Origin of the sequence: Hallella seregens ATCC 51272 (genome assembly GCF_000518545.1) — a bacterium.
Classification (GTDB): domain Bacteria; phylum Bacteroidota; class Bacteroidia; order Bacteroidales; family Bacteroidaceae; genus Prevotella; species Prevotella seregens.
In genome coordinates, this window is record NZ_JADU01000018.1 from 1 (window position 1) to 98,221 (window position 98,221).

General features: G+C 54.5%; 62 protein-coding genes and 2 tRNA genes. 27 read left to right on the forward strand and 37 right to left on the reverse strand.

From position 1 onward, the window contains the following. Positions 1-417: 417 nt before the first annotated feature. The 11 genes from L888_RS14875 to L888_RS14460 all read right to left on the reverse strand — a co-directional run bounded on the left by L888_RS14875 (position 418) and on the right by L888_RS14460 (position 13,698). Positions 418-543 carry a hypothetical protein gene (locus L888_RS14875; protein WP_005846135.1) on the reverse strand — a complete coding sequence of 42 codons (126 nt, stop codon included), beginning with the start codon at positions 541-543 and terminating at the stop codon, positions 418-420. Positions 544-546: 3 nt separating this feature from the next. Beyond that, a complete protein-coding gene (locus tag L888_RS0107140; RefSeq protein ID WP_027952397.1) occupies positions 547-2,079 on the reverse strand; it encodes a DUF4270 domain-containing protein in 1,533 nt (510 codons plus the stop codon). Between the two features lie 72 nt (positions 2,080-2,151). After that, a complete protein-coding gene (locus L888_RS0107145; RefSeq protein ID WP_027952398.1) occupies positions 2,152-2,964 on the reverse strand; it encodes a glycogen/starch synthase in 813 nt (270 codons plus the stop codon). Between the two features lie 131 nt (positions 2,965-3,095). Next, complete coding sequence (locus L888_RS0107150) at positions 3,096-3,527, reverse strand: biotin/lipoyl-containing protein (RefSeq protein WP_005846140.1); 432 nt, start codon at positions 3,525-3,527, stop codon at positions 3,096-3,098. Between the two features lie 5 nt (positions 3,528-3,532). Continuing rightward, complete coding sequence (locus tag L888_RS14660; RefSeq protein ID WP_169732671.1) at positions 3,533-3,682, reverse strand: hypothetical protein; 150 nt, start codon at positions 3,680-3,682, stop codon at positions 3,533-3,535. 25 nt (positions 3,683-3,707) lie between these two features. Further along, the gene (locus tag L888_RS0107160) at positions 3,708-5,273 is read right to left on the reverse strand and encodes an acyl-CoA carboxylase subunit beta (protein WP_005846144.1); all 1,566 of its coding nucleotides are present in this window, start codon (positions 5,271-5,273) and stop codon (positions 3,708-3,710) included. A gap of 339 nt (positions 5,274-5,612) precedes the next feature. Beyond that, the gene (locus tag L888_RS0107165; RefSeq protein WP_005846147.1) at positions 5,613-7,262 is read right to left on the reverse strand and encodes a fumarate hydratase; all 1,650 of its coding nucleotides are present in this window, start codon (positions 7,260-7,262) and stop codon (positions 5,613-5,615) included. Positions 7,263-7,300: 38 nt separating this feature from the next. Further along, positions 7,301-10,210, reverse strand: a complete 2,910-nt coding sequence (locus L888_RS0107170; RefSeq protein WP_027952399.1) for a M16 family metallopeptidase — start codon at positions 10,208-10,210, stop codon at positions 7,301-7,303. Positions 10,211-10,225: 15 nt separating this feature from the next. Continuing rightward, positions 10,226-12,079, reverse strand: coding sequence for a DUF4954 family protein (locus L888_RS0107175; RefSeq protein ID WP_005846152.1), 1,854 nt, complete (start codon positions 12,077-12,079; stop codon positions 10,226-10,228). Positions 12,080-12,229: 150 nt separating this feature from the next. Next, complete coding sequence (hflX, locus tag L888_RS0107180; RefSeq protein ID WP_027952400.1) at positions 12,230-13,477, reverse strand: GTPase HflX; 1,248 nt, start codon at positions 13,475-13,477, stop codon at positions 12,230-12,232. Between the two features lie 71 nt (positions 13,478-13,548). After that, on the reverse strand, positions 13,549-13,698 hold the full coding sequence (locus tag L888_RS14460) for a hypothetical protein (RefSeq protein WP_154648469.1): 150 nt from the start codon (positions 13,696-13,698) through the stop codon (positions 13,549-13,551). A 368-nt stretch (positions 13,699-14,066) separates the two neighbouring features. Here L888_RS14460 and nagB point away from each other — a divergent pair, with 368 nt between their 5' ends. From nagB to L888_RS0107200, 3 genes are read left to right on the forward strand one after another with little or no spacing between them, the layout of a single operon-like run. Continuing rightward, positions 14,067-14,858 carry a glucosamine-6-phosphate deaminase gene (gene nagB, locus L888_RS0107190; RefSeq protein ID WP_027952401.1) on the forward strand — a complete coding sequence of 264 codons (792 nt, stop codon included), beginning with the start codon at positions 14,067-14,069 and terminating at the stop codon, positions 14,856-14,858. Between the two features lie 13 nt (positions 14,859-14,871). Next, positions 14,872-16,836, forward strand: coding sequence for a glycoside hydrolase family 97 protein (locus tag L888_RS0107195; protein WP_027952402.1), 1,965 nt, complete (start codon positions 14,872-14,874; stop codon positions 16,834-16,836). A gap of 41 nt (positions 16,837-16,877) precedes the next feature. Next, positions 16,878-19,634, forward strand: coding sequence for a 3'-5' exonuclease (locus L888_RS0107200; protein WP_027952403.1), 2,757 nt, complete (start codon positions 16,878-16,880; stop codon positions 19,632-19,634). Between the two features lie 474 nt (positions 19,635-20,108). Here L888_RS0107200 and L888_RS0107205 read toward each other — a convergent pair whose 3' ends face one another. The 14 genes from L888_RS0107205 to porQ form a co-directional block, all read right to left on the reverse strand. Next, positions 20,109-22,124, reverse strand: coding sequence for an OPT family oligopeptide transporter (locus L888_RS0107205; RefSeq protein ID WP_027952404.1), 2,016 nt, complete (start codon positions 22,122-22,124; stop codon positions 20,109-20,111). 197 nt (positions 22,125-22,321) lie between these two features. Further along, on the reverse strand, positions 22,322-24,910 hold the full coding sequence (gene clpB / locus L888_RS0107210; RefSeq protein ID WP_027952405.1) for an ATP-dependent chaperone ClpB: 2,589 nt from the start codon (positions 24,908-24,910) through the stop codon (positions 22,322-22,324). Between the two features lie 159 nt (positions 24,911-25,069). Beyond that, positions 25,070-25,930: a 4-hydroxy-3-methylbut-2-enyl diphosphate reductase gene (locus tag L888_RS0107215; RefSeq protein ID WP_027952406.1), complete on the reverse strand. Its 861-nt coding sequence runs from the start codon at positions 25,928-25,930 to the stop codon at positions 25,070-25,072. 27 nt (positions 25,931-25,957) lie between these two features. Then, on the reverse strand, positions 25,958-27,031 hold the full coding sequence (locus tag L888_RS0107220; RefSeq protein ID WP_027952407.1) for a DUF1573 domain-containing protein: 1,074 nt from the start codon (positions 27,029-27,031) through the stop codon (positions 25,958-25,960). 2 nt (positions 27,032-27,033) lie between these two features. After that, positions 27,034-32,583 (reverse strand): alpha-2-macroglobulin family protein, encoded by a 5,550-nt coding sequence (locus L888_RS0107225; RefSeq protein WP_027952408.1) that lies wholly within the window; start codon positions 32,581-32,583, stop codon positions 27,034-27,036. 151 nt (positions 32,584-32,734) lie between these two features. Continuing rightward, positions 32,735-34,246: a glutamine synthetase family protein gene (locus L888_RS0107230; RefSeq protein ID WP_015310332.1), complete on the reverse strand. Its 1,512-nt coding sequence runs from the start codon at positions 34,244-34,246 to the stop codon at positions 32,735-32,737. A gap of 1,115 nt (positions 34,247-35,361) precedes the next feature. Next, entirely contained in the window at positions 35,362-36,144 is a 783-nt protein-coding gene (locus L888_RS0107235) for a DUF6261 family protein (protein ID WP_027952409.1), read from the reverse strand. A 55-nt stretch (positions 36,145-36,199) separates the two neighbouring features. Continuing rightward, on the reverse strand, positions 36,200-36,400 hold the full coding sequence (locus L888_RS14665) for a hypothetical protein (RefSeq protein WP_044127020.1): 201 nt from the start codon (positions 36,398-36,400) through the stop codon (positions 36,200-36,202). Positions 36,401-36,497: 97 nt separating this feature from the next. Beyond that, the gene (locus tag L888_RS0107240; RefSeq protein ID WP_005846181.1) at positions 36,498-36,773 is read right to left on the reverse strand and encodes a Txe/YoeB family addiction module toxin; all 276 of its coding nucleotides are present in this window, start codon (positions 36,771-36,773) and stop codon (positions 36,498-36,500) included. Then, positions 36,770-37,012, reverse strand: coding sequence for a hypothetical protein (locus tag L888_RS0107245; protein WP_005846183.1), 243 nt, complete (start codon positions 37,010-37,012; stop codon positions 36,770-36,772). Before L888_RS0107245 ends, L888_RS0107240 begins: the two co-directional genes overlap by 4 nt. A 175-nt stretch (positions 37,013-37,187) precedes the next feature. Then, the gene (locus L888_RS0107250) at positions 37,188-40,091 is read right to left on the reverse strand and encodes a hypothetical protein (protein WP_027952410.1); all 2,904 of its coding nucleotides are present in this window, start codon (positions 40,089-40,091) and stop codon (positions 37,188-37,190) included. A 228-nt stretch (positions 40,092-40,319) separates the two neighbouring features. Continuing rightward, positions 40,320-40,574, reverse strand: a complete 255-nt coding sequence (locus tag L888_RS0107255; protein ID WP_027952411.1) for a hypothetical protein — start codon at positions 40,572-40,574, stop codon at positions 40,320-40,322. Positions 40,575-41,031: 457 nt separating this feature from the next. Further along, a complete protein-coding gene (cmk, locus tag L888_RS0107260; RefSeq protein ID WP_027952412.1) occupies positions 41,032-41,724 on the reverse strand; it encodes a (d)CMP kinase in 693 nt (230 codons plus the stop codon). A gap of 66 nt (positions 41,725-41,790) precedes the next feature. Next, on the reverse strand, positions 41,791-42,741 hold the full coding sequence (gene porQ, locus L888_RS0107265; RefSeq protein WP_027952413.1) for a type IX secretion system protein PorQ: 951 nt from the start codon (positions 42,739-42,741) through the stop codon (positions 41,791-41,793). A gap of 107 nt (positions 42,742-42,848) precedes the next feature. Here porQ and L888_RS0107270 point away from each other — a divergent pair, with 107 nt between their 5' ends. The 9 genes from L888_RS0107270 (at position 42,849) to L888_RS0107310 (ending at position 48,576) form a co-directional block, all read left to right on the forward strand. Then, on the forward strand, positions 42,849-43,553 hold the full coding sequence (locus L888_RS0107270; protein WP_027952414.1) for an energy transducer TonB: 705 nt from the start codon (positions 42,849-42,851) through the stop codon (positions 43,551-43,553). Between the two features lie 4 nt (positions 43,554-43,557). After that, positions 43,558-44,544 (forward strand): polyprenyl synthetase family protein, encoded by a 987-nt coding sequence (locus tag L888_RS0107275; protein WP_027952415.1) that lies wholly within the window; start codon positions 43,558-43,560, stop codon positions 44,542-44,544. Positions 44,545-44,557: 13 nt separating this feature from the next. Beyond that, positions 44,558-45,400 carry a TatD family hydrolase gene (locus L888_RS0107280; protein WP_027952416.1) on the forward strand — a complete coding sequence of 281 codons (843 nt, stop codon included), beginning with the start codon at positions 44,558-44,560 and terminating at the stop codon, positions 45,398-45,400. 81 nt (positions 45,401-45,481) lie between these two features. Continuing rightward, positions 45,482-45,569 (forward strand) — tRNA-Ser (locus tag L888_RS0107285). Between the two features lie 42 nt (positions 45,570-45,611). Next, positions 45,612-46,451: a MotA/TolQ/ExbB proton channel family protein gene (locus L888_RS0107290; RefSeq protein WP_027952417.1), complete on the forward strand. Its 840-nt coding sequence runs from the start codon at positions 45,612-45,614 to the stop codon at positions 46,449-46,451. Next, positions 46,448-46,957, forward strand: coding sequence for a hypothetical protein (locus tag L888_RS0107295; RefSeq protein ID WP_027952418.1), 510 nt, complete (start codon positions 46,448-46,450; stop codon positions 46,955-46,957). The genes L888_RS0107290 and L888_RS0107295 overlap by 4 nt, the downstream gene beginning before the upstream one ends. Then, complete coding sequence (locus tag L888_RS0107300) at positions 46,954-47,514, forward strand: ExbD/TolR family protein (protein ID WP_027952419.1); 561 nt, start codon at positions 46,954-46,956, stop codon at positions 47,512-47,514. The genes L888_RS0107295 and L888_RS0107300 overlap by 4 nt, the downstream gene beginning before the upstream one ends. Continuing rightward, positions 47,511-47,981 carry an ExbD/TolR family protein gene (locus tag L888_RS0107305; protein ID WP_005846204.1) on the forward strand — a complete coding sequence of 157 codons (471 nt, stop codon included), beginning with the start codon at positions 47,511-47,513 and terminating at the stop codon, positions 47,979-47,981. The genes L888_RS0107300 and L888_RS0107305 overlap by 4 nt, the downstream gene beginning before the upstream one ends. Before the next feature lie 91 nt (positions 47,982-48,072). Beyond that, on the forward strand, positions 48,073-48,576 hold the full coding sequence (locus L888_RS0107310; RefSeq protein WP_005846208.1) for an Lrp/AsnC family transcriptional regulator: 504 nt from the start codon (positions 48,073-48,075) through the stop codon (positions 48,574-48,576). Between the two features lie 203 nt (positions 48,577-48,779). On the opposite strand, the gene L888_RS0107315 is transcribed toward L888_RS0107310, so the two are convergent. Further along, positions 48,780-49,247 carry a dihydrofolate reductase gene (locus L888_RS0107315; RefSeq protein WP_027952420.1) on the reverse strand — a complete coding sequence of 156 codons (468 nt, stop codon included), beginning with the start codon at positions 49,245-49,247 and terminating at the stop codon, positions 48,780-48,782. Next, on the reverse strand, positions 49,237-50,715 hold the full coding sequence (locus L888_RS0107320) for a methyltransferase RsmF C-terminal domain-like protein (protein ID WP_027952421.1): 1,479 nt from the start codon (positions 50,713-50,715) through the stop codon (positions 49,237-49,239). Before L888_RS0107320 ends, L888_RS0107315 begins: the two co-directional genes overlap by 11 nt. A 106-nt stretch (positions 50,716-50,821) precedes the next feature. Between L888_RS0107320 and L888_RS0107325 the strand changes: the two genes are divergently transcribed. From L888_RS0107325 to L888_RS0107380, 12 genes are all read left to right on the forward strand, one after another. Then, a complete protein-coding gene (locus L888_RS0107325) occupies positions 50,822-51,436 on the forward strand; it encodes a DUF6249 domain-containing protein (protein ID WP_027952422.1) in 615 nt (204 codons plus the stop codon). Beyond that, positions 51,436-51,972, forward strand: coding sequence for an RNA polymerase sigma factor (locus L888_RS0107330; RefSeq protein WP_005846217.1), 537 nt, complete (start codon positions 51,436-51,438; stop codon positions 51,970-51,972). The genes L888_RS0107325 and L888_RS0107330 overlap by 1 nt, the downstream gene beginning before the upstream one ends. A gap of 152 nt (positions 51,973-52,124) precedes the next feature. Then, on the forward strand, positions 52,125-52,496 hold the full coding sequence (locus tag L888_RS0107335) for a DUF5056 domain-containing protein (protein WP_044248918.1): 372 nt from the start codon (positions 52,125-52,127) through the stop codon (positions 52,494-52,496). Between the two features lie 241 nt (positions 52,497-52,737). Continuing rightward, entirely contained in the window at positions 52,738-53,808 is a 1,071-nt protein-coding gene (locus tag L888_RS0107340) for an agmatine deiminase family protein (RefSeq protein ID WP_027952424.1), read from the forward strand. Positions 53,809-53,835: 27 nt separating this feature from the next. Then, complete coding sequence (locus L888_RS0107345; RefSeq protein WP_027952425.1) at positions 53,836-54,717, forward strand: carbon-nitrogen hydrolase; 882 nt, start codon at positions 53,836-53,838, stop codon at positions 54,715-54,717. A 302-nt stretch (positions 54,718-55,019) separates the two neighbouring features. Continuing rightward, positions 55,020-57,368 (forward strand): glycoside hydrolase family 95 protein, encoded by a 2,349-nt coding sequence (locus L888_RS13475; protein WP_052323287.1) that lies wholly within the window; start codon positions 55,020-55,022, stop codon positions 57,366-57,368. Positions 57,369-57,544: 176 nt separating this feature from the next. Further along, complete coding sequence (locus L888_RS0107355) at positions 57,545-60,595, forward strand: SusC/RagA family TonB-linked outer membrane protein (protein WP_027952426.1); 3,051 nt, start codon at positions 57,545-57,547, stop codon at positions 60,593-60,595. 72 nt (positions 60,596-60,667) lie between these two features. Further along, the gene (locus L888_RS0107360; RefSeq protein WP_027952427.1) at positions 60,668-62,290 is read left to right on the forward strand and encodes a RagB/SusD family nutrient uptake outer membrane protein; all 1,623 of its coding nucleotides are present in this window, start codon (positions 60,668-60,670) and stop codon (positions 62,288-62,290) included. A gap of 190 nt (positions 62,291-62,480) precedes the next feature. Further along, complete coding sequence (locus tag L888_RS0107365) at positions 62,481-65,150, forward strand: beta-mannosidase (RefSeq protein ID WP_027952428.1); 2,670 nt, start codon at positions 62,481-62,483, stop codon at positions 65,148-65,150. A gap of 46 nt (positions 65,151-65,196) precedes the next feature. Continuing rightward, positions 65,197-67,950: a GH92 family glycosyl hydrolase gene (locus L888_RS0107370; RefSeq protein WP_027952429.1), complete on the forward strand. Its 2,754-nt coding sequence runs from the start codon at positions 65,197-65,199 to the stop codon at positions 67,948-67,950. A gap of 4 nt (positions 67,951-67,954) precedes the next feature. Beyond that, on the forward strand, positions 67,955-68,815 hold the full coding sequence (locus L888_RS0107375; RefSeq protein ID WP_027952430.1) for an SGNH/GDSL hydrolase family protein: 861 nt from the start codon (positions 67,955-67,957) through the stop codon (positions 68,813-68,815). A gap of 30 nt (positions 68,816-68,845) precedes the next feature. Further along, entirely contained in the window at positions 68,846-70,327 is a 1,482-nt protein-coding gene (locus tag L888_RS0107380; protein ID WP_027952431.1) for a glycoside hydrolase family 27 protein, read from the forward strand. Between the two features lie 63 nt (positions 70,328-70,390). Here the strand turns inward: L888_RS0107380 and L888_RS0107385 are convergent, their stop codons facing one another. The 10 genes from L888_RS0107385 to L888_RS0107435 all read right to left on the reverse strand — a co-directional run bounded on the left by L888_RS0107385 (position 70,391) and on the right by L888_RS0107435 (position 93,231). After that, entirely contained in the window at positions 70,391-72,580 is a 2,190-nt protein-coding gene (locus L888_RS0107385; protein ID WP_044248921.1) for a hypothetical protein, read from the reverse strand. A gap of 450 nt (positions 72,581-73,030) precedes the next feature. Beyond that, the gene (locus L888_RS0107395) at positions 73,031-75,211 is read right to left on the reverse strand and encodes an alpha-galactosidase (RefSeq protein ID WP_027952433.1); all 2,181 of its coding nucleotides are present in this window, start codon (positions 75,209-75,211) and stop codon (positions 73,031-73,033) included. 18 nt (positions 75,212-75,229) lie between these two features. Further along, on the reverse strand, positions 75,230-77,272 hold the full coding sequence (locus L888_RS0107400) for an FG-GAP repeat domain-containing protein (protein WP_084567351.1): 2,043 nt from the start codon (positions 77,270-77,272) through the stop codon (positions 75,230-75,232). 128 nt (positions 77,273-77,400) lie between these two features. Next, positions 77,401-78,987 (reverse strand): RagB/SusD family nutrient uptake outer membrane protein, encoded by a 1,587-nt coding sequence (locus tag L888_RS0107405; protein ID WP_169732672.1) that lies wholly within the window; start codon positions 78,985-78,987, stop codon positions 77,401-77,403. A gap of 92 nt (positions 78,988-79,079) precedes the next feature. Then, the gene (locus L888_RS13485; RefSeq protein WP_084567352.1) at positions 79,080-82,208 is read right to left on the reverse strand and encodes a SusC/RagA family TonB-linked outer membrane protein; all 3,129 of its coding nucleotides are present in this window, start codon (positions 82,206-82,208) and stop codon (positions 79,080-79,082) included. A 5-nt stretch (positions 82,209-82,213) separates the two neighbouring features. Further along, a complete protein-coding gene (locus L888_RS0107415) occupies positions 82,214-83,806 on the reverse strand; it encodes a fasciclin domain-containing protein (protein WP_027952436.1) in 1,593 nt (530 codons plus the stop codon). Positions 83,807-83,887: 81 nt separating this feature from the next. Then, complete coding sequence (locus L888_RS0107420) at positions 83,888-85,714, reverse strand: fasciclin domain-containing protein (protein WP_027952437.1); 1,827 nt, start codon at positions 85,712-85,714, stop codon at positions 83,888-83,890. 37 nt (positions 85,715-85,751) lie between these two features. Then, entirely contained in the window at positions 85,752-87,314 is a 1,563-nt protein-coding gene (locus L888_RS0107425) for a RagB/SusD family nutrient uptake outer membrane protein (RefSeq protein WP_156924990.1), read from the reverse strand. 24 nt (positions 87,315-87,338) lie between these two features. Next, entirely contained in the window at positions 87,339-90,629 is a 3,291-nt protein-coding gene (locus L888_RS0107430) for a SusC/RagA family TonB-linked outer membrane protein (RefSeq protein ID WP_044248931.1), read from the reverse strand. 34 nt (positions 90,630-90,663) lie between these two features. After that, positions 90,664-93,231, reverse strand: a complete 2,568-nt coding sequence (locus L888_RS0107435) for a fasciclin domain-containing protein (RefSeq protein ID WP_044248934.1) — start codon at positions 93,229-93,231, stop codon at positions 90,664-90,666. A gap of 260 nt (positions 93,232-93,491) precedes the next feature. Between L888_RS0107435 and L888_RS0107440 the strand changes: the two genes are divergently transcribed. The 3 genes from L888_RS0107440 to L888_RS14465 form a co-directional block, all read left to right on the forward strand. After that, the gene (locus L888_RS0107440) at positions 93,492-97,487 is read left to right on the forward strand and encodes a two-component regulator propeller domain-containing protein (protein ID WP_027952441.1); all 3,996 of its coding nucleotides are present in this window, start codon (positions 93,492-93,494) and stop codon (positions 97,485-97,487) included. A 244-nt stretch (positions 97,488-97,731) separates the two neighbouring features. Next, positions 97,732-97,804: transfer RNA gene (locus tag L888_RS0107445), tRNA-Lys, on the forward strand. A gap of 290 nt (positions 97,805-98,094) precedes the next feature. Continuing rightward, on the forward strand, positions 98,095-98,221 hold a 127-nt coding region (locus tag L888_RS14465), incomplete at its 3' end, for a helix-turn-helix domain-containing protein (RefSeq protein ID WP_156924972.1).

Genomic DNA, 98,221 nt, shown 5'->3' on the forward strand with positions numbered 1-98,221 from the left:
TTGTCGCGTCTCACGTAGGCGCGTGGATTGAAACAGTTGCGGGTGTTATGGACATCCTGACGGCCGAAGAGTCGCGTCTCACGTAGGCTAAATTCCAGTAAAGAAAGGATTGTACAGGCCAATTTTTAACCACCAACTTATATCATTCAGTGATGAGTTCTTTCGTGCAATATACTGCCAGCAGGGAATCCAGCAATTTCTTTCAATGGAGCCGTTACCCCACCTTCCATCAAAAAGCCGATTTAAAAATTTGTGTTGATAACGAATTTCGTAACTTGCCGCGACAATGTTTTTGTCGTTGTCCTGCCTCTTTGTCCTTTCTTTTGATCATGTGTCTTGGCGACAAGGGTGGTTTTTTCGCCATGACTTCCCAATCTCCGTTTGGGATTTTGGTTTCCAACGCTGCCTGTGGGGGAGCTAATCTTGGCTTTCCGGCTTGTTGGGCTTGCGCTTCACACGTGGTGCGTGCCGCTTGTTTTTGAGCCATGCAGCCTTGCGCGCCTCATAATCCTGCCGGTGGCGTTCCAGAAAGTTGTCGGCCATGGCTTACTTGAACTTGCTGTAAATGACGCTGATCTTGATGGGGCTGTTGGCGGCTGTACCCTTGACGAGGCGCGTGCTGGTGAGCGACATGTCGTTGGTGACCTTGGTGACCTTGGACGTTGTGGTGCCTGAACTGGACGATGCCTTGGTTGTGGTCAGCGTTACGGGCACGAGCACTACCTTGTTCCAGTCGGCCGACTTGCTGCCATTCTGATAGCTGTGGTACATGGTGGAAATCATGCCGGAGATGTTGTTGAACGTGTAGCTGTTGTTGTAGGACGGGGCGGTTCTGCTCTTCTTGTAGCTCCATGTGGCCACGTAAGAGTTCTTGTTGTTGTAGAGTTCGCCGTTCTCGAAGAAAGAATAAAGCGAATCCTTGGGAATCATGAGTATTGTCTGGGGCACGTCGAAAGCATAGTTGCTTGTCGTGGTGTTGTTGATGCGCTGCAGAGTCACCTTGGCAGAGGTGACGGTGTCTTTCTCATGGCCTTTCATGATCTCGGCCACGGGGAGCGTCATTTCGGTGAAGAGTCCGGCGGGTGTCTTCAGGTAGGTGCAGCTCTTGTCGGCCGCCAACTGGGATATGGTCTGCCGGTCGTTGGTGATAGTGGTGGTCTGCAGCACTTCTTCCGTGCCCCAGAACACGGTGATGCCATCGTATATGGTGTCGCGGTATTGTTTTACGGCCTTGCCGCCCACCGAGTCGGTGTAGGCCACCTGCCCCTTGTACTTGAAGTAGATGTTGAGCTGAGAGTTGTTGATATAGGCCATATTGCCCAACCCGCTGCGCTGCTTGAAGAAAAATCCCGGCACCACGTTATTGCGGAAAGTATAGGCATTCTTGAAGTAGGACGGGTGATCGTAATAGCTCTGCATGACGTAGGAGCCGTAGTTATTGTATTGACGGCCGTTCTTGTCAGTGTAGGCTTCGTTGAGTTTGATGTTGATGTAGGGGGTGTAGCCCACCGTGTCGCGTTTGTTCTTGGCCACGTTGTAGTCCACAAGATTGTACACCTTATCCTTGTGCAAGCCGTCCTTGCGCACGTAGCCATTGGTCATGGGGTCGAAGTTGCTGTAATAGTTGCGGTCTTCGTTCATGGCCTTGTCCATTTCGTAGGCCGTGATTTTCATGGTCTGCGTGGTGTCACCGTAGGACTTGGAATAGAAAAGGCGTATTTCGCAGGAGTCGACCTTGATGGTGCCCTTGCTTCCGAACACGCGGTTGCCCTGCGCATCGTAGGTGACAAGACTATCCAACGGGGGAAACTCATAGTTTTCCAGGCTGTTGAACTGGGCCATGAAGTCGCCGGTAATGTAGGCTCCGGTTTCCGGATCCCTCACTTTGCCCAGATAGCCTGTGGCGTTGCGGGAGAGCACAGAGTCGGCTACGATGGAGCGGGTTGCCACGTCGAATGTGTCGGTCTCGATGGATATGCCGTCGCTGGCCAGTGAGGAACCGATGCTCTCGGTCGTATCGTCGCAGGCCGTCATGGCAAGTGCGACGAGGGCTAATCCTGCAAAGTATTTTAATTTCATGTGTCGTTTGTCGTGGGTGAGGGAAGTGATTCGTGCGTGGAACGGCGTGGCATGGGGTGTTCAAGCCGCCGGCTACTCGCCTAAAATCTTTTCGTAGAGTGCTTGGTAGGCAGAGGCATTGTCTTCGCCGGGGTAGTCGAGTACGGGCAGACCTTTGCCGCGGGCATACTTCAGCAAGTCGGCATTCACATCCTGACTGGCTTCGACAACGGCATCGCTATAGTCGATGGCCATCTTGCCCAGTTCCATGAAGTCGAATTTCTCGGCGTAGGGCTTCAGCAACTCGGCCTTGGCATCGCGAAACTCCACGCAACGCTTGAAGTTGTCGCCAAGGTCGGTCTTGAACTGATGGTGGAAAAGTGAGGTCACCACCTTGGTATTGGCGAACGAAGGATCCTCATGGTAGGCGGTTTTGATGTACAGGGGGACGACGGCAGCCATCCATCCCTGGCACTGCACCACGTCGGGAGTCCAGCGCAGCTTCTTCACCGTTTCGAGCACGCCGCGTGCAAAGAAGATGGCACGCTCGCCATTGTCGGGATATTCAGCACCGGTCTCGTCTTCGGTCATGGCCTGACGATGCAGGAAATAGTCTTCGTTGTCGATGAAATAAACTTGAAGGCGCGACACGGGAATGCTTGCCACCTTGATGATGAGCGGGTGGTCGGTGTCGTCAATAATCAGGTTCATGCCCGAGAGACGGATGACTTCGTGCAACTGTCCGCGGCGTTCGTTGATGGCCCCCCACTTGGGCATGAAAGTGCGAATCTCGAATCCGCCGTCCTGTATCTTTTGGGGCAGGTTACATCCCATCAAGGACATTTCTGTCTCGGGCACATAGGGAGCAATCTCCTGATTGATGAATAAAACCTTCTTTTTGACCATGATGCACTTATCCTAAGTTAAAGTTATGGGTGCAAAGGTACGACTTTTCACTGAAAAAACGCCCGTTTTTGCATGAATTCACACAAAAACGGGCGTTTTAAAACTATTTGACTACTCCGGGGATGGCGGATTTACTCCACCACGAAGAGGGGTTCGTCTTCCATGACGCTCTGTCCCACCTTGACGCAGACGGCTGTCACCTTGCCGGCTTTCTCGGCTTCGATGTTGTTGGCCATCTTCATAGCCTCGAGCACGAGCACGGCATCGCCGGCCTGCACCTCGTCGCCCACGTTGACGTTGATGGCGGTGATGGTGCCGGGCAGCGGGGCTTTCACGGCGTTGGCGGTGTTGACATTGGCGGCTGCGGCGGGCTCGTCGTTGGATTCCTGCGCCACGGGCTTGCCCAGCACCGGCTTCTTCTTCTCGGGCTCTTCGGTCTTCTCAAGCCCCACCTCGAACTCCTTGCCGTTGACTTTCACGTTGGCCATGCGGCTCTCCTCGTTGATGTTGCCTATCTCGACCTGATATTCTTTCCCGTCGATGGTATATTTGAATGCTTTCATCTTGTTTATGGTTTTGCGGTGAATGAAAGGAACTTGGCGTCCCACATCGTCTGCTTGGGCTTGATGGTGATGATTCCCGGCTCCTTGTCGTGAACGTTATTGCCCTGATACTCGTAAAGGGCCAGGGCTATGGCTGCATATATGTTTTGATCCATAATACCAATATTTGTTCATCTTTGATTACATCGGCATGCAGCCGTGCTTCTTGGCCGGCAGATTTTGGCGCTTGTGGGCAAGCTGAGCCAGTGCGCGGCAGATGCGGAAGCGGGTGTTGCGCGGCTCGATCACATCGTCAATGTAGCCGAACTGGGCTGCCTGATAGGGATTGGCAAACTTCTCTGTGTACTCGTCCTCTTTCTCGGCGAGGAATGCTTTCACGTCGCCGCCCTCTTCTTTCACTTGCTTGGCCTCCTTGCCGCAGAGCACAGCAACGGCACCCGAGGCGCCCATCACGGCAATCTCGGCCGTGGGCCATGCAAAGTTCAGGTCGGCACGCAGCTGCTTGCAGCCCATCACGATGTGGCTGCCGCCGTAGCTCTTGCGCAGGTTGATGGTGATCTTGGGCACGGTGGCCTCACCGTAGGCGTAGAGCAGCTGGGCTCCGTGCAGAATCACGGCGTTGTATTCCTGGCCGGTGCCGGGCAGGAAACCGGGCACATCGACGAGGCTCACAATGGGAATGTTGAAAGCGTCGCAGAAGCGCACGAAGCGGGCGCCCTTGCGGCTGGCATTGGTATCGAGCACGCCGGCATAGGCAGAGGGCTGGTTGGCCACGATGCCCACGCTCTGGCCGTTGAAGCGGGCGAAGCCGGTGATGATGTTTTTGGCAAACTTGGGCTGCACCTCGAAGAACTCGCCGTTGTCGGTCACGGCCGTAATCACCTTGTACATGTCGTAGGCCTTGTTGGGGTCGTCGGGCAGGATGTCGTTCAGCAAGTCCTCCTTGCGGTCTATGGGGTCGGTGCATTCCACGCGCGGGGCCTCCTCGCTGTTGTTGGAGGGGATATAGCTCAGCAGCTTTTTCAGCATGTCCATGGCCTCCTCCTCGGTCTTGGCCGTGAAGCTGGTCACGCCGCTCTTGCTGGCGTGCACGCTGGCGCCGCCCAGATGCTCGGAGTCGATCTCCTCGCCGGTGACGGTCTTCACCACTTTCGGGCCGGTGAGGAACATGTAGCTCGTGCCCTCGGTCATGAGGATAAAGTCGGTGAGGGCGGGGGAGTAGACGGCACCACCGGCACACGGGCCCATGATGGCCGAGATCTGCGGGATGACGCCCGAGGCCAGGATGTTGCGCTCGAAGATTTCGCCATATCCGGCCAGGGCAGAGATGCCCTCCTGGATGCGGGCGCCGCCCGAGTCGTTCATGCAGATGACGGGAGCGCCGTTCTGCACGGCCATGTCCATCACCTTGCATATCTTCTGGGCCATGGTCTCCGAGAGCGAACCGCCGTTGACGGTGAAGTCCTGTGCATAGACGTAGACCAAGCGGCCGTCGACCGTTGCCGAACCGGCCACCACACCGTCGCCGAGGAACTGCTTCTTCTCCATACCGAAGTTGTGGCAGCGGTGGAGCTTGAACATGTCGTACTCCTCGAAGCTGTCCTTGTCTACAAGCATTTCGATGCGCTCGCGGGCCGTGTATTTGCCGCGGGCATGCTGCTTCTCGATGGCTTTCTCGCCACCGCCCAGCCGGGCTTGCTCACGCTTGGCAACGAGCTCCTTAATCTTCTCTGTTTGCTTACTCATAAATTTATTGGTTGTTTTTTGTGTTTACGCCATTGGCTCTTGGTGCGCAAAGTTACAAACAAAAATCGGAACGTGGAAATTATCCTCTTGAAAATAACGTTCTTAAACTTTCTGCTCCGTGCGGGTGTTTGGGACGCCTTGACGGGCGTGCGGGGCCGGCATGGAGGACGATTCCTACGTCGATGCCATGCAAGGAATGGCTGGGAGCTTTGCGGGGCTCCCGCAAGCGTCAAATGAATCGCTGGGAGGCTTTCGGAACTTCCCGAAAGCCTCAAATGAATTGCCGGGAGGCTTGCGGGAAGTTCCGAAAGGTTCAAAGGCGCGACCGCGCGCCCGGTCTTAGCAGCCGCAGCCTGTCCAGGGCTTCAGCTCCTTGAAGAAGTCGTGTCCCTTGTCGTCCACGAGGATGAAGGCGGGGAAGTCTTCCACCGTAATCTTCCAGATGGCTTCCATGCCGAGCTCGGGATATTCCACGCACTCGATGCTCTTGATGCTCGACTGCGAAAGCACGGCAGCCACGCCGCCGATGGTGCCCAGATAGAAACCGCCGTGTTTCTGGCAGGCATCGGTCACCACCTGCGTGCGGTTGCCCTTGGCAATCATCACCAGGCTGCCGCCGTGATCCTGGAACTCGTCTACGTAGGGGTCCATGCGGTTGGCCGTGGTCGGACCCATCGAGCCGCAGGGATAGCCCTCCGGGGTCTTGGCCGGGCCGGCGTAGAGCACGGGATAGTCCTTGAAATACTGGGGCAGGTCTTCGCCGGCGTCGAGGCGGGCCTTGAGCTTGGCGTGGGCAATGTCGCGGGCCACGATGATGGTGCCCTTGAGGCTCACGCGGGTCGAAACGGGATACTTCGTGAGCTCGGCCCGCACGGCATCCATGCCCTTGTCCAGGTCAATCTCTATGCCCTTGGCTCCCTCGCCCGGCCGGCGCAGCTCTTCGGGGATGAGTTCCGAGGGGTTGGTGTCCATCTTCTCTATCCAGATGCCGTCGCGGTTAATCTTGGCTTTGATGTTGCGGTCGGCCGAGCAGCTCACGCCCATGCCGATGGGGCAGCTGGCCCCGTGGCGTGGCAGCCGGATGACGCGGATGTCGTGGGCCAGATATTTGCCGCCGAACTGGGCGCCCAGCCCAATCTTGTGGGCCTCGGCGAGGAGCTTCTGCTCCAGGTCTGTGTCGCGGAAGGCGCGGCCGGTCTCGTCTCCGGTGGTGGGCAGGTTGTCGTAATACTTGATGCTGCCGAGCTTCACGGTGAGCAGATTCTTCTCGGCCGATGTGCCGCCGATGACAAAGCAGATGTGGTAGGGTGGGCAGGCGGCCGTGCCGAGGCTCTTCATCTTTTCCACGAGGAACGGCAGCAGCGTGCCCTCGTTCTGGATGGTGGCCTTGGTCATGGGGTAGAAGTAGGTCTTGTTGGCCGAGCCGCCGCCCTTGGCCACCATGACAAAGCGGTACTCCTCGCCCTCCGTGGCCTCGATGTCTATCTGGGCGGGCAGGTTGCAGCGGGTGTTCACCTCGTCGTACATGTTGAGCGGAGCATTCTGCGAATAGCGCAGGTTTTCCTCCGTGAAAGTGTTGAACACGCCGCGGCTCAGGGCTTCCTCGTCCTCGAAGTCGGTCCACACGCGCTGCCCTTTCTCGCCGTGGATGATGGCCGTGCCCGTGTCCTGGCAGAAAGGCAGCACGCCCTTGACGGCCGTCTCGGCATTGCGCAGGAACTGCAGGGCCACGTATTTGTCGTTCTCCGAGGCATCCTTGTCTTTCAGAATGGCGGCCACCTGCTCGTTGTGGGCGCGGCGCAGCATGAACTCACAGTCGTGGAAGGCCTGCTGGGCCAGCAGCGTGAGGGCTTCCTTGGAGACCTTGAGTATCTCCTTGCCCTCGAACTCGGCCGTACTGACGCCCTCTTTGCTCAGCAGCCGGTACTCCGTTTCGTCCTTGCCCGTCTGGAACATGGGCGCATACTTGAAATCTACTTTGTTAGCCATAATGATAATGCTTTTGATATAATAATAGGTGTTGTTGCTTAGTAGCCGAAGATTTCCCGGGTGGTGAGGCGGCGTATGGGGGCTATTTTCTCCAGACTCTTGATGTCCAGATTCTGCTCGTCGCCCAGAATGAGGTAGCGGAAAGGCTTGCCGGCAATGCGCTCGGCGGCAAACTTCACGAGGTCGTCGAGCTGCAGTGCGGGCAGACGGTCGTAGATGGTCTGGTTGATGTCGTAGTCGAGTCCGCGGTCCTGTGCCGTCATGTAGGCGTCGAGCACGTCGAAACGGGTGGTTCGGGCGGTGGCCAGCGACTTGAGCAGGCTCTGCTTGGCCAGGTCGAAGCCGGCCTGTCGGGCGGGCATGCTGTCGAGCAGGTGGTTGAACTCGTGGATGCAGTCCATCATCTTGTCGTTCTGCGTAATGATGTAAGTGTAGAAATCTTCCTTGTCTTTCCGTCGCCAAGGCTCGTTGTAGCGGGCTGCTGCCGAGTAGGCCAGGCCTCGGGCCTCGCGCAGTTCCTGAAACACGATGGCGTTCATGCCGCCGCCGAAGTATTCGTTGAACAGGGCGTTGACGGGAGCGTTGGCCGGTGTCCACGCTCTGTCCTCGTTGTGATACTGCATCATGTAGATGTTCTTGGCATCGTAGGGGGCCAGCCAAATCTCGTTCTTCGGCGTGGGCTGGGCCTGGTATTCCTGGCGTCCGGTCTCCAGCGTGCCCGCGGGCTTCCGGCTCGGGGCATGCTTCTGCACGAGGGCCAGCACGTCGGCCTGGCTGGAGGGGCCGTAGTACATGACGGTTTTCTGCGGTAGGCTGTAGAGCGTTTTCAGCGCTTGCAACAGCTGGTTGCCCGTGGTTTTCTTCATGGCCTGTGCGCTCATGCGGTTGCGCGTGGGGTTGAAAGCACCGTATGTGCCGTAGTTGCGCAGGGCGTTGAAGTTGGCTCTCTGGTTGGCCTTGCTGTCCTCGCGCGACTTCCGTATCAGCTCCACCACGGTCTGATAGTCGCGGCTGCCCATCCGGGCATGCTCGATGAGGCCGGCCATGAGCGCGAGGGCTTGCGGCATGTTCTCGTCGAGCCCGCTGAGTGCGAGACGGGTGTGGTTGGCCGACACATGCACGTTGAAGTCGCACGCCAACTTGTAAAAGGCGCGCTTGATGTCGTTGGCACTCTGCCTGTCCGTGCCGGCATAGTCGATGAGGGTCTGTGCCATGCCGAGCACCTGCGATTTTTCGTTGCCCACGGGGTAGTCGAACTCCAGGCGGAAGAGCCCGTCTTCGGTGTTCTGCTTGTAGAGCATGTGCGACTGAGGCGTGGGATGGCTCACGTCCAGGTCCGTCTTGAAGTCGACGAAGCGGGGTTGGATGGGTGCGGCCTTGCTGTCCAGCACTTCGCGGAGGAACTCGCTCTGCTTGTCGTTGTTCGTAGGAATGGGCGTAATGGCGGGCTTCTCTATCTTGTGTATGGTGGTGTCGTTGCCCTGACGTTTGTAGACGGCCACGTAGCCGTCGGTGAGGAAGCGGTTGGCGAAGTCCACAATCTGCCGCTTGGTCATCTTCGCAATGCGGTCGAGGGCATGCACCTGGTCGGCCCACGGCTGCTCGTTGATGAAGGCATCTACAAACTTGGAGGCGCGCGACTTGTTGCTTTGCAGCGACTTGTAGTAGTCGAGTTTCAGGTTGCTCACCACGGCCGGCAGCAGGTCGTCGGCAAAGCGGCCCTGTTTGAGCTTGGCAATCTCTTGTAGCAGCAGGTCTTTCACGACTTCGAGGCTCTGGCCGTCCTTGGGCACGGCCTGGAGCAGGAACAGCCCGTAGTCGTGCATTCCCTCGTAGTAGGCGCCTGCTCCCTGCACCCGCATGGGCAGGTTCAGGTTCACGTCGAAGAGTCCGGCCTTGCCGTTGGCCAGCATGTCGGCGATGACACGCAGCGTGTCGGCCTGGGCGCTGGCGGCCTCTTCAGTCCGCCAGCCTATCAGCAGGTTCTCGGCTTCCAGCCCCACCACGGTGGTGTCCATGGGCGCAACGGGCGTGGCCATAGGGGCGTACTCCGGGCGCGAGAGGGTGGAACTCTGCTTCCAGTCGCCGAAATACTTGTCGATAATGGCCATCACCCGGTCGGGGTCGAAGTCGCCGGCCATGCAGATGGCCACGTTGTTGGGCACGTAATAGCGGTTGAAATAGTTCTTGATGTTGAGGATGGAGGGGTTCTTCAGATGTTCCTGCGTGCCGATCGTGGTCTGCGTGCCGTAGGGATGGGTGGGGAACAGCTTCTTGCTGAGGGCCACCCAGGCCTTTTGCCCGTCGTTGCTCAGTCCGATGTTGAACTCCTCGTAGACGGCCTCCAGCTCCGTGTGGAACCCTCGCACCACCATGTTCTTGAAGCGGTCGCTCTGGATGCGCGCCCAGTTCTCGATCTCATTGGCGGGAATGTCCTCCACGTAGCAGGTCACGTCGTTGCTCGTATAGGCGTTGCTGCCCTCCGATCCGATGGCGGCCATGAGCTTGTCGTACTCGTTGGGGATGTTGTATTGGGCGGCCAGCTGCGAGATGGAATCTATCTCGTGGTAGGCCTGTTTGCGGGCTGCGGGCTCCTTGAGCAGCCGGTAGGCCTCGAAGCGGTTCTGGATGGAGTCGAGCAGGGGAGCCTCGGCCGCCGTGTTGCTGGAGCCGAAATGGGTGGTGCCCTTGAACATCAAATGCTCCAGATAGTGGGCCAGGCCGGTGGTCTCGGCGGGGTCGTTGCGCGAGCCGGTGCGCACGGCGATGTAGGTTTGCAGCCGGGGTTTCTCCTTGTTCACGGAGAGATAGACCCTGAGACCGTTGCCGAGGGTGTAGAGGCGGGCCTGCATGGGGTCGCCCTTCACGGTGTCGTAATGGAAGCCCTGGCCCTGCGCGGCGGTGGCGAGCAGCAGGGCGGCAGCGGCGATAATGGTTTTAAGTGTCATGATGTGATGGTTGTTTTAGTCCTCAAAATCGGTTTCGTGGTCGAGGCTGTTCACAAAATTGTCGAGCACCTCCCGCTCCACGTCGCCCATGCGATACTCTTTTTCGGCGTCCTTGCGTATCTCGGCTATCCATGTGCGGCGTGCCGACACGTAGTCGGCCTTGATGCGTTGGGTGGCTTCGGGGGTGAGGCGGTCGAGCCCGTAGTAGTCGAGGATGAGCCGGTGAGTCCATGCCCACTGGTATTCGCGGTAGTGCGCGTTGATGTCTTCAAAGCGGCTCGTGATGCCGTCAATGCTGTCGAGCGTGCCGTTCTTGATGTCGTCGATGAGCCGTTGCTCCTCCGAGGCGGGCATGAGCAGCCCCGAGAGGTCGTTCCAGTCGCCCAGTCCCACCGTCGTTTCGGGGGCGCAGAGCTCCGGGTCGCGCTTTCGCACGCGTTTGAGCACGGCCCCCATGTAGATGCGCAGGGCGATGTCGTAGTACTTGATGCCCTTTTTCAGCGACGAGGCATTGATGACATACTCGTGGAAATTGTAGCTCGACACGTCCTCGCCCGAGGCATCGCGCAGGTCTTCGAGTATCTTCTTGCCCTTGATGATCTCGCCCACGGAGAACGGAGAGAGCCAGTCGAAGTTGACGATGCTCTTCTGCGAGCCCTGCGGGCGCACGTCGCGCTTGGGCCATTTGCGGATGTCACGGTAGAGGCCCACGGTGGTGATGTTGCGTCCCGGCGAGAGATACATCGTGTCGCCGTAGGCAATGAGGTAGGAGAAGGGCAGGTTGCGCGTGTCGGGGTGGTGCATCAGCTTGCCGAAGCACACGCTGAATGTGCCGATGTTGGCCGGCATGAGCAGATAGGCGCCGCTGGCCGTCTTGGTGCCGCGCTCCAGTATTCCCCAGTGCATGGGCCCCATCTTGTAGGCGTGGTTGGAGAAGTTGGTGGCCGAACCGGCGTTGTAGAAGCTGAACATGCCGCCGATGAGCAGCGAGCTCTTGTGGTGGCTGGCAGTGAACGGGCCGCAGAAAGCGGCACAGGCCTCGCCGTTGCTCATGTAGCTGTTGGCAAAGAACACGCTGGCCGAGGCCGTGAAGCCGTTGCTGATTTGGCAGGCCTCGCCCACGAAGCAGTCCTGCATCTTCACCGAATTGATGATGCTCGAGCCGTCGCTGATGATGGAATTTTCGCAGATGACACCCGTGCCCACATACACGTTGGCGTTGGGCGAGGAGAGGATGGTGGTGTCGCTGAGGCGCGCCGCGCCGTTGATTTCGCAGTCGTCGCAGATGACCGAGTTGGTAATCTCCTTGGTGTTCACAATCTTCACTCGGTCGCCGATGGTGCCCCGTTCGGGCGTGCAGGCCGCTATCTCCTCGCGGATGAGGCGGCGGATGGGGTCGCGGAGGTCGCGGTCGCGGAAGTGTTTCACCATGAAGGCGGCGAACTGGCTGTTCAGATGGCGGAAGAGGATGAGATTGCCGTCGCCCACCTCGTTGAGCACGGAGATGAGGTTGCCCTCGCCGTAGGTGGCGCCCTCGGTGGTTTCCAGCGTCGAAATGTTGGAGATGTAGCAGTCGTCGCCGATGGTGTAGTTGTTGATGTAGTTGCCGATGTTCTCGATGAGGCAGTTGTCGCCCACGGTCACGTTGCGCAGCGTGGCGTTGTTGATGCCCGAATGCTTGTAGAAATCCTTGCTCACCTCCACGTTGCGCTCGAACACGCCGATGTTCACCTCGCCGTAAAGCATCACTCGGTGCATGTAGTTGGGCAGGAAATCCTCGGCCACATTGATGTTGTTCCAGTCCTCGGCCCAGCAGTTGCGGTCTTCGAGGACCATGATTTCGTTGTCGGTCAGCTTGCGGTATTGCATGATGAATGGGGCCTCTGCAAGCCCCTCCGAGGGAGGGGCCGTCTCCGGCCACGGTTGTAAATGGTTGCTATTTGTAGTTCATGGTTTCCCAGGCACGGTGCGGCCCCGCCGCATGGCCCTCCCTATCCCATGGGAGGGGCAAGGAGGAGGCTAATCTTCCACCGGGTAGAGGAATTCGTTGTAGGGATATTTCTGCACGTGCAGCTCGCGCACACGGCGGTAGAGCGTGTTGCGGAACTCGTCCACGTTGTCCTTTTGCTTGGCCGAGATAAAGAGGCAGTTGTCCTCGAGCCGGGCCATCCACGTGCGTCTCAGCTCGTCGAGCGTCACGTTTTCGCGGGTCTCGGGCGTGAGGTCGTCGGGCTCCTTGTCCACCCATCGGTATTTGTCGGTCTTGTTGAAGACCATCATGGTGGGCTTCTCGGCGCAGTCCAGCTCTTTCAGCGTCTGGTTCACCACCTCGATTTGCTCCTCGAAGTCGGGGTGCGAAATGTCGACCACGTGGAGCAGCAGGTCGGCCTCGCGCACCTCGTCGAGCGTGGATTTGAACGAGTCGACCAGGTCGGTGGGCAGCTTGCGGATGAAGCCCACGGTGTCGGCCAGCAGGAACGGCAGGTTCTCCACCACCACCTTGCGCACCGTGGTGTCGAGCGTGGCAAAGAGTTTGTCCTCGGCAAACACCTCGCTCTTGGCCATCAGGTTCATGATGGTGGACTTGCCCACGTTGGTATAGCCCACGAGAGCCACGCGGATGAGCCGTCCGCGGTTCTTGCGCTGGGTGGTCTTCTGCCGGTCTATCTCCACGAGCCGCTGCTTCAGCAGGGTGATGCGCTGGAGGATGATGCGGCGATCCATCTCCAGCTGGGTCTCGCCCGGGCCGCGCAGGCCCACGGAACCCTTGCCGCCACCCGATCCCGAGCCGCCGCCCTGGCGTTCCAGGTGGGTCCAGAGCCGCTGCAAGCGGGGCAGCATGTAGCGGTATTGGGCCAGCTCCACCTGCGTCTTGGCGTTGGCCGTCTGGGCCCGCATGGCGAAAATGTCGAGGATGAGCGACGTGCGGTCGAGTATTTTCACCTGCAAGGCGTTCTCTATGTTGCGCATTTGCTTGGCCGAAAGCTCGTCGTCGAAGATGACCATGCCCACCTCGCGCTCGTTCTCCTCCTCGTCTTTGATGTATTGCCGGATTTCCTCGAGCTTGCCCTTGCCCACGTAGGTCACGGCGCTGGGCCCGCCCACGCGCTGTGTGAACCGCCTCACGGTGACGGCGCCGGCCGTGTCGGCCAGGAATTCCAGCTCGTCCAGATATTCTTTTGTCTTGGCCTCGTCCTGTCCGGGGGTGATGAGTCCCACGAGGACGGCGGTCTCGGCCTTGACTTCAGAGATTACAAATTCCTTCATTTCTGAGATGGTTATATAGGTGCAAAGGTACAGAAAAGATGGGACAATCGGCTCCGGCCGCCCACTTTTTTTCACGCATCGGGCAAATCCGGCGTTTCTTTTTCGTAAACGTTTGCGTAGTTTTTCGGGAAAAAGAAAGGCCCGTTTTTGACTTCAATCAATTTAATCCCTAACTTTGCATCATCAAAACAACGCAGCATTCCATAGATTTCTAAAATCATAACTACATAAAAAACAAATTGCTGAAACATTCAAGAAGTAGAAAACGCCTGGACGTGACGTCCGGGCGTTTTCGCGTTTAAGAGCCCGTGCAGGCGCCGCCGGCCGGCCGGAGTGGGGCGGGGACCGGGCAGCCGTTTTTCGATGGGGTCGTAACGGCTTGAGCTTTACGGTGTAACGGCCGCGCGATTACACCGTTTTCGCGCGGCCGTTGCGGCGCAATCGCGCGGCGTTTGCGGCGTTGTCGCAGGGCCTTGGCGGCGTGCCGGCAGGGAGACCGCCGGGCCGCGGGGCCAATTTGGCGGGCTGCGGCTTGGGAGATTCGCCGTTTTTTGCTAAATTTGCAAGCATCATTAACGCTAAAAACATCATGAGACTCATCATCGAATCCAATTATGACAGCCTCTCGCAGTGGGCTGCCGAGCATGTGATCACCCGTATCAACCGTTTCCGCCCCACGGCCGAACGCCCCTTTGTGCTGGGTCTGCCCACGGGCAGCTCGCCCGAGGGCATGTATGCCGCCCTGGTGAAGGCCCACCGTGAGGGCCGCGTGAGCTTCGCCCACGTGGTGACTTTCAACATGGACGAGTACGTGGGACTGGCCGAGAGCCACCCCGAAAGCTACCACAGCTTCATGGCACGCAACCTCTTCGACCACATCGACATCGCCCCCGAGAACGTCCACATCCTCAACGGCAACGCTCCCGACCCGGAGGCCGAGTGCGCCCGCTACGAGCGGCTTATGGCCGAGGCAGGGGGCATAGACCTCTTCATCGGCGGCATTGGGCCCGACGGTCACATCGCCTTCAACGAGCCTTTCTCGTCGCTGGGCAGCCGCACCCGCGTGAAAACGCTCACCACCGACACCATCATTGCCAACAGCCGATTCTTCGGGGGCGACGTGAACAAGGTGCCCCGGCGCGCGCTCACCGTGGGTGTGGGCACGGTGATGGATGCCCGTGAAGTGATGATTCTGGTCAACGGCCACCACAAGGCGCGCGCCCTGCAGGCCGCCGTCGAGGGCCCCGTGACCCAGGCTTGGACCATCTCGGCCCTGCAACAGCATCGCCACGGCATCATCGTGGCCGACGAGGCAGCCTGCGACGAGCTGAAGGTGGGTACCTACCGCTATTTCAAGGACATAGAGAAAGAAAACCTGTAACCCGCTGAACGACATGTATAAATCATTGCTTGCGCCTCTCGTTCTCCTGGCCGCCCTGCCGGCTTGGGGAGCCGAACGGGCCGTCACCTCGCCCGACGGGCGCCTCGTGGTGACCGTGGCCGACGAGGCCGGCCGCCCCACCTATCGTGTGGACTATGGCGGCCGGCCCATGCTGCTCGCGTCGGCCCTGGGCCTGAAGACCAACTATGCCGACTTCACCCAAGGGCTCACCATGGGCGAAATCGTGGAGGGCAGCGTGCAGACACGCTACAGCATGACGCGCACCAAGTGCTCCGCCGTGGACAAGGCGGCGCGCAAGGCCGTCTTTTCCTTTGCCAATGGCGACGGGATGCAGATGGACGTGGAGTTCTATGTCTCGGACAACGACGTGGCCTTCCGCTACCTGCTGCCCCGCCCCAAGCGCGGCAACCCCAAGTGTGCCGTGGTCTACGGCGAGGCCAGCGCCTACAATTTTCCCGCCCAGACCACCACGTTTCTCTCGCCGCAGATACAGCCCATGACGGGCTGGGAGCGCACGAAGCCGAGCTACGAGGAGGTGTTCTCGTCGGATGCACCGATGGACCGCAAGTCGCAGTACGGCGTGGGCTACACCTATCCCTGCCTCTTCCGCGTGGGCGGCGACGGCTGGGCGCTCGTGTCGGAGACCGGCGTGACGGGCGAGTACGTGGGCAGCCGGCTGGGCGAGTACGTTCCCGGCAGCGGCTACACCGTGGCCTACCCGCAGGAGGGCGAGATGAACGGCAACGGAACGCCCTGGGCCGCCATCGCCCTGCCCGGCAGCACGCCGTGGCGCACGCTTACCGTGGGCACGACGCTGGCCCCCATCGTGGAGACCACCATCCCCTACGACGTGGTGCAGCCCCAGTATGAGGCCCGGGCCGACTACCGTCCCGGCCGCTACACCTGGAGCTGGCTCATCTGGCAGGACCAGAGCATCAACTACGAAGACCAGGTGCGCTTTATCGACACGGCGGCCGACATGGGCTACGAGTATGTGCTGGTGGACAACTGGTGGGACACACAGATTGGCCGCGACCGCATTGAGGAACTTGTGCGTTATGCCCGCTCCAAGGGCGTGGACCTGATGCTGTGGTACAACTCCAACGGCTTCGAGAACGACGCGCCTCAGGGCCCGCGCGGCATCATGAACCGCGCCGTGGACCGCAAGCGCGAGATGGCGTGGCTGCAAAAGATTGGCGTGAAAGGCATCAAGGTGGACTTCTTCGCCGGCGACAAGCAGCAGACCATGCAGCTCTACGAGGACATTCTGAGCGACGCCAACGACTACGGCCTGCAGGTTATCTTCCACGGCTGCACGCTTCCACGCGGTTGGGAGCGCATGTATCCCAACTTCGTGGGCTCCGAGGCGGCCCTGGCTTCCGAGAATGTGTTCTTCACCGAGGAGGCGGCACGGCGCGAGGGCTACGACATGACGATGCACCCCTTTGCCCGCAACGCCGTGGGCAGCTTCGATTGGGGCGGCATTATCATGAACCGCATGATGAGCAAGGACAACCGCAGCCGCCATCCGCGCTTCACAAGCGACGTGTTTGAAATGGCGACGGCCATTACCAACCAGTGCAGTGTCAACTGCGTGGAGGTGACGCCGGACGTTGCAGACACGCTGCCCGCACTGGTGAAGGACTACCTGCGCCGCATTCCCACCACCTGGGAAGAGACGCGTTTCGTCGACGGCTACCCCACGAAGTATGCCGTTGTGGCCCGCCGGTCGGGAGGAAAATGGTATGTGGGCGGCCTCAACGGCACCTCCGCGCCGCGCACGCTTACCCTCGACCTGCCCATGCTGGCTGGCCGAACGGTGGCGTGCTACATCGACAAGCCGCTGAAGAAAGGCCGGCTGTGGCCTGAACCCGAGCTGCGGCAACTCAAGGTGGGCAAGGACGGCAAGGTCAAATTGACGCTGCAGCCCATGGGCGGGGTGGTGCTCATGGAGTGAGCGCGCCGCCGTATCTTTCAAAAACAAAGCCTTTTCCAGCCATGCAAGACCCTGCCGCAGCCGGGTGGACGCCCGACGACACCCAGCAACGCATCATCGACACGCAGACAGGCCGCCATCTGGTGCTGGCCCCGCCGGGCTGCGGCAAGACGCAGATACTGGCCGAACGCATCCGACGGGCGCACGCCGGCGGCGTGGTCTACGGCGACATGCTCTGCCTGACGTTTACCAACCGCGCCGCCCGGGGCATGCGCGACCGCATTCGCGACCACGTGGACGGCGAGGCGGCAGCCGACATCTTCGTGGGCAACGTGCACCGCTACTGCTCGCGTTTCCTCTTCGAGAACGGGCTGGTGCCGGCCGAAAGCGCCGTCATCGACGACGACACCACGGTGAGCATCATCGCCATGTACATGAACGAAATGGAGGAACGCGTGCTCACCGACGGCCGGCGGCGGCGTTATTACAGTCAGGTGATGTTCTTTGCCCACCTTATGATCGAGCTGGAACTGGGCATTCCCAAGCCGCTGCGCCTGCACCCGGAGTGTGCCACACGCGACGACATTGCCGTGATGCGCACCATCTGTCGGCTGCAGGACCGGCCGTTCACGGCCGAAGCCATGGCCGACATCTACGAGCACAACGACTTCTATCGCGACCTGGTGGAGGCCGACGCTTTCGACGCAGCCCTGCGCCCCACGGCCCGGCAGACGCTGCTGAAGATGCGCTACGCCCATGCCTACACGGCCTACAAGCGGCAGAACAACCTGATTGACTTTGAGGACCTGCTGCTCTACACCTATGCCGCCCTGCGCGCAGGCGGGGCATACCGCCGCTATCCGTGGGTGCAGGTGGACGAGGTGCAGGACCTGAACCTGCTGCAACTGGCCATTGTCGACGAGCTGACGGACGGCACGCAGACTGGCGATGGGCCCACGGTGATGTATCTGGGCGACGAGCAGCAGGCCATCTTCTCGTTCATGGGGGCCAAGCTGCAGACGCTGGAGCTGCTCAAGACGCGTTGCACGGGCCACATCCACCATCTTGGCGTGAACCATCGGTCGCCCAAATACCTCGTAGACCTGCTCAATGCCTATGCCACGAACGAGCTGGGCTCCGACCCCGACCTGCTGCCCCGTCCGCAAGGCGGCGGTGCGGCCGCGGGCCATGAGCTGCAGCTGGTGGGCAGTGACACGCTGGAGACCGAATACGACGACGTGGCACGCCTGGCCCGGACGCTGGCAGAGGGGCACGGCGAGGAGACCACGGCCGTCATTGTGTCGTCGAACAACGATGCCGACACCGTGAGCCGGCGGCTGGAGCAGGAGGGCATGAGCCACTTTAAGGTGTCGGGAACCGACCTCTTTGCCACGCCCGAGGTGAAGCTGTTGCTGGCCCACCTCAGCGTGCTGGCCAACGACCGCAACTTCCTGGCCTGGTCGCGGCTGATGAAAGGAATGATGGTGTGCCAGACGAATGCCTCGGCACGCCAGTTCGTGCACCAGCTCGAGGCTCGGGCCATTTCGCCCACCGACCTGCTGGACTACGAAGGCACGACCTGCGTGCAGGAGTTTGTGCGCCTCTACGACGGGGGCGACCTCGTGGTGTTCGACACCGAGACCACGGGGCTCAACGTGTTCGAGGACGACATTGTGCAGATTGCCGCCGAGCGCATCAGGCAGGGAAAGACCGTGGCCCGCTTCTCGGTGCACATCGAGACCGGCCGCGACATACCGCGGATGCTGGGCGACATCGTGAACCCCATCATCGAGGAGCGGCGGCACCAGACGCTCTGCGGGCATGCCGAAGCCCTGCAGCGGTTTCTCGACTTTGTGGGAAACGACGTGCTGGTGGGCCATAATGCCGAGTACGACTACCGCATTATGGACTACAACCTGCGCCGCTGTCTGCCCGCGGCCGACTGGCAGCGTGAGCATCCCGTGTGCTTGGACTCGCTGCGGCTCATCCGTCTGCTGCGTCCCGACCTCAAGGCTTTCAAGCTGAAGATGCTGCTGCGCGAACTGCAACTGGAGGGCGAGAACTCGCATCTGGCCGATGCCGACGTGCACGCCACGGTGTCGCTGCTGGGCTATTGCCGCCGGCGGGCGCAGGAAATGGTGGACAGTCAGCAGGAGTATCTGGCCCGGCCGGGCGTGCAGGAGCGCATCCGGCTGCTGCGCCGAAACTATGGCGGGCTGTTCAAGGATGCCCGGAGCAGGCTCTACCGGCGGCCGGACGATGCTGCAAGTGAGGGGCAGGACATGCCGGGCGGCGACAACACGGCCGCCGGCAGGGATGCCGCGGCACCCGCCGTGGTGGCCGAGTTGCAGCGGTTTTACGACGCTCTGCGTCGGCAGGGATGGTGCCCCGAGGTGAAAAAGCTGGACTATATCCTGCGGTTTCTGGCCGACGACATCATCGACGCTTCGCGCGAACCCTCCCTGAAAGAGCAGCTCGACCGCCACATCATGGAAATGAACACCTTCAAGGAGGCCGACCTCTGTGGCTCCACAACCATTGCCGACCGCCTTTTCGTCACCACCATTCACAAGGCCAAGGGGCTGGAATTTGACAATGTAATCGTGTTCGACGTGGTGGACGGCCGCATTCCCAACTATTACAGCGAGGGCAACCCTGCTCAGCTGGCCGAGGATGCCCGCAAGCTCTACGTGGCCATGTCGCGTGCGCGCCGCCGCCTTTTCATAGCCTACAGCCGCTTGCGGCAGGTGGGGCGCGACCTGAAGCCCCAGCGTCTCTCCCGTTTCATGGGGTCGGTGCGCGGAATGTTCAAGGAATAGTCCCTGTCAAACGTCTTGTGAAAATTGCCCCGAGTGATGGATATGGCTTCATACCCACATAGCTTTGGTCATGGTAATAAACAATCACATGTGCTGTAAGACAACTAAAAACAACTTTAAACAACAGCCCTATGTTGTTTGTTGTTGTTATCGTTGTCTTTAAAATCAACCTCTAAGAATGTGGTTATTTAAAAGGTTTTCGGGGCAACACGGAATAGTATAACCGTTGTAGTCGTTAACTTTTATATTTTCACGAGTTTTGTTTGGGAAGTGAACGTTTCCCGTGGGAAATTCGTTCAAGACGACGGGAAGCGAAGATTTCCCGCAGGAAATTTGTTCAAGACGACGGGAAATGAAGATTTCCCGCAGGAAATTTGTTCAAGACGACGGGAAATGAAGATTTCCCGCGGGAAATGTGCTCAAGACAATGGCATGAGAACATTTCCCGCAGGAAATGGTTGTTTCCCGAATTTTTCAGGCGCGATCCTTGGTCGTGCTCCTCGTGGCACGCACGAAATAGAGAATGAGCACGAGGTAGACGGCCAGCGAGCAGAGTCTGGCCCAGCTGCTTTCTGTCCAACTTGTAGGCAGACTGCAGTCCATACCGCCAAACTTGAGCAGGGCACTCACCACGCCCATCAGTGCACCGCCGGCGATGAAGCCGCTGGCCAGGAGCGTGCCTTTCTCGCCGCGCGCGCTGTTCACCTGCGCGTCGCGTGAGCGTGTGGTGACCCACCAGTTGACGGCTCCGCCCACGAGCAGCGGGGCGTTGAGCTCCATGGGGATGAACATGCCCAAGGCAAAAGCCAGGGCTGGGATGCCCAGAAAGTTGAGCGTCAGGGCCAGCAACGCGCCGCAGCCGTAGAGCCACCAGGGGGCGCCGACACCCGACATGAGCGGCTCGATGACGGCGGCCATGGCGTTGGCTTGGGGTGCCACGAGGGCGTGGTCGCCCACAAAGCCGTAGGTCTTGTTCAGAATAATCATCACGCCACCCACGGTGGCTGCGCTGACGAGGATGCCGAGAAACTTCCAAGTCTCCTGCTTGGCCGGCGTGGTGCCGAGCCAATAGCCAATCTTCAGGTCGGTGATGAAACCGCCGGCCGTGGAGAGGGCCGTGCACACCACGCCACCCATGACCAAGGCGGCCACCATGCCGGCCGACCCGCGCAGCCCTACGGCCACCATGATGACGCTGGCCAGGATGAGCGTCATGAGCGTCATGCCCGACACAGGGTTGGTTCCTACGATGGCGATGGCGTTGGCCGCCACGGTGGTGAAAAGGAAGGCGATGATGCCAATGACGAGAATGCCCACCACGGCATGCAGCAGATTGAACTGCACCACGCCGGCATAGAAGAAGACAAATGTGGCGGCGATGGCCATGATGACGCCCACAGCGATGATTTTCATGGGAATGTCGCGTTGCGTGCGAACCACTGCACCATCAGTGCCCGACGCTCCGCGCAACTCGCTTCCGGCCAAGCCGATGGCTCCGCGGATGATGCCCCACTGCTTCACGATGCCGATGAGGCCGGCCATGGCAATGCCGCCGATGCCGATGTGACGGGCAAAGGTCTTGAAGATGGCTTCGGGAGCCATATCGGCCACACTGCCCGCAGCTGTGAGATCAAAAGTGGGGTTGAGGGCTTGCAGCGTGGCATCGCCCAGCAAAGGAAGCAGGGGCACGATGACAAACCACACCAAAGCCGACCCGGCACAGATGATGGCGGCATACTTCAGGCCGATGATGAATCCAAGGCCGAGCACGGCGGCCGAGGTGTTGATGCTGAACACCAGCTTGGCCTTGTCGGCCACGGCGGCACCGAGAGGGATGGCACGCGTGGAGAATGCCTCGGCCCAAGTGCCGAAAGTGGCCACACAGAAGTCGTACAGGCCGCCGATGATGCCGGCCATGAGCAGGGGCTTGGCCTGTGAGCCGCCTTTCTCGCCCGAGACGAGCACCTGCGTGGTGGCCGTGGCCTCGGGGAAAGGATACTTGCCATGCTGGTCTTTGACGAAGAACTTGCGGAAAGGAATGAGGAACAGAATGCCCAGCACGCCGCCCAGAAGCGAGGAGAGGAACACCTGGACGAAGCTCACCGTCACGTCGGGATACTTGGCTTGGATGATGTAGAGGGCGGGCAGGGTGAAGATGGCACCGGCCACGATGACGCCCGAACAGGCTCCGATGCTCTGGATGATGACGTTCTCGCCCAGCGCATGGCGACGCTTGGTGGCCGTGGACACGCCTACGGCAATGATGGCAATGGGGATGGCGGCCTCGAATACCTGTCCCACCTTCAGCCCCAGATAGGCGGCTGCGGCCGAGAAGACAATGGCCATGAGGATGCCCCACGTCACTGACCAGGCATTGACTTCGGGATATTGTTGCGTAGATTTCATGACGGGCTCATACGTTTCGCCCGCTCTTAACTCTCGAAATGCGTTGTCGGGCAGCTGCACCGCCTCTTTTTCTTTTTCATTCATGGGTTTGCTGGTTGGTTGTTGATTTGGCTGCAAAGGTAATAAAAAAGTAAAAGAGCAGAAAGGCAAAAGAGTAAAAAGAGGAGTTAGGGAGTTAAGGAGTTAGGGAGTTAAGACGAATGCTGTCTGGTTGTTTTCCGCAGCAGACAAATGTCTTAATTCCCTAACTCCTTAACTCCCTAACTCCTCGCAAGAGCTTGTCAGTTCCTGAACACCAGCCCCGCGCCGTTGGCATCCACGGTGATGGGCTTGTCGCGTGTCACCTCCTCGGCAAGAATGCGCTTGGAGAGGTTGTTGAGCACGTACTCCTGAATGGCACGCTTCACGGGACGGGCACCAAACTCGGGGTCGTAGCCCACGCCGGCCAGCCAGTCGATGGCGGCAGGGGTCCACACGATGCTGAAGCCTTGCGGTTCGAGCATGTGCTGCACGTGCTGCATCTGCAGCGTCACCACCTGGGCAATCTCCTTTCGGGTGAGCGGCAGGAACATGATGATGTCGTCGATGCGGTTGAGAAACTCCGGACGGATGGTCTTCTTGAGCATCTCCATCACCTTTTGGCGCGTGTCGGCGATGACCGTATTGCGGTTGGCATCGGTGAGCTCGGCAAAGCGCTCCTGGATGTACTGGCTGCCCAGATTGGAGGTCATGATGATGATGGTGTTCTTGAAATTCACCGTGCGTCCCTTGTTGTCGGTGAGCCGGCCGTCGTCGAGCACCTGCAGCAGAATGTTGAACACGTCGGGGTGTGCCTTCTCTATCTCGTCGAAAAGCACCACGCTGTAGGGCTTGCGGCGCACCGCCTCGGTGAGCTGTCCACCCTCGTCGTAGCCCACATAGCCCGGGGGCGCACCGATGAGCCGCGAGACACTGAACTTCTCCTGGTACTCACTCATGTCGATACGGGTCATCATGTTCTCGTCGTTGAACAGATAGTCGGCCAGTGTCTTGGCCAGCTCGGTCTTGCCCGTGCCGGTGGTACCGAGGAAGATGAACGAGGCGATGGGCTTCTTTGGATCCTGCAGTCCGGCGCGGCTGCGGCGCACGGCATCGGCCACGGCTTGGATGGCCTCGTCCTGTCCGATGACCCGGCGGTGCAGTTCCTCCTCCAGATGGAGCAGTTTTTCGCGTTCGCTCTGCATCATGCGGGTCACGGGGATGCCCGTCCAGCGGCTCACCACCTCGGCAATGTCGTCGGCAGTCACCTCTTCGCGTACCATGCCTTCGCCGCCCTGAGTGGCTTTGAGCTGCTGTTGGGTATGGTCGATGTCGTCCTGCAGCTGTTTGAGCCTGCCATAGCGTATCTCGGCCACACGTCCGTAGTTGCCTTCCCGCTCGGCCCGCTCAGCCTCAAACTTGAGCGATTCTATCTCTTGTTTGTTTTGCTGAATCTTGTTTACCAGTCCTTTCTCAGCCTCCCATTTGGCACGGAACTGCCGCTCTTGCTCTTTCAGTTCGGCAATGTTCTTGTCGAGCTGCTGTATCTTGGCCTCGTCGTTTTCGCGCTTGATGGCCTCGCGCTCAATCTCCAACTGTTTCAGCCTACGGGTAATCTCGTCGAGCTCTTCGGGCACCGAGTCTCGTTCCATGCGTAGCTTGGCAGCGGCCTCATCCATCAGGTCGATGGCTTTGTCGGGCAGGAACCGGTCGGAGATGTAACGCTCGGAAAGCTTCACGGCGGCGATACAGGCGTCATCCTGGATGCGCACCTTGTGGTGGTTCTCGTAACGCTCTTTCAGTCCGCGCAGAATGGAGATGGCATCCAGCTCGTCGGGCTCGTCCACCATGACGGTCTGGAAGCGTCGCTCCAAGGCCTTGTCTTTCTCAAAGTATTTCTGATACTCGTTGAGCGTGGTGGCGCCGATGGCTCTCAGCTCGCCGCGGGCCAGTGCAGGCTTCAGGATGTTGGCTGCGTCCATGGCTCCCTCGCCTCCGCCGGCACCCACCAGCGTGTGGATTTCGTCGATGAAGAGAATGATGTTGCCCTCGGCATGCATCACCTCTTTGATGACACTTTTGAGCCGTTCCTCGAACTCGCCCTTGTATTTGGCACCGGCCACCAATGCGCCCATGTCGAGCGAAAAGAGCTGTTTGTTCTTCAGGTTCTCGGGCACGTCGCCGCGCACGATGCGTTCTGCAAGCCCTTCGACGATGGCCGTCTTGCCCGTACCGGGCTCACCTATCAGGATAGGGTTGTTCTTGGTACGCCGCGAGAGGATTTGCAGCACACGGCGAATCTCCTCGTCGCGGCCAATCACCGGGTCGAGTTTGCCCCTGCGGGCATCCTCCACAAGGTTTTTGGCATACTTGGAGAGGGCCTGGAAATTCTCGTCGCCGCTCTGGCTCTGCACTTTCTGCCCTTGGCGCAGTTCTTGGACGGCTTGCTGTGCGTCGTGCTCGTTGCAGCCGGCGTCTTTGAGAATGCGGCTGGCTGTGGAGCCCACTTGCAGCAGGGCGAGCAGAATAGGCTCAATGGACACGAACTCGTCGCCCATTTGCTGTGCATTGTCCTGTGCACGCTGCAGCACTTGATTGGTCTCGTTGGAGAAGTAAGGCTGTCCGCCTTCTACCCGTGGCAGATGCTGGAGCTCCTGCTGCACGAGGTTTTCTATCTGTGTGCCGTTGACTCCCAGCTTCTGGAAAACGAAGTTGGCGACGTCGCGGCCTTTCTGCAAAATGCCCTGCAGGAGGTGCACCGGCTCGATGGCCTGCTGGTGAGCCTGCTGGGCAGAGTTCACTGCTTCCTGCACCGCCTCCTGGGCTTTGATGGTGAATTTGTCGAATGTCATGATAAACTCCTTTCGTTGATGTTTTGATATTTCTGCTGTCTGTTGGTCAAAGGTTGTGCCTAACCCTCCGCGGGTGACAATGTGGCAGAGATGCTTCGTCAAGGAAAACAGTCCGGAAAGGGTAGAGTAGAGGATATATCCTTAAGAACCAAGTAGTTTCTACTTGTGCTGCAATATGGCGTCGCGACATTCTTCCATCAGCCATTTTGGCGTGCTTGTGGCTCCGCAGATGCCAATGGTATGCACGTTTTGCAGCCAGTCGAAGTTGATCTCGTTGGCACTTTCTATCTGGTAACTGTTGGGATTGACACTCAGACACTCCTTGAAGAGTACCTTGCCATTGCTGCTCTTTCGTCCGCTCACGAAGAGGATGAGGTCGTGCTTGGTGGCAAACTCGGCAATGTTGGGCATGCGGTTGGCCACCTGCCGGCAGATGGTGTCGAAGCTCCTGAACTTAGCTTTGGGGGAGATGTGCTGCTGAATGTAGTCGATGATGCGGTGAAACTCGTCGAGACTCTTGGTGGTCTGCGAGTATAGGTAGATGTCACGGCCGAAGTCGAGCCGTTTCACGTCCTCGACCCGTTCCACGACGATGGCTTTGGATTGTGTCTGACCGACCAGTCCCAGCACCTCTGCGTGCCCGTTTTTGCCGAAGATGACGATTTGGGCTTGGGGATTGTTGGTGAACTGCTTCTTGATGCGGCTTTGCAGGGCCAGCACAACGGGGCAGGTGGCATCAATAATTTCTATGTTGTTGCGTCGTGCCAGTTCGTAGGTTTCGGGCGGTTCGCCGTGGGCGCGCAGCAATACTTTCACATCGTGCAACTCGCGCAGCTGGTCGTGGTTGATGGTGATGAGCCCGTTGGAATGGAGCCGGTCCACCTCCATGCCGTTGTGCACGATGTCACCCAGACAATACAGCTTCTTGCCGGCAGCCAGTTCTTCTTCTGCCTTCTTGATGGCAGTGGTCACGCCGAAGCAAAAGCCACTGCCTCCGTCTATCTCTATTTGTACGTTCATATTCTTATGGAAAGAGCTGTGATGGGGTCAGCTCTTTCCTGAAACATTGATGTTAATCACTACCTTTGTATTCTCCGGGTCGTTCGTAATCATCAGTATGCGGGGCTTGGAGCGGGCCGTTTTCAAGTCTTTGGCCGTAGCGACGACCTTGAGGCGGGCCGATGCGCCCGGTTCAATCTGGGTCTTGTTGAGTGAGACGCGAAGCCCGGCCGCAGACATTTGCAGTGAACGGATGATGAGCGTGGACTGTCCTTCGTTGGTGATTTCGAGGGTTCCCCGCTTTCGAGCCTTTCCTTTGAACTCGCCCAAATCCAGACTTCCTGCCGACAGGCGCATCTTGGGAGCCTGGGCCCGCTGCTGTTCGGTCATGCTTTCAAAGCCCGGCAGCAGCACGGTGGAGACGGTTATCTCTTTCTCGGGAGTCACCTTGTCGCCCAGAAAGGCCCCTAAGTAGACAGAGGTCTGGGTGAGGCCGAGATCGCGCAGACGGCGGGAATCGAGCATGATGGTGGCCACGCCGCTGTGCCCGGGGGCAATGCGCGTGGGCGACACGCTGGCCTTGAGGTAGCCGGGCAGGTGCATGATGACGGGTTGCGCCGTCTCCCGGCCCACATTTTTAATATGAATCTTGTGATAAGGACGGTCGCCACGGTTTACGTCGTCGAACTCAATGTCAGTGGTATCTACCATCAGCGTCCCCAGCGTATAGGGGTATTGTCCGTCAAAGTCTTTGATATTGGCCACCACGACACCCCTGACAGAGAGCACCATGGGCTGGCCGCCGGCATTGCTGTACAGCCCAATCTGCTTGTCGAAGTGTCCCATCTGCCGGGCATCGTACACGGCACTCACAGTGAAAGTTTGCCCACCGGGGATGGCTTCGCGGGGATAGGAGACGGTGGTGCAGCCGCAACTGGTGCGCACATCCGTGATGAGGAGAGGCTTGTTGCCGCTGTTCTTCATCTCGAACTGGGCAGTGATGGGCTGACGGAACACCACCTGTCCACAGTCGATGACTGTGTTCTCGGTGGTTATCTTTTGGGCATGGCCCTGTATGATGGCCAAAGCCAGGAGGGCGGTAAGTATCTGTTTTCTCTTCATTGCTATTTGACGGAGAATCGTTGAGCGGCTTCGCGGGCAGAATATTCAGGGCTGTAGGCGCACTGGGCCGTGCAGATGCCGCTGGTGAAGTCGCCCTCGCGGTCTATGTAATATTCGGTTTCGACAACATGCCGGCCCTTGGCCAGCCGGTCGAAATAGTAGTTGGTCACATTGTCCTGCGGTGCGCAGTAGTAGCCTCCTCGGTAGCCACTAATCTGCCCCACGGGCTCCAAGCAGGCGGCTCGCTTGTCCTGCACCTGTACGAAGTCGTAGTCGCGGTCGGCCGTGATGGTGATGCGCACCCTTACTTTGTCGCCTACTTTGAACGAGTTGGCCTTGCTCTTGCCGTCGGCCTGTAGGATTTCCCGCTTGATGGCAAGCCCGGCCGACGCTTTCTGTACGTCGGTGGACTTCTGCCAGAACTGGGCGTACAAGGCTCCCCAAGAGGTTCCCTCTGTGGTCTTCTCGGCACTGAACGTGGTGGCTTTGACGGGCTGCACGGTCGTTTTGACATAGCCCAGGCCGGCCGTTGCCTTGGGTAACTGCATGGCCCTGCCGTCGAGCTTGAGGACGGCGGGCTCGCCGCCGGCCAGTTTGCCCAACTCCATCTTGCCGTCGTTGTCCGTGAGGAAGGCATATACGGCATCGGTGGCGTTCAGCGGCGTGTCCCAACTCGTGGTGCGCTTCTCCTGCAACAGCCAGCGTTGCATTTCCTCGATGGTCTTTCGGTCGGTGTTCAGTCGTTTCATGGCCTCGATGGCGGCCACCTGCGTGGGAATGCGATAGTCGCACCAGCTGTAGCGGGCTTTTCGCGTGTCGAAGTAGCGCCCCATCTCCTCCTTATAGACGGAGTATTCGTTGATGCTCTGCAAAGCCTCACGGGCTTTCTGCATTCGTCCGTATTGAGCAAGGATGACGGCGGTGCCGGCCTTGCCGTAAATGGTCAGGTCGGCGGGCATCTTTTCCAACAATCCAATCAGATAGGCGTCGTCGTGAGTCTCCTTGCGTCCCGTCAGTGCTTTGGCATACAGATAGTTGCATGCCGTCTCGCTGGGAGCAAGATGCTTGGTGCCTTTCTTCTCCTGCTTTTTCAGGTCGGCCACTTCCTCGGCCATGCGCCGGTCGAGGAATCCGAAAGCCTTGTCCATCATGGCGTATGCGTCGCTCTGCAGGGCTGTCATGCTGTTCAGACGAGCCAGTATCTTGACTACGGCCATGGTCATGTAGGTGCTGCCGCGCATGCCCGGCCACCAGCTGAACGAGCCGTCAGGATTCTGCAGACTCTGGAGTTTGTTGGTGAAAGTGGACAGTCTGTAGCCGATGGCAGACTCGTCGAGATAGGTGGCAAGTTGCTGCTTTTGGTCGGTTTCCCGCTCGGCTTCACCCACCCAAGGCGTCTCGGAGAGGACGAGATTCTTCAGCTCTTCATTCTTTTGCAGGCTGCTCATCAGCGAGGTTTCGCCGCCCTTTTCCTGTTGCCACAGCCGGATGATATTGGTCATGCCGGGCATGTGGCTCATGATGTGGCGGGCAATGCTGTTGGCATAGATGGCCGAGGCCAGCGAGATGGCGTTGCGATCGTAGGGGCTGGCCACCGTGGGCAGGGCTTGAATGGCCAGCCATGCCGGGTTGTTGGTGTATTCCACGGTCAGCTTGCCATCCTTGTTTCCTGCGGGGAAGAGCCGGGCAAGGTCGATGTGCTTGGTGCCCGCCCCGTTCTGGGTGAAGGGCACCGTGGTGGTGACATACTCCTGATTGGGCAGCAGAGGCAGGTAGTGCTGCTCGCCATCGCCGAATCCCTTGCCGTCGGCCATGATGCGCACGATGAACAGGTTGCTGCCCTTGGACAAGGAGGAAAGCTGCGAAGCGTTGATGTCAAAGCCAATGCTGCCGGTCTTGTCTGCCTCCAGGGAGAAAGGCTTGCTCCATTCGCAGATGACGTTCTCGGTCTCGGGATTCAGGAATTGCAGCCGCACCGTTCCGCTTACACGCTTGTCCGATGTGTTGGAAAGCTGGGTACAGAGCTGTGTCTTGTCGCCCATGCGGATGAATCGAGGCAGGTTAGGCTGTACCATCACCGTCTTCTGGGCTACGGCTTCGGCTTCTATCTGGCCATAGTGAATGGTGCGGTCGTGGGCCAATCCCATGAAACGCCAGGTGGTGACACTCTCGGGCAGGGTGAACCTGATGGCCACCTGGCCTTGCCCGTCGGTCGTCAGTGCAGGGTAGAAGAATGCCGTCTCGTTGAGGTTCTCCCGCAGTTGCGCGTCGCCCTTGTCCCTCGTGGGTCGCGCGTCACGTGCCATGGCGGCAGGCAACTGTTCCACACTGTCAAACACCTTGTTCTCCACCTTTCGACTTCTTGCGGAACCTTTCGCGTCGAGCGCTCCGACAGCCATATTGACCTTGCTTTCACTCAAGGCTCGTGTACCGCGAATCCTCAAGTTCGAGCTCTCCTCCATCATTGGCACTGCCCCTAGATAACTGATGGCGGCGGGGTGGACGAAGTAGAACATCTCGTCGTCAAAGTGGCTAAGTTCCAGTTCACGCTCGGCCAGCGACTTGTGGTCTTGGAACCCATACAGGCCGATAGCCGAGTTGCTGCCCCCCCGCCAAGGCGACGATACGTTGGCAAGCGCATAGTCCAGACTGAAATTCCAGCCATGCTTGCTGATGGCATCCAGACTCTTGTCGTAGAGTGTGGCCATCAGTTGTGCCTGGGCGGGCTTGTCGTCGGGCGTGAGAATCTGCAGCGTCCACTCCTCTTTCTGGCCGGGGGTGAGCTTGTTGCGGAAAGTCTTCCATGCCAGTTTCAGCTTTTGGTCGGGCAGGGGACGGCTGATGGTGGTCTGGTGGTGGTAGAGCTTGCCGCACCTTACCCAGGCCATGCTCACGGTGAGCCCGTCGCCGTATTCGGGCTTGTAGGTCAGCTTCTGGGTGTGAATCTCGTTGCTGAGCACCTTGGAACCCTTGGCCAATATCTTTTTGCCGGCGAACACCGTATAATAAATATGTGTGTCTTCATCCGACGATCCCACCTGCAGATAGACGGGCTTGCCGTCATTGGGGAAGCGGTTGGCCGACACGTAGTACCAGTCGTGGGTCTGGACGACGGGCTTTTTGTCGGCCATGGAGAAGACAATGATGCTCTGGCTTACGGTGTCGCCCTCGCAGATGGCGGTGAGCAGATGGCGGCCGGAGGCCAGGGCCCCGTCCAGAGCTATGGGCTGATTGGCCGGCGCGGTCTTCCAATCCTCGTTGCCGAAATGGTAGCGCACGGTGCCGCTGATGGTTTCGCCGGCGATGTTCCGGCGTGTAAAGGTGAGCGTTTTCAGACTGTCGCGTATCGCCTTGCCGGGCAGGTCGCAGGCGAGCATGGTGGTGCGGTTGCTCAGCGGCAGCGAGAAGTCTGCCTCGTGGCTCTCGCCGGTGCGGTCGGTTACCTGGGCGCTGGCCGTCACCTGATAGTAGACGGGATGGCTTGTGTCGGCCTTGTCGGGGAACAGCATCGGCATCTTCACCATGAATGAGCCGTCGTCGGCTGTCATGGTGGAGTCGGTATATAACTGCGGCGTGTCATCGCCGCCGCCCCTCCACCACAGGAATCGGCTGCGGCGGGCCACCGTGTAGCGCACCTTGCCCTGCTGCACGGGCACACCGGCATAGGTCTTGGCCACGCCACGCACGCGTACGGTGTCGCCCGGCTGGTAGGTTTGCTGGTACTTGTCGAACTCCACTTGGAACGTGGGACGCTTGTACTGCTCCACCTGGAACCCGGTATTCCAGCTCCTGACGTTTTCTGTCTCGGCGCGGACAGAGAAGCGTCCGGTCAGCCCGGACTGGGGCAGGGAGAAGTCGGTCGATGCCGTGCCGTAGGCATCAGTCCGGACAGTTTTGGTAGCTACACTTTTGTGGTTGGCGTCGTAGAGGGTGAAGGTCAGCTGCTTGCCCTCCATGGCCTCTGCCTTCAGCAGTGTGTCGTCTTTCCGATAGACGATGGCTGCCGCGTGTACGCTCTGGCCGGGACGGTAGAGGGCACGGTCGGTATAGAGCCGAATGCTTAGTCCGCTGCTCTTGTAGTCCCAGTGGCGGTAATAGTTGTCCTGGCTGAACTCGCCGCAAGCCTTGTCGTTGTCGGTATAGGGATACACCAGGTCGGGACTGTTCTTGTCATAGGCATGGTCGGCCTCGCCGTTCTTGTCGGTCACGAGCGTGACGGTCTGCGCCTTCTCGTTGTCGTAGCGGCTCTCCGTGGTCAGTCGGATGTGAGCTCCCGGCACAGGCTTGCCCGTGGTGGCGTTCACCACCACATACCGCACGTGCTTTTCGGGCAGGGTTTCCTGCATCACGTATAGGTCGCTCACACGCAGCAGGGCCCGCTGGGGCTCAATGCTGCCGTTGTCGGTCGTGGCCTCCATGAGGTACACGCCCACGGGCAGTCCTTCCAGCACCAGCGAGTCGGTGTTCTCTTTCCATGCCGGCTGGCCGATGTAGCGTCGGGTAATGGTTTGCAGCACACCGGGGAAGAGCAGCTTCTGCAATTTGGCATAGTCTTCCTTGACCGACGGGTCAAGTTGTGTGTTGCCGTGTACGTTCAGCCTGAAAATGTTGACGTTGAGTTCGTTGATGTTGCGGATGGAATTAACGAGCACTTTCCGTTCCACGTTGGGCAACATCATGTAGTCGCCGATGTTGATGTTGAACATCGGCTGTTGCAGGTCGCTCAGTGCGTTGCGCAAAATGTTGGTCCGCGGCCATGCTCCCCATCGGCTCAAGGCGTAGTTGATGTAGTTCACGCGGTCCTCTGCGGTGGCGTCGGTGGCTTGAGAGATAATGTTGTAGTGCTCGATGGCCAGTTCGCCGGCCTCGCGCAAGTCGGCATACTCGCCGATGAGCGAGTCCACGCGCTGCAGGTATTTCGACTTGCGGGCCAGCTGGGTATCCTGCTCGCGCTCCTGCTCCAGCTGGTAGTAGGCGCAGATGCAGGCTGCCGCCCGGTTGCCCACGCTCCGATAGTAGTCGTGCAGCGTCCCATACGCCTCGGCCTCAAAGCCGATGACGTGGAGCAGGTCGTCGTAGAACATCTTACTGTCCATTCCCTGGATGAGGGCCGGTTCGTATTCCGCGCTTTTGTGTTGCGCCAGCAGTTGGGGCGAGGCCATGGAGCGGGCATACCATGCCTTGCTCTTGGCTGTGTCCCCAGCGCCGTCCTTTTGCCGGTACAGGCTGCCCAGCGCCGAAGCATAGATGGCCTGGGCCACAGGGTCTTTCACCTGCTGCTGTTTCCGCTCCAGCCGGGCAATCGCGGGCTCGATCGAGTCGGGCGAAATCTGTGTCTGCGCGGCGGCCAGCATGAATTGTGCTTTCAGCAGCTGGCCGTAGGCCTGTTCCCGTTCGGCCTTGTCAATGATTTTGGCAAGCCATTGCATTTCGGTCTTGGGCAAATCCCGCTGCCGGGCATCTGCCACTTTTTTCCAAAACGAGGTAAAACTGTCTGCATTGATGGCTGCCGAAACCAGCAACAAGGCAAGGAGGAACACGGTTTTCTTCATACGTCTCTTTCGTTTAATGTCACAAAGATAAGCAATAATATCGAAAACGTTCCGCTCCGATGCCTTTTTTTAAAAGACGCTAACACAAAGCCGCCGGCATGCTGGGTGGGCGTGCCGGCGGCTTTGTGTCGAATGTAGGGGCGGTGTCGGTTCACCCGCAGTTGTAATAGCATTTTACGAGTTGGGCCACTTTGAGCACGTCGCCCTCGATGTCGCGCCGCAGCGTGCGGTCGTTGTAGCTGCGCAGCTGGGCAATGATGCCGTCGATCATGCCGCAATCGAAGATGTTTTCCGCCTCAAAGACGCTGCGTTGACGGGCTAAACAGTCGGCCGATTCGGCGCAACTGTCGGGCAATTGCGCCATATTGGTGGCGTGTTCGGCACGGCTGCTGTCGTGGATGTCGCCGTCGGCAAAGGTTCGCTCGGCCACCTCGAGGGCGTTGTCCATCTCGAATCCGTGGCGGCAGGCCGTGCAGAGTGCAGCCAGATACTGGTACACGTCGGCCGACCCGTCGCCTGATCGAATCTCAAAGGTCTGTTTCTCGCTGCCCCTTTGTTCCATCGGCACCTCCTGCTCCATCGGGTTGGCCGCCCGGCTCATGTCGTGGCCCGAGGTCCAGCCCAGCGGAATGCGCACGAGCACGCTGCGGTTGCTCATGCCCCAGCAGACGTTGGTGGGCGCTTCCTGATGCGGCACCAGCCTGAAGTAGGAGGTGGGAATCTTGTTGCCAAAGGCTGTGAGGCTGGGGGCCAGCTCCATGAGTCCGGCAATGGCCTTGCGTGTGGTGTCGGTGAGCTGCCCGTTGTTCACGAGCATGTTCCGGCCGTCTTTCATCAGTCGCATGTGGATGTGCAGCCCCGACCCGGCCTTGCCCGTGGTGATTTTCGGGGCGAAAGTTACGTTGAGCCCCTCCTGCCATGCCAGGTTGCGTATCACCCACTTGGCAATCACCAGCTCGTCGGCGGCGTGTATGGCCGGTACGGGCAGGAATTCTATCTCGTTTTGCTCATAGAGCATGCCGTCCTGCTCGAAGCATCCCACCTCCGTGTGGCCGTATTTGATGTGTCCTCCGGCTTGGGCGATGTACTGCATGCACCGCTGGCGGAAAGCACCCATCTTGGCATACGGGGCGCTTTCGTGGTAGCCGTGCTGGTCTTGTCCGGGAAACAGACTCTCGGCCGGCTTGATGACGTAGTATTCCAGCTCGCCCATGGCCTCGAAGTCCATGCCGGTCTTGGCTTTGAACCGGTCCAAGGCCTTGCGCAGCGTGTGTTCCGGTGCCGAGCCCAAAGGGTTCCCGTCCTTGTCGAAGAAGGAGCAAAGCATGCACAGTGTGGGCGTCTCGCTGAAAGGATCGAGAAAGGCGGTGGCGAAGCGGGGCAGCACATAGAGGTCGGAACTGGCGGCCTGGATGAAGCTGAACAGGCTCGACCCGTCCACGCGCTCGCCGCAGGTAAGGATGGTGCGCAGGTAGGCCAGGTCGGAAACGATGAAGTTGAGCGTCTTGAGCCGCCCGTCTCCGCCCGGATACATGAAATTGACGAGGCGGATATTGTTTTTCGTCACATAGTCGATGATGTCTTCGCGGGTGAATTCCGAGGGGGCCTTGCCCAGAGCGGCCACGATGGGGTTGGCATTCATCATGAGTTGTTCGTTGTTCATAAGGTCTTTTTTTAATAGGGTCTGTTGTTTCGGTTTACGGCGACAAATATAATATAAAAAGGAGAAAGCCCCAAACAATACCCTATAAAACATAAAAAAGGAGCCTACCCATCCCGGGCGTGCTCCTCGAAAAACAGTAATTAACTCAAAATTTATAATCTATTGGTTTGCTTGTTTTTGTCTTGTTGTCTTGGTTGTACGGTCTTGTCGTCTCGGTTGTATTGTTCGTTGCAAATATAGTGTTTTTCTTTAAAATACGAATCAACATATTGAAAAAACTGCTGTTTTCGCAGCAAAAAAATCGGTTTCCGCGACAAATTATAAGTTCTCTCCAGCTTTTCGGTCACCTTGGACGGCTTGCATGGGTGCAGTCTTGCGCGGCTTTTTTAGACAGAACAACATATTTGAACATATAGCTGCGCGGTGGAAAGGGGGCACGCTGATTCCATGCGTGGTATTTTCTCACAGATTCCACAGATTTCACAGATGCTGCGCGGAGGGTGTGACATTGGGTTTGGGCGTAAAGGCCGGCCCGTATGCCAATATCATACACTAAACCCCTGTGCACATTCACCGCGCAGCATCTGTGAAATCTGTGGAATCTGTGAGAAAATACCACGCGTGGAATCGGTGTGTCTTTTTTCATTGCGCAGCTACATGTCCATTCTGTTGTTCTGTCTAAAAGCATCGCGGGCCGTGTCTCACGACACAGCCCGCGCAAAAAGAGATATTATAAAAACACGATATTGAGAGTATTGTAGTTACCTTGTCTGCATAAAGGGATGGCCGGCACCCCGCGCGTGGCCGTTCATACAACCGTTATTGGTGGGTTGGCAAAGACAACTGGGAACAACAGATAACAACAACATGACCGTGGCGCAGCGTTGTTTATGGTTGTTGGTCGTTGTCTTTTGAACGCGATGCGGTGTGCAATGTTCTTGCCCCCGTGCGTGTCCGTTCATGTTGGCAAAGACAACTGGGAACAACAGATAACAACATTTATAAAAGCCCGCAGCGTTCAGGATGGTTGTTGGTCGTTGTCTTTTGAATCCTCATGCACCGTGGTTTGGACGGTCGGCCACACAGGGCGTGTGGCCCTGCGAATGCAGCGCGGTTCATGCCTCCACTTTCTCGTACACAAATAGGGAGCCGTTCTTGTTCTGCCCCACCCAGATGGTCTTGGGCTGGCCGTCGGCACCCGTCTGGCCCGCCACGACGAGCTCGTAGTGCCGCTTCGCACCCGTCCCCTCCGTCTTGCCCGTGAACGACAGGCTGCCGGCCGCAAGCCCCAGCTGCTGCTCCAGCGCGGCGAAACCCGGCCGCAGATGCGCCTCGTACTCGGCACGGCGGCGGTCGCGTGCCGTCTGCGACGTGCCCGCGCGGTGGGCCAAGAGCGTGCGGCGGTTGTCCACTAAGTTGTTGTACTGCGTGATGAGCGAGGCGATGGGTGCCGAGGGCTCCAGCTCGTCCAGCGCCTCGACGCGGCGCAGCACGGCCGACAGCGCACGGTCCTTCCGGCAAAGGTTGCGGATGAGCCCCGTCTCCTTGTCGTAGTTCGATGCCGTGACGTTGGGGTAGGCCTCCATCACGCGATTCACGGCCTCCGCGGCAGCCAGCACGGCCGCGTCCGTGCTGTGCAGGTGCAGGGCCACAGCCAGCCGCAGTGCCTGATACGACCTGTCGCGCCGCTCGTCGGCCTCGCGCATCTTCTGCGTGTTGGGCTCCGTTCGGGGCTGGTTCAGGGCCTTGTCCTCCTCGGCCACGGCGGCCTCGAGGGGCCCGAGCACGGCGGTGAGTTTCTCCGTCTTCGCCTCCTTGCAGAGCGTGAGCACGCGGTCGGCAAACTGGTAGTGCTCCATGTTGTGGAGGCGATCTTTTCGGATGGTTTCGAGTTCCATGATTTTTATTTTTAAGGGTTTAACATAAATATTTGTAGCATCAAACGATTTGCTTTCATTCGGCAGGTGCCGCCGACTGGATTTTGTTTAAAAACGAGCTTCGGCAGCTGCCGAAATGCTGCCTGGACATTTTCTTGCGTTTCGGCAGCTGCCGAAGCTCTGTTTTTTCTGTTTTCTGGCTTTCGGCAGCTGCCGAAACACCCTTTTTCGCGTGGGTTTCCCCTGCTGCGGGGCTGCCTTTTACCTTGAAAGACACAATGAGACAACACCATCCGAGGGGAAAAACAGCCGTCCCTTACTCCTTGCAGGGAATGAGGGACGGAAAAAGAGGTCGTGGGCGCCTCGGCTCGGGGCTATTTGTCGCCGTAGTGCCCTTCCACTTCGAGCACCATCACGCTCACGGTGTCGTCGTGAATGTCGTAGATGATGCGGTGGTGGGCGGCGATGCGCCGGGAGTAGGTCATTTGGTTGCCTCCAACCAAAGGCTCGGGATGTCCGAGCCCTGTGCGCGGATGCCGAACAATCTCATTGAGAATGGCTGTCAGCTTCCTGTGCATCTGAGGATCGGACTTAGCCCATTTCTCAATCGTCTTTCGGGCGATCTTGGAGAAATCAATTTTATAACTCATAGTGCTTCAAGCCATGCGTTCATAGCCTCGGCAGTTTCAAAGTGGAGCGTTTCGCCCTTTCTGTACTCCTCCCTTGCCTTGTCCAGTTTGGCTTGCAGCTCGGGCGAAATGCCCTGCTTGTGCGTGGTTGGCCTGTCGTCCACTTTAACAGAGGGGATAAGCCCCTTTTCGCGCAGATAGTTCACAAGCCCGCGGCCTTCCTTGGTTCTTTCGTTAATGTGAATTGTGTAAGTTGCCATACCTTTTTCATTTAATGTTTGCTTCTCGTGGCAAATATACCGATTTTCCGTGAAACGGCAAAGCCGAATGCGGTTTTTCTCCCTCTGTGTTGTCTCAATGTGTCAAAGAACGCTGGTATTTCAGCGGGCGGCCTTGTAGTCGCCCGGAGTAAACCGAATGAATCAAATCATCAGATTATTCTGCCACGGGCCGCACTGCAAGGGCGTGCGAACGAGTGGAGTCATGAATCGGATTCATCTTGTTTGGTTCGAAGCTTGAACAGCAACTATAGTCCAGGGAGCTGCATGGAACGGCCGACCAATAGTAACAGTAGTATCCCACAGCTGACAACAAACCGTAGCTGTAGGCGCGAAAGCCTGAAGCAGGGATGAAGATAGTGTTCGTGCCACTGTGCGACCTGAAAGTCCAACCCTCGTCAAAGCTGCCCTCGACGTTGAACTCAGATGGGGTATAGGTTCCCTGGCCTGTGGTGGTAAAGCCCGAGAAAGCATTGCTTGCCGGCATCTTCAGCCCAGCAGGGCAAGGGTCATAGATGGTCTTGACGACAGTGTTGTCGTTCCACCAGTTGGATACCTCCGTGTTCTTGGCAGACCAGAGGTTGAAGTAGGTGGCATTGCACCAATCGTAATAATGAGGACTAGTCTGAGCGTTTATGAACATTTGCCCAGGATGCTGGATGGCGTAACCGATGGAACGACCGCCGGGGGTGCCGTCGAAAGAGTAGCTACCGTCGGCGATGGCATCAGTACTAGGCGTGGCATCCTTGCGGCCCCACTGATAGAGCGTAGAGCCGAACTTCTTTTCGTCCCTGCCAGGAGTCTGGGTGATGGTAATGGTACCTGACTGCTTGACGGCAGGGGAACCGTTGGGGATGGTCTGTTCCACCTTGATGCGCACTGCGCGAGTCTTGCTGCAGGTAGAAACCTCCCACCTGTAGTAGACGAGGCCCAGCGTCTGTTGGGTGAAGCTGTAGGTCTTGTTCTGATAGTTGACCATCGGGATGGTGTTAAGCTCCTCAGACTTGGCAAACCACAGGTGCCACGACCATACGACCGTACCGCCCTTGGTAACGGCAATGACAGCGTTGCCATTCTTAATCTTATCTTGTGGCACGCGGAAGTGGACGAAAGCGTTCGTCCCGCTACCCTCAATGCCGAGGCTGCTGGCCTCAACGATGCCGCTCTGGTCGGTCCAAACAATCTTGGCATCGTCGGGGGCATTCACACCGCCGTTGGTTTGGGTTATCCATGGGGCGGTGATATCTTGATCGTTATGATCCTTGAAGTGATAGAGATTCACATCAGTACCATAGTACATTACAGGCGCAGAGGGACCTGTGTAGGAATCAGGATTGTCGTGCCCGTTCTTGATGGCGTTGCCGTAGACCAAGGGAATTTTATAGTAGCCGGGGGCTGAGATGAGATAGGAGTTGGCGGTATTGCGTGCAGTCGGATTACCTTTGTAATCGTGTGTAGACAGGTCGTAGTAACTGCTGGCTGTTCCCTTGGCATTAGCATCGTGCAGAACCTTGTTGTAGGCGGCGAGTTTATCGATGAAAGATGTTTGTATGGTGGCAATACCACTTTCACTCCAAGTCGTTCCGTTGCCCTCCTTTACGGGCAGCTCATCAAGCCATTCGGGTTTTGTATCGCTAAGGGGTGACCAAGTAGTACCGCCGTCGGTGCTCTCCTGATAGCCCACGACTTTCCATGCCACAGCCTGCTGTGTGCCGTCGGGGGCCTGACGGTAGCTCTGCACGCTGTACCAGCCAGCATCGGTCTGGTTGTATGGCACGGGTCCGAGTGTCGGGGTGACGTTCAGCGTGTACTGCCAGTTGCTGTTGGTGTTGCTGATCTTGTAGGTCTTGGTGGTACCGGGCTTCCAGCTTCCGGTGAGCGTGACGCTGATTTCGGTGCCGTCGGTGAAGTGGACATAGGCTTTCACGCCCTTGCCGGTGAGCGTCTGCGGTATCATGTAGAACGTGTAGTTGTCGCCGGGAGTTGTGTTGTTGTCGCCGGGCTTGCCCACGATGATGACGTTGGGGTTGGCCTTGGTGTTCACGCTGCAGGCCAGCGAGAATGTTCCGGTCGACGTGTAGTCGGGGTTCCACGCGGCGTCCGTGCCGTCGGCGTCGGTCGCCATGGTGTAGCGTCCCTTGCTCACGGCACCCCGTATCTCCACCTTGTCGATGGTCTTGTCCCACGAGAGGTTCTGGCCCACGGCGAAGCGCACGGCCGTGAGTGCATGGTGGAACTTGAGGTTGGTGGTGGGGGGCACACCGAACGAGGCATACTCCACCACGCCCGAGAATGTGGTCATGAGGTCTTTCTGGTCGGTCACGTTGGGCTCCACCTCGAAATCCACGTAGGGCGTGGAGGCATAAGTCTCGGGCGAGACGGCGAGCTTGGTGTAGCCCGCGGTCACCAACGGGGAGACGGCGTAGAACTTGCCGAAGTGGTGGCTGGTCCACGACCAATAGACAGGGTCTACGAGCGTGCCGTCGGGGTTGGTGTCCTTGTTGTAGAACCAGTTGGGCGTGGTGGAAAAGGACGTGGCGGTGGTGCCGCGGTAGCCGTAGGAAGAGAAGTGTCCCAGATATTTCAGTGTGGTGATGTTGGCGCGGGTGGCGGCTGTAGCCTCTTCCGTGCCGGCCGTTGCGGCTGCCGTCTGGGTGTCGTGTGCGTTGCTGCCCTGCTGCGTGGGGATGACGCCGGGCGTGGTGGTCTCGATGAGACAGAGGTCGGCTCCTGCAGCACCCTCAGCGGTGAGCTTCTGCGTGGTAAGGTCCTTGGGTGTGAGGTTCATCATGCCCAGCTGCTCGGTGAACGCTGCACGTGTCACGGGTACGCCCGGCATGGTCTTGGCGAACGCCGCCTGTGCGTCGTTCTGCGCCTCACTCACGTTGAAACTCACGGCGGCTCCCTTGTCGCCGCCATTCTTGTCATTGTCTTTGCCCAAATCCTCGTTGGCGCACGAAGTGAGGAAGAGCCCGCCGAATCCTGCGAGCCCTGCGAGGCATACACTCATGAACGCCGCCCTGCGGGCCCTGCGCTCCAGATATTCCTTGAATCTTATCATGGTTGTTGCTTGTTGTTTAATCGTTGTCTACTTGTCAGCTTGCTTGCTTTTCCTTTGCTTGCTGACTCCTTTGCTTGTTTTCTTAATGGTCTGCTTGTCTTAAGAGTGGCTCCATTCCTGCTTCTCCTTTTCTCCGCGTCTCTGTGTGGGAGCTACACGAGTATGGCTCACGCAGAGGCGCAGAGGAAAGGAGGGATCGCGACAGCACCTTTTACTCTTTTACTTTTATCACTCTTCCCACGCGTCCCAGACGGTGGACTTTTTGGCTCCGGAGATTTCCGTATCGTCGTCATCCTCCACTGGGCCCTCGATGCTGACGCTACCTTTATTGCCTGCCGGTCCTCCACCTCCGGGCTGAACCGCCGGACTGCCGGCCAGGATGGTGTTTTCGTTCTCCACGGCGACGACCTCGCAGTTGGGACAGACATAGGGCTGCCTGTGCTTGTCTTGCTCATTTTTCGTTTTCATGTTTATATGCTTCATTTTAGTTTGGATTTAACATGCTTTTTGAGTGCTTAAAAGCTGCTTATTTCCCTTTTCGCCCAGCTGCAAAAAGGGCACGAAAAGTGGGGCAAAGGAAACTCCGGGGAGTCCTTTGCCTATTGGGGTTGCGCGTGGTTCGCCTCGCGCGCGTACGCGTGAGTGTTTTAGAGGGAGGTAGTAAGTCTGGCTCTTAGAGAGAGAGAGAGAGAGAGAGAGAGTAGCAAATTATTTGGAACTACCAAACAATTCGACGAAAAATTTGCAGGAAAATTCATCTTTCCCTGCCGCTCTTCGCGCTCGCTCGTATATGGATGTTGTGGGTACATATATTTAAAATCCACTGCAAAGGTAATGAAAGTTTGTGAGACGGACAAGAAAAAAGAGTAAAAAGGTAAAAAAGTATAAAAGTAAAAGGGGAAGGAGAGAGGGCGATTTCCAGAGAAAGTGCATGTGGGTGCTACTGGCGGCATGCACTTTCAAACTGCTGCATGAGCCAGGCGTTCTGCTCGTCGATGCTGATGTGGCTATTGTCGAGTTCGATGGCATCGTCTGCTTTCTTCAGCGGAGACACGTCGCGATGGGTGTCGATATAGTCGCGCTGCTGCACGTTGGCCAGTATTTCGGCCAAGTCGGCCGGCTGCCCTTTGGCTTTCAGCTCGTCGTATCGGCGCCGGGCACGTACTTCGGCCGAGGCCGTCACAAAGATTTTCAGCTCGGCATCGGGGAATACGGTCGTGCCGATGTCGCGTCCGTCCATCACCACGCCCTTGTCTCTCCCCATCTGTTGCTGCTGGGCCACCAAGGCCTCGCGCACGAAAGGGATGGCGGCAATGGGGCTCACGTGGCTGCTTACCTCCATGCCGCGAATCTCGCGCTCCACGCATTCGCCGTTCAGATAGGTATCGGGGCGACCGGCTTCAGGGTTGAATTTGAAGCTGATGCGTATCTCGTTCATGCGTCGTTCCAGTGCTTCGGCCATCACACTCCCGTCCTCACGGAACAGCCGGTTGCGCAGGGCGAAGAGCGTTACCGCGCGATACATCGCGCCCGTGTCTACGTAGACATATCCTATTTTCCGGGCCAGGTCTTTGGCCATGGTGCTTTTGCCGCACGACGAGAAGCCGTCGATGGCTATTGTGATTTTCTTCATTGTTGGTGTGTTTGTCTTTGTGTGCAATATGATCCTTATATAATAATAGGTGTAGCCGGCCGCACTTCAGAGGCGGTAGCCCAGGTTCAGCACCACGCTGGAGCTCGACACGTGGTATTTGCCATAGGCCAAGTTGAGCTTGAACCGCTCCAGATTGAGTCCTGCGCCCAGCGAGAGCCCGGCCCCGTGGCTGCTACTTTTGCCCTCGGTGCCCGTTATCTTCATTTCGTTGGCCCGCCGGCAGTTGTATCCGCCGCCTATCCAGAAAGTCTCCGTGAGCAGAATCTCGCCGCCCACCACCACGTGGTTAATCATCTTGTAATCCAGATGATTCAGGTCCACCACCGTGGCCGATACTCTGAAAGGCGTGCCCACAAACCGCTTGCTCACGCCCAGCTGCACGTCGAGCGGCATGTGTTCGTAGTTCTCGTTGTAGGCCTTGAGCTGTCCGCCCAAGTTTTTGGCCACCAGCGAGACCGACCATTCGTGGTCGGGGTCGAAATAGTTCAGTCCCAGATCCACGCCAAAGCCGATGGAGTTGTAGTTGCCGATGTACGAGTTGACGAGCCGGGCCGAGATGCCGCCGGCAAACCGTGTGCCGAGCATGTACGAGAAATATCCGGCCACGGCCATGTCGCGGGCCGAAAATTCGCCCGTCTGTACGTTGTTCTCGTCCACCTCTTTCATCTTGCCGTAGTCCACATATTGTCCCGACACGGCCCACGAGGCCCGCTCTTTCACCACGCGGCTGAAGCTGGCGCTGGCCGTGCTGGCCCCCGACATATAGTTCATGTAGTTCAGCCCGATGGCCTTGTCGGTCACCGATGAGAGCAGGGCCGGGTTGTGGAACATCAGCGCTCCGTCGTCCTCCACAAGGGTCACGTTGTCGCCTCCCAGTGCCGCGGCATGTGCGCTTACGGGCAGCCGCAGGAAGTTGTATGCGGTCTGGCTCTCGTCCTGCGCCTGGGCGGCGAGGGCGGCGAGAAACAGCAGGAAGGCTATGGCGGCTTTTTCCATCGTTTTTTTCTAATTGTTCGGCAAAGATACTTCTTTTTTAAAGAATTGCTGTAAATTTGCAAGGCGATTTCGCCTAAATAACGACGGCGGGCGTAGAATATTGCGACATGGAAACGAAGAAGAGTGACAGGGCCAATTTGGAGAAGCGGCGGGCCGAGGGATTCTTGCTCGGGCTGGTGCTGGCATTGGCTCTGCTGTTTGCCGCTCTGGAGTACACGTCGCGCCCCGACGGCCCCGACCGTGACGAAGATCAGTTCGACGACCTCACGGAGGAGCTCGACCTCACCCCCGCCGTCGATGCCAGAGACATGATTTCGGCGGCTCCGGCCCCCGCCTCCAAGGCACTCACGGAACGGGTGAAGGCCGTGGACCATGCCACCGATGCCGCCGACCGCCTGGCGCCCATCACCAGTAAGCTGGTCATTGGCGACGGCGAGGGGCTGGCTCGCGACGCCAATGTCACCGAGGCTCTGCCGCAGATGCCCGTGCCCCAAGACTCTGATGTGGTGCGCACGGTGGAGCAATTGCCCGAGTTTCCCGGTGGCATGGTGGCTTTCATGAAGTGGCTCACGCACAACCTCCATTACCCCGTCCAGGCCCAGCAACAGCGCATTGAGGGCAGGGTGGTGGTCTCTTTCATCGTCAATAAGGACGGTTCCATAGCCAGTCCCAAGGTGGTGAAGTCGGCCGACCCCCTGCTCGACAGCGAGGCCCTGCGCGTCATCCGGATGATGCCCCGCTGGAAACCGGGCATTCTCGACGAGAAGCCTTGCCGTACGATGTTTGCCATTCCCATCAACTTTAAGATTTAATGATATGACTAACCCCGTTTGTTCTGCCGACGAAATCCTATTGCAGGTGAATCAGTTCATCGACCGTTTGGGTTGCGACCGCAAGCCCGAGGGCCTGTATGCTCCCGTAGACTATGCGCTGTCCATGGGCGGCAAGCGCATCCGCCCCACGCTGATGTTGCTGGGCTACAACCTCTTTGAGGACCATCCCGAGCGCATCCTGATGCAGGCGGCGGCACTGGAGACCTACCACAACTACACGTTGCTGCACGACGACCTCATGGACCACGCCGACCTGCGGCGCGGCCACGAGACGGTGCACCGGCGGTGGAATGCCAATCAGGCCATCCTCTCCGGCGACGCCATGCTGGTGCTGGCCTATCAGCGCATGGCCTCCTGCCCGGAAGACAAGCTCCCCGCCGTGCTCCGACTCTTCAGTCAGACGGCACTGGAAATCTGCGAGGGGCAGCAGCTCGACATCGACTTCGAGACGCGCAACGACGTGGGCGAGGACGAGTATATCGAAATGATTCGGCTCAAAACCAGCGTGCTGTTGGCCTGTGCCTTGAAGATTGGAGCCATTCTGGCCGGTGCGTCGGCCGAGGATGCCGACAACCTGTACAAGTTTGGCGAGCAGATGGGGCTGGCTTTCCAGCTCCAGGACGACTATCTCGACGTGTACGGCGACCCCAAGGTCTTCGGCAAGGCCATCGGCGGAGACATTGTTTCCAACAAGAAGACCTACATGCTCATCAACGCCTTCAACCGGGCCACGCCCGCACAGCGCGCCCAACTCACCCGTTGGGTCGAGGCCACGCACTTCGACCGCGAGGAGAAGGTGCGAGCCATGACGGTTCTCTATAATAAAATAGGTATAGACCGGCTGGCCCAGGAAAAGATGCTCTACTACTTTGACGAGAGTAAACGCTACCTCGATGCCGTGGGTGTGCCAGCCGAGCGCAAGCTGGAGCTGCGTGCTTATGCCGGCCGCATGATGAAGCGCAAGTATTAATCCCCATCCATTCATGATTCCATTCATCGACACCCACGCCCACCTCGACGGCGAAGAGTTTGGCGACGACCTGCCCGAGGTGGTGCAGCGGGCCCGCGCGGCCGGTGTCGGGGCCATTCTGGTGCCCGGCATCGACGACAGTTCTGTGGACTCCGTGATGGCCGTGTGCCGCCGGTTCCCGGGCTATTGCTACCCCATGATAGGGCTGCAGCCCGAGGAGGTGCGGCCCGGTTGGGCCGACGTGCTGGCCCGGATGAAGCGGCGGCTTGAGGCCAATCTGCAGGCCGAGGCCGACACACCCCTGCGCTATGTCGCCGTGGGCGAGTGCGGACTCGACTTCTATTGGAGCCGCGAGTTCGAGCGCGAACAGCTTGCCGCTTTTGAGCGGCAGGTGGAATGGTCGGTGGAACACCGGCTGCCGCTGATGATTCATTGCCGCAAGGCGCAGAACGAGATGCTGCACCTCATGCGTCCCTACGCTGCACAGCTGCCCGGCGGCGTGTTCCATTGCTTCACGGGCAACCCGCGCGAGGCCGAAGATTTCCTGCAGTTTGACGGGTTCTGCCTGGGTATTGGCGGCGTGTCTACCTTTAAAAGCAGCCACCTGCGCACCGACTTGCCGGCCGCTGTGCCCCTCAATCGCATCGTGCTGGAGACCGACAGCCCCTACATGGCTCCCGTGCCGCATCGGGGCCAGCGCAACGAGAGCGCCCTCTTGGTGCACGTGCTCCGCACGCTGGCTGCGAGCTACGGCGTGCCTGACGACGAGGTGGCCCGCGTCACCAATGCCAATGCAGCCCGCCTCTTTGGGGGCTCCATTGTTCGCGATTTTGGGCAAATCATTAAAGAAACATAAAATAATCTGCAATTGAATGGTATTTAAACGAAATATCATACTTTTGCACTCGCAATTCAAAATTGCCGATCAAACACAAAGGGAAAGATGCTCGAGTGGTTGAAGAGGCACGCCTGGAAAGCGTGTATACGCCAAAAGCGTATCGGGGGTTCGAATCCCCCTCTTTCCGCGTTTGAGGTAATTGCGTTTTCTGAACTAATCCCGCGCAGAGATGAAACATTTGATTCAGCGTCTCACCATCGTTTTCTTTTTCTTTCTTAGCTTCTCGTTCGTGCAGGCCCAAGCTGTGTCTTCGTCTCAAGCCAAGCCCGACACGGCTGCCCATGCGGCCGACCTTGACAGTGCTGCAGCCGAGCAACTGCTCGACGACGGCATGGCCGCCGCCGACACCGCCGTGGCCCCCGTCGAGAGTCAAGGCTTCTACAAGTCGCTGAAGACCAAGTTTATCGAGGGCAATGCCGGCTTCATGTCGCTCGTGGCACTGGCTCTGGTGCTGGGTTTGGCGTTCTGTATTGAGCGCATGATCTACCTCAGCCTCTCCGAAATCAATGCTAAACGGTTCATGCGCGACCTCGATCGGCATCTCATGGAGGGCGATGTCGAGGGGGCCAAGACGCAGTGCCGCGAGACGCGTGGCCCCGTGGCCTCCATCTGTTATCAGGGGCTGGAGCGCATCGACGAGTCGATAGACAACGTGGAACGCTCGGTGCAGAGCTACGGTTCGGTGCAGAGCGCCAATCTGGAAAAGGGCTGTTCGTGGATCACGCTGTTCATTGCCATGGCCCCGTCGCTGGGATTTCTGGGCACGGTGATAGGCATGGTGATGGCGTTCGACCAGATTCAAACCGCCGGCGACATCAGTCCGACGATCGTGGCCTCCGGCATGAAGGTGGCACTGATAACCACCATTTTCGGTATCATCGTGGCCCTCATCCTGCAGATTTTCTATAATTACATCCTCTCAAAGATAGACCATCTCACGGCGCAGATGGAGGAGTCGGCCATCACACTGCTCGACTCCATCATGAAATACAAGCTCAAACGCGCATGAAGAAACAATCGGATAACTGGCGGCAGTGGCCCGCGGAGAGGCTGTCCATCCGCCTCTTCTACGCGCTGGTGGCGGTGATCGTGGTGGTTTTCGCGCTGTTTTGGCTGGTGGGTTTCGACCGGCCGTTCGACAACGACCCCAATTTCAACGCCCCGCTCCTGGCCGATGCCGTGCTTGTGCTCATGGAGCTACTGCTGCTTGGCGCCGTCGGCTTCATCGCGTGGTCGGTGGCACACGTGCTCCGTGTGCGGGGCAAGGCCGACCGACTCGACAACAACATTCCCACGAAAAGGATAGGCTATGGCATCATTGCCGGCGTGGCGGTGCTCATGGCAGTGGGATTCCTGGCCGGCTCTTCGGCGGAAATGACCGTCAACGGGCTGCGCTATGCCGACACTTTCTGGCTGAAAGCCTCCGACATGTTCATCTTCACCTCGCTGGTTCTGATGGTTGCAGCCGTCGGAGCCGTGGCGTATGGTGCCACTAAATACGTTCGTAGGAAATGAGGTTCCGCCATCGTCAGCACAGCGTTCCGCAGCTCAACACCACGTCGACGGCCGACATTTCGTTCATGCTGCTGATATTCTTCCTCGTCACCACCAATATGGACGTGGACAAGGGACTCGCGCGCCAGCTCCCTCCGCCCGAGCGACAGGAGCGGCAGGAGTCGGTCGTGGACAAGGGCACGATGCTGGAACTGACGCTCACGGCCGACAACCGGCTGCTTGCCGACGGCCGCCCCATGCCCGTGTCGCGGCTCCGCGCGCGCGTCGAGGCGTTTGTGACGCAGGTGGGCCCCCGGCACCTCATCAAGGTGCAGGCGGATCCCGCGGCCAGCTACGACGCCTATTTTCAGGTGCAGAACGCGCTGGCGGCGGCCTATCGACGGCTGCGCAACGCCGAGGCCCGCCGTCTCTACGGCCGCGACTATGCAGAGCTCTCACCCCAACAACGCGACCACGTGAGGGACCTCTGCCCGCAGCGCATTGCCGAGCCCTACGACAATAGTGCCGCTGAGCCCGTCTCTGCCTCCGCCGCGGCCGGGAAAGGAGGCCGCCCATGAGCCTGTTTCGCCGCCGTCGGCACGAGGTGCCGGGCCTGAACACGGCCTCGCTGCCCGACCTGATCTTCACCGTTCTCTTCTTCTTCATGATTGTAACGCACATGCAGAAGGTGGCCGTCAAGGTGCAATACCGCACTCCACAGGGCACGGAGCTTACTCGGCTGACCAAGAAATCGGCCGTGACCTATATCTACATCGGCCGTCCCACGCCCAGCCTCCAGCGAGCTGCCGGGCAAGAAACGCGCATCCAACTGAACGACAAATTCGCCTCGCCGCAGGACGTGGCCGACTATGTGGCAGCCGAGCGCGACCGCATGTCGCCCGAGGACCAGCAGCAGATGACAGTCTCCATCAGGGCCGACCGCGACACGCGCATGAGCGTCATCGCCGACGTGAAACAAGCCCTGCGACAGGCCAAAGCCCTGCGTATCAGCTACTCGGCCGTGGAACGGAAAGGCCGTAAATGACGTTTTGCAATGTCATTCTATCATTAAAATAATCTAAATAGTTGCGATTCAGAATTATTTTTACTACCTTTGCGGGCAAATTAACAGTAATATGGCACGTCATCAGTTAGATAATTTAGACAAGAAGATTCTGAAATTGGTCGTCGCCGACGCCCGAATCCCGTTTCTGGAAGTGGCTCGCGCCTGCAACGTAAGCGGGGCGGCGATTCACCAACGCATACAAAAGCTCATCAAATTGGGCGTTATCAAGGGGTCGGAGTATATCGTCAACCCTGAGAAAATAGGCTATGAAACCTGTGCCTACGTGGGGCTCTATTTGCAGGATCCGTCGAGTTTCGACGACGTTGTAGAGAAACTTCGCCAGATTCCGGAGGTGACGGAGTGTCACTATACCACGGGCGGATACGACATGTTTATCAAGATTTACGCCCGCAACAACCATCACATGCTCAACATCATCCACGACAAGCTGCAGCCGCTGGGGCTCTCGCGCAGCGAGACCATCGTGAGCTTCAATGCCGTCATCGACCGCCAGCTGCCTATTCTTGACGAGGAACCAGCCGAGGCCGACGACGATTCGGCCGACGACGAGTAGGCTGTTCCGACGCGGATTCCCCATACAGGGCCACGCTTTCTTCTGCACCATGGGGCAGACGGGGGCGTGGCCCTGTTGCGTTTGCGGCGCAACGGCCGTGCGATGACACCGTAAAGGCCACGCGAAAACAGTGTAACCGCATCGCGATTACGCCGTCATGGTTTTGCGTAAACGGCTGTTTTCGAGCTGGATGGCGGCGCAGACTAAACCCTTTCGTAGTCTACGAACGTGAAGCCGGGGCGCTGTTCGCGGCGCACGATGCGCCAGTCGGCGGCGACAATCTCGGGAAACCAGGCGTCGGCCAGGGCGGGCTCGGCATCGACGTGGGTGAGATAGAGCCTGTGGGCCAGGGGCAGTGTCTGCCGGTAGAGGCTCTCGCCGCCAATCACCATCACCTCGTTCTCGCCCCCGCAAGCCGCCAGTGCTGCCTCCAGCGAGGCATACACCTCGCAGCCCGGCAGCGACGGCACGCTGCGGCTGAGCACAATGTTGCGGCGGTGGGGCAGGGCGCCGTGGGGCAGCGACTCGAAAGTCTTGCGCCCCATGACGACGGCATGGCCCAGCGTGAGGGCCTTGAAACGGTGCAGATCTTCGGGCAGGTGCCAGAGCAATTGCCGGCGGAAGCCGATGGCCCGGTTGGCGGCCAGGGCGGCAACAAGGCTAATCGGCATGGGGGCGGCACGTTGGGGCGGCCAGGGCGGCGAGCACGTTGACGGGCGTGTCGGGCAGATGGCTGCTCTTGATTTTCCATTCTTGAGGGTAGAGATTGTTGGCCCGGCCGCCCAGATTCTTGGCAAAGCCCAGCGCGTGGCCGCGGCAAGCGATGACCACGAGGCCGCGCGGCGTGTCGGGCGGTAGCGTCACCGCCTCCTTGCGCAGGTAGGCAACGGCCGTGGCATAGTCCACTTCGGCCCGCGGAAAAGCGTCGGAGCGCAGCGCAGTGGAGAGGGCCAGCGAGGCGTGGGGCACGAGATCGCGGCCTTTCTGCACGCCCAGCGTCACGCCGGCATGAAGCACGTGCAGCTGCCGGGCAGCACGCTCGTAGAGCGTGTGCCAGGCTGCGGGAACGGCCAGCCGGATGCCTCGCAGGTCGGTGGGTCGGAAGTCGCCCTCGAGCCATGCCTCCACGGGGGGCAGTGCGGCTGGTGCGTTCGCCTTGTTGCGGCGGTCGGGTTGCTTGCGGGCTGCCGGTTTGCGGGCTGGGCCGGCGAGTTGGGCAAGCGCCCCCTCGCTCTCGCCATGCTTGCGCAGGGCGGCCATGAAGAGGCCCTCGCCGCGCGTCTTGCCCGGGATGAAACGGCACACAGGCTCCCGCCCGACGAGCGCCCCGGTGATGTTCCACTCCGGGCGCGTGGGGATGTCCATCACGTCGGCCCCCAGCTGCCGGGCTATCCAGTCCACGTTCTCCTCATTCTCCTCGGCGTTGAACGTGCAGGTGGAGTAGACGAGCAGACCGCCTGGGCGCAGGGCGGGCCACACATCCTCGACGATGGTGCGCTGCAGCTGCCGGCACTGGGCCACGTGCTGCCGGCTCCAGGCCCCGACGGCTCCCTCGTCCTTGCGGAACATGCCCTCGCCCGAGCAGGGCACGTCGGCCAGAATCACGTCGAACAGCAGTCCCGACCGGCCGTAGTCGCGCGGAAAATTATGGGTCACCACCGTGTCGGGGTGGCCGAATTTCTGCACGTTCTCGGCAAGGACGCTGGCCCGCAGCCGCACGGGCTCGTTGGCAAAGAGCAGGCTGCCCGGAGGCAGCACGGCGCGGGCCGCGGTGGATTTGCCGCCCGGGGCCGCGCAGAGGTCGAGCATCAGCACCGGCGTGGGCGCCAATTGGCGCAGCACATGAGCCACAAACATCGAGGCGGCTTCCTGCACATAGTAGCAGCCGGCATGGAGAAACGGGTCGAAAGTGAAGTTGGGCCGGCCGGCCAAATAGCGGCCCTCGGCACACCAGGGCACGGCATCAGCGCCCGGTCGGAGGGTGTCGGCGCGGGCCGACGGGCCGGTGGCAGAGGTCTTGAATGGGTTGAGACGGATGCTGACGGGCGGTTCGGCCGCCAGCCCCTGGCGCAGCGTGGCGTAGAGGGCGTCGCCCATGAGGCGGCGCGTGTCGGCCTCGAAATCCTGGGGTAAAGTCATGAAAACGGTGGTTTTGACGTTGCAAAAGTAGAATATTTTTCGTTATTTTGCAACTAAACCCCTGCCTCTTTCGTCCAAAACGCAGAAATTTGAAAAGAAAGAAACGATGAAACAAGTATTCATAGCATTGGCATTGATGCTTACTCTCAATGCCGGAGCGGCCGGTGTGAAGCCGCAACACCGCCACCACACACCGACCGAACTGGTGGACAGCACGGCCAAAGACGGCATCGAGGCCTACTCGGACACCACGTCGGCACCCGCCGGCGAGGAGGATTCCACCTACACGTCGACAGCCTACGACTTGGGGCATGATGCCGATTCGGACGTTCACGACCTCTTTCTGCGGCTCGTCGGCGGCACCATCGGCGTGGGCGGCGTGGTCATCGCCATCCTCATCATCCTGGCTCTGCTGGTCTTCGCCCTGGCCCCGTTCATCTTGTTGGTGCTCTTGCTGAAGTATCTCATCAACCGGCACAACAGTAAAGTGTCGCTGGCCGAGAAGTCGATGGAGACCGGTGTGCCCATCCCCGACGAGCTCAAGCCGGCCCCGACCGACTCGCCGGGCTATTATAAGCGGAAAGGCATCATGAACATTGCCGTCGGTGTGGGCCTCACCCTGATGTTCTCCGTCTGGGGGTCGGACGTGCTCGTGGGCGTCGGGCTGCTCATTGCATGCCTTGGCGTGGGGCAGCTGGTCATAGCCAAGACAACGAAATAGTGGACCGGATAGAAGACATTGGTCTGGTAACGCAGGTGGCCGTGTTCCACAATCGGCGCGCGTTCGACAAGCTGACGAGGGAGTACCAGTCGCCCGTGCGGCGGTTCTTTCTCGGTCAGACCCTCGGCGACACGCAGTTGAGCGACGACCTGGCACAGGACACATTTGTGAAAGCCTACACCCACATCGGACAGTTCCGGGGGCAGTCGTCTTTCCTGACGTGGCTCTTCCGCATTGCCTACAATGTTTTCTATGACTACACGCGGGGCCTTCGGCCCACGTCCGACCTGGACACGCCCGCCGTGACCGGGCGCAGCGGCGGCAGCGGCGACGGCAGCCTGCGCATGGATCTCTACGATGCGCTGCAGCTGCTCAACGACAACGAGCGCAGTTGCGTGACGCTGCAACTCATGGAGGGGCAGCCCATCGAGAAGATTTCAGAGATTACGGGCATGCCCCAGAACACGGTGAAAAGCCACCTTTCGCGAGGTAAAAAGAAGATGGCTACATTCTTGAGGGCCAACGGGTATGGATAGTTGGGCTGTAGTTCTGCTGGAGATTCCGACCTCCGTGCAGTGGCTTCCAAAAACCAAGACGGTATCATCTTCAAACGAAGACAGGGCCCTTTTAAAACCAGGACGGTGACTTTTTAAAATGAGGAACGCGTCTTTTTAAAATCAAGACAGTGATGGAAACAAACGAGAATACAAGAATGGAAGATGCTCGGGCCGACGATGAGCTGCTGATGCGCTTTTTCAGTGAGGCCCGGTGCGACCTGCCCGACGACGGATTCACCGACCGCGTGATGCGTCGTCTGCCGCGTCGGGTGCGCCGAATGAACCAGCTCTGGACCACGCTGTGCGCCGCTGCCGCCATGGCCCTCTTCCTATTGTTCGACGGTGTGGCCGATGTGCGCATCCTCATCAGTCGTATGCTGGGCGATGCCGCCGGCTATTTGTCGTCGGTGAGCCTGGGCGGTCTGCCGCCGTTGGCCCTGCTGACCACGCTGGTGCTGCTGGTTGTGGTGGCTCTGTGCAACTGGCGGCCGAGCACTTTATAGAGTGTATCACGGTGCGGAATGGGGCCGGACGGGCCATGGAGAAATGCCATTTGGAGCTACCCAAGGCGTTTCCGGATGTGGAATGCGGGGAACATGTGGTTATGCCCAACCATTTTTACATCTGTGATCTGCGGCACGACAGGATGATTTTCACGGCGAACAACGGAGAATTACAAGATAATTGCGTAATTTTGCAACCCTGCGAAAGTGCAGCATTCGCCTATTTAACAACGAAAACAGCATGCCCAACACCCATCCCTCCCGCATCACCCTGCCCGCCGAATGGGCTCCGCAGAGTGCCATTCAGCTCACATGGCCCCACGCCGCCACCGACTGGAAGCCCTATCTGCAAGCCATTACGGCCACCTTCGTGGAGTTGGCGCGGGAGATTGCACGGCGGCAGAAGCTGGTAATAGTGTCGCCGGAGGCGGAAAAAGTAAGGGAATTGCTTCTGAAAGAACTGGGCGAGGCTTTGATGCGCAACGTGCGCTTTTGCACCTGTGCCACCAACGACACCTGGGCACGCGACCATGGGGCCATCACGCTCTGCGCTGCAGATGCCGCGGCCGACGGCCGGAGGGAGTGCCGGCTGCTCGATTTCAAGTTTAATGCCTGGGGAGAGAAGTTTGCCTGGCGTGCCGACAACGACATCAACCGGCAGCTGCTGGCCTCGGGACTGCTCCATGGCACCATGGAGAACCACAACGACTTCGTGCTCGAGGGCGGCTCCATCGAGAGCGACGGGCAGGGCACCATCATGACCACTACGTCGTGCCTGCTGGCTCCCCACCGCAACCAGCCACTCACTCAGCCGGACATTGAACGGCGGCTGAAGCGCGTGCTTCATGCCGAACAGGTGGTTTGGCTCGAGCATGGAACCCTCATTGGCGACGACACCGACGGCCACATCGACACCATCGTTCGGATGGCCCCCGACGATACGCTGCTCTATGTGGGCTGCGACGACCCGGCCGACGAGCATCATGCCGACTTTGCGGCCTTGGAAATGCAGCTGCAACGCCTTCGCACCATGGCCGGCCGGCCCTATCGGTTGCTGCGGCTGCCCATGCCCCGAGCCATGTACGACGGTGGCGAGAGGCTGCCGGCCACCTATGCCAACTTCGTGATTCTGAACGGAGCAGTCATTGTGCCCACCTATCGGCAGCCCGACAACGACCGGAGGGCCATGGAAATCATCGGCGAAGCCTTTCCCGACCGGGAACTGATAGGGATGGATGCTTCCACCGTGGTGCGCCAGCACGGCTCGCTCCACTGCCTCACCATGCAATATCCGGCGGGTGTCGTCGACTAAACCATAACCTCACATTCAACACCAGACATGGAACTCAAGATTGGAATACTGCAACAACAGAACAGTGCCAGCGTGGAAGACAACGTGAACCGGCTCTCGGCCGGCGTGGCCCGGCTGGCCCAAGAGGGTGCGCAGCTCATTGTGTTGCAAGAACTGCACAACTCGCTCTACTTCTGCCAGACCGAGAACGTGGATCTGTTCGACCTCGCCGAGCCCATCCCCGGGCCCTCAACCGAGCACTTCGGCCGGTTGGCGCGGCAACACGGAGTGGTCATCGTGACATCACTCTTCGAGCGGCGGGCCGCAGGCCTCTACCACAACACGGCCGTGGTGCTGGAGAGAGACGGGAGCATCGCCGGCAAATACCGCAAGATGCACATCCCCGACGACCCCGCCTACTACGAGAAATTCTATTTCACGCCGGGCGACCTGGGCTTTCGTCCCATCCAGACCTCGGTGGGGCGGCTGGGCGTACTCGTGTGCTGGGACCAGTGGTATCCCGAGGCTGCCCGCCTGATGGCCCTGCAAGGTGCCGACCTGCTGATTTATCCCACGGCCATCGGCTACGAGTCGAGCGACACGCCCGAGGAACAACAGCGGCAGCGCGAGGCTTGGACCACCGTGCAGCGGGGCCATGCCGTGGCCAACGGGCTGCCCGTGGTGACGGTGAACCGGGTGGGGCAGGAGCCCGACCCCAGCGGCCAGACGGGCGGCATCCGGTTCTGGGGCTCCAGTTTTGTGGCCGGGCCGCAGGGCGAACTGCTCTGCCGGGCCTCCGATTGTCGGAAAGAGGGCCGCGTGGTCAGCGTGGATCTGGGCCGGGGTGAGCAGGTGCGCCGCTGGTGGCCTTTCCTGCGCGACCGCCGCATTGAGGCCTATGGCGACATCACTCAAAGATTTATCGACTGAAAGGCTCCTTTCCGTTTTATCACTTTCCTGCCCCGTCGCACGGCGATGCCGCGAAACTGTTTGCCCGCATACTGTCCGGCGGGGCAGTATGTGCCCGCTCGTCCATAGCGTCGCGGGCGGCTGCAGAGGCGCGGGTGCCGACGGCCGGAACGCCACATGAAATCCATGTTCCCGTTTCTTGTAATATAAAGAATGTCGAAAAAAAGGTGTCTGCGACATATCTTGTATTTTCTGTTTTAAATGTGTTGCGGCGCATTCGGTCCATTCCATTAATTTTGCAATACCTAAATGAATGACAGAAAATGTGTTGCAAGATTAAAAACCTATTGGTGTCGGCCATGCTGCTGGCCTGCTTTTCGCCGGCCATGGCCGGGACAAGACACTATGTGCTCAATTACGACAAGCCGTCGTCCAAGTGGATGGGGGCCTTGCCGATGGGCAATGGCAGACTGGGAATGATGGTTTATGGCGGCTATGACACGGAAACCATCGCCCTCAACGAGGTGACGCTGTGGTCCGGACAGGAAGATCCCGACGCCAACAACATCTGCGGGCCCGAGAAATTGAAGGAAATGCGCGAGGCTTTCTTTGCCGGCGATTTGGCCAAGGGCAACGAACTCGGGTGGAAATATCTCAGCGGACACGGCAAGAGCTTCGGTACACACTTGCCCTTTGGCGATGTCAAGTTGAAATACCTGAACGCCTCTGGCACGGTGAGCAACTACAAGCGCACGCTCAATATGAACGACGCCGTTGCCACTGTTTCCTTTCAGAGAAACCAGATTGCGTACACGAATGAGTATTTCACGAGCAATCCCGACGAGGTGTCGGTGGTGAGACTGTCGGCCAACAAGAAGCAGAGCATCTCTTTCAGGCTGTCCATGGACATGCTTCGCCATCATAGCATCACGGCTTCCGACTATTCCTTGGACATCTTGGGCGACGCCCGATTCGACAAGAATGGTGCCGGCGGCGTGAAGTTCCGCGGGCTGGTCCGCGTCCTGCCCAAGGGCGGGAGCGTCAGTCACGACGCAAGTTCCATTACGGTGAAAGATGCCGACGAAGTGGTTGTCCTGGTGGATATTCGCACCGATTTCCAGTGTCCCGACTATCAGACGAGGTGCGACAAAACGATACGTGAGGCTGCAACCAAGTCGTACGCCGTCTTGAAGAAAAACCACATGGCCGACTTTTCCCGGATTTTCTCCCGCATGGACATAGACTTGGCCGGCAATCTGCAGGCAGACAACAAGACCGAAACCCTTTTTGAAGCCGCCCGCAAGGGAAGTCCGTCGGCGGCCTTTGACGCCTTGTTCTTCCAATACGGCCGTTACATGCTGATTTCTTCCTCCCGCGAGAACTCGCCGTTGCCGGCCAACCTGCAGGGAATATGGAACGACAACCTGGCTTGCAACATGCCCTGGACCTGCGACTATCACCTCGATATTAATATTCAGCAAAACTATTGGTCGGCAAATATTGCCAATATGGCCGAGACCAACGTGCCGCTTTTCAAGTATTTGGAACTCTTGTCCAGGTATGGCCATGAGACAGCTCGCAGGATGTATGGCTGCGATGGCTGGGTGGCCCACACTATAAACAATGTGTGGGGCGACACGGCCCCCGGCGGCGGCGTGGGCTGGGCCATGAATGTGTCGGCAGGAGCTTGGATGGCCACCCACCTGTGGACGCACTATGACTTTACGCAAGACAAGGAATGGCTTCGCAGGCAAGGCTACTCTCTCATCAAGCAGACGGCCAAATTCTTCGTGGACTACATGGTGAAAGACCCCAACACAGGCTATTTGGTCACGGGGCCGAGCATCTCTCCCGAGAATGGATTCAGGGCAGCCGATGGGCGAGACTATTCCCTTTCGATGATGCCGACGATAGACCGGGCCGTGGTGTACGACATCTATCAGGCCTGTATCAAGGCCAGCAACATCTTGGGCGTGGACGCCGATTTCCGCGCAAGGCTGCAAAAAGACATTCGGCTATTGCCTCCTTATAAAATAGGTAAGGATGGTACGCTCAACGAATGGCTTCTCGACGTGAGCCGTTCCGACATGTCACACCGCCATGCCTCCCACCTCCTTGGCCTCTATCCGTTCGGCGAGATCTCTCCGGAGCGCAGCCCTGATTTGGCGAAGGCTTGCGAAACGTTTCTCGACAGGCAAACCCGCCATGGACAATGGGAGGATACGGAATGGACCCGCGGCAACATGATTAATTTCTATGCCCGCCTGAAGAAACCGGCAGAGGCTTACGAATCGTTGGTGGGGCTCTACAAAGTGTTTATGCGTGAGAACTTGATGACGGTCTCTCCGGCGGGTGTCGCCGGGGCGGAGGAAGACATCTTTAGTTTTGATGCCACAGAGGCTGCCGTGTCGGGTGTCTGCGAAATGATATTGCAGAGCTACGATGGTTGTCTCGACTTCTTGCCCGCACTGCCTGAAAATTGGAGAAATGGCAGTATCAAGGGCATTTGCGCCAGAGGAGGTATCGTGGCCGACATTTCTTGGAAAGACGGCAAAGTCGTGGAGGCCTCCCTCAAAAGCAAGGCAGACCAGGGAGTGCGCTGCAGGATTAATGGTGCATTCAGGGATTTCCAACTGAAAGCAGGGAAGACGTTGAGCATTCAACAGAAATAAAATCGTAAGCATGTGGCAGAGACAAGAATATTTGTCGGTGCAGACTGACAATGGCACAGATATTTCATTCTCTGCAACATTTCGACTTGGAGAATCATGGAAAAGTTCGTAATATTGCAGCATCGTTATAGCCAATAACAATAAAACCTCTATTCGTTAATAACAAAAGCCTAAATATGAAGTATTTTAGATTATCATGGTTGATGCTTTTTGTCCTCTTTGCAGTGGGCGTTCAAGCACAAGAAATGACCATTAAGGGTGTGGTGACAGATGCTTATTCCGAACCCATTGTCGGAGCAACTGTCAAGGTGGACAATTCCTCTTTGGGCACCGTAACCGACGTGGACGGGGCCTTTACCATTCGGGCCAAGGATGGTGGGACGCTCTCCGTTTCCTATATCGGTTACGATACCCAGAAAGTGAGGGTTGCGGGAACCAGCCTGCGGGTGGTGCTCAAGGAAAGCGTGAGTTCTCTTGACGAGGTGGTGCTTGTGGGCACCATTATGAAAAAGAGCGACCTGACGGGGGCTGTTGTCGGTGTGAATGCCCAGACGCTCAAGGAACGCCCCGTCACCAACGTCAATGAGGCCTTGCAGGGCAAGGTGGCCGGTGTGTTCATCAGCACGCCGACCCGTCCCACCGACGATGCTTCCATCCGTATTCGAGGCATCAATACCATCAACGGCTCCACGGATCCCATCTATGTTGTGGACGGCTTGGTGATGGACAACAGCTATTCTGGTTTCAACGCTGTCAACTTGAACGACGTGGCTTCCATCGAAGTGCTGAAAGATGCTTCGGCTACGGCTCTCTATGGCTCTCGTGGATCCAACGGTGTCGTGGTCATCACCACCAAGAAAGGAGCCAAAGGCGAGGGCAAGGTGACCTACGACGGATGGTTTGGTGTGCAGACTTATGCCAGCACGCCTAAGACGATGGGGACAAAGGATCTCTTTGAACTCCGCAGGGAGGCTTACGTCAATGGTTTCAAACAGATCCATCCAAACGGGAATGTGGAGGAGTATGTCAACAACACCGTGATGGGCAGCAACAAAGTGTTTGCCGACTATGAATTTGAGGCTTACAGGAACAACGCCAACAGTGACTGGCTCAAAGCTGTGGATCGTACCGGTTTCCAGCAGAACCACATGGTCAGCTTCTCCAATGGTTCGGACAAGGGCAACTACTATCTGAGCGTGGGCTATACTGACAGCAAGGGGATGATAAAGAAGAGTGAGCAGAAAAAATATACGGCCCGCATCAATGCAGACCAGATGATCAAGACCTGGCTGAAGGTGGGTACCAATACTTCTTTTACTCGCACGGAGAACTCCTTGGTGGATGACGGCGTGATGAATCGTGCCCGTAGCGCCAATCCGATGTTGGCAGTCGACGAGACCATCCAGACCTTGAACTGGCAGGGGGTGTTCGACCAGAACAATTTCAACCCCATTCGTTCCCTGCAAGTAGACAACGACTTGAAGTACAATCGTCTCTTGTCTTCCAACTACATCAACATAAACCCTATCAAGGGTTTGAACTTGCGCTCGACGTTCTCCATCGACTACGCCTACAAGCAGCAAAATGTCTTTACGCCAAACAACATCTATGAGAGTGAGCGGTATGGGACTCAGGGCGAGGCCAGGGACAATAGAGACGCACGCATGGTCTGGCAATGGGACAACTCCCTTTCCTACGACTTCAATATCAGCCAGCATCATATCAATGCCATGGTGGGAACATCGGCGGCACGCACCAACTTCAGTTACCTGAACGGTTCCTCGCAGGGTTACGCTTCCAATCTCTTCGGCTATCACAACCTTGGTGCCGGCTACAAGCAGGACCAGCGTGGATTGGGCTCGGGCTTCTCGGAGAACACGCTGTCTTCCGTCATTGCACGTGCCACTTGGAACTATGCGAGCTGCTACATGTTGACGGCCACGGCACGGTTCGACGGCTCATCCAAGTTTGCAGAGGGTAATCGCTGGGGTACGTTCCCTTCTTTCTCTGCAGCATGGAACGCCAGTGAGGAGAAATTTGTAAAAGACTTGAACATCTTCTCGCAGTTGAAAGTACGCGTAGGCTATGGTATCGTGGGCAATCAGAACATCGACGATTTCACCTTCCTCTCGCTCTATAATCCCACATATAGTGGAAATATCGACAAGGGCTACACGTTCTCGTTTGTGAGCAACGGCCGGCGTGCCACTCCCAACATCAAATGGGAGAAGCAGCATCAGTTCAACTTCGGTCTCGACATGGGCTGGCTCGACAATCGCCTGCGCCTGACATTCGATGCTTTCTACATCAAGAACAAGGACCTGCTGATGAGCCACTCTCTGCCTACGACCACAGGTTTCACCTATACCGTGGAGAACATCGGCGCCATAGAGAACAAGGGAGTGGAACTAGCACTTGGCGCCACCATCATTCGTACCAAGGACGTGGAGTGGAACGTGAATGCTACGTTGTCTCACGACAAGAACAAGGTGACGAAACTTTATGGAAATACCAGAGTGGTGTATCATGTGGATAACGACCGTAACATCCAGAATGAGGGCAACCTCTTCATCGGCAAGTCTCGCAACACGCTTTACATGTGGCGTACAGGGGGCATCGCGCAGGCGGCAGACATGGAGCGTCTGAGTAAGATTAATTTTAATGGTTACAATGTAAACCCCGGCGACCTTTATCCTCTGGATGATAACCAGGACAACGAAATCGACCAGAATGACCGTGTCGTCATCGGTTCTACTGACCCCAAACTGTATGGTGGGTTCTCAACGGACGTAAGCTATAAGGGCTGGTCATTGAACGCGGTGTTCAATTATTCATACGGTGCCAAGAAGCTGAGTCCCTGGTACACGGGCTTGATAACCAGTGTCGGGACCAGCAATGCCTCTGTCGACTTGATGGATCGCTGGAGCGAAAGTAATACCGGGGCGAGATTCCCGCGTGTCATAACAGGAGTGGATTACAACCGTTACAATGCCGGCCAGATGGACTTTTGTGTGCAGAAAGCCTCTTTCTTGCGATTGTCGGCTTTGACTTTGGCCTACAATTTCGACAAGAGCCTTATACAGAAGCTTCATCTGTCCAATCTCAGACTCTACTTCACGGGTTCAAATCTCTTCTGTGTTACAGACTACAAGGGCTATGATCCGGAGACGGGCGATTGGTATCCGCCAACGAGGATGTTTACTTTTGGCATCAATCTCGCATTCTAAAAAGGAATGGCGTGAGTGTTATGGCTCATGTATCCTTCAATACAGAAAATAAAACCGATTAATTAAAGAATGATGAAAAAGTTGATTTACAATATAGCATTGGTAGGCGTGTTGCTCATGGGTACTGCTTCTTGCTCTGATTTCTTGGACGTGAAGCCAACTGGATCTCTGACCGAGGATGAGGTGTTTGCCGATATTAATAATGTGGAACCATTGGTAACGGGACTTTATAAAAGCTATAGAGGTTGCAAGGAAGGACGCAATGGCCTGATGTGTTCTCTCGGTACAGACGAGACGCAGCAGGGCAACTTCCAGCTGATTTCTTCGGGCGACCAGGCAGGCATGGACAAGTACAACGGACAGCTAAACCCTACGTCGACTCAGGTAAAAGCCATCTGGGACAACCGTTGGCCTGCCGTCACTTCGGCTGCCAAGGCCATTTATGCCCTCAAGCGCACGATCCCTTCGCCCAAGGCAACCCAGTTGATGGGCGAGGCCTGCTTCATGCGGGCCATGCTGATGTATGAGCTGACGATGTATTGGGGGCGCATTCCCATCATCGACATGGACAGAACCCGAGAACATGGTGGCGGCCCCCAACCGGAGAAAGATGTCTGGGAGTATATCCTGAGCGATTTTCAGGAAGCTGCCAATGACCTGCCGGCTTCCTATGACAACGAACCACAACGTGCCACCAAGGGTGCGGCACTCACCATGTTGGGCAGGGCATATATGTCGGCACCCCAGAGCACGGGACTTCGTGATTACCAAAAGGCGGACGAGTGTTTCCAGAAAGTAATGGGCATGGGGTACGAGTTGGTGGATCATTATGCCGACCTTTGGAAATATGACAACCCTAATACCAAAGAGTCTATCTTTGAGTTGCAGTTTAACACTAAGTGGCCTGATTGCAATTATTGGGAATTTGACATGGGATCGCGTGCCTGTGACTCTTGGTTTGGGCAGGGATGCTCGTTCTCCGGCTATGATTTCTTGCTTCCTACACCGTTTGCCAGAACCAAGCAGAGCGAGGGCGGACTTTGGGAAGAAGGGGACTTGCGGTTTGATGCCAGTATCCGTACAGACTTCACTTATTACACCAACAAATACTCTGGTGATGAAAACAAGTATGAATTTGTGACACCAGACTTGTCGAAGACTTCCTGGACAGGTACGACCGACGAGTTGGCACCACATATCAAGAAGTGGGAAGACTTTCGTACCGACTACCAGTCTGGCTTGGGCATCAACAATATGTGGAACTCTGGAAAGAACTATCCGATGATACGTTATGCGGATGTGCTTCTGTTGCATGCCGAATGCCTGAATGAGCTGGGACGTACTGCAGATGCCGTCAACCTGATCAACACAACCATTCGCAAGCGTGCCTTTGGTGGCACATTGCCATCTGACATGGCTTGGAATACAGGCATGAGCAAGGACGAGTGCTTCAACAAATTGATGGATGAACGTATGCGTGAGCTTTGCTTCGAGCAGTGGCGTCGCATTGACTTGATTCGTACGGGAAAATTGGTGGAGTTGACCATGAAACGCAATGAGTGGGCTAAGCAATCTGCCACCATGCAAGCGTTTCATGTGCATTATCCCATTCCTGATACAGAGATTAAAACCAATGAAGACTTTACTCCAAATGACCAAAATGAGGGGTATGCCAAGGACATTCAGACTAAATAGCTCCATTTCTGTTCAATAGGTTGATATATTTTTAATTAGATTAGGAGTTGGAGAGGATATGTCGAAGGAGAAAGACATATCCTCTTTTAATAAGAATTACTTCTTTGTCATACTAATGCTCTCAGTAAATTTCAAATCCAAGGGACAGTCAGGCCCTCATCAGCAAAACAATTTAAGCTTAATAACAATCATGAAATACTATAAGCTACTTTTGACAACAGCCTGTCTGATGGCTTCAATTGCTTCGGCAAACGCGTTTGTCCATGTCCGGCAACTCCATTCTGACTGGCATTTTCGTCAAGGAGACTCGGAAATATGGCATGAAGCCCAGGTTCCCGGCAATGTGCATCTTGACTTGATGCGTGCCCATATCATCGACGATCCTTTCTATCGTCTCAATGAACGCAGCGTACAGTGGGTAGACAAAGCCGACTGGATGTATGAGACCAATGTGGTTCCTACAGCCGAAGAACTACAGGCTCAAAATCAAGAAATAGTATTCAAGGGACTGGACACCTATGCTGACGTCTATCTCAACGGCCGTCTCCTGGTGCGTACCGACAACATGCACCGTGAGTGGCGTTGTGACGTGAAGGGCATCTTGCAAGAAGGAAACAACCGCTTTGAGGTGTATTTCCATTCGCCCATTCGCCGTAACATCCCTAAGTTCGATGCACTTCCCTATCGCCACAACACGGGCCCCGACCAGTCTTGGATAGGTGGTATCTTCGACAAGGTGATAAGTCCGTTCGCCCGTACGGCAAGCTACGAATATGGTTGGGACTGGGGCCCACGCCTCGTCACCTTTGGCATCTGGCGTTCTGTTCAGTTGGAAACATGGAATGGCGAGAAGATTGCTAACGTCTGGCACATACAAAACGAGGTGAACTCGCGGCGTGCCAAGCTGACCACTGTAGTAGAGGTGGAGTCGGACGAAGACGTGACAGCGGCTATTGTGGCCGTATCTGCCAATGACAAACAGTTGGCTTCACGTACTATATCGCTTGTCAAAGGACTCAATAAGATACGTCTCGATTATGCGATGGACCGTCCCCGTCTTTGGTGGACCAACGGGCTGGGCGAGGCTTATCTCTACAATTTCAAGACCACAATATCCACTGTCGGCAAGATAGTAGACAGTACTACCGACGAAATAGGCATACGCTCTTTGAAGCTCCACAACGACAAGGACAAGTATGGGCACAACCTTTACTTCGAGTTGAATGGCCAGCCGCTCTATGCCAAAGGCTCCAACATGGTGCCCAACGACAACTTTCTGAGCCGTTGCAATGATTCTGTGTACCATCGCGTGGTGCAAGATGCCAAAGCTGTCAACATGAATATCATTCGCGTATGGGGTGGCGGTGTCTACGAGGACGATGCTTTCTACCGTGAGTGCGACCGTAATGGCATCTTGGTATGGCAAGACTTCATGTTTGCTTGCTGTACTTATCCCGCAGACTCCGCCTTTTTGGCCAATGTCAAGGAGGAGGTGGTCTATCAGGTGCGCCGTCTGCGCAATCGTGCTTGCCTTGCCGTACTCGTTGGCAACAACGAATGTCAAGATGTATGGTATGGCTGGGGCAACAAGAAGAAGCAACTCGACGAAATGGGCTATGGCGAGGAAGTGGGCAAAATGCAACATGCCTTGTTCCATGAATTGCTGCCATCGGTGGTCAAGGAATACGCGCCTCAGATAAGCTATCGTCCTTCCAGCCCATACGCTTTCGAGAATATGCCGAGCGATGGAATCAACGGCGATGACCATTACTGGGGCGTATGGCATGGAGCAGAACCGTTTGAAGCCTATTACGACCATCGCGTTCGCTTCCAGAGCGAGTATGGCTTCCAGTCGTTCCCGGAATATGAATCAGTGCTCAAGTATGCTCCCTTTGACTACGACCACAACATTTATTCCGAGGTCATGATGGAACATCAGAAAGCCGGCACATACGCCAATCACCGTATCGAGGAGTACATGCGCCGTGACTATCATGTTCCTTCTGATTTCAAGAAGTTTCTGTATGTAAGTTTGTTGATGCAAGGCGACGGAGTGAAGACTGGCATGGAGGCTTATCGACGTGACCGTCCTTACTGCATGGGATCCATCGTATGGCAGCTCAATGACTGCTGGCCTGTGGCCTCATGGAGCAGCCGTGACTATTATGGACGTTGGAAAGCCCTGCACTATTTCACCAAGTATGCCTACGACGACATTCTCGTGGCACCTCGCGTCAAGGTCATTGGCGAGGGCAAGAAACAGGAGGGGAAGCAGGTGTCCAACTTGCCTACCGAGGCAGGCGGGCAACTCAGAGTGGCAGACAACGCCACATCGAGGAGCGACAAGGAGATAGAAATAAAACTCGTGAGCGACCGTCGCACTGTAGCCAAGGGTGAGCTGACGATACAGACCATGACGATGGATGGGCGCATAGTCCACAGCGAGAGGCGCACGGTGGTCATGCCGGCCAACACGGCCATCCATGTGGAAACCAAGCTGGTAAAGGATCTTCTGGGAGGTGAGCAGCCGGAAGATGTGATTTTCTATATCGCCTTTACCACAGGTGGTAAGACTTACTCCAACATTGCTTATGCCGTGAGCCAGAAAGACATGAACTATCGTCCTGCCCGCATGAAGACCGTCATTACCAAAGCAGCTGATGGTTACGATGTGAAGCTGTCTTCCGAGGTCTTCGCACGTGGTGTTTTCCTGTCGGTTAAGGGCATAGGCAACTTCTTCTCCGACAACTATTTCGACCTGCTTCCCAAGACCTCCCGCACCATTCATGTGCGTTGCGCCAAGGATTTGGATACTTTCAAGAAAGAATTGGAGATAATATCTTTGGTCGATACCTATTAGAGGAGGGACAGCAAGCAACTCATATTTTCCGAAACATATTGGCAATATGAACTTTTTAAGGTTAGTTTTAAGTTTCTCTATTCTGCCCATAGCAACCGTGATGGCTGCCATGGGGGACAACATTGCTCCTCAAGCTAAGGCAACGGCATCCTCTTTCGTCGATGCCTTTCATTCGCCTCAAAATGTGGTCGATGGAATTATCAGGGTAGCCGGCAAGGGTACCTGGGAGTCTAAAAGCCAAGAAACATTCTGGGGAGAGATCGATTTGCCTTGGATTCAGATGGATTGGAACAAGGAAGTTTGCATCAACAAGGTAGTGCTTTACGACTTGCCCTCGCCCAAGCGTAATATAGCAAGCGGCGTGCTACGTTTCAGTGATGGGTCTTTGGTGCGTGTGTTGGGCATTCCTGCCAATGGTGCCCCACGCACGGTGGAGTTTGCTTCACACAAAACCCGTTGGGTGCGCTTCGAGTCAACCGATGCGGAGGGCACCCAGTTGGGACTCTCCGAGATAGAAGTGTTTGAGGCTCCTGAGTCGCTAACCACTCCTTTGTCGTTAGTCAATCCCTATATAGAGACCACGCGTGGCCGCTATTTCTTTTTTGTCACAGGAGCGCAACCCTATGGCATGATAGGGGCAGCCCCTCTCACACGAAACAAAAACCAGTTTGGTGGTGGCTACAATTACAACTCCAACACGGTACTCGGCTTCCCTCAGATTCATGGCTGGATGCTGTCGGGGCTGGAGTTGATGCCGGCTTCCGGCAATATTGCCGCTAACCAAGGCGAGCAGTCCTGGCAGTCTTCTTTCAGCCAAGACGGCGAAATCGTGCAGCCCGGCTACCACCGTCTCTACCTTGACCGTTATCATGCGTGGGTGGAACAGACCGCTGCCGACCGTGCCAGCCTCTATTGCATTACTTATACAGAAGACACGAACGCCTCCCTCATTGTCAATCTGGGGGGCTATGTAGCCACTACAACCATGACCAACGCCCATGCCAGCAGAACGGGCAGCAATCAAATTTCAGGCTACTTTGATACTCGGGGCCGCCTCTGGGGAGGCCCTGACCGTGTGAGAATCTTCTTTGTTGTGGAGACTTCCAAGCCTATAGAGGGTATGGAGGGCTGGGAAGACGGTCAAGATGTGCAACGCATAGAGGTCATCGCTGCATCCGACAGTATCGTAAACCGAAACCAGGGCATGACCTACGCAGACGCTCCCTCATCGGGACTCATGGCGCGCTTTGACATGAAAGCCGGCGAGCAACTCTTGGTAAGATGCGCCATATCATATACCAGTCTTGACAATGCCATCGACAATCTTCGTAAGGAGTGCAATACATGGGACTTCGACTTGTTGCGCCAGCAGTCGCAAACAGAGTGGAACCACTGGCTCTCCCGTATTGAGGTAACGGGTGGAACAGTCGAACGGAGAGTCAAGTTATATACCGACCTATGGCATATACTCTTGGGCCGCCATAAGATAAACGATGCCAATGGCTCCTATCCCGACTATACAACATACGACCATACCGAAGGCAATACTTGCATCGGGGCCAGGTTACAGGTACGCCGCCTGGCCATGCTCAAGGATGGCAAGCCCAAGCACCACATTTATAACTCCGACTCGTTCTGGCTGTCGATGTGGAATCTCAATACCATTTGGGGCATCGCCTATCCGGAAGTGCTTGACGACTTTGCCGCATCCTTGGTTCAGATGAGCGTGAATGGCGGCTTGCTTCCTCGTGGCCCCAATGCCGGCGGCTATTCGTTTATTATGAGTGGATGCCCTGCAACATCGCTCATCACCTCGGCATATCAGCAGGATCTTACCCGCAAATGGTCTCCTCAGGTGGCTTTGCGCGAGATGGTGCGCAATCATGAGCCTGGAGGCATGATGGGACATGGAGTCGAAGACGGTTTTAAATATTACATGCAGCATGGCTATTGTCCAGACCGTGCAGGCATGACCATTCAGTGGGCTTTCGAGGACTACGCCCTTTCGCAGATGGCAAGCAGGATGGGGCGGAAAGCGCTGGCATCCCGTTTCCTTACCCGTTTGCATGGATGGGAGAAATGTTTTCATCCCGAAGTGTGCTTGGTGTTGCCCCGACGAGCCGATGGCTCTTGGTTGCACACCGACCCTCTCAATGGCTGGGGCTATGAGGAAACCAATGCTTGGCAAGCCACTTTCGGATTGTCGCACGATTTGCCACGACTCGCCGAATTGATGGGCGGAGCAGATTCGCTCTGTGCCAAGCTCAACGAGGCGTTTGAAAGGGGAGCGGCCTCTGATTTTGGTTCAGGCTATGGCAGCGGCTATGTCAATTATGCCAACCAGCCAGCTCTCTCCAATGCCCATGTCTTCGGCCATGTCGGCAAGCCTTGGCTCACACAGTATTGGGTACGCCGCGTAGCGGAGCAGGCTTACGGCGGCACGACTCCAGACCTGGGATATGGTGGATTCGATGAAGACCAGGGGCAGATGGGAGGCGTGAGTGCATTGATGTCAATAGGACTGTTTGCCATTGATGGGCTTTCATCTCGGCACCCCATGCTTGATATAACCAGCCCGCTGTTCGACAGTGTGACCATTCATCTCAACCCGGATTATTACAAAGGCAAGGTGTTTCGCATCGTTACCCATGGCAACAGCAGGGATAATTGCTACATACAACGCATGGAACTGAACGGCAAGCCTCACAATGCCTGTGCCATGCCTCATGCCGTCTTGACGGCAGGCGGCCAGTTGGACATCTGGCTGGGAAGCAAACCAAACAAGAACATCAACAGATAAGAACATGAAGAAAAGACAGATTATGGTTTCTGCGGCTTTCGTCCTGTTGACCTTTACACCCATGATGGTGCAGAAAGCCGGGGGGCGTACAGCCAAAGGTTCCAAGCCGAACAGCCAACAGATGATTCAACATCCATGGCAAGGGAAGCGGGTGGCTTACTTCGGCGACTCCATCACCGACCCAAACAACATGCCTTCGGCCACACTTTACTGGGGCTTCCTTCAGCAGTGGCTCGGCATCACGCCTTGGGTGTATGGGGTGAGTGGACGGGAGTGGAGCGATATTCCCCGCCAGGCCGACCAGCTCAAGGCCGACCACGGCGACTATGTAGACGCCATCCTCATCTTTTGTGGTACCAACGATTTCAACAACTCGGTGCCTGTCGGCGATTGGTACTACGAGACAGAAGATTCCGTTATGTCGGCAGTAGGCCGCCCGGCAGCGAAAGTGCTGCGCCGCCATCGTCATTTCTCCATGAACCCCGACACCTATCGTGGGCGTATCAACATAGCCTTGTCCAAACTCAAACAGATGTATCCCACCAAGCAGATAGTGCTGCTTACCCCTCTGCACCGGGCTTACTTCCATTACAGCAATACCAACATCCAGCCCGACGAGATGTTTGCCAATGGTGTGGGGCTGTATGTAGACAGCTATGTGCAAAGCATAAGAGAGGCCTCTGCCATTTGGTCGGTTCCTGTCATAGACCTCAATGCACAGAGCGGACTCTTCCCCTTGGCAGATGGTTGTGCACAATTCTTTCACAATGCAGACACAGACCGGCTCCATCCCAACGAGGCTGGGCACGCCCGGATAGCCAGGCTTTTGACGTATCAACTCGCTACCCTGCCTTGTACTTTCTGATTTCCCATCTTCTTAATTGAATATATCGATATGAAAAGAATACTTTATACGGCCCTGTTGCTGTTGCTGCCGCTCACGGCATCGGCCGTTCATGAACTGCGTTGTGCCAAAAGCGTGTTCTCGCAGCCCGGCGTGCGCTTCATGCAGAAAATAAGAACCACACACCCACAGGCTGTGGTCAGAGTGAGCGGTTTGCCTTTTGGACTGAAATGGAATGCCCAGCGCAACTTGGTGGAGGGCAAGGTGAAAAGCCCCGGTACATATACTTATGTGGCCACTTTGACAGAAAACGGGCAGGAAAGCCAAGAGCTCATTACGCTAACCGTGTCCGACAAGTTGGCCCTGCCCCTGCCGTTTATGGGCTGGCTCTCCTGGAACTCTGTTGAGGGTGATGTATCGGAGGCAATCGTCAAGCAAGTGGCCGACCTGTTCCACGCCAACGGACTCTATGAGGCAGGTTGGAACACCGTGATGATGGACGACTTGTGGCAGGCCCGCCAGCGTGCAGCCGATGGCAAGCCTCTGCCCGATCCCCAACGATTCCCCAGTGGCTTGCGCCATCTTGCCGACTATGTGCACGGAAAAGGCATGAAGTTCGGACTCTATACGGATGCTGCCGACAAGACCTGCGCCGGTGCCTTTGGTTCTTATGGCTATGAGAAGATAGATGCCGACCAATATGCCGAATGGCATGTTGATGTTGTGAAATGTGATTATTGTCATGCTCCTTTAGAGCAGGATTCTGCCATCGCGCGTTACAGCCGCATGGGCGAAGCCTTCAAGGCGGCCCGGCGGCCGCTTACGCTCTATCTCTGTGAGTGGGGTGGGAGGGAGCCATGGCTTTGGGGAGCAGAGGCCGGAGGGAGTTGCTGGCGCATCAGTCCCGACGTGCGTGACGGCTGGACCTGTGAGCCAGGTGGAGCGGGTGTCGTACAGAGTATCGACATCATGAAGAACATCGCAGAGTATTCCGGTGTCAACCGCTTCAATGATGCCGACATGCTCTGTGTGGGGTTGCATGGCAAGGGAAAGTCGTCCAACGACCTTTGCTTTGGCAAGCCCGGCATGACGCAAGACGAATATCGCACCCAATTTGCCCTTTGGTGCATGTGGTCTTCCCCGATGGCATTGTCGTTCGACCCGCGTGCCAACACATTGACCTCTGAAGACTTGGAGATCTTGAAGAACCGCCACCTTATTGCCCTCAACCAAGACAGAATGGGGCAACAGGCTGAACTGGTTTCAGAAGCGGACAGCCTGATTGTCTTTGCCAAGGACTTGGAAAATGGCGACGTGGCGGTGTCGGTCACCAATCTGGCTGACAGAGAGCAAAAGGCACGATTGGATTTGAGCAAGATCCCGGCCCTGTCGGCTTCCAAGCGTTACCATTGTTTGGATCTTTGGACGGGACAGCCCACGGCCGACGTAAAGGGCAGCTTCTCCATGCAGGTGCGTCCGCACGCTACGGCCGTGTTCCGCTTGGGGTTGCAATCATTGTTAAGATCTTTTTAGTCGTTTAATCATAAGTTAAAGGTCGTAGGAAACCATGAGTCAAACTTGTAAACAGTCTGCCACTTAACTGTTTATCATCAAGTAGAATGCAAGAGCCCAGTCCTGGTCGTTGGCAAAGGCATCGGCGAAGTGGGCCCTCTCGCCATTGACGCGCCTCGGGTAGACGAAGGCGCAGCTGGCGCTTCCGTCCTCGAAGACATTGCAGAGGTTGTTGCGCACGATTTCCTTCGCCCTCTCCATGTAGTCCTGCCTGCCGCTTGCCAAGGCGTAATAATAGTAGACATTGGCATTGATGCAGCTCCAGTAGTGCGGGAACGTATCGCCGAACACCTGGCGTTTGCCAAACCAGTAGCAGTCCCAGTGGCGGATGGGAATCTCGTTGAGGCGGTAGTCCGGCTGGCTGCCGCACAGGTTTTCCACCACGGGCATCATCCGTTTGGCGGCATTGAGGTACAGGCTGTCCCTGGTTTGGAGATAGAGCTCCAAAAGAAACTGCGCGGCAGGGGCTACAATGGATTGCTCAAAGTTGACTTCCGACTTGGGGAAGTTGAGGCCGTTGCTCATAAAAGTGTCGGCCGTCCTTGAATAATCAATGAGCAAATCGTTGTATTCCGTCTGCATTCCCGCCTCCTTGAGCACTTTCAGGCTGAGCGTCACGGGGATGTCGATGCAATAAAAACCGTATCCGGTATGCCGATAGAGCGCCTGCATCGTTTGGTATCCATCGACGGCATATTGGCGGTTCTTAGTCACTTCGTACATGTGGAAGAAGAAATCCGCCGCCCACGCATAGTTGTAGCCACGGTTCCATCCGTCCTTGGACACCCTCGAGTAGGTGGTGTAGTCGTCGCGCTGCAGCTTCTCACGGAAGAACCTGGCATAACGGACAAGCGATTGCTTCAACCTCTCGTCAGGATGCCGGAGGTACCATTTCGCCAGCATCACGCCCATGCCGACCCGCTCGCGCCCCTCGTCGCAGTCATAGCTCTTGCGTCCGTCGTCGTTCTTGTAGATGGAACGGGTCTCATTGTCATATACCATGTAGGCGCCATTGCGGGGGTCTGCGGTGTCGTTCATTTGCTGATGGTCGAGGATAAACCGCACGCGACTGCCTATCAGCCCCTCGTAACTGCCGGTCACGAGAATGGTGGCATGGGTCTTTCCCTCCTTGTTGTATACAAGGTCGATGCGCCGCTCGCCCGGCTCGCCGGCAGTGAAGCAGGCGTAGTGGCCCCGCGCGTCCTTGCCCGTCCTGACGGCTTCGGGCCGGGATCCGCCCTGCATGCCGTTGCCGCCGCCGACGTTTCCATTCTTCATGTCAACCCTCGTGACCGTGGCGGAGAGCGACTTGAGCCTGTCCTTTTCCAAATATACTTTTACTTCCTCTCCTTGCTGGTAGACATACTTGTCGCTTTTGGCGATGGCGCCGCCGGCGGCAAGTAGCTTCTTGAAGAAGTCTTCCTTCCCGTTGTGCCCGAACACCTTCCATGCCACGGCATAGGATTTGCCAGGATCCAGGCTCATGTCGGGCAAGTTCATGGCGAAGACCCCACGGAAGTTTGAGTTTGCGTTTTCCCTCTTGCGCTCCCACACCTCGTAGTCGGGCAGCGAACCCTTCAAGAGCATCAGCCCCACGTTTCCGCCGCCCACCACGACAGGGGAGTCCTTTCGGCCCTTGGCGGGCATCACGCCCTTGTCCCCCATGCGCACGGCACAAGCGTAGGCCGCGTTGTCGCCGGCCCAAACATGCACGTTGCACCGGTTGGTCATGCAGGTGGGGGCATCGGGATAGTTGTCGTTCCATGGCGTGTAGATGCCCCAGTCCGTGATGCGGGCCGGGGCCTTGCCCACATTCTTGAAAGCGTATTCCTCGTAGAGCTCGCCATTCTGCAAGGTGCGGGTTACGGCAATGGCGATGTTGCCGGCCCGATAGGCCAGCCTGCAACTTGAAGTTCTCTTGCCGGTTTTGTCTTTTGAGCCTGAAAACTCTTTCCTGCCGACAGGATTTTTCCACTCCATCTGTTTGCCGTCCACGGTCAGGAAGCCCAGTCCCCAGCCATACTTGCTTGTCACCCACTTGTATTGTTGGCCGTCGGGAGACAGCACCCAGTTCATTTGATGGGCATCATTGGGAATGGTAAGTTGAGAGATGGCCCCAGTGGAGGCGTCGGTATGGAAAGTTATGCCTTGTGCAAAACCTATTGCGGCGTTTGCAGCCATGAGGCAGACGATGGCTGACAGTCTTTTTTTCATTTGCTTTGTTTAGGGTCGATTGATGGGAATGGTTGCAACTTTATAGTGCTTCAACATAAAGAATTACAAACCGTCGCCACGATGATTGCCGAGGACAAAGTTAAGAAAATATTTAGTATGGCAGATGATTCCTGTATGTTTTTTGATGCAATGATGCCAAAACACGCCGTAATCGCTTGAAAAACACGCCGTAATCGTCGTTCGTTTAGCCCTTATTCACAACGCCAACAGCCGTTTAACGCATCGCGATTACCCCGTCGAGAATTGCGACGGGCCAAGCGCATGCAGCCGCCATGACCGCTGATATGGCTGCGTTGCAAGCCAGAGATGAGATGCGTTGCCATCGGCCATAAGCAAGAAAAGCCACGTCACGTAGCTTGTGTACGGCTCGCGGCGTGGCTTGTCATGATAGAGTATAACTTAAAACTATGGATGATGGCAGGACGGAGACTATTCCCTGGTCACTTCGATGATGTGGCTCACCATGTCGTTGCTCGACAAAACCTTGATGCCCATTTTCATCAAATAGTCACCGGTATATACCTTATTGTCGGACGGCAGCCATGAGCCGTGGCCCGGCATCATGCTGATTTCCTTGACACGGTACCTGGCATTGGCATCCAAGCCTTGGAGCTTGGTAGGCAAGATGTTTTCATTGTACCGGGGATGGATGTCGTAGGCCAATACCACGGCATGGCTCTTGTCTTCGCTCACACGCTGCAATACGCAGTGGTTGCCCTCGTAAGGAGATACCAGGCGATAAAGCTCCGGACTGTAGAGCACGGGCTTCAGGCGATTGTACTCCTTGATGGCTTGCTGGCAATACTCCTTCTCGTCGGCACTCAGCTTCTTGATCCCGATGTCGAAGCCCAATTTGCAGGCAAAAGCTACATCGATCCGGAACTTGATGCTGGCCCTGCCATTCCATTCGGTGACATGGGCACACATGGCCTTGGCTGGCATGAAGTGGGAGTAGCCCCACTGGATGAACAAGCGTTCTACCGGGTCGGTATTGTCGCTGCACCAGTATTCGGTGAAATATTTTAACGCCTCGTAATCGCACCGGCCGCCGCCACCCGAGCAAAGCATCATGTGTAACTCGGGGTATTGCGTGTGGATGCGGTCGAGCACTTTGTAGAATCCGCGCACATAGTCGTAGTAGAGGTTGCCCTGGTGCTGCTTCTCGTAATAAGAGTAGATGTTGGTGATGGGGCTGTTGCAGTCCCATTTGAAAAACTTCAGCCTGGGATTCTCTTTCATCAGCTTGTCGATGATGCGGTAAACATAGTCTTGCACCTGCGGATTGGTCAGGTCAAGCACCAACTGATTACGGAAATAAAAGGTGTCGCGGTTGGGCAGCTTCAGTATCCAGTCGGGGTGCTTCTCTGCCAATTCGCTCTTGGGATTAACCATCTCGGGTTCTATCCACAGTCCAAACTCCACCCCGTTGTCGTTGGAAGTCTTGACGAGATAGGGTATGCCATGGGGCAATTTGTCTTTGGTGACATCCCAGTCGCCGAGTCCCGCGTTGTCGCTTTGACGTGGATATTTGTTGCCAAACCAGCCGTCGTCGAGCAGGAACATGTCTACGCCTAAGTCCTTGGCCTCGAGAATCAGTTCGGTGAGCTTGTCTTCGTTGAAATCGAAGTAAGTGTTTTCCCAGTTGTTGAGCAGGACAAGACGGTCTTCCTTGCCTTTGTACAATTGATGGTTGAGAGCCCAGCGCTGGAAGTTGCGGCTGCCCTCTCCCACGCCGTTCTGGCTAAGAGTGAAGTAGAAGTCGGGTGTGCGGAAAGTCTGTCCCCTCTTGAGCGCATAGGCAGAGGCATCCGGATTGATGCCGCTGACAATGCGAAGGGCATTGTTGTGGTCAACCTCGAAAGTAAAACGGAAGTTGCCCGTCCAGCCGATGGTACCCATAATGACACGGCCTTCGTTCTCGCGCACCTTGCCGCCCAAGCCTACTTCAAAGAAAGGTTGGGCAAACATATTGGTGCGAGTGCCAAGCCGTGTGTCGACAATCTTGCGACCATAATTGAGCTGGCTTTCCTGCATCTGCATCTCCTTGGCCCAGTCGCTTCCAAACTCGTTGAGGAAATATTGGCTGTCTTCGAGATAAAGCATTGACGAAGCATAGCGGCTGATGGTTACATCGCCTTTCTCTTGATGGGAAATTTCGCTCCATTGACTGATGATGTCCTCATGGGGATAAGCCATATAGTGCAAGGTTATACTGACCGGATATAGCTTGTCTTTTAGGTGGATGATGGTTTCTGTTCCACCTTTTGTTTGCTTTTGCTCGTGGGAAACATAGCTGAGCACGGAGGTGGGATTGCCATCGGCATGGCGAATTTCAAAAGCCGGTTCGTAGTAATCTTCCGTGCCCATGACGGGATATGCCTCGAATCCCTTGATGCTCGAACTGGATGGCTTGACATAAGGCATGCCCAAGTCGTCAAGGTTGGTGTCGGCAGAAAGGCGGGGCCCAAGGTAAGTTTGGTAGAGACGGCCGTCGTCCTTGACTTGCAGGACAAGCTGTGTGCTGTTGGTCGTGATCGAAATGTTAGAGTGTGCCAGCATCAATACTGGCACACTCAACAAGGTTGCCAACGTGAAAAAAGTTTTCTTCATGTTGAGTGGTCTTTGTTTTTAACGAACAAAAACTTTCGTTGTCTTGTTGCCGGTCTTGACAAGGTACAAGCCTGTGCCCTTGACGGCAATAATCTTGTTGGAAACTCCCTCTGCAACAAGCTGCCCGGCAGCGTTGTATATGGCAACTGCAACATGGCCTTCACCCTCAGCCAAGATGCCACCATTGACGGCATGGGCCTTGATGTAGGATGGATTGTCGTTTACATGTCCAATGCCTGTTGACACATGGTCGGCCTTAGCAAACTTGCTGCACACGGCGTCTGGGTTAACGGCAGAGACGCCTATTTCGTAATCTGCATCCGGTATGGTGATGCTATAAGACATTTGGGTTGGATCCTCGCTGCGAAGAGCGGTCTGCATGTCCTGAATGGTCTTCAAAGCGCCAGTCTCGATGTCGGCAGGAAGAATCATGGAAATCCAGCCCGTCGCCTTGTTCCTGACATATACATTGTAGGCGGTTCCCAGATTATTTTCGTTTCCAGCCCATGTAATGGTGAGTTGTCCGTTAGCATAGGAAGCCGCTACATTCGTAGGTTCGGCAGGAGTTGCAGCGTCTGCCTCTTCTGTATTCTTGAAGAGATTGGCGGCAGTGCCCGAATACTCGCCTGTAGCAAAGAGGTCCACGGAAGTCTTGCTTGTCAGATGTCCTAACTCAAACCCTCCATTATAGAACAGGTCGGGAAGTGCTCCTTTGTCCTTGAGAGCAAAGGAACCGTCTGCATTCTGGAAGAGAACACGGACGCCCCAGTTGTTCACGCCATTGGTGTCGGACCATCCCGTAGAGATAATATCAACAAGTCCATCATGGTTGAGGTCGCAAACGCGTACCTGTGCCTCGGCTGCCCCATAGAGTCCGTTGCCTTCTACAGCAGAAGATCGGGTGAAATTGAACTGGCCGTCGCCATTATTGAGATAGATGTCGGCATGTTTGTTTGCACCTCCATTTGAAGTTCCAAAAGCCACGAAGTCCATATTGCCGTCATTGTTGATGTCGGCCATAATCAGTTCAGCCTCCTGCAATCCTATAAAGTTCTTGTCGGCGAGGTCTACTTCAGAGAAAGTGCCGTCACCATTGTTTTTGTAGATGGTCATATTGGCACCGCCGTTGTCGCCGTCGGCCCAGCCTGTAGCTACAATGTCGAGCCAGCCATCACCATTGAGGTCGCCCATGATTACGGCTCCATGTGACAACGGGCGCATGATTTTCTTGGGGGTGGCCACTACGTCGTCACCAACAAGTTCCATGTCGAAAAGTCCTTGTGGGGTGGGGTTCTTTTCGTAGGGAATAGGCTCGAATACCTTTTGCTCCGTGAAAGTCCCATCACCATTGTTCTTGTAAAGAGCCAACTTTCGCTCGCCTTTCTCCTCGTCGCCATCCATGTACTTATGGTAGATTTGCATGACTATGTCCGAGTAGCCGTCGTGATTATAGTCGCCGATGGAGATGGAAGACTTGCTGCCGTTGCCGGCCCAGTCGTTGAATTCATTGACTCCTTGAGCCAATCCGGTATTAGATGCGATGGAGAATTGATAATGAGCATCGGCTCCGCCGTTCTTATATAATAAGGTGTAGCATCCGCCGTTGACCCCCTCATTGATGCTTAAGCCGTCTCCGCTCTTGCCATTTGAGATAAAGTCGAGGTTCCCATCGTTGTTGAAGTCTATCCAACGTGTGGTATTCCAAATCGTAGGAGGAAGTCCGAAAGCCTTGAATGTCCCATCAGGATTCATGCCTGCCTCGTGGGTTGTCGAGGCATAGCCGGTGAATGTGCCGTCACCTTTGTTGATAAACACCATGCCCATGGGATGCCATGAGTCAACTTGCCATACATTGTCGAGCCCGGAATAGTGTTCACCACCATAATAGATGTCCATCAAGCCGTCGTTGTTGATGTCGGCAATGGCCGGGGTTGCCCTGTGCGTATGCAGGAAAGCATCCTCCGCCACTTTCTCAAATACTTGTGCATGGGCCGCTGCGCCCATTGCCAACAATGCAGTGGAAAACAACGACTTGGTCAATAAAGCGTTAAAATGTTTCATAAATCCAAAGGTTTTAAATTGTTATGCTGTTTCTTATGGTTGCAAATTTAGGAGCTTTGTGGCACATTCTTGCTATACAAATGTGCCGAATAATAGCAGGAATGTGCCGTATTGCCCCTTGGGTGCGTTTATTTAACCCACCAATTATCAATATCTTCTAATTTTTGACGAAGAGCTTCACCCACGGATGGCTTCATTGCCACTTTTCCTACCATCAGCCGAGGATGGTTGGAGCGATGATGAGAGATGCGCAACAGGTCGAAGAAACGATTCCCCTCAAAGCAGGTCTCTGCCGCCATCTCTTGCAAAATACAGTTTTCTACGTATTCAATGCTGTCGGATAGGGTCGCGATCTTGGGAATGACGTACAACTTGGTGTCGAACTGCACGCCCAATCCACACCCACGGGCAGAGACTCCCCTGTTGCCATCAAACTTGGACGACTTGAAATTGATGTAGGCTGGCAAGTTCTTTACTTCATTGCTATCCACTTTCAAGGTGTCGCTGATGGTTTTGTCGTTGAGTCCATACTTCAATGCGGCAAAGGCGATGGAAGGTTTTCCCAATCGGTTGATGGCCTCTGCATAACGAAGATACAACATGCTGGGACGGCAGATGGCCAAAGAAGTGAGCGGACGATGGGTCAGCAGGTCGCTTTCGGAACCATTCAAGTTGTTGTAATATTTGGTGATGAGGGTCTTTTGTGTAGCTTCTCCCATGGTGACAGGACCGTATGCAGCGGGCAATATCTTGCCGCTGTTCAGTTCGACACAGCCCCGTAAGTCGCCAATGAAGTAGCGAGAAATAGCTGTGTTGTTGGTCGTATGAAAATAATTGCGCCTGGCCATATCGTTGACAAACTGGCTGGCTGGCAGCAAGCAGGGCTTGTCGCTGTATGTGAGGTGTCGTATCTGACTATGGAAGCTACGCAAATCGCTGTCAAAAACCAACCGGGTGATGATGTCATACTTGTAGGCGGCGTTGTTCGACAGGTTGGCATCGCTTCTTGTGTCTGATGTGTAATAGTTGGCATAGTTGGTGCCAATTGTCATGTTGCGCTCATTGATTAAACCGTAATAACTTTGGGCTGCTTTCTCATAATTGTTGTTATAGAGATACAAGTCGCCCAATAGCATTTTGGTAGGAATGAAGAATTCGGAGGAATTCCAGCCATCCACACTTCCATAGCTGAGTGGACGTTCGTTGGCGTATGGCTCCAAGTCAGTTATCAATGTGGCGGTGAGCTCGTCAAGGCCCATGGTCTTGTAACTGCCCTCTAATGCGCCAATGTTAGTGAGCGGCTTGGTGAAGTAATTTACCTTGCCAAAGATGAGTGCCATCTGTAGGTAGGTCCAGGCTCTGATCGTTTTGATCTGGGCATATTCCGGCTTCATCACTTGGGTGATTCCCTCCACGATGGCGGTGTCCATTCGCTCAATGGCATAGTTGCAGTTGTTGATGATGGTATAGAAGTCTCTTTTATCAGCATATTTGTTACTGCTGCTTGTCTCAAAGTTTTCTATCTCTTTCAAGTCAGTGGTTGCAAAAGTTGGGTCTGTGGTCATCAAGTCGGCTCTCAGCTCTCCCATGATGATGCAGCGGTCTGCCACAGCCTGTGCTTTTGCCAAAATTCCTATTAAGGAGTAAATGGTATCGTTGGCATTGTCGAGACGGTTGTCTTCCTCAAAAGCCACGCGGCTAGAGTTGATGTCCATCATGTCACTGCAAGATGTGTTGCCGAGAGCCATGACTCCCAATAACATCATGATCTTGATACTTTTCATTATAGTATGTTTTAATAATAACGTTATAAGTTCAGTTTGATGCCGATGTTGTAGCTTCGTGTAGAAGGTACAAGTCCTGCATCTATACCTTGGTAGAGCAAATTGTTGCCATAACAGAACTCTGGGTCAGAGCCCAAATACTTGGTGAGGGTGAACACATTGCCAACAGCCACCCATACAGACGCCCCTTGAATGAACTTGGGCTTGATAGGCAGTGTGTAAGACGCCATCAGTTGTTTCAGCTTGAGGAACGATGCGTTTTCTATCCAACGGTCACTGAATCGGGCGTTACCCATTGGGTCTGCATAGGTTGCACGCGGGACGTTTGTCGCTTGGCCGTCGGCCGTCCAACGGTTCAACAAGTTCGGGGTCTGGTTGTTCAGACTGCTCCCGCTCTCTAATCTTGCACGCAAAGCATTGTAGGCATCATTGCCTATCGAGTAGGTGAAGACGGCTGCCAAAGAGAAAGCTTTGTATTGCAAGTTGAAACGGAAGTTGCCAAATACGTCCGGATTGGGATTGCCGATTACCTGGCGGTCATTCTCGTCAATGATGCCATCCTGTTTCACTTCGGCAAAATGGATGTCTCCAGCCCCGAAATAGGTTTTTGCCCCAGTCTCGGAAACCACAGCGAGATGGGCTTGTTCCGCCTCCTGTGAAGTAGCGAATACCCCCAATGTCTTATAACCATAGAACACTCCCAATGGTTGCCCTATTGCCGTGAGTACTTCTCCGCCGAACAAGGAATTGGCGAAAGCATCGTTGCCCAAAGCCTTTACTTCATTCTTGTAATGACCGATAGAGGTACCAGCGTTCACTTTCCAACTTTTATTGTCAATGAGACGGGCATTGAAATTGATGTTGTAGCCCTTGTTGCCGAGTTTGCCATCATTGCTCCAATAATATTTCAAACCATATTCCTCGCCCAACTGTTTTTGCACGAGAAGATTGTTGGTGTTGGATATGTAATATTCTGCACCAATATTGAGTCGGTTGTTGAAGAGATTCATGTCCAGACCTATATTCCAGATTCCTGTCTTTTCCCATGCGAGCTTGTCATTGCCTATATTGCTAAGGGCAAGCCCCTTGGCCAAACCTGCATATCCTATGTTTTGGAAATAAGTGCGTGTGGCATTAACGGGGAGGTCATCGTTGCCGGTCAACTCATATCCTGTATAGATCTTGAGATAATTGACGAAAGGTAAGTTCTTCATCCACTGCTCGTTGCTGACCACCCAAGCAGCCGTAACCGAGGGGAACATGCCCCAAGAAATACCTCCGATTCGAATGGCTCCATCGGCATTCTTTCCAAAACGGGAATTACTTTCCAAGGTGGTAGATGCCGTAAGAAAGTAGCGATAGTGGAGATTGTAGTCTGCCACGAAATGCCAGCGCGCCGTGCGCCAGTTGTCATCCGTGCCTGTCGTGGTGCGCAGGGCAGAATTGGTGACGGAGAGATTTTTCAAGTTGTCGCTTCCCGTGTTATATCCCATACCATAATTGCTCTCGAAAGTATTGTTGAGATAGGTGAAACCACCGTTGATTTTTAGATTGTGCATGCCTTTCAGCAAGTCCCAATCCGCATTTGCACCTACAGTGAGCGTGTTGTGACGGGTCATGAGCGAAGCAACGCTGTTCTTGCCCTCGCCATACCAGTCGCCCTGTGCATTGTAGAGTTGTTGCTCTGCCAGACCAAAATCTGGGGTGAAAGAACTCTCCTTGATTTTATCCCATGAGTAGCCGACAAGCGCAGACAAGGCAAATCGGTCGGTAAATCGATATTTGGGCATCAGGGAAGCCGTGAAACGATAGTTCTTGGTTTTTCCCTCGGCAATGTCTGTGATGGCAAGTGGATTGCCCATGCCCAACTCGTCCTTGTCGGAAATCTTGTCGAAAAGTTTGCCAGAAATGCCATATTGGTAAGGATGATACAATGGAGATTTGATGTAAGAGAGATACAAAGGAGAAGAATGCTCATTGATACCGTCGTCAAACAAGTCTCTTGTGATCTGGGCAAACGCAATGTTTGCCTGGGTAGTAAGATGTTGGGTGAATTTGATGTCAGAGTTGAACCTTACGTTGAGACGGTTGAAATTGTTTTTTTGAATATTGCCGTTGTTGTGAGCATAGCCCAGTGAGAAAGAATAGAGTGCGATGTCGTCTCCACCTCTCACTCCTATACTGTAGTTCTGCATGAAAGCCGACTGGTTGATTTCATCATTCCAATTGGTGTTATTATGACTTGCAAGATAATTGGAACTGTTAGGGTCATCATTGAGAAAATGATATTTCTCTGCCAAATTCTTGATATTCTCCATGCCTCTCATCACGTCTGAAGCATAGGTGCGGTAGTCTTTGGCGTTCATCATTGGTACGGCTTTAAATGCAGACTTGATGCCAACCCATGCGTTGACCGAGATTTCTGTTGCCATGTTATGGCAACGCTTGGTGTTGATGATGACGACACCGTTGGCGGCTTTGGCTCCATAGATGGCTGTGCCATTCTTCAGGATTTGAATGCTTTCAATGTCCTCTGGAGAGATAAGGGCAAGCGGATTGCTGAAGTAACCGGCGTGGATGGAAGACTGGTTGTCTTGCGATTGCCAGATGACCCCGTCTACTATATAAAGAGGTGCATGGGTCAGGTTGATGGAGTGCATGCCTCGTGCCAAAACAACCGAACCAGCAGCATCTATACCTGACTGGCTGATGTTTCGGATGCTTCCTTGGAGAGCCATGTCAAGGTTCTCTGTTGGCGTAAGCGTGCCGTTGCCCATGTTGTCTATATGGTTGGAGGTGATGGCAGAAAGCGTTTCTTCCGTATAGAAAGGCTTGCTGCTGGACAGAGGAACCAGCTGAATGCAAAGTTTCTCTTTGCCCTGCAATGCTACCATTTGCACCTCGCATCCTGGGGCCTCGACCTTGAGCACGCAGTCGCGTTTTGTATTTTTGAATTCAAAAGAGCCCGTCTCATCACTCATCGCGATTTGTTGGGTTCCCACGATGGTAATGCGGGCACCTGCAAATTTCTCATGGGTAGATGAATTGACCACAGTTCCTTTGAACATGTTCTGAGCTGCCCCAACGGTTGGTAAAGCCATGCCAGTTATCAAGGCGACGGTCAGGTTTCTTATCATTGTGTTCTTGTTCATGATGTCTAATTCTTAATGGGTTCGAGGACAATGCGGTCGAGTCGGAAAGTACGGGAATATATCTTGGAAGAATACTCCCTGGCTGTGACGTTGGTCATGATGACAAAAGTGGTCTTTGCAGACAACTCTTCCTCATGATTTGTTTCATCCATACGCCAAAGATTGTCAGTACAGTCTGATATAGGAAATTCAAAGTTCTCGAAAGCCAACAGTTTCGTCATGTCCTGACTCTTGGTTATAAGCAGTTTGCTCTTGTTTGCCTTGCTGGCATTTTTACCATTGGCCCCCTGATAGTTGATGGTGAACTGAATCTTGGTAGAGTCCAATTCTGCATCCTCACCCTCCATGGTTGAAGGAAGAAGAACTGCATAGATGTTATATTTCCCCGCCAATACGCCAGGAATCTCAAATGTTACAGATGGATTAGTAGCTACGGATATGGGTTGTACTTCAATGTAGCTATCACCACTTATATTCTTGACCATACTCTCAGACTTTACGTTTCGGGTATAGACACTTGTCAGCGTATTGTTATAACTTCGTCCGTTCTGATTCTCGGCTTCCACGGAGATGGGCTTGTTCCATGTCTCTACATTATTGTATGCCAATTGGTTAACCATAAAGACATAACCGTTTGAGGCATTTTGCCTGGTTGCATTGCCAAAAAGCTCGCTTGGATGGTGAATGATGCTGCCTGACGTCGATACCAAGGAGTCTTCTGTTGCTGGTTGATCGTGCTTCCCTCGATATATCAGGTCACCAAGGATCGCCAGTTTGGTTTTAATCTGTTGAATGGAGTCAGCTTTTTTAGCATCAGCATCGTACACTCTATAATAGGGGAAGATTCGTTCGTATACTGCATCCCAGGCTTGGTTGTCCGGCAAAACCATAGTATAGGTAGAGTCTTCATCGGAGATATGTCCCAAGCCATATTGCTTGTGCTCCAACAACTTGTTGTAACTTACCATGATAGTGTCATAGACAGGGCGCCCGTCTTTGTCTATGTCTATTTCCACACTGTTTTCTTCATCAAATTTAACTTCATCAAACTGATGGATGAAATCGTATAGCTTGGAGAGGTTTGGGTTCGCCTGAATATATTCATAGATATTGTAGGCGTAGGGTATCCGGCTGTCCAGCTGATGTATAATGCCATTGGTGACACGTTCGTTGGCTGTATTGATATGGCATCCCTCAAAAGTGTTGCTATTATTAAAGTGGTATATCTTTCCATTGAGCATTCGCACCCCTTCTGTCGTACTTGTTGAAGACGGATTGGTATAGCGGGCGATGTGATTAGCTATGAATTTCTTAGTCTCAGCCTCATTGCTATTGTCAAAAGTTTCCAATGCCTCATTTCTTGGTGCAAAGACGGTATAGGTTTGCGTATTGGATAACATTTGATTATAGCCGGCCTCTTTAACAAGTTGTGCAAAGCGTGAAGTAGCATCGTTTTGCTGCAAGGCTTCGTACAGATTGAGAGGGACTGTATGGCTGTTGTTGCCGGTATGATAGTGGTCATCCCACTCGCTGCATGAGCAGAAACTTACGAATGCAGCGAGGGTCAGGATATTTGTATATTTCTTAATGTTGCTCATGTTGTTTCTATTTTATGATAGTCATACAATGAAGATGCAAAGAGGTTGCAAATCCTTATGTGTCATCACTTTTCTTTCAGTTTAATCAATCCCTTCATTCTCTATGTAACTGATAGGGACAAGCTCGAAATAGTCGAGATGGAACTCTCCATTCTCCGACTCGATGTTTTTGGCACGGAAATAGTGTGCCCCATATTCTTGCCACGTGAACTTGTTGACGATGAATCTCAAGCATCCATCACCTTCGCGGAGGGTGGTTTTCCAGACAGCATTGATGATCGAGTTGGGGCCTTTCATGTAACCGCGGTTGCGCATCATTTTGTCGTTTTCAACGCCGTTGTCCCTGGTGTCCTCGTCTTTCACCCATCCGATTTGCGGAGCTGTACCCTTTTGGTTGAAATTAGCAGGGATTCCTTGTATCTCATTGTCAACAAAAAGTTGGGCAATACCGCCCCATTCACGAGCACTGTACCCGATGCGCAACTCATAGGTTCCTGGCGGAACGGGCAAGAGACGAAAGGTGAAGTCATACCATCCACGGATGGAAATCTCATCAGCCTGATAGTCATTCCATGCCTCTGACCCCCAGAAGATAACCTTGCTGTCTTTGTTGAAAGTAAAATGATCGCCGCAGTAGTCGGAAGTCACTGTATATCCTCCATCACTGAGGAGAGGCAATTGCCAACGGATATTGTTGTTGGTTACCTCTGGCATCAGGGAGTAAGCATCGAAACGAATGCGCTTGTTAAGCACATCTTTGCGCATGTTGTCTTCGTCATATACCAATATGTTGTTTAATGTATGAATATATCCATTCATGCCGCTGATGTTACTCTTGCTTTCGTCTATCGTCACACAACTGCCATCGGAGAGGGTATTGATCTTGTTGCCCGACTTGATTTCCATGATACGGTCTTTGAGCATGGTCTCATAGTATTCATATCGCTTGTCCATGGCAGTTGGTGCCGTATTCCCACCAGAATATATAAACGCATTGGTTGCCATTTGATGGTCGAGAATGTGATAAGACACAAACTTGTTGAGGGCATTGTTGCGACTGCTATAGTTGCCCTTGTCTTCTGTGCCGTAGTATTTTTCAGCAAATTCCACCAAATCCTCAATGTTAAGGATGCCTGCGGTTTGAAACACCTCGTCAGGCTCGGCGAAAATAGTATATCCTAACTTCTTTTGTGCAGGACATCTCATTTTGTAACCTAAGATATTAGTAAACTCTGTGGTATAAGGAGAGTGGTAGTTCATGTCGTAACTCTCCATGATGGAGTCTGTGAGATGTGAAAGGTGAAGAGCTCTGGCAAAGATACTATAATCTTTCATCTGATCCAGTTGACTGCCAAGATTTTCTTTGGATGGCACCAATACTTTGTTAATGGCATGAACAACACCATTATGCAGCTTATTGTCAGCACTGATGATTTTAGAGCTTTTGTTGACCCAGATCTCATTATTGCCATTCACATCCTGCAAATATGAGATGACCATGAACCGGTTGCTCATGTTGGAAGTACTGATAGCCCCCTCTGTAAAGTCTTTGGTTAGGAAGTCCCGGGTTATGCTTCGGATGATATGATTGTAGATGATGGTGTCTTTCTCTTCCTTGGTAAGTTTATCAATAGAAGTATTGTTCTCTTTGAAATATACCTGGAAAGCAGAATCTGTTGGTATAAAAGCTGTATAATGTCCATAAGAGGCCAAGAGGGATTCTTCTCCTGTATCTTTCATCAGCTGCGAAAACACAGAGAATGTAGAAGGGCGGTTCTCGCAATAACTTGCCACCGTCTCGTCAGTAAACGTATAATAGCTGTCTTCCGATACATTATCGGAACAACTTGCGAAACAGGCGATGAATCCAAAGAGTATCACCTTCAAAGTGCTATATGGCTGTTTCATTGTTTCTTGTTTTTAGCGGATTCTTTATACGATACACTTAGTTCTTTTCTATGCCGCTTGATGTTACATAAAATGGATTTTGCACCAAGAGTTGGTTTAGCTTAAGCTCGTCCTTGTTGATTGGCATGTACAGAGCATTGATGGTAGCAAGCCTGGACTGCACCGTTGCCTGGTCCTGTGTGCTGTATTTGCGCATTAGGTAATTGGCGACAATTGTTTGAGGGGAGCCTTCCCTACGTGCCCTGCGCAGGAGGTCGAAATAGCGCTTGCCTTCAAAGAGGAATTCCCGTTGTCGCTCATCGAGCACAAGATTACGCATGGCGGTCTGTGAATTGTAGTTGGACAATTGCAAGGAGCCGGTTCCTTTGGAAGGATTGGCGCGGTCGTATGATTTTGATACCAAGTCTATCGCTTCTTGCAGGTCATTGTTTCCATTGCGTTCTACCAAAGCCTCAGCTTTCATCAGATAGACATCGGACAGACGATAGAATATCCAATTCTGTGTGTTGGCGTTTGCCACATAGTCGCCGACAGTTACGTTGGAAGCACTGCTTTCTTTGCGATAAGCCACATATTTCTTGATAGGAATTATAGTGGAAGAAGTACTCCCAAAGAGTGCATCGTTGAAGCGCCTGTCACTGTTCCTATCGATGAAAGTGTTGTACTTGCCAAACTCCAGCGATGACAAATGATTGTAGGAATTTCTTCCTCCCGTCGAGTTGTACATCTCATTAACGATATAGTCAGGAGTGTCAGAGCTGAATTGCAATTCAAAGATGCTTTCTTTAGAATTTCCCTTTCCAAAAACATTTTGGTTGTAGGCTGACGCCGTCTCCAATTGTAATGGATTGGTAGTGCTATTGAGTACTTTGTTGCACGCCTCGATGCACTTGTCGTATTGGTTGATCCAAAGATACATATCGGCAAGAAGTGTCCATACCGCTTTCTGAGTGATATGTCCTTTGGTATTGGAAGTACTGGCGTACACAGCTTTGGCTTGCCATGCTATATCTTCAAGTTCTTTGGTTAAGGAATCAAGAATTTCCGTCTCACTGGTTTGAGCTGTTTGGAAAGGACGGCTGGTACCCACGTATGGCTCTGTGATAAATGGAACATCTTTGAAGGTTCTCACCAGATAAAAATAACACAAGGCTCGAATACTCTTGGCCTCGGTTAAAAAGGCCCGAAGTTCACTTTGCTTGAAATTTGGATCCCTCTCCATGACAGAAGGGGCATTGGCAATGACGGTGTTACAATAGTTGATGACGGTATAGATGCAGCCCCAAGAGGTATAGCTGTTGGTGGCGTCTACGTTTGCATTCAGTATGTTATTGATATTCTCGTTGGTATTTGTACCATGTATCACATTGTCGGAACGCACCTCTCCCCACACAATAAATCGTTCCATTGCATCTGGTTCCTGGAGGGCGCGATAACATGCCGCAACACTACTCTCAACATCACTTTTCGACTGCCAGAAGTCTTCGCCTACAAGCTCGGATTGCGGTTTGATGTCGAAAAAGCTGTCACATGATGTCAACATTGGTGTGGCCAGCATCAAGGAAAACAGGAGAAATATAATCTTATGCTGTTTCATCATTGTTCTTTTATTAATTATATATATTTAGAATCCCAAGGTCACGCCCATCGTGAAATATTTAGAGCGTGGAGTCCTGCTGTAATCAGCGCAAACACCTTGGCTGTTGGGTGAAATCTCAGGGTCAACTCCCGTATATTTTGTAAACGTTAGGATGTTGTTGAGTGTAAATGAGAGGGCTAACTGACTCAATCCTAAATATTTCAAAGACTTGCGTTCAATGGTATAGTTCAGTGTCAGCTGTTTGAAGCGAACGAAGGAGCCATTTTCCACGAACCGGTCGCTGCCCAGCCAATTTCTACCATCTTGATATAGGGCCCTCGGTATCTCTGTCAAATCTCCATCCTTACGCCACCGCCAGTTTACGGCAATGCTTTGATTGTCGTTGCTATACATGTTCTCTGCATACATGCGGGCATAATTGATGACTTTATTGCCACAGCGGAAGTTGAAGAAAGCATTCAATGACAAATGCTGGTCATACTTGATGGTAAAACCGAAGCCGCCATTTATTTTAGGATTACAATTGCCCAAATATACGATGTCAAGCTCGTCGATTGTCCCATCATGGTTGATGTCTTCGTAGATAGCATCGCCTCCGCGAAATTGACGGGCGTTGGTTGAACCGTATGCAAAATACATCGGAACAGCTTCGCCATAACTGTCCTTGATTACATTGCCATTGGCATCACGTACTACAGGGCAGGTTCCTTCACGATTTTCTACATACTTGTCGTATTGGTACACACCCTTATATCGGAAGCCATAGATGCTGCCAAAGGAGTTGCCCACCTGTATACGGCTTAGGTAAGAACCATTATTGTAGTCGAAGTCTCCGTTGTAGCTTGCCAATACATTACTGTCCAATGCCTTGATGGTATTGTTGTAGTTAGATAGGTTGCCGTTGAAGTCGACGACCCATTTGCCTGCCTTGATGAGATTGTTGGTATAGACGTTCAGCTCCCATCCATCATTGTCCATTGTTCCTGCATTGATATAGCTGATTGAGCCAAATCCTGTAGAGGAAGGAATGCTTTGGTTCTCAAAAAGCAAGTCAGAGGTACGACGATGATAGATGTTCATGTCGGCTACGATGCGGTTGTTGAAGAGTGCCAGATTGAACCCCAAATTATAGGATGCGGAACGCTCCCATTTCAGGTCTTCCAGTTTCAGTGACGACGGTTTAATGGTTGCTGTTCCGTTATAGTTGTTGCCACCTATGCTCCAGTAACCATTGTATCGGCTGAAGTAGAGGTATTCGTATTTCGGTTGGTTGCCAGTGATACCCCATCCACCACGGATCGAAAGCTCTGACAGCCATTTTTCTGCAAACATCATAAACTTCTCGTCGCTGATAATCCATTTCCCAGATATAGAGGGAAAGCACCCCCAGCGATTGTTGCTGCCAAAGCGACTGCTTCCGTCATAGCGCAATGTTCCGTCGAGTACATAACGCCCCTGAAAGGAATAGTGCAATCTGCCCAGCACTGCCATTGAGCGCCACTGTCCGGAACCGCTGGCGGTATAAGACCGGTTAGCTCCTGCTGTTGCACTGCCGATAGATTCTGATGCTGAGCCGTATGTCTGGAATTGCTGATACTGTGAACTTCCAGATGTGAGCTGCCATGAGCCATAGAGCATGAGCGAATGGTCCTTGCCTAAATTCGGTTGCCAGGTTACATTTTGGTCTGTCATCACTGTCAATCCTTCTTCCTCCTGGTCATCGGCACGATTAATGTCGCTGTTGAGCCAAGACTTCGGTACGATTTCCTTGGGCAAGAACTTATTATATTTGTTGTTCTCGATGTCGAATGTGATGTAACCGTTGTACCTAAGCCGCTGGTAGTCGCTTGGCTGTATGAAGTCATACTGGATACGTAGGGTAGGGATGATGCGCATGTTTTTCTGCACATTCTTGGCGAGACGTGCCACTGCCACAGGGTTGAGCAATTCTTTCTGTTCTGAACTGATGTGTGCATCCTCGCGTATATTATAATATGTATCGCTCAAATAGCCATACATATCTTTGCGATACACCCCTATATTGGGCATCTTGCGATAGGCATTGTCAAGCAGACCGATATTACGGCCTTGGTATGACTGTTCATAGTTCTTGTCGTTGTTGGTGTAAGTCATGGAGAAGTCGCTGATAAACTTCAACCGGTCTGATACTTGATATTCCAAGTTCATACGCGAAGAGAGACGATCCATCTTTTGCTCAATGACCGTACCTGTCTGCGAGTAGTATCCTATGGATGCACGGAATTTGGCCTTGGTTCCACCGCCACTGACAGCGAGCGAATGGTCATGAGTCAGGCCGAACTGGCTTACCTCTTTAACCCAGTTTGTGTTGTTGTTGTATTGTTGGTATTCTGAGAATGTCGGATCGTAATTGAATTCCGGGATGTCACATTCTGCCTCATTCTGGTTGCGGTTGAAGTAAGCCTGCTTCATGAGCATGGTGTAGTCGTTACCATTGAGCATCTTCAAACCGGCTGGCTGCCATGATCCCGAAAAACGATAGGAGTATGACACGCGGGTAGGCCCTGTGACTCCTTTTTTTGTATGGATGCTGATGATTCCGTTGGCCCCTCGCGACCCCCAAATGGCACAAGCGGCACCATCTTTGAGTACGGTGATGTCCTCAATGTCGTTTGGCGAGATGCTCAATAGCGTGGCAAACTGATCGTTGGTAGCATTGTTGTAGTCGAAAGATGCATCCAGGTTACTGTCAAAAGGAATGTCATTTAGAAGAATGAGCGGACTGGAATTGGAATTGATGGAAGTAGTTCCGCGCACGCGAAATGCTGAACCACTGCCCAAGTCACCAGAGTTGGCAACAATGTCCAGTCCTGCGATACGTCCTTGTAGGGCATCGTCAACTGAAGCAACCGACATTCCTTCAAACGCTCTCATATTGATGGTTTGGGTTGCCCCGGAAACCTCACGCTCTGGTATCATAAATGTTCCGTCGTTATGAAGTCTTTTGGCAGTAATCTGTACCTCCTGCACGACATGGCTGTCTTCTTCCATGGTTAGGTCAAATCGGATTCTGTCTTTAATCGTGGTGATGATGGTTTTGCATCCCATGTAAGAAACCTTCAACTTGTTGTCGGGGTTCTTGATGGATAAAGAGAAGTTTCCATTGGGGTCGGTCACTGTGGAAGACACGATACGTCCATTTTTATCTTGTTCGATGATACTTCCACCGATGACATCCCCCTTAGGCTCGCCCACATGGCCCGTGATGACAATACCTTGGGCAATGGCCACTTGTGTCATAAGAGAGGCTAAGAATGCGAATATAGTATGTTTCATTGCTATATATAGTCTTGTTAATAACTCTTCAACTTTATTCCGGCAAGAGAGCCTTGTCGATCATATGGATGACGGAGAATGACGATGATATGATCTGGTCGGCATTATGGTAATCCTTATTATTGACGATGAAGTCACGGGCTTGTACGTTATACAAACCCGCCAGTTTGTTGACCTTGGCTGTATTGCCATGTACATCTGTAATCGTAAGGTTGCCCCCATTGCTGCTCAGTTTAAGTGTTTGGAATTTACTGCTATTGCTGCGGGCTGCCGTCTCATAACTACGGTTGCTGAATGTAGTGCCATCCACGTAGATGGAATTGTCCATGAAATGATACTTTAGAAAACGAATCAGATGCAATGCCCATTGACGTTTGATGGTGGCATCATCTTGGTCGGCTATCTCTTCCCAGGAATGGAGGTTCTTGTCTTTTTTAAAAGCCTCTGCCACTGCGGCATTGGACGGAACAAAGACCGTATAGCGGAAATTATTGAAAGAACTGACAACCTCTCCCAAGCCAGAAGACTCTGAGGTTTGATTGAGGGTGAAGATGCTACTGATTTCCTTGTCTTTCTCAAAATATTTAAAGACAGCATCATTTCCCATTAAGAGATTGTAGAAATCAGCATACTCCGCATGTTCGCTGAGTATCTCTTTGACAGATGATGTCGGGTCTTGCAACACTCTGTTGATAAAAAAGATTCGGCCGTTGTCTGAGTCGTAGCGTTCCAATTTGCCATTTGATTCACTCGTTACAATATGGGCAGGAGCAACACTCTGTTCTATGTCGCCTCCACCTGTAACGCTGAATTGGTCCTCACTTCCCTTAATGGTTAGTGTAGAGCCGCCTTTGCTTTGGGCGAACTGCATTGTACCATCGTCTACGTAGCCTGACATGTTGCCCTCTTTGTCCATTTTTCCTACAATAATATGTCTGTCGCAGATGTCGTAAAGCCGGTTGCAAAGCAGAGACTCGTCAGTGATGGTGTGTTCCAATTTGTCCTTAGCTCCATTTTCAGTCACGGTATATACATCCGCACTAAGTGGTTTTTCCTTCGTTGCGTCATATTTAAAAGCCCAAATACGCCGTTGGCTTTTTCCTTTAGCCCAAGAGATAGGGTCGCGGTAGTTTTGGAGTGCCTCGTCGGTAGGAACCAAAAGGTTGTACATGTTTTCCATCGAACGGAGGTACAGATAGAATTTCATTGTCTTGTTTTGCAACGCCCAGTTCATTATCTTACTGTTCTCATTGGTCATCGATGCGGCATATACCGTTTGGTAATCAATGGGAGGATACACCTTATTGGTAACAAATACAACACCATTGCTGCCGAGATAAGACTTTACGATGTCGCTTGTACTCACTTTTATCGGGAAACTGGACTCGTCATTCATGGTTTCCCACATGGTAGGTAGACTTGTCATAAGTGACTTCTTCTGATGGTTCTTGACAAAGAGCGCCAGAAGTCTTGTCGGCACATTGTCCCAAGAACCGTATGCGTCATAAAGATATTGGCCCTTGCCATTGGCAAGGTATTCGTTCATGGCTTCGTCAGTAGGAACAAACATGACTCCCATATCCTGCATGCTACTGTAGCTGTTTTGCGATGGATCGTAATACAGCAAGCCGTAGTTGGTCATGTCATTGCCCATTGGATCCTTGGTATTGTTTTCTGTAAAATAATGCTTGATGAAGACACTGTCAGAAATCAAAGGATGTGCAACGTCCATTCCCGTATAGAGTGTGTGCACGCTGTTGTTGCGGTTTGCATCGAAGTAGGGAGCAGAAAATTTGTTCATCAATCGATTGAACAAGTCCGTCTGTCCATTGGAGGCTATGATTTGGGAGAGGTTGCGGGTAGGGGTCAGCACGTCCTCCATGACATGCACATAACCATTCTTGCAGGCGATGTCCACTTTAATAGCCTTATGACCGTTTATATATATGTCACGGTTGTTATAGTCCTTGCCCATCACCATCGACCAATCGTTGTCGGCAATCTTTTTGACTGCCGTGTTTTGTGGTGTAAAGTGAATGATGTATGGGTTGGACTCGTCATCTATAAGATAAAGTCCCTTATCCTGGAATCGCGTCCAAAATGGAGCAGAAAGCTGCTTAGCATCTTTCACCAAGCTGATGCTATCTAAATAAGTATAGGAAGTTTGACGACGTATGGAAGAGCCCTCATTGGCCGTAGTCTCTCCCAGTACAGGGTTGGCGAGCATATTGCTTAGATACGCCATGTTGAGCATGCTGGAGTTAAGTAGGCCACGCTTTTGGGCTGGCGTCAGTTGTTCATAACTATTCACACCATACTCGTTGCCCTTAAAGAAACGCTCGAATGCTTTGTCGTCTGCAGGAAAGATGGTCTTACTTCCCGTCAATGACAAAACCTGCTTGTAGTTCAGGTCGTCTATCAGTCGAAGATAGGTGTTGAATTCACCTTCGTTTTGTAGATACTCATAGATACTTCCGCCCAAGAAGTTGGGCTCCTTGTCATCGTATGCATAATCGTCAGAACACGAGTAAAGCATAGACATAGCAACCACGGTGCAAAGGAGCAAAGTGCCGGTTGCCCATTTTCTTAGATATCCGTTCATAGGGTTTTAAATTTTCAGTCTATCTATTAGGTTTTCAAATATGTTGCAAAAGTAACAATATTACCTTATAATGCCGTAAACGATTTGTGCCACAAAATGAAACAAATGTTTTATAGTACTCGGTTCACAACATATTTTTTATAATCCTCTGCGAAATGTCAGGGTTAAATTTGGCTGTGATTAAAAAAGTTATTAATTTTACAATTGATAAAATCATACGATTTCTATCTTCCTTAAAACTAAAATAATATCACTTTAAGATGAAAAAGATATGGCCTCTTTGCTTTATAATAATAGGTGTTACTTTTTTGTGGATGAGAGTGGCACCATTGCATGCTCGGCAAAAGTTCTTTATGCCGCTCGACACTCGTGGTGGTTTGTCAGAAAATCATGTGAAGAGCATATTGCAGGACCATTGGGGATTTATGTGGTTTGGCACCAAGAATGGTCTCAACCGATATGACGGCACGTCCGTCAAGCGTTATCAGGTAGATGACAAGATTCTGAAAATAGGCAATCAGAATGTCTCAGCTCTTTTTGAAGACAAACAGCATCAAGTATGGGTGGGAACCGACAAGGGGGTATATATCTTCGATCCCATAACAGAGTCTTTCCGATTCTTTAATGTCAAGAGTAATTTGGGGGTGAGCGTGACCGATTGGATAGCCCAAATCACGAGCGATTCGTATGGCAACATTTGGATCATTGCACCAAACCAAGGAGCATTTAGGTATGAACTTTCCACCAAGAGTCTTACCCTCTATAACATGTCGCACAGTGGCAGTGGTTATAAGAATAACCCCTCTTGCATTTGTGTGCGCAAGAACGGGGAGGTGTGGGTAGGCACCGATTGTGCCGGTTTGCTACGGTATAATCCCAAGACCAAGCAGATGGCTCAGATAACCGAAGATAAGAACAAGAACTCGCTCCGGAAGATGGAAATCTATACCATGTGCGACTATGGAAGCTGGATAGCCATTGCCGACCACGAGGGCAAACTCATGAAGTACAACCCTACGACAAACACTTTGACAGAAGTGGCTGCCCCTAATGTACATTACAAATTGCTGCGTGCTCTGCTTTTTGATGGCAAAGACCTCGTTGTGGGCACACAGGATGGCTTGTTCTTTATCAATGAGCAGACTGGCAAGGAGGAGCATATCAGGGAAAACACGCTCCATCCTTATGGCTTGACCTCCAATATGATATACTCGCTGTATTTGGATCATAGCAAAGGACTTTGGATTGGCACCATTTATAATGGAGTCGACTATTTGCCGGGGCGTGGCATGCTCTTCAACAACTATATTCATATACCAGAGACCAACTCCGTAAGCAGTCGCAACATCCGAGAATTGTATAACGATAGCAAGGGACGCGTATGGATAGCATCTGAGGAGGGCAACCTGGACATTTACGATCCTCGTACAGGAATTTTCAAGAAAGTGCCCACCTCACGCTATAAGGGAGGCAACAACCGACTCGCCTTGCTGCAGGATGGAGAATGGATGATGTCTGGTATTTTTAAGAATGGCATAGATTTGATCAACATTCATTCTTTCCAAGTCAAGCATCTTTCTCCTGATGAGTTGGGAATTGCCTACGAGGGCTCTCCTTATGCCTTGTTCAAGGACGGCAAAGGACGAATTTGGCTTGGCACGGGGCGTGGCATATATATAAAGAAAGGTGAGGCATATAAGTTTTCAAAGATAAGTATGTTGCCGGATTTCTATACTCAGGACATTGCGGAGGATAAGAATGGCAACATTTGGATTGCTACAATAGGATCGGGCATCTTCCTTTTCAACCCTCATACAGGAAGAAGCGAGCATTTTGAGCCCAAAGAAGGAGTCAACAGCGTCAGTGCCAACAGTGTGAGCAGCATTACCTTTGATCATCTTGGCAATCCCTGGTTTGCAACCGATCGTGGAGGTATATGCCACTATGACTTGAAGTCTAAGCAGTTTACGAGTTATTCAGAGTCTGACTTCCTGCCAGACAATGTGACCTACAAGATGCTGGAGGATAAGAGGCATCATCTCTGGTTTGGCACCAATCATGGACTTGTCTGTCTTGACCCGTCCAATCGTGTAGTAGCTGTGTTCAATAATTCAAACGGACTCATCAGCAATCAGTTCAGCTACAAGTCTGCAGTAAAGACTGCCACCGGCAAGTTCCTTTTTGGGAGTACCAATGGATTGGTGGAGTTCAATCCTCTCGCCATGGTGACGAAGACACGGAAAGTGTTTGTGACCAATATTCGCGTCAATGGGCATGAACTGCGTCCTGGCGACAATGATATTTTAAAGGCGAACATTCTCCTTACCGACAAGATTCGTCTGCCCCACGACATGAACAATGTTTCTTTTGATGTGTCCAACCTGGATTTTGGAGGTGACCAGAGTTCTTATTATGAATACATGCTGGAGGATGTTGACAAGGAATGGCTAAAAACGCCTGACGGAAACAATATTGCCTATTCCCAGTTGCAGCCGGGCAAATACACATTGCTGGTGCGTCCTAACGGCAATGAGAAAGCAACCTGCAAGTTAACCATCATTATCGATCAACCATGGCAGTTGTCCATCTGGGCAAAACTGATATACCTGCTTCTGCTTTGTGCACTTGTTTATTATCTCTTGCGTCGTTATCATTTGCGTCAAGTCCAGCAGTTGGAGCGTCGTGAACTTTTGATGAATGAGAAACGAGATAAGGAATTGTTGAAAGCAAAAATTTCTTTCTTTACCGACATCACCCATGAGTTGCGCACCCCCTTGACCTTAATTAATGGTTCAGTGGAGAGCATCACAGAGGAGAAAGTGGATAATCCGAAGATAGAGAGAAATATCAATGCCATTGACAAGAATTGCAAGCGTTTGCTCAATCTGACCAATCAGCTGCTTGATTTCCGTAAAATAGACTCAAATGTTGTGACACTCAGTTTTACCAGCTTCAATGTTTGCAAGCTGATGACCGACATTGTCGATAGGTTTGAACCTGCCATCAATAATCTGCATAAGTTGATCACCCTCGATTTGAAAGAGGATGACGTCATGTTGCAGGCTGACCGTGAGGCGTTCACCAAGATTATCAGCAACATGCTCAACAATGCCTGGAAATATTCAGAGTCATTCATACAAGTGGAAGTCTCGACAAGGAAGGGGATGCTGATCGTTGCAATCATCAACGATGGCATTAAAATACCAGAGGATAAAACTGAGAAGATTTTCCTGCCATTCATTCGTCTTGACGGCGTACATCGTGTGTCAGGTTCCGGTATTGGTCTTCCGATGGCACGTTCTTTGGCAGAGCTTCATGGCGGAACATTGGCGGTGGATAGTTCCTATGAATACAACAAGTTTGTGCTGACCGTTCCTTTGAAGCAAGACGAAGGCGTTGTCGAAACAGGAATGCACGATGAAGAGCTGACGCTCCATGAGGAAATGATGACCTCACAAGATACTTTTGCGGATGACAATACAACAAGTATCAAGTCCAAGGAATATACGGCTCTCTTAGTCGAAGACAATATAGAAGTAGCGCGGATGGTGGCAGAGAAATTGGGCGGCAGTTACAATGTAATCATTGCCGAGAACGGAGAAGACGGCTTGGCTAAATTGAAAAAGAACCATGTCGACATTGTGATCAGCGACATCATGATGCCCGTAATGGACGGTTTGCAGATGACACAGAAAATCAAGACCGATATGGAAACCAGTCATATTCCCATCATTTTGTTGACTGCCCGCCAAACGATGGAAAACAACATAGAGGGGTTGAAGTCGGGGGCAGACGCCTACATCGTCAAGCCGTTCTCCATGGCACACCTTCTGACTCAGATACAGACTTTGCTGGAAAACCGGAAGCGGGAGCGTGAGAGTTTCGTCCATAAGCCTTACTTGCCTAGCTCGAAGCCGGGCATCAACAAGGCTGATGAAGAATTTCTCAAGAAGATGACCGACCTCATCGTGACACATATCAATCAGCCTGAATTCAACGTCGAACAACTTGCTTCTTCCTTGGGCATGAGCCGTTCAAGCCTGCATCGCAAGATCAAAGATGTTTCTAACCTGACACCTGTAGACTTCATCCGATTGGTTCGCTTGAAAAAAGCGGCCGAATTGATACGCAACAACAATTACCGTGTGACAGAGGTCTGCGAGATGGTGGGCATCAGCTCTCCCTCCTATTTCATCAAACTGTTCCATAAACAGTTTGGAATGACACCTAAGGAATTTGCAGACAAAAAGGAATAAAATAAAGAATAGGTGTTTCATTAAGAGTAGTGGCATGCACTTATGGTTTTCATATCACAATCCGCATCACTCCCATCAAACCAATGGGAGATGAGGCGGAAAAGTGTTTCCTAGCAGAAAATCTTTTGTCTCCTTTACAAAATTATTGCCCATAAATTTGCTGTTCTCGTGAAAACTTGCTACCTTTGCAACCGCTTTTGTAGAAGTCTTTCTCGACTTTAATACAGAAAGCTGCTTATTTTCTGATCCGTTAGCTCAGTTGGTAGAGCACAACACTTTTAATGTTGGGGTCTTGGGTTCGAGCCCCAAACGGATCACTTTAGGCCCCATGCGGGTCACGGAACGGTAAAAAGGGGATTCTTTCGGGAGTCCCCTTTTTTAGGTTCAGACACAGGCACTTGTGTTCCAATTCGTTGGTTTAGAGGATGGAAAAGCCACTCTACTTTGACCCTTTTGGCCAAACAGGATTGCTCACCTTGGCCATAATATGATTGACCCTTTTGGCCAAAATAACATTAACCACTTAGTACAAGTGTCGTTAGAGTTTTTTTGTGTAGATTTGGGAACCCGAGTCCTGGTGTAAGGGGTAATAATAAAATCTATGCAAATGAACAAGAGAATCAAGAACATTTTAAGATGTTATGCGGCAGGGATGGGTATCAAGGAAACGGCATCCACGTTCCATACTTCCCGTAACACTGTCCGCAAGTATGTCCGCCTGTTCCTTTCAAGTG

Coding starts and splice junctions, on each gene's coding strand:
- L888_RS0107370 (WP_027952429.1), top strand. CDS start 65,197: ATGAACTTTTTAAGGTTAGTTTTAAGTTTCTCTATTCTGCCCATAGCA.
- L888_RS0107340 (WP_027952424.1), top strand. CDS start 52,738: ATGCCCAACACCCATCCCTCCCGCATCACCCTGCCCGCCGAATGGGCT.
- nagB (WP_027952401.1), top strand. CDS start 14,067: ATGAGACTCATCATCGAATCCAATTATGACAGCCTCTCGCAGTGGGCT.
- L888_RS13485 (WP_084567352.1), bottom strand. CDS start 82,208: ATGAACAAGAACACAATGATAAGAAACCTGACCGTCGCCTTGATAACT.
- L888_RS0107145 (WP_027952398.1), bottom strand. CDS start 2,964: ATGGTCAAAAAGAAGGTTTTATTCATCAATCAGGAGATTGCTCCCTAT.
- L888_RS14660 (WP_169732671.1), bottom strand. CDS start 3,682: ATGGATCAAAACATATATGCAGCCATAGCCCTGGCCCTTTACGAGTAT.
- L888_RS0107310 (WP_005846208.1), top strand. CDS start 48,073: ATGGCACGTCATCAGTTAGATAATTTAGACAAGAAGATTCTGAAATTG.
- L888_RS14460 (WP_154648469.1), bottom strand. CDS start 13,698: ATGATTTTAGAAATCTATGGAATGCTGCGTTGTTTTGATGATGCAAAG.
- L888_RS0107175 (WP_005846152.1), bottom strand. CDS start 12,079: ATGCAATACCGCAAGCTGACCGACAACGAAATCATGGTCCTCGAAGAC.
- L888_RS0107375 (WP_027952430.1), top strand. CDS start 67,955: ATGAAGAAAAGACAGATTATGGTTTCTGCGGCTTTCGTCCTGTTGACC.
- L888_RS0107425 (WP_156924990.1), bottom strand. CDS start 87,314: ATGATGAAACAGCATAAGATTATATTTCTCCTGTTTTCCTTGATGCTG.
- L888_RS0107255 (WP_027952411.1), bottom strand. CDS start 40,574: ATGAAGCATATAAACATGAAAACGAAAAATGAGCAAGACAAGCACAGG.
- cmk (WP_027952412.1), bottom strand. CDS start 41,724: ATGAAGAAAATCACAATAGCCATCGACGGCTTCTCGTCGTGCGGCAAA.
- L888_RS0107170 (WP_027952399.1), bottom strand. CDS start 10,210: ATGACACTTAAAACCATTATCGCCGCTGCCGCCCTGCTGCTCGCCACC.
- L888_RS0107225 (WP_027952408.1), bottom strand. CDS start 32,583: ATGAAGAAAACCGTGTTCCTCCTTGCCTTGTTGCTGGTTTCGGCAGCC.
- L888_RS0107325 (WP_027952422.1), top strand. CDS start 50,822: ATGAAACAAGTATTCATAGCATTGGCATTGATGCTTACTCTCAATGCC.
- L888_RS0107360 (WP_027952427.1), top strand. CDS start 60,668: ATGAAAAAGTTGATTTACAATATAGCATTGGTAGGCGTGTTGCTCATG.
- L888_RS0107355 (WP_027952426.1), top strand. CDS start 57,545: ATGAAGTATTTTAGATTATCATGGTTGATGCTTTTTGTCCTCTTTGCA.
- L888_RS0107415 (WP_027952436.1), bottom strand. CDS start 83,806: ATGAGCAACATTAAGAAATATACAAATATCCTGACCCTCGCTGCATTC.
- L888_RS0107300 (WP_027952419.1), top strand. CDS start 46,954: ATGAGGTTCCGCCATCGTCAGCACAGCGTTCCGCAGCTCAACACCACG.
- L888_RS0107405 (WP_169732672.1), bottom strand. CDS start 78,987: ATGGACATCAACTCTAGCCGCGTGGCTTTTGAGGAAGACAACCGTCTC.
- L888_RS0107250 (WP_027952410.1), bottom strand. CDS start 40,091: ATGATAAGATTCAAGGAATATCTGGAGCGCAGGGCCCGCAGGGCGGCG.
- L888_RS0107435 (WP_044248934.1), bottom strand. CDS start 93,231: ATGAACGGATATCTAAGAAAATGGGCAACCGGCACTTTGCTCCTTTGC.
- L888_RS0107335 (WP_044248918.1), top strand. CDS start 52,125: ATGGAAACAAACGAGAATACAAGAATGGAAGATGCTCGGGCCGACGAT.
- L888_RS0107320 (WP_027952421.1), bottom strand. CDS start 50,715: ATGACTTTACCCCAGGATTTCGAGGCCGACACGCGCCGCCTCATGGGC.
- L888_RS0107215 (WP_027952406.1), bottom strand. CDS start 25,930: ATGAACGTACAAATAGAGATAGACGGAGGCAGTGGCTTTTGCTTCGGC.
- L888_RS0107430 (WP_044248931.1), bottom strand. CDS start 90,629: ATGAAACATACTATATTCGCATTCTTAGCCTCTCTTATGACACAAGTG.
- L888_RS0107440 (WP_027952441.1), top strand. CDS start 93,492: ATGAAAAAGATATGGCCTCTTTGCTTTATAATAATAGGTGTTACTTTT.
- L888_RS0107245 (WP_005846183.1), bottom strand. CDS start 37,012: ATGGCAACTTACACAATTCACATTAACGAAAGAACCAAGGAAGGCCGC.
- L888_RS0107380 (WP_027952431.1), top strand. CDS start 68,846: ATGAAAAGAATACTTTATACGGCCCTGTTGCTGTTGCTGCCGCTCACG.
- L888_RS0107270 (WP_027952414.1), top strand. CDS start 42,849: ATGGAAACGAAGAAGAGTGACAGGGCCAATTTGGAGAAGCGGCGGGCC.
- L888_RS0107160 (WP_005846144.1), bottom strand. CDS start 5,273: ATGAGTAAGCAAACAGAGAAGATTAAGGAGCTCGTTGCCAAGCGTGAG.
- L888_RS14875 (WP_005846135.1), bottom strand. CDS start 543: ATGGCCGACAACTTTCTGGAACGCCACCGGCAGGATTATGAGGCGCGC.
- L888_RS0107150 (WP_005846140.1), bottom strand. CDS start 3,527: ATGAAAGCATTCAAATATACCATCGACGGGAAAGAATATCAGGTCGAG.
- L888_RS0107165 (WP_005846147.1), bottom strand. CDS start 7,262: ATGGCTAACAAAGTAGATTTCAAGTATGCGCCCATGTTCCAGACGGGC.
- L888_RS0107305 (WP_005846204.1), top strand. CDS start 47,511: ATGAGCCTGTTTCGCCGCCGTCGGCACGAGGTGCCGGGCCTGAACACG.
- L888_RS0107395 (WP_027952433.1), bottom strand. CDS start 75,211: ATGAAGAAAACTTTTTTCACGTTGGCAACCTTGTTGAGTGTGCCAGTA.
- L888_RS0107205 (WP_027952404.1), bottom strand. CDS start 22,124: ATGAATGAAAAAGAAAAAGAGGCGGTGCAGCTGCCCGACAACGCATTT.
- L888_RS0107420 (WP_027952437.1), bottom strand. CDS start 85,714: ATGAAACAGCCATATAGCACTTTGAAGGTGATACTCTTTGGATTCATC.
- L888_RS0107290 (WP_027952417.1), top strand. CDS start 45,612: ATGAAACATTTGATTCAGCGTCTCACCATCGTTTTCTTTTTCTTTCTT.
- L888_RS0107280 (WP_027952416.1), top strand. CDS start 44,558: ATGATTCCATTCATCGACACCCACGCCCACCTCGACGGCGAAGAGTTT.
- hflX (WP_027952400.1), bottom strand. CDS start 13,477: ATGAAGGAATTTGTAATCTCTGAAGTCAAGGCCGAGACCGCCGTCCTC.
- porQ (WP_027952413.1), bottom strand. CDS start 42,741: ATGGAAAAAGCCGCCATAGCCTTCCTGCTGTTTCTCGCCGCCCTCGCC.
- L888_RS0107400 (WP_084567351.1), bottom strand. CDS start 77,272: ATGAAACATTTTAACGCTTTATTGACCAAGTCGTTGTTTTCCACTGCA.
- L888_RS0107235 (WP_027952409.1), bottom strand. CDS start 36,144: ATGGAACTCGAAACCATCCGAAAAGATCGCCTCCACAACATGGAGCAC.
- L888_RS0107315 (WP_027952420.1), bottom strand. CDS start 49,247: ATGCCGATTAGCCTTGTTGCCGCCCTGGCCGCCAACCGGGCCATCGGC.
- L888_RS0107385 (WP_044248921.1), bottom strand. CDS start 72,580: ATGAAAAAAAGACTGTCAGCCATCGTCTGCCTCATGGCTGCAAACGCC.
- L888_RS0107295 (WP_027952418.1), top strand. CDS start 46,448: ATGAAGAAACAATCGGATAACTGGCGGCAGTGGCCCGCGGAGAGGCTG.
- L888_RS0107275 (WP_027952415.1), top strand. CDS start 43,558: ATGACTAACCCCGTTTGTTCTGCCGACGAAATCCTATTGCAGGTGAAT.
- L888_RS0107240 (WP_005846181.1), bottom strand. CDS start 36,773: ATGAGTTATAAAATTGATTTCTCCAAGATCGCCCGAAAGACGATTGAG.
- L888_RS0107365 (WP_027952428.1), top strand. CDS start 62,481: ATGAAATACTATAAGCTACTTTTGACAACAGCCTGTCTGATGGCTTCA.
- L888_RS0107200 (WP_027952403.1), top strand. CDS start 16,878: ATGCAAGACCCTGCCGCAGCCGGGTGGACGCCCGACGACACCCAGCAA.
- L888_RS0107220 (WP_027952407.1), bottom strand. CDS start 27,031: ATGAAGAGAAAACAGATACTTACCGCCCTCCTGGCTTTGGCCATCATA.
- L888_RS0107195 (WP_027952402.1), top strand. CDS start 14,872: ATGTATAAATCATTGCTTGCGCCTCTCGTTCTCCTGGCCGCCCTGCCG.
- L888_RS13475 (WP_052323287.1), top strand. CDS start 55,020: ATGTGTTGCAAGATTAAAAACCTATTGGTGTCGGCCATGCTGCTGGCC.
- L888_RS0107345 (WP_027952425.1), top strand. CDS start 53,836: ATGGAACTCAAGATTGGAATACTGCAACAACAGAACAGTGCCAGCGTG.
- L888_RS0107230 (WP_015310332.1), bottom strand. CDS start 34,246: ATGAACAACGAACAACTCATGATGAATGCCAACCCCATCGTGGCCGCT.
- L888_RS0107140 (WP_027952397.1), bottom strand. CDS start 2,079: ATGAAATTAAAATACTTTGCAGGATTAGCCCTCGTCGCACTTGCCATG.
- clpB (WP_027952405.1), bottom strand. CDS start 24,910: ATGACATTCGACAAATTCACCATCAAAGCCCAGGAGGCGGTGCAGGAA.